At 64.2% G+C, this 110,433-nt stretch carries 109 protein-coding genes and 2 tRNA genes (1 of these 111 only partly in view); 42 read left to right on the top strand and 69 right to left on the bottom strand.

The genetic code is table 11. The features are described from left to right. The first annotated feature begins 173 nt into the window (after positions 1-173). The 4 genes from abaF (at position 174) to AC3WK8_RS17910 (ending at position 5,489) form a co-directional block, all read left to right on the top strand. Positions 174-1,547 carry a fosfomycin efflux MFS transporter AbaF gene (abaF, locus tag AC3WK8_RS17895; RefSeq protein WP_103325472.1) on the top strand — a complete coding sequence of 458 codons (1,374 nt, stop codon included), beginning with the start codon at positions 174-176 and terminating at the stop codon, positions 1,545-1,547. 188 nt (positions 1,548-1,735) lie between these two features. Beyond that, complete coding sequence (locus tag AC3WK8_RS17900; RefSeq protein WP_103325471.1) at positions 1,736-2,680, top strand: dihydrodipicolinate synthase family protein; 945 nt, start codon at positions 1,736-1,738, stop codon at positions 2,678-2,680. Between the two features lie 117 nt (positions 2,681-2,797). Continuing rightward, on the top strand, positions 2,798-4,375 hold the full coding sequence (locus AC3WK8_RS17905) for an aldehyde dehydrogenase (NADP(+)) (protein ID WP_103325470.1): 1,578 nt from the start codon (positions 2,798-2,800) through the stop codon (positions 4,373-4,375). A gap of 97 nt (positions 4,376-4,472) precedes the next feature. Continuing rightward, positions 4,473-5,489: an Ldh family oxidoreductase gene (locus tag AC3WK8_RS17910; RefSeq protein WP_085596036.1), complete on the top strand. Its 1,017-nt coding sequence runs from the start codon at positions 4,473-4,475 to the stop codon at positions 5,487-5,489. 51 nt (positions 5,490-5,540) lie between these two features. Here AC3WK8_RS17910 and AC3WK8_RS17915 read toward each other — a convergent pair whose 3' ends face one another. The 11 genes from AC3WK8_RS17915 to dapA form a co-directional block, all read right to left on the bottom strand. After that, positions 5,541-6,878, bottom strand: coding sequence for an MFS transporter (locus AC3WK8_RS17915; RefSeq protein ID WP_085596037.1), 1,338 nt, complete (start codon positions 6,876-6,878; stop codon positions 5,541-5,543). A gap of 69 nt (positions 6,879-6,947) precedes the next feature. Beyond that, positions 6,948-8,270 (bottom strand): MFS transporter, encoded by a 1,323-nt coding sequence (locus tag AC3WK8_RS17920; RefSeq protein ID WP_103325469.1) that lies wholly within the window; start codon positions 8,268-8,270, stop codon positions 6,948-6,950. A 65-nt stretch (positions 8,271-8,335) separates the two neighbouring features. Beyond that, complete coding sequence (locus AC3WK8_RS17925; RefSeq protein WP_103325468.1) at positions 8,336-9,214, bottom strand: SMP-30/gluconolactonase/LRE family protein; 879 nt, start codon at positions 9,212-9,214, stop codon at positions 8,336-8,338. 67 nt (positions 9,215-9,281) lie between these two features. Further along, positions 9,282-10,214: a 3,5-dioxohexanoate:acetyl-CoA acetone transferase gene (gene kce / locus AC3WK8_RS17930; RefSeq protein ID WP_022642881.1), complete on the bottom strand. Its 933-nt coding sequence runs from the start codon at positions 10,212-10,214 to the stop codon at positions 9,282-9,284. 102 nt (positions 10,215-10,316) lie between these two features. Then, positions 10,317-11,105, bottom strand: a complete 789-nt coding sequence (locus AC3WK8_RS17935) for an SDR family oxidoreductase (protein ID WP_022642880.1) — start codon at positions 11,103-11,105, stop codon at positions 10,317-10,319. Beyond that, positions 11,102-11,815, bottom strand: a complete 714-nt coding sequence (locus AC3WK8_RS17940) for a GntR family transcriptional regulator (RefSeq protein ID WP_022642879.1) — start codon at positions 11,813-11,815, stop codon at positions 11,102-11,104. The genes AC3WK8_RS17935 and AC3WK8_RS17940 overlap by 4 nt, the downstream gene beginning before the upstream one ends. 205 nt (positions 11,816-12,020) lie before the next feature. After that, positions 12,021-12,110, bottom strand: a tRNA-Ser gene (locus AC3WK8_RS17945). Positions 12,111-12,193: 83 nt separating this feature from the next. Further along, on the bottom strand, positions 12,194-12,907 hold the full coding sequence (gene purC, locus AC3WK8_RS17950; RefSeq protein ID WP_022642876.1) for a phosphoribosylaminoimidazolesuccinocarboxamide synthase: 714 nt from the start codon (positions 12,905-12,907) through the stop codon (positions 12,194-12,196). Positions 12,908-12,935: 28 nt separating this feature from the next. After that, entirely contained in the window at positions 12,936-13,694 is a 759-nt protein-coding gene (locus tag AC3WK8_RS17955) for an MBL fold metallo-hydrolase (RefSeq protein ID WP_103325467.1), read from the bottom strand. A gap of 4 nt (positions 13,695-13,698) precedes the next feature. Beyond that, positions 13,699-14,814, bottom strand: coding sequence for an NlpB/DapX family lipoprotein (gene bamC / locus AC3WK8_RS17960; RefSeq protein WP_085596043.1), 1,116 nt, complete (start codon positions 14,812-14,814; stop codon positions 13,699-13,701). Between the two features lie 17 nt (positions 14,815-14,831). Then, positions 14,832-15,710, bottom strand: coding sequence for a 4-hydroxy-tetrahydrodipicolinate synthase (gene dapA, locus AC3WK8_RS17965; protein WP_085596044.1), 879 nt, complete (start codon positions 15,708-15,710; stop codon positions 14,832-14,834). A gap of 326 nt (positions 15,711-16,036) precedes the next feature. On the opposite strand from dapA, the gene AC3WK8_RS17970 reads away from it, so the two are divergent. After that, a complete protein-coding gene (locus AC3WK8_RS17970) occupies positions 16,037-16,597 on the top strand; it encodes a glycine cleavage system transcriptional repressor (protein WP_022642872.1) in 561 nt (186 codons plus the stop codon). 10 nt (positions 16,598-16,607) lie between these two features. After that, positions 16,608-17,081, top strand: coding sequence for a peroxiredoxin (locus AC3WK8_RS17975; RefSeq protein WP_053135301.1), 474 nt, complete (start codon positions 16,608-16,610; stop codon positions 17,079-17,081). A gap of 48 nt (positions 17,082-17,129) precedes the next feature. On the opposite strand, the gene AC3WK8_RS17980 is transcribed toward AC3WK8_RS17975, so the two are convergent. Next, positions 17,130-18,200, bottom strand: a complete 1,071-nt coding sequence (locus AC3WK8_RS17980) for an AI-2E family transporter (protein ID WP_022642870.1) — start codon at positions 18,198-18,200, stop codon at positions 17,130-17,132. Positions 18,201-18,233: 33 nt separating this feature from the next. After that, positions 18,234-18,473 (bottom strand): sulfurtransferase TusA family protein, encoded by a 240-nt coding sequence (locus tag AC3WK8_RS17985; RefSeq protein ID WP_007930235.1) that lies wholly within the window; start codon positions 18,471-18,473, stop codon positions 18,234-18,236. Between the two features lie 221 nt (positions 18,474-18,694). Between AC3WK8_RS17985 and AC3WK8_RS17990 the strand changes: the two genes are divergently transcribed. Further along, on the top strand, positions 18,695-20,128 hold the full coding sequence (locus AC3WK8_RS17990) for a M48 family metalloprotease (protein WP_103325466.1): 1,434 nt from the start codon (positions 18,695-18,697) through the stop codon (positions 20,126-20,128). Between the two features lie 76 nt (positions 20,129-20,204). Here AC3WK8_RS17990 and AC3WK8_RS17995 read toward each other — a convergent pair whose 3' ends face one another. The 4 genes from AC3WK8_RS17995 to rpoE form a co-directional block, all read right to left on the bottom strand. Next, a complete protein-coding gene (locus AC3WK8_RS17995; protein WP_103325465.1) occupies positions 20,205-21,635 on the bottom strand; it encodes a DegQ family serine endoprotease in 1,431 nt (476 codons plus the stop codon). Positions 21,636-21,858: 223 nt separating this feature from the next. Then, entirely contained in the window at positions 21,859-22,815 is a 957-nt protein-coding gene (locus AC3WK8_RS18000) for a MucB/RseB C-terminal domain-containing protein (RefSeq protein WP_103325464.1), read from the bottom strand. Positions 22,816-22,823: 8 nt separating this feature from the next. Then, a complete protein-coding gene (locus AC3WK8_RS18005) occupies positions 22,824-23,411 on the bottom strand; it encodes a sigma-E factor negative regulatory protein (RefSeq protein ID WP_022642865.1) in 588 nt (195 codons plus the stop codon). Between the two features lie 31 nt (positions 23,412-23,442). Beyond that, entirely contained in the window at positions 23,443-24,024 is a 582-nt protein-coding gene (gene rpoE / locus AC3WK8_RS18010) for an RNA polymerase sigma factor RpoE/AlgU (RefSeq protein ID WP_022642864.1), read from the bottom strand. 558 nt (positions 24,025-24,582) lie between these two features. On the opposite strand from rpoE, the gene nadB reads away from it, so the two are divergent. Further along, the gene (nadB, locus tag AC3WK8_RS18015) at positions 24,583-26,205 is read left to right on the top strand and encodes an L-aspartate oxidase (RefSeq protein ID WP_085596046.1); all 1,623 of its coding nucleotides are present in this window, start codon (positions 24,583-24,585) and stop codon (positions 26,203-26,205) included. Here the strand turns inward: nadB and AC3WK8_RS18020 are convergent. Together AC3WK8_RS18020 and AC3WK8_RS18025 are read right to left on the bottom strand one after the other, a co-directional pair. Next, entirely contained in the window at positions 26,168-26,620 is a 453-nt protein-coding gene (locus AC3WK8_RS18020; protein ID WP_085596047.1) for a protein YgfX, read from the bottom strand. The two genes, nadB and AC3WK8_RS18020, sit on opposite strands and share 38 nt — an antisense overlap. Next, entirely contained in the window at positions 26,604-26,858 is a 255-nt protein-coding gene (locus AC3WK8_RS18025; RefSeq protein ID WP_022642859.1) for an FAD assembly factor SdhE, read from the bottom strand. Before AC3WK8_RS18025 ends, AC3WK8_RS18020 begins: the two co-directional genes overlap by 17 nt. 149 nt (positions 26,859-27,007) lie before the next feature. Between AC3WK8_RS18025 and ygfZ the strand changes: the two genes are divergently transcribed. Both ygfZ and AC3WK8_RS18035 read left to right on the top strand, forming a co-directional pair. Next, the gene (gene ygfZ / locus AC3WK8_RS18030; protein ID WP_103325463.1) at positions 27,008-27,949 is read left to right on the top strand and encodes a CAF17-like 4Fe-4S cluster assembly/insertion protein YgfZ; all 942 of its coding nucleotides are present in this window, start codon (positions 27,008-27,010) and stop codon (positions 27,947-27,949) included. Between the two features lie 37 nt (positions 27,950-27,986). Next, a complete protein-coding gene (locus AC3WK8_RS18035) occupies positions 27,987-28,808 on the top strand; it encodes an HDOD domain-containing protein (protein WP_053135312.1) in 822 nt (273 codons plus the stop codon). 10 nt (positions 28,809-28,818) lie between these two features. Here the strand turns inward: AC3WK8_RS18035 and AC3WK8_RS18040 are convergent, their stop codons facing one another. Both AC3WK8_RS18040 and AC3WK8_RS18045 read right to left on the bottom strand, forming a co-directional pair. Further along, entirely contained in the window at positions 28,819-30,216 is a 1,398-nt protein-coding gene (locus tag AC3WK8_RS18040) for a sensor histidine kinase (protein ID WP_053135315.1), read from the bottom strand. Next, on the bottom strand, positions 30,209-30,880 hold the full coding sequence (locus AC3WK8_RS18045) for a response regulator (protein WP_022642855.1): 672 nt from the start codon (positions 30,878-30,880) through the stop codon (positions 30,209-30,211). The genes AC3WK8_RS18040 and AC3WK8_RS18045 overlap by 8 nt, the downstream gene beginning before the upstream one ends. A 233-nt stretch (positions 30,881-31,113) precedes the next feature. On the opposite strand from AC3WK8_RS18045, the gene AC3WK8_RS18050 reads away from it, so the two are divergent. The 5 genes from AC3WK8_RS18050 (at position 31,114) to AC3WK8_RS18070 (ending at position 36,543) form a co-directional block, all read left to right on the top strand. Beyond that, positions 31,114-32,400 (top strand): OprD family porin, encoded by a 1,287-nt coding sequence (locus AC3WK8_RS18050; protein ID WP_103325462.1) that lies wholly within the window; start codon positions 31,114-31,116, stop codon positions 32,398-32,400. Positions 32,401-32,502: 102 nt separating this feature from the next. After that, complete coding sequence (locus AC3WK8_RS18055) at positions 32,503-33,489, top strand: Bug family tripartite tricarboxylate transporter substrate binding protein (RefSeq protein ID WP_085596049.1); 987 nt, start codon at positions 32,503-32,505, stop codon at positions 33,487-33,489. Between the two features lie 58 nt (positions 33,490-33,547). Continuing rightward, entirely contained in the window at positions 33,548-34,006 is a 459-nt protein-coding gene (locus AC3WK8_RS18060; RefSeq protein ID WP_103325461.1) for a tripartite tricarboxylate transporter TctB family protein, read from the top strand. Position 34,007: 1 nt separating this feature from the next. After that, complete coding sequence (locus AC3WK8_RS18065) at positions 34,008-35,522, top strand: tripartite tricarboxylate transporter permease (protein ID WP_103325460.1); 1,515 nt, start codon at positions 34,008-34,010, stop codon at positions 35,520-35,522. Then, on the top strand, positions 35,515-36,543 hold the full coding sequence (locus tag AC3WK8_RS18070; protein ID WP_103325459.1) for an AbrB family transcriptional regulator: 1,029 nt from the start codon (positions 35,515-35,517) through the stop codon (positions 36,541-36,543). Before AC3WK8_RS18065 ends, AC3WK8_RS18070 begins: the two co-directional genes overlap by 8 nt. A 42-nt stretch (positions 36,544-36,585) precedes the next feature. Here AC3WK8_RS18070 and ung read toward each other — a convergent pair whose 3' ends face one another. Next, on the bottom strand, positions 36,586-37,278 hold the full coding sequence (gene ung / locus AC3WK8_RS18075; RefSeq protein ID WP_103325476.1) for a uracil-DNA glycosylase: 693 nt from the start codon (positions 37,276-37,278) through the stop codon (positions 36,586-36,588). Positions 37,279-37,409: 131 nt separating this feature from the next. Here ung and dspII point away from each other — a divergent pair, with 131 nt between their 5' ends. After that, on the top strand, positions 37,410-38,522 hold the full coding sequence (dspII, locus tag AC3WK8_RS18080; protein ID WP_085596053.1) for an enoyl-CoA hydratase/isomerase DspII: 1,113 nt from the start codon (positions 37,410-37,412) through the stop codon (positions 38,520-38,522). Between the two features lie 31 nt (positions 38,523-38,553). Here the strand turns inward: dspII and AC3WK8_RS18085 are convergent, their stop codons facing one another. Beyond that, positions 38,554-38,934 carry a hypothetical protein gene (locus AC3WK8_RS18085; RefSeq protein ID WP_103325458.1) on the bottom strand — a complete coding sequence of 127 codons (381 nt, stop codon included), beginning with the start codon at positions 38,932-38,934 and terminating at the stop codon, positions 38,554-38,556. Between the two features lie 266 nt (positions 38,935-39,200). Between AC3WK8_RS18085 and AC3WK8_RS18090 the strand changes: the two genes are divergently transcribed. The 5 genes from AC3WK8_RS18090 (at position 39,201) to AC3WK8_RS18110 (ending at position 42,432) form a co-directional block, all read left to right on the top strand. Beyond that, positions 39,201-39,425, top strand: a complete 225-nt coding sequence (locus AC3WK8_RS18090) for a cysteine-rich CWC family protein (protein ID WP_085596055.1) — start codon at positions 39,201-39,203, stop codon at positions 39,423-39,425. Positions 39,426-39,458: 33 nt separating this feature from the next. Further along, positions 39,459-40,151 (top strand): pseudouridine synthase, encoded by a 693-nt coding sequence (locus AC3WK8_RS18095; RefSeq protein ID WP_103325457.1) that lies wholly within the window; start codon positions 39,459-39,461, stop codon positions 40,149-40,151. 325 nt (positions 40,152-40,476) lie between these two features. Continuing rightward, entirely contained in the window at positions 40,477-41,361 is an 885-nt protein-coding gene (locus AC3WK8_RS18100) for an alpha/beta fold hydrolase (RefSeq protein WP_103325456.1), read from the top strand. A 152-nt stretch (positions 41,362-41,513) separates the two neighbouring features. After that, positions 41,514-41,587 (top strand) — tRNA-Gly (locus tag AC3WK8_RS18105). Positions 41,588-41,979: 392 nt separating this feature from the next. Continuing rightward, entirely contained in the window at positions 41,980-42,432 is a 453-nt protein-coding gene (locus AC3WK8_RS18110; RefSeq protein WP_103325455.1) for a hypothetical protein, read from the top strand. Positions 42,433-42,551: 119 nt separating this feature from the next. Here AC3WK8_RS18110 and AC3WK8_RS18115 read toward each other — a convergent pair whose 3' ends face one another. From AC3WK8_RS18115 to AC3WK8_RS18125, 3 genes are all read right to left on the bottom strand, one after another. Further along, a complete protein-coding gene (locus tag AC3WK8_RS18115) occupies positions 42,552-42,980 on the bottom strand; it encodes an SMI1/KNR4 family protein (protein ID WP_085596059.1) in 429 nt (142 codons plus the stop codon). Between the two features lie 153 nt (positions 42,981-43,133). Continuing rightward, a complete protein-coding gene (locus tag AC3WK8_RS18120) occupies positions 43,134-44,222 on the bottom strand; it encodes an alpha/beta hydrolase family protein (protein ID WP_158250056.1) in 1,089 nt (362 codons plus the stop codon). A gap of 181 nt (positions 44,223-44,403) precedes the next feature. Further along, positions 44,404-46,179: a sensor domain-containing diguanylate cyclase gene (locus AC3WK8_RS18125; RefSeq protein WP_085596061.1), complete on the bottom strand. Its 1,776-nt coding sequence runs from the start codon at positions 46,177-46,179 to the stop codon at positions 44,404-44,406. Positions 46,180-46,757: 578 nt separating this feature from the next. On the opposite strand from AC3WK8_RS18125, the gene AC3WK8_RS18130 reads away from it, so the two are divergent. Beyond that, complete coding sequence (locus AC3WK8_RS18130; protein ID WP_085596062.1) at positions 46,758-47,045, top strand: hypothetical protein; 288 nt, start codon at positions 46,758-46,760, stop codon at positions 47,043-47,045. A 161-nt stretch (positions 47,046-47,206) separates the two neighbouring features. After that, positions 47,207-47,581 (top strand): hypothetical protein, encoded by a 375-nt coding sequence (locus tag AC3WK8_RS18135; RefSeq protein ID WP_085596063.1) that lies wholly within the window; start codon positions 47,207-47,209, stop codon positions 47,579-47,581. Positions 47,582-47,623: 42 nt separating this feature from the next. On the opposite strand, the gene AC3WK8_RS18140 is transcribed toward AC3WK8_RS18135, so the two are convergent. Continuing rightward, complete coding sequence (locus AC3WK8_RS18140; protein ID WP_085596064.1) at positions 47,624-48,178, bottom strand: GNAT family N-acetyltransferase; 555 nt, start codon at positions 48,176-48,178, stop codon at positions 47,624-47,626. A gap of 199 nt (positions 48,179-48,377) precedes the next feature. Here AC3WK8_RS18140 and AC3WK8_RS18145 point away from each other — a divergent pair, with 199 nt between their 5' ends. Further along, a complete protein-coding gene (locus AC3WK8_RS18145) occupies positions 48,378-50,555 on the top strand; it encodes a TonB-dependent receptor (RefSeq protein ID WP_103325453.1) in 2,178 nt (725 codons plus the stop codon). Between the two features lie 118 nt (positions 50,556-50,673). On the opposite strand, the gene AC3WK8_RS18150 is transcribed toward AC3WK8_RS18145, so the two are convergent. Both AC3WK8_RS18150 and AC3WK8_RS18155 read right to left on the bottom strand, forming a co-directional pair. After that, positions 50,674-52,245, bottom strand: a complete 1,572-nt coding sequence (locus AC3WK8_RS18150; RefSeq protein WP_022642836.1) for an APC family permease — start codon at positions 52,243-52,245, stop codon at positions 50,674-50,676. 109 nt (positions 52,246-52,354) lie between these two features. After that, positions 52,355-52,507 (bottom strand): hypothetical protein, encoded by a 153-nt coding sequence (locus AC3WK8_RS18155; RefSeq protein ID WP_157064368.1) that lies wholly within the window; start codon positions 52,505-52,507, stop codon positions 52,355-52,357. A 319-nt stretch (positions 52,508-52,826) separates the two neighbouring features. Between AC3WK8_RS18155 and AC3WK8_RS18160 the strand changes: the two genes are divergently transcribed. The 5 genes from AC3WK8_RS18160 to AC3WK8_RS18180 all read left to right on the top strand — a co-directional run bounded on the left by AC3WK8_RS18160 (position 52,827) and on the right by AC3WK8_RS18180 (position 57,248). Next, on the top strand, positions 52,827-53,759 hold the full coding sequence (locus AC3WK8_RS18160) for a 4-hydroxyproline epimerase (RefSeq protein WP_103325452.1): 933 nt from the start codon (positions 52,827-52,829) through the stop codon (positions 53,757-53,759). Then, positions 53,756-54,877 carry an NAD(P)/FAD-dependent oxidoreductase gene (locus AC3WK8_RS18165; protein WP_103325451.1) on the top strand — a complete coding sequence of 374 codons (1,122 nt, stop codon included), beginning with the start codon at positions 53,756-53,758 and terminating at the stop codon, positions 54,875-54,877. Before AC3WK8_RS18160 ends, AC3WK8_RS18165 begins: the two co-directional genes overlap by 4 nt. After that, entirely contained in the window at positions 54,874-55,107 is a 234-nt protein-coding gene (locus AC3WK8_RS18170; protein WP_022642833.1) for a (2Fe-2S)-binding protein, read from the top strand. Before AC3WK8_RS18165 ends, AC3WK8_RS18170 begins: the two co-directional genes overlap by 4 nt. Further along, positions 55,104-56,372: an NAD(P)/FAD-dependent oxidoreductase gene (locus tag AC3WK8_RS18175; protein WP_103325450.1), complete on the top strand. Its 1,269-nt coding sequence runs from the start codon at positions 55,104-55,106 to the stop codon at positions 56,370-56,372. The genes AC3WK8_RS18170 and AC3WK8_RS18175 overlap by 4 nt, the downstream gene beginning before the upstream one ends. Before the next feature lie 99 nt (positions 56,373-56,471). Continuing rightward, positions 56,472-57,248, top strand: a complete 777-nt coding sequence (locus tag AC3WK8_RS18180; protein WP_085596067.1) for an AraC family transcriptional regulator — start codon at positions 56,472-56,474, stop codon at positions 57,246-57,248. 42 nt (positions 57,249-57,290) lie between these two features. Here AC3WK8_RS18180 and AC3WK8_RS18185 read toward each other — a convergent pair whose 3' ends face one another. The 7 genes from AC3WK8_RS18185 to AC3WK8_RS18215 all read right to left on the bottom strand — a co-directional run bounded on the left by AC3WK8_RS18185 (position 57,291) and on the right by AC3WK8_RS18215 (position 63,003). After that, on the bottom strand, positions 57,291-58,061 hold the full coding sequence (locus tag AC3WK8_RS18185) for a GNAT family N-acetyltransferase (RefSeq protein WP_103325449.1): 771 nt from the start codon (positions 58,059-58,061) through the stop codon (positions 57,291-57,293). Between the two features lie 170 nt (positions 58,062-58,231). Continuing rightward, positions 58,232-58,756, bottom strand: a complete 525-nt coding sequence (locus AC3WK8_RS18190; RefSeq protein ID WP_103325448.1) for a DUF4142 domain-containing protein — start codon at positions 58,754-58,756, stop codon at positions 58,232-58,234. A gap of 124 nt (positions 58,757-58,880) precedes the next feature. Then, the gene (locus AC3WK8_RS18195; protein WP_103325447.1) at positions 58,881-60,230 is read right to left on the bottom strand and encodes a sensor domain-containing protein; all 1,350 of its coding nucleotides are present in this window, start codon (positions 60,228-60,230) and stop codon (positions 58,881-58,883) included. 110 nt (positions 60,231-60,340) lie between these two features. Next, positions 60,341-60,979 (bottom strand): LysE family translocator, encoded by a 639-nt coding sequence (locus AC3WK8_RS18200; RefSeq protein ID WP_085596071.1) that lies wholly within the window; start codon positions 60,977-60,979, stop codon positions 60,341-60,343. A gap of 127 nt (positions 60,980-61,106) precedes the next feature. After that, positions 61,107-61,523: a fosfomycin resistance glutathione transferase gene (fos, locus tag AC3WK8_RS18205; RefSeq protein WP_103325446.1), complete on the bottom strand. Its 417-nt coding sequence runs from the start codon at positions 61,521-61,523 to the stop codon at positions 61,107-61,109. A 3-nt stretch (positions 61,524-61,526) separates the two neighbouring features. Then, a complete protein-coding gene (locus AC3WK8_RS18210; RefSeq protein WP_103325445.1) occupies positions 61,527-62,252 on the bottom strand; it encodes a PA3715 family protein in 726 nt (241 codons plus the stop codon). A 10-nt stretch (positions 62,253-62,262) separates the two neighbouring features. Then, positions 62,263-63,003 (bottom strand): PA3715 family protein, encoded by a 741-nt coding sequence (locus AC3WK8_RS18215; protein ID WP_103325444.1) that lies wholly within the window; start codon positions 63,001-63,003, stop codon positions 62,263-62,265. Between the two features lie 196 nt (positions 63,004-63,199). Here AC3WK8_RS18215 and AC3WK8_RS18220 point away from each other — a divergent pair, with 196 nt between their 5' ends. Together AC3WK8_RS18220 and AC3WK8_RS18225 are read left to right on the top strand one after the other, a co-directional pair. Further along, the gene (locus tag AC3WK8_RS18220) at positions 63,200-63,439 is read left to right on the top strand and encodes a CopG family ribbon-helix-helix protein (RefSeq protein WP_085596075.1); all 240 of its coding nucleotides are present in this window, start codon (positions 63,200-63,202) and stop codon (positions 63,437-63,439) included. Further along, positions 63,429-63,713: a type II toxin-antitoxin system RelE/ParE family toxin gene (locus AC3WK8_RS18225; protein WP_103325443.1), complete on the top strand. Its 285-nt coding sequence runs from the start codon at positions 63,429-63,431 to the stop codon at positions 63,711-63,713. The genes AC3WK8_RS18220 and AC3WK8_RS18225 overlap by 11 nt, the downstream gene beginning before the upstream one ends. Before the next feature lie 43 nt (positions 63,714-63,756). On the opposite strand, the gene yiaY is transcribed toward AC3WK8_RS18225, so the two are convergent. After that, on the bottom strand, positions 63,757-64,905 hold the full coding sequence (gene yiaY / locus AC3WK8_RS18230; RefSeq protein ID WP_085596077.1) for an L-threonine dehydrogenase: 1,149 nt from the start codon (positions 64,903-64,905) through the stop codon (positions 63,757-63,759). A gap of 157 nt (positions 64,906-65,062) precedes the next feature. On the opposite strand from yiaY, the gene AC3WK8_RS18235 reads away from it, so the two are divergent. Then, on the top strand, positions 65,063-66,082 hold the full coding sequence (locus AC3WK8_RS18235; RefSeq protein ID WP_103325442.1) for a DUF4917 family protein: 1,020 nt from the start codon (positions 65,063-65,065) through the stop codon (positions 66,080-66,082). A 122-nt stretch (positions 66,083-66,204) separates the two neighbouring features. Here AC3WK8_RS18235 and AC3WK8_RS18240 read toward each other — a convergent pair whose 3' ends face one another. Beyond that, on the bottom strand, positions 66,205-66,747 hold the full coding sequence (locus AC3WK8_RS18240) for a helix-turn-helix domain-containing protein (RefSeq protein WP_022642821.1): 543 nt from the start codon (positions 66,745-66,747) through the stop codon (positions 66,205-66,207). Between the two features lie 161 nt (positions 66,748-66,908). On the opposite strand from AC3WK8_RS18240, the gene AC3WK8_RS18245 reads away from it, so the two are divergent. Both AC3WK8_RS18245 and AC3WK8_RS18250 read left to right on the top strand, forming a co-directional pair. Next, positions 66,909-67,691 carry an aldolase gene (locus AC3WK8_RS18245; RefSeq protein WP_053135387.1) on the top strand — a complete coding sequence of 261 codons (783 nt, stop codon included), beginning with the start codon at positions 66,909-66,911 and terminating at the stop codon, positions 67,689-67,691. Between the two features lie 33 nt (positions 67,692-67,724). Further along, complete coding sequence (locus tag AC3WK8_RS18250; protein WP_022642819.1) at positions 67,725-68,612, top strand: dihydrodipicolinate synthase family protein; 888 nt, start codon at positions 67,725-67,727, stop codon at positions 68,610-68,612. A 67-nt stretch (positions 68,613-68,679) separates the two neighbouring features. Here the strand turns inward: AC3WK8_RS18250 and AC3WK8_RS18255 are convergent, their stop codons facing one another. From AC3WK8_RS18255 to AC3WK8_RS18340, 18 genes are all read right to left on the bottom strand, one after another. Beyond that, a complete protein-coding gene (locus tag AC3WK8_RS18255; RefSeq protein WP_085596079.1) occupies positions 68,680-69,183 on the bottom strand; it encodes a hypothetical protein in 504 nt (167 codons plus the stop codon). 166 nt (positions 69,184-69,349) lie between these two features. Further along, positions 69,350-69,688: a YegP family protein gene (locus AC3WK8_RS18260; RefSeq protein ID WP_031321093.1), complete on the bottom strand. Its 339-nt coding sequence runs from the start codon at positions 69,686-69,688 to the stop codon at positions 69,350-69,352. 62 nt (positions 69,689-69,750) lie between these two features. After that, complete coding sequence (locus AC3WK8_RS18265; protein WP_103325475.1) at positions 69,751-71,082, bottom strand: LLM class flavin-dependent oxidoreductase; 1,332 nt, start codon at positions 71,080-71,082, stop codon at positions 69,751-69,753. 13 nt (positions 71,083-71,095) lie between these two features. Then, a complete protein-coding gene (locus AC3WK8_RS18270; RefSeq protein WP_022642815.1) occupies positions 71,096-72,523 on the bottom strand; it encodes an MFS transporter in 1,428 nt (475 codons plus the stop codon). Between the two features lie 74 nt (positions 72,524-72,597). Then, the gene (locus tag AC3WK8_RS18275; RefSeq protein ID WP_085596080.1) at positions 72,598-73,347 is read right to left on the bottom strand and encodes a tRNA-dependent cyclodipeptide synthase; all 750 of its coding nucleotides are present in this window, start codon (positions 73,345-73,347) and stop codon (positions 72,598-72,600) included. 4 nt (positions 73,348-73,351) lie between these two features. Then, positions 73,352-74,128, bottom strand: coding sequence for a 2OG-Fe(II) oxygenase (locus tag AC3WK8_RS18280; protein WP_022642813.1), 777 nt, complete (start codon positions 74,126-74,128; stop codon positions 73,352-73,354). 289 nt (positions 74,129-74,417) lie between these two features. Continuing rightward, on the bottom strand, positions 74,418-75,383 hold the full coding sequence (locus AC3WK8_RS18285) for an aliphatic sulfonate ABC transporter substrate-binding protein (protein ID WP_103325441.1): 966 nt from the start codon (positions 75,381-75,383) through the stop codon (positions 74,418-74,420). Positions 75,384-75,386: 3 nt separating this feature from the next. Next, positions 75,387-77,855: a TonB-dependent receptor plug domain-containing protein gene (locus AC3WK8_RS18290; RefSeq protein ID WP_085596082.1), complete on the bottom strand. Its 2,469-nt coding sequence runs from the start codon at positions 77,853-77,855 to the stop codon at positions 75,387-75,389. Between the two features lie 25 nt (positions 77,856-77,880). Beyond that, on the bottom strand, positions 77,881-78,378 hold the full coding sequence (locus AC3WK8_RS18295) for a RidA family protein (protein WP_103325440.1): 498 nt from the start codon (positions 78,376-78,378) through the stop codon (positions 77,881-77,883). Positions 78,379-78,467: 89 nt separating this feature from the next. Continuing rightward, the gene (locus AC3WK8_RS18300; RefSeq protein ID WP_103325439.1) at positions 78,468-80,045 is read right to left on the bottom strand and encodes a flavin monoamine oxidase family protein; all 1,578 of its coding nucleotides are present in this window, start codon (positions 80,043-80,045) and stop codon (positions 78,468-78,470) included. A 206-nt stretch (positions 80,046-80,251) separates the two neighbouring features. Next, the gene (locus AC3WK8_RS18305) at positions 80,252-81,475 is read right to left on the bottom strand and encodes a dipeptidase (RefSeq protein ID WP_103325438.1); all 1,224 of its coding nucleotides are present in this window, start codon (positions 81,473-81,475) and stop codon (positions 80,252-80,254) included. Positions 81,476-81,512: 37 nt separating this feature from the next. Then, a complete protein-coding gene (locus AC3WK8_RS18310) occupies positions 81,513-82,475 on the bottom strand; it encodes an ABC transporter substrate-binding protein (RefSeq protein ID WP_103325437.1) in 963 nt (320 codons plus the stop codon). 11 nt (positions 82,476-82,486) lie between these two features. Then, positions 82,487-83,296 (bottom strand): class II aldolase/adducin family protein, encoded by an 810-nt coding sequence (locus tag AC3WK8_RS18315; RefSeq protein WP_053135410.1) that lies wholly within the window; start codon positions 83,294-83,296, stop codon positions 82,487-82,489. A 202-nt stretch (positions 83,297-83,498) separates the two neighbouring features. Further along, positions 83,499-84,437: a D-isomer specific 2-hydroxyacid dehydrogenase family protein gene (locus AC3WK8_RS18320; RefSeq protein ID WP_103325436.1), complete on the bottom strand. Its 939-nt coding sequence runs from the start codon at positions 84,435-84,437 to the stop codon at positions 83,499-83,501. Continuing rightward, a complete protein-coding gene (locus tag AC3WK8_RS18325; protein ID WP_103325435.1) occupies positions 84,434-85,633 on the bottom strand; it encodes an acyl-CoA dehydrogenase family protein in 1,200 nt (399 codons plus the stop codon). Before AC3WK8_RS18325 ends, AC3WK8_RS18320 begins: the two co-directional genes overlap by 4 nt. Then, positions 85,630-86,424, bottom strand: coding sequence for an ABC transporter ATP-binding protein (locus AC3WK8_RS18330; protein WP_103325434.1), 795 nt, complete (start codon positions 86,422-86,424; stop codon positions 85,630-85,632). Before AC3WK8_RS18330 ends, AC3WK8_RS18325 begins: the two co-directional genes overlap by 4 nt. Positions 86,425-86,427: 3 nt before the next feature. Beyond that, entirely contained in the window at positions 86,428-87,249 is an 822-nt protein-coding gene (locus AC3WK8_RS18335) for an ABC transporter permease (protein WP_053135424.1), read from the bottom strand. Positions 87,250-87,405: 156 nt separating this feature from the next. Next, on the bottom strand, positions 87,406-88,305 hold the full coding sequence (locus AC3WK8_RS18340) for a LysR family transcriptional regulator (protein ID WP_022642800.1): 900 nt from the start codon (positions 88,303-88,305) through the stop codon (positions 87,406-87,408). Positions 88,306-88,411: 106 nt separating this feature from the next. On the opposite strand from AC3WK8_RS18340, the gene AC3WK8_RS18345 reads away from it, so the two are divergent. From AC3WK8_RS18345 to AC3WK8_RS18375, 7 genes are all read left to right on the top strand, one after another. Beyond that, complete coding sequence (locus AC3WK8_RS18345) at positions 88,412-89,041, top strand: cysteine dioxygenase family protein (protein ID WP_103325433.1); 630 nt, start codon at positions 88,412-88,414, stop codon at positions 89,039-89,041. Further along, on the top strand, positions 89,038-90,621 hold the full coding sequence (locus AC3WK8_RS18350; protein ID WP_103325432.1) for a rhodanese-related sulfurtransferase: 1,584 nt from the start codon (positions 89,038-89,040) through the stop codon (positions 90,619-90,621). Before AC3WK8_RS18345 ends, AC3WK8_RS18350 begins: the two co-directional genes overlap by 4 nt. A gap of 154 nt (positions 90,622-90,775) precedes the next feature. After that, positions 90,776-91,324, top strand: coding sequence for an RNA polymerase sigma factor (locus tag AC3WK8_RS18355; protein WP_103325431.1), 549 nt, complete (start codon positions 90,776-90,778; stop codon positions 91,322-91,324). Next, positions 91,321-92,283, top strand: a complete 963-nt coding sequence (locus AC3WK8_RS18360; RefSeq protein WP_103325430.1) for a FecR family protein — start codon at positions 91,321-91,323, stop codon at positions 92,281-92,283. Before AC3WK8_RS18355 ends, AC3WK8_RS18360 begins: the two co-directional genes overlap by 4 nt. A 121-nt stretch (positions 92,284-92,404) precedes the next feature. Continuing rightward, positions 92,405-94,966 (top strand): TonB-dependent receptor, encoded by a 2,562-nt coding sequence (locus AC3WK8_RS18365; RefSeq protein WP_103325429.1) that lies wholly within the window; start codon positions 92,405-92,407, stop codon positions 94,964-94,966. Positions 94,967-95,163: 197 nt separating this feature from the next. Further along, positions 95,164-95,454 (top strand): hypothetical protein, encoded by a 291-nt coding sequence (locus AC3WK8_RS18370; protein WP_178088028.1) that lies wholly within the window; start codon positions 95,164-95,166, stop codon positions 95,452-95,454. Between the two features lie 9 nt (positions 95,455-95,463). Then, a complete protein-coding gene (locus tag AC3WK8_RS18375; protein ID WP_053135436.1) occupies positions 95,464-96,084 on the top strand; it encodes a hypothetical protein in 621 nt (206 codons plus the stop codon). Between the two features lie 196 nt (positions 96,085-96,280). Here AC3WK8_RS18375 and AC3WK8_RS18380 read toward each other — a convergent pair whose 3' ends face one another. From AC3WK8_RS18380 to AC3WK8_RS18410, 7 genes are all read right to left on the bottom strand, one after another. After that, entirely contained in the window at positions 96,281-96,577 is a 297-nt protein-coding gene (locus tag AC3WK8_RS18380; protein ID WP_103325428.1) for a ribbon-helix-helix domain-containing protein, read from the bottom strand. A gap of 14 nt (positions 96,578-96,591) precedes the next feature. After that, a complete protein-coding gene (locus tag AC3WK8_RS18385) occupies positions 96,592-97,173 on the bottom strand; it encodes a DJ-1/PfpI family protein (RefSeq protein ID WP_085596100.1) in 582 nt (193 codons plus the stop codon). A gap of 120 nt (positions 97,174-97,293) precedes the next feature. Next, positions 97,294-98,514, bottom strand: coding sequence for a class I SAM-dependent methyltransferase (locus AC3WK8_RS18390; RefSeq protein ID WP_103325427.1), 1,221 nt, complete (start codon positions 98,512-98,514; stop codon positions 97,294-97,296). A 130-nt stretch (positions 98,515-98,644) separates the two neighbouring features. Beyond that, entirely contained in the window at positions 98,645-99,262 is a 618-nt protein-coding gene (locus AC3WK8_RS18395; protein ID WP_085596102.1) for a TPM domain-containing protein, read from the bottom strand. A 30-nt stretch (positions 99,263-99,292) separates the two neighbouring features. After that, positions 99,293-100,045, bottom strand: coding sequence for a TPM domain-containing protein (locus AC3WK8_RS18400; protein ID WP_085596131.1), 753 nt, complete (start codon positions 100,043-100,045; stop codon positions 99,293-99,295). Positions 100,046-100,078: 33 nt separating this feature from the next. Continuing rightward, positions 100,079-101,002: a TPM domain-containing protein gene (locus AC3WK8_RS18405; protein ID WP_103325426.1), complete on the bottom strand. Its 924-nt coding sequence runs from the start codon at positions 101,000-101,002 to the stop codon at positions 100,079-100,081. Continuing rightward, positions 101,002-101,610, bottom strand: coding sequence for a LemA family protein (locus tag AC3WK8_RS18410; protein ID WP_022642785.1), 609 nt, complete (start codon positions 101,608-101,610; stop codon positions 101,002-101,004). The genes AC3WK8_RS18405 and AC3WK8_RS18410 overlap by 1 nt, the downstream gene beginning before the upstream one ends. A 332-nt stretch (positions 101,611-101,942) precedes the next feature. Here AC3WK8_RS18410 and bglX point away from each other — a divergent pair, with 332 nt between their 5' ends. After that, entirely contained in the window at positions 101,943-104,234 is a 2,292-nt protein-coding gene (gene bglX, locus AC3WK8_RS18415; protein ID WP_103325425.1) for a beta-glucosidase BglX, read from the top strand. 96 nt (positions 104,235-104,330) lie between these two features. On the opposite strand, the gene AC3WK8_RS18420 is transcribed toward bglX, so the two are convergent. From AC3WK8_RS18420 to AC3WK8_RS18445, 6 genes are all read right to left on the bottom strand, one after another. Beyond that, on the bottom strand, positions 104,331-105,488 hold the full coding sequence (locus AC3WK8_RS18420; protein WP_103325424.1) for a phospholipase D-like domain-containing protein: 1,158 nt from the start codon (positions 105,486-105,488) through the stop codon (positions 104,331-104,333). 1 nt (position 105,489) lies between these two features. Continuing rightward, complete coding sequence (locus AC3WK8_RS18425; RefSeq protein ID WP_085596106.1) at positions 105,490-106,071, bottom strand: YceI family protein; 582 nt, start codon at positions 106,069-106,071, stop codon at positions 105,490-105,492. 204 nt (positions 106,072-106,275) lie between these two features. Beyond that, positions 106,276-107,049 (bottom strand): IclR family transcriptional regulator, encoded by a 774-nt coding sequence (locus tag AC3WK8_RS18430; protein WP_022642782.1) that lies wholly within the window; start codon positions 107,047-107,049, stop codon positions 106,276-106,278. 84 nt (positions 107,050-107,133) lie between these two features. Further along, positions 107,134-108,597, bottom strand: coding sequence for an amidase (locus AC3WK8_RS18435; protein WP_103325423.1), 1,464 nt, complete (start codon positions 108,595-108,597; stop codon positions 107,134-107,136). Next, positions 108,594-109,904, bottom strand: a complete 1,311-nt coding sequence (locus tag AC3WK8_RS18440; protein WP_103325422.1) for a citrate-proton symporter — start codon at positions 109,902-109,904, stop codon at positions 108,594-108,596. Before AC3WK8_RS18440 ends, AC3WK8_RS18435 begins: the two co-directional genes overlap by 4 nt. Before the next feature lie 102 nt (positions 109,905-110,006). Continuing rightward, positions 110,007-110,433, bottom strand: partial view of a M20 aminoacylase family protein gene (locus AC3WK8_RS18445; RefSeq protein ID WP_103325421.1) — the final stretch only. It continues 749 nt past the right edge of the window; the window shows 427 of its 1,176 coding nt (coding positions 750-1,176); its start codon lies off the right edge, out of view; its stop codon occupies positions 110,007-110,009.

Raw genomic sequence — 110,433 nt, forward strand, 5'->3', positions numbered from 1 at the left:
GGCCAAGGCAATGCAAAGGCTTGGCCTCTTTCTTGCTTTTAAATATATCGTATACGAAATACCGTATAAAAATAGGACTTCGGCCCCCCTACCCAAGGCCTCCATCGGGCCGGCACAAGGCTCGAAGCCCTAGCGAAACTCCCCCTGACAATACCTATCGGAGTGCGACATCGATGACCTCGACGACTTCTGCGACACCTCGCGAACTGGAACGAACGACGACCAAGGCACCTGCGGGGATCAAGCGGGTGGTGGCCGCGGCGATGGCTGGCGCCGTGGCCGAGTGGTATGAGTTCTTTCTATATGGAACGGCCTCGGCCCTGGTCTTCGGCCAGTTGTTCTTCCGCCAGACCGGTAGCGCGATGGACGGCATCATCGCCGCCTTCGCCCTGTATGCCGTGGGCTTCCTGGCCAGGCCCATCGGCGGGCTGGTGTTCGGTCACTACGGTGACAAGGTCGGCCGCAAGCACCTGTTGCAGATCAGCCTGGTGGTGGTGGGCATCACCACCTTTCTCATGGGCTGCCTGCCGACCTTCGAACGGATCGGTTATGCCGCGCCCATCCTCCTGGTGCTGCTGCGCCTGATCCAGGGTTTCGCCTTCGGTGGCGAATGGGGTGGCGCGGTGCTGCTGGTGTCCGAGCACAGCCCGGATAACCGTCGCGGCTTCTGGGCTAGCTGGCCGCAGGCCGGAGTGCCGGCCGGCAACCTGATCGCCACGGTGATCCTGCTGCTCTTGTCCTCCAATCTTTCCGAAGAGCAGTTCCTCGACTGGGGCTGGCGGGTGGCCTTCTGGTTCTCCGCGGTGGTGGTGCTGATCGGCTACTGGATCCGTACCCGGGTCGATGACGCACCGATTTTCAAGGAGGCCCAGGCCCGCCAGCAGAAGGTCGAGAAAGAACAACTGGGCGTCGTCGAGGTCGTGACCAAGCACTGGCGTGAAGTGCTGATCGGCATTGGCGCGCGGTTCGCCGAGAACATCCTGTACTACATAGTCGTCACGTTCTCCATCACCTACCTGAAGCTGGTGGTGCACAAGGACACCTCGCAGATCCTGCTGCTGATGTTCGGCGCCCACCTGCTGCACTTCTTCATGATTCCGCTCATGGGCTACCTGTCCGACATCATCGGGCGCAAGCCGGTGTACCTGGTGGGCGCGGTGCTCACCGGGGTCTGGGGCTTCGTCGGTTTCCCGATGATGGACACCGGCAACAACTGGCTGATCATGGCGGCGATCACCCTGGGCCTGGCCATCGAGTCCATGACCTACGCGCCCTACTCGGCCCTGATGTCGGAGCTGTTCCCGACCCATGTGCGCTACACCGCGCTGTCGCTGTGCTACCAGGTGGCGCCGATCCTCGCTGGCTCCCTGGCGCCGCTGATCGCCATCACCCTGCTCAAGGAATACAACAACTCGACTCCCATCGCCTGGTACCTGGTGGCCTCGGCCGTGATCTCGATCATCGCCGTGGGCGCAGCCCGGGAAACCCGTGGCATGTCGTTGCGGGAAGTTGACCAGGACTCCGCCAGCCGGACCGCGGGACGCTGATCCCCCAGGCTCATGGATGAGCCCGTATGGCCCCGCCCCATGCAAATGACACCCAAGGCTTTACTTCGCCAAGCATCGATTATATAACGTATACGATATTCGATTATGCGCAATGAACCAGAAACCGAGCGACCCGGTTCGAGCCATAGATGTAGCTACAACAAACCCAACAACCATGAGGTAGCGTCATGAGCAACATTTTCACCGGCACCATCCCCGCACTGATGACCCCGTGCACGCCAGATCGCAAACCGGACTTCGACGCCCTGGTACGCAAGGGCCGCGAGCTGATCGAGGCGGGCATGAGCGCCGTGGTGTATTGCGGCTCCATGGGCGACTGGCCGCTGCTCACCGAAGCCCAGCGCCAGGAAGGCGTTGCCCGCCTGGTGGCCGCCGGCATCCCGACCATCGTCGGCACCGGTGCCGTCAACTCCAAGGAAGCGGTATCCCACGCGGCCCACGCGGCCAAGGTCGGCGCCCATGGCCTGATGGTCATTCCCCGCGTACTGTCCCGCGGTGCCTCGCTGGTCGCGCAGAAGGCCCACTTCAAGGCCATCCTGGCCGCGGCGCCGAACCTGCCATCGGTCATCTACAACAGCCCCCACTACGGTTTCGCCACCCGCGCGGACCTGTTCTTCGAACTGCGCAGCGAGCATCCGAACCTGATCGGCTTCAAGGAGTTCGGGGGTGCCGCAGCCAGCCGTTATGCGGCGGAATTCATCACCTCCAAGGATGACGCCGTGACCTTGATGGTGGGCGTGGACACCGACGTGGTGAACGGCTTCGTCAACTGCAACGCCACCGGCTCGATCACCGGTATCGGCAACGCCCTGCCTCGTGAAGTCCTGCAACTGGTGGCCCTGAGCAAACAGGCCGCCAAGGGCGATGCCAAGGCCCGCCGCCTGGCGCTGGAACTGGAGTCGGCGCTGCACGTGCTGTCGTCGTTCGATGAAGGCGGCGACCTGGTCCTCTACTACAAGCACCTGATGGTGCTCAACGGCGACCTGGAATACACCCTGCACTTCAACGAGACCGACGCCTTGAGCGCTGCCCAGCGCAACTACGCCGAGGCCCAGTACCAGCTGTTCCGTACCTGGTACGCCAACTGGCTGAAGGAAAACAACCTGGCCTGACGGCGCAGGTCGCCCCCCTCGAGCGGCGCGCCCATGCGCGCCGCTCGCATTTCTCCCCTGCCCCGGGTCCTCGAACAGGCGGCAGGCAAACACCTTAGTCATCTCAGGAGGCCTGATATGGACCTGACAGGAAAGATGCTCATCGGCGGGCAAGCCGTGCCGGGCAACCGCGACGCGATCAAGGCCATCAACCCGGCGACCGACCAGGCACTGGAGCCTGGGTACCCCGGCGGCTCCCGCGAACATGTCGACCAGGCCTGCGCCCTGGCCTGGTCCGCCTTCGACAGCTATCGCGAAACCTCGCTGGAACAACGCGCGGCCTTCCTGGAAGGCATCGCCGGACAGATCGAAGCACTGGGCGACGCCCTGGTGGACCGCGCCGTGGCGGAGTCGGGTTTGCCCCGCCCCCGCATCCAGGGCGAAGTCGGACGCACCTGCTTCCAATTGCGCACCTTCGCGCGAACCGTAAGGGCCGGCGAATGGCTCGACGTACGTGTCGATGAAGCCCTGCCGGAGCGCCAGCCGCTGCCACGCCCCGACCTGCGCCAGCGGCACATCGCCCTCGGCCCGGTGGCCGTCTTCGGCGCCAGCAACTTTCCCCTCGCCTTCTCCGTGGCCGGCGGCGACACCGCTTCAGCCCTCGCGGCAGGCTGCCCGGTGATCGTCAAGGCACACAGCGCCCATCCTGGCACCAGCGAACTGGTAGGCCAGGCCATCAGCAGAGCGGTGGCCGCACATGACCTGGCCCCCGGGGTGTTTTCGCTGCTGTACGGCTCGGGAGCGGAGATCGGGATCGGCCTGGTGAGCGATCCACGAATCAAGGCCGTGGGCTTCACCGGCTCGCGCAGTGGCGGTGTCGCCCTGACCCAGGCGGCCCAGGCTCGCCCGGAACCCATCCCGGTCTATGCCGAGATGAGTTCGATCAACCCGGTCTTCCTCTTCGAACATGCCCTGCGCAACCGCGGCCCCGCACTGGCAGAGGGGTTCGTCGCCTCGCTGAACCAGGGAGCCGGCCAGTTCTGCACCAACCCTGGGCTGGTCATCGCCATCAAGGGCGATGCCCTGGACGCCTTCCTCGCCACGGCTACCCAGGCAGTCCAGCGCAGCCCCGCCCAGACCATGCTGACCCCGGGCATCTTCAGGGCCTATGCAAACGGCCTGCAAGCCTTGGCCGGCAATGCCGGGGCACGAGTGCTCGGGGCCGGGCTGGAAGGCGCAGGACCGAACCAGTGCCAGACCCACCTGTTCGTGGCCAGTGCCCAGGACTTCCTGCGGGAGCCAGCGCTGCAGGCGGAAATCTTCGGGTCCGCCTCGCTGGTGGTGACGTGTGAAGACGCCGCCCAAGTACTGCAGGTCGCCGAGCACCTGGAGGGGCAACTGACCGCGACGCTGCACCTGGACGAGGCCGACGCCCAGGCCGTTCGCAACCTGCTGCCGACCCTGGAGCGCAAGGTTGGACGGATCCTGGTGAACGGCTGGCCGACCGGTGTCGAGGTATGCGACGCGATGGTCCACGGCGGGCCTTTCCCGGCCACCTCCGACTCGCGTTCCACCTCCGTGGGAACCGCAGCCATCGCGCGCTTCCTGCGGCCGCTCTGTTACCAGAACTTCCCGGACGCATTGCTGCCAGCGGCCATCCAGAGCGCCAACCCCATGGCGTTGTCACGCCTGGTCAATGGCCAGCGCCAGAGCTGAAGACATCACGCAGCAGCTTGTAGAGGACCGACCCGGCACTGCGCCGGGCCGGCCCTCGACCTATCCATCGTTCACCCAGGACCCAAGGATAAGTTCCATGTCTGACTTGATTAATCTGTCGCTCGACCAAGCCTATCGACTGTCCAGCGATGTACTGACAAGCAACGGCTTTTCCGAGGCGCATGCTCAAGCCATCGCGCGCACCGTCACCAGCGGACAAGCCGACGAGTGCCACTCCCATGGCCTGTATCGGTTGCTGGTCTGCGTGAAATCCATGCGCGAAGGCCAGGTCGACCCACAGGCCCTGCCCACCCTGAGCGACCGCTGCGCCGGGATCGTCGCGGTCGACGCCCACCGGGGCTACTCGCTGTTGTCATTCGAAACGGCACTGCCGGTACTGGTGCGCAAGACTCGCCAGATCGGCGTGGCGGCCATGGTGATCAACAACTGCTATCACTTCTCGGCCCTCTGGCCGGAAATCGAGGCGCTGACGGCCCAGGGACTCGCCGCCCTGGCGCTCACGCCAAGCCATAGCTGGGTCGCTCCGGCTGGCGGCAGCAAACCGGTGTTCGGCACCAACCCCATCGCCTTCGGCTGGCCACGCCCGGGTCGCGATCCCTTCGTCTTCGACTTCGCCACCAGCGCCATCGCCCGGGGAGATATCGAGCTGCACCGACGGGCCAACAGCCCGCTGCCCGAAGGCTGTGCCATCGACAGCGACGGCCAGCCCACCACCGATGCGCTGGCCGCGCTGTCGGGTGCCATGCTCACCTTCGGCGGGCACAAGGGCTCGGCCCTGGCGGCCATGGTCGAGCTCCTGGCAGGCGCCCTGATCAACGACATGACGAGCATGGAATCCATGGCCTTCGACGCCGGCGTGGGCGCCACTCCACTGCACGGCGAACTGATCCTGGCCTTCGATCCGCAACTGTTCTCCAACGGCAAGCCCGAAGAAGGCGCCCAGCGTGCGCAAGCCTTGTTCGATGGGATCGTGCAACAGGGCGCGCGCCTGCCATCCCAGCGTCGCTATGAGGCCCGCAAGCGCAGCAAGGACGCCGGGGTGTTCCTGCCCAAGGCCTTGTACGAAGACATCCTCAAGCTGCTGGACAGATAATCCGCAGCGGCCGGCCGACTTGCTCGTTCCGGGGCCGGCCGGCCACGGCCATCACATCGAGTGCTGCTTGACCGGCCGGCCGGCCACAGCGTCCGTATAGCTGCGTTCCTCCTGTCCCTGGCGCAAACGCAACGCCACCAGCGCCGCTACCAGCAAGACCAGGGCGATGACCTTGAGACCGTTCATGGCGTCGCCCGTGGTCATTTCGATCGCGCCCATCACCGAGGGCCCGACAAACCCGCCCAGCAAGCCGCAGCAGTTCACGAAACCCAGGCCACCTGCCAGGGCCGCGCCCTTGAGCCGGGAAGCGGGATACAGAAAGATGATCGACTGCACCACGAAGAACATCAGCGCAGCGACGCAGAAGCCCACCAGGCTGAATACCGGCCCGGAAACCGCGGCGATCAGCAATCCCGAGGCCATCACCAGCAGTCCCAGGACCAGCAATTGTCGCGAGCGCCGGGCACTGTTGGCCAGCCGGGGCAAAGCGACGGCTCCCACGGCGGCGGCAATCCAGGGCAGGGAGTTCAACAAGCCGACGCTCATGATGCTCAAGCTGCCGTATTTGCCGATGATGCTGGGCAGGAAGAAGATCACGGTATAGATGGTGATCTGGTGGCAGAAGTACACGAAGATCGCCAGCAGGATCTGCGGGGTGAAGCACTGCCTGAACGAATGCCCGCCCTGTCCCGCTCCTTCGTCGGCCTCCCTGGCCAGTCGCTGTTCGATGGACTGGGCTTCTTCGGCACTCAACCAGCGAGCCTTGCCCGGGCGATCCGGCAGGTGGCGCCAGACCACCCAGGCGAAGAACACCGCCGGCAAGCCTTCGAGCAGGAACATCCACTGCCAGCCATGCCAGCCCAGCAAGCCATCCATCTTCATCAACGCCGCGCCCAACGGGCCGCCGATAATATTGGCCAGGCATACCCCCAGGAGGAAGTAACCGGTGGCCCGGGCCCGCTGCTGGCGGTCGAACCAGTAGGTCAGGTACAGCATCACGCCGGGAAACAACCCCGCCTCGGCGATGCCCAGCAACAGGCGCAGCACGTAGAAGGACGTCTCGCCCTGGACGAAGGCCATGGCGGCCGAGATCAGGCCCCAGGTCGCCATGATCCGGGCGATCCAGAAGCGCGCGCCGACCCGGTGCATGATCAGGTTGCTCGGTACTTCGGACAGCGCGTAGGTCAGGAAGAACAATCCGGCGCCCAGGCCATAGGCCGCGGCGGATATTCCCAAGTCGACATCCAGCTGGTGCTTGGCCAGGGCGATATTGGTGCGGTCCAGAAAGCTCAGAACATAGGCTGCGATCAGCAATGGCATGAGCTTGCGAAACATCAGGCGGGTCAACTGCTGCTGGTCCCGGGGAGCGGTGGGTGCGGCGGTATGCATGGTACGGGCCTCATATCGAGCGGCTTTGGCGCCCCGCCAGCAATGGCCGGGGAGCGCATCGGTGTTGTTCTAGAACTCGGGTTGCGCCAGCGGCGGTTGCGCATGCCGGGCGAATAGCTGCAGCAGCACGCCGCCCAGGGCACAACCGGCCATGACGAAGAAACACAGGATGTAGCCCGGCAGGCTGGTCCAGCCTCCGCCGGAGGCGATCAGGCTGCCCATCAGCAGCGGTGCCATGCCTCCACCGATGAACATCGCGGTGGTGATGATGCCGTTGGCGGTGGAAGTAGCCGAGGGCTCGGCCGAATCGCAGGCCACGGCGTAGTAGATCGGCCACACTGCATTGGCCACCAGGCCGAACAGCAACTGCATGACGATGACCAGCGCCAGAGTGCTGGCGAAGTAGAAGGCCGCGACACTGGCGGCCATCCATAGCCCGCAAATGATCAGGGTCAAGCGCCGGCCGATGATGTCGGACAGCGCCGGCCAGATCAGTTGCCCGAGAATCCCGGTCAGGGTGAAGACCACGCTCATGCCCGCGGACTCGGCCAGGGACAGGCCGGTGATGTTGTACAGGTAGGCCGGCAGGACGATGTTCACGCCCATGTACACCACCTGGGTAAGCAGGGTACTGCCGGCCGTGAGGGCGATATTGCGATTGCCCAGGGTCGCGACGAAGGTACGCCACGCCTGGCCCTTGGCCTGGGTCACGGGAGTGCTGTCCGGTGGGGTCATGCCCTTGGCGGCAATGTCGAGGTACAGCTGGGTGATGCGCTGGGGCGTGGAGTAGCGTGCCCAGAACAGCATCAGTGGTACGGCCACGACGAAGGCGAAGAAGAACACATAGCGCCAGTTGTCCTCGCCAAAGGTACCGATGACGAAACTGGCCACCAGGCCGCTGAGCATGGCGCCAATCGGGTAACCGGTGTGGTGCGCCCCAAGGGCGAACCCGCGGCGCTCCACCGGCCACCATTCGGCGGTATTGCTCACCCCTACGGGTTCCCCCCAGCCGGCGCCCAGGTTGACGCCTACGCGCAAGGCGACGAACGCGGCCAGGTTGCCGCTCAGGGCCTTGAATCCGGACAGGAACGAAATGGCGGTGTAGCCCAGCACCAGCGGGACCTGGAAACGCGCACGCTTCCAGCCGCCACCATGCCGGTCGCTCCAGATCGAACCGGGAATATCCAGCAAAGCCAGGGCCAGCATGATCAAGGTCGCGAGCGTCCCCCATTGCTCGGCGGACAATTCGAAGTGCTTGGAAATAGTCGGCCCCAGCCGCAAGACGATCTCACGGTCGTAGGCATTGAGGATCCAGATCATCCAGCAGACCAGCAAAGACACCCAGGAGTGACGATGAATCTGGCGCAGCGAAGCTTTCTTGACGATAGCCATGGGCCTCTCCAGGCGCGTGATGACGCGCACTGACACGGGATTGCAGAAGGGATTGGGGGACTGCTTCAGCCAGCGAACCGACGCTCGGCGATACCCCGCACACCCAGGCCATGGATGGCGAACAAGGCCCCACGCTGCTGGCCGTCCGCTGGGAAGCGTGGCAATGGCGGCCGGGCCATCGAGGTGACGAACAGGATGTCCAGGTCCGGTCCGCCGAAGGTCAGGCTGGTGACCTTCTTCACTGGCATCTCGATGACCCGGTCGACCCGTCCGTCCGGGCTGTAGCGCACCAACTGGCCGGCATAGACCAGGGCCTGCCACAGGTAACCCTCGGCATCCACGGTGCAACCATCGGCGGCACCGCCGGCGGCGGTATCGACCTTGGCGAAGGTCCGCCGGTTACGCACCGCACCCGTGGTGGTGTCGTAGTCGTAGGCACGGATTTCCCCCGACCAGGTGTCGGCGAAATACAGGATGTCGCCTCCCGGGCTCCAGCACGGGCCATTGGAAACGATGATCTCGCTATCGAGGGTATGCAGGCTGAGGTTCGGGTCCAACCGATAGAGCTTGGCGCTGGGGCTTTCTTCGCGGGTATCCATGGAGCCGAAGACAAAACGCCCCTGGCGGTCGACCTTGCCATCGTTGAGCCGGTTGTGCGGCAGGCCGGGCTCCGGATCCACGATCAACTGCAATTCGCCGCTACGCAGGTCCAGGTTATGCAGCCCCTCCTGCAGGGCGACCAGCGCTTGCTCACCACAGCGGCGCAGAGCCATGGAGCCGATTTTCTGCGCCACGTCCCAGGCCCTGAGCTCGGAGCCACCGACGGTACAGCGCAGGATTCGCCCATCGGCGCTGTCGACCCAGTACAGCCGTTGTTGTTCCTGGTCCCAGACCGGACCTTCGCCGAGATTGGTTTTGACATCCACCAGGACTTCGATACGCATGGTGTTATCCCTTTATTGTTGTTGTGCGGGATGGGCGGACAGGCTCCGCCCAGGCTGGATGTGCCGCCTAGAAAGCGACCTGGTCGCGCCCCTTGAGCCCGAGCATGGCCCGGGCTTCATCCGGCGTCGCCACACGGCCGCCCAAGGCCTCGATCACCGTGCGGATGCGCCGCACCTGATCGGCATTGCTGGCGGCCAGCTTGCCCGGACCATCCCAGAGCGAGTCCTCCAGGCCCACCCGGACATGGCTGCCCATGGCCAGGCCCATGGTCCCCAGGGGGATCTGGTTGCGTCCGGCGCCAAGAATCGACCAGTGATAGTCCTCGCCGAACAGGCGATCGGCGGTGCGCCGCATATGGGCCAGGTCCTCGGGATGACCGCCGATCCCGCCCCGCAGGCCGAACACCGACTGGATGAACAGCGGCGCCTTGAGCAAGCCGCGCTCAAGGAAATGGGCCGCGGTATAGAGATGGCCGATGTCGTAGCACTCGATCTCGAAGCGCGTACGGTTTTGCGCACAAGCGCTGAGGATGTGCGCAATATCGCGGAAGGTATTGCGGAAGATCCGATCGTCGCTCTCTTCCAGGTACGGACGCTCCCAGTCGTGCTTGAACTCGGTGAAGCGGTTGAGCATTTCGTACAGGCCGAAGTTCATCGACCCCATGTTCAGCGAAGCCAGTTCCGGCTTGAACTCCAGCACCGGTTGCAGGCGCTCTTCGACCCCCATGGTCGGCGCTCCGCCGGTGGTCAAGTTGATCACTACGTCGCTGGCCGACTTGATCTGTGGCAGGAAGCGTCGGAACAGCTCAGGGTCCTGGCTCGGCCGCCCATCCTCAGGGTCCCGGGCGTGCAGGTGGACGATGGCGGCGCCGGCCTCGGCAGCGGCGATGGCTTCTGCGGCGATTTGCCCGGCGGTAACCGGCAGGTGCGGTGACATGGACGGGGTATGGATCGCCCCGGTGACGGCACAGGTGATGATGACAGGGGTTTTTCCAGGCATGACGGTACTCCGACTTTTATTCTTGAAGAAAAAAATCCCAGGGTGTCGCTGATGAAATCCGCCGCCGAGTCCTTCGGCAGGGTTGGCCGCATATACGGCCTGCTAGAGGTACTCGACGTTACCGTCGACGCTGATGGCCTGGCCGGTGACGTTGCGGGCCGCCGGCGAACAGAGGAATAGCGCCATGGCGGCCACGTCCTCGGCGCTGACCATGCGCTTGAGGGAAATTTTGTCCAGATACTGCTGGCGCATCTGCGCGACGGGGGTCCCGGTCTGTTCGGCCCGGGCCTGGATCACCGCGTCCATGCGCGGTCCCTCGACGATCCCCGGCAACAGGGCATTGACCCGGATATCGCTGGCGCCGAGCTCGGCGGCCAGGGACTTCATCAAGCCGACGATCGCCCATTTGGTCGCCGCATATGGAGTGCGCCAGGCATAACCCAGGCGTCCGGCCACCGAGGCGATATGCAAAAGATGGGCATTGCTCGAGGCCTTGAGCAAAGGCACGGCATGATGGGCAAAACGGTACTGGGCAGTGAGATTGATATCGATGGTGCGTTGCCAGTCGGCATCGCTGACCGCATCGATACCCGCGGTGGGTCCGGCGATACCGGCGTTGTTGACCAGCACATCCAGGCCGCCGAAGCGCTGGACCTGCAGTTGGAACAACGCCTCGATCTGCTGCGGATCACCGACATCGGCCCGGCTGGCCAAAGCCTGGGGATGGCGGTCGCGAAACGCCGCCAAGGCCGCCTCGCTGACATCGCATACATGGACCTCGGCCCCAGCTTCGAGATAAGCACGGGCGAGCACTTCGCCGATACCCGCCGCACCACCGGAAATCATTACCCGCAGGCCCGGATAAGGCTGCAAACGTTGCAGGACGCTCATGCCCGACCTCCTTTGGCCACAGCCTTGGAGGTCTTGGCCAGCAAACGGGCCAGGGAGTCGGCGGCCTGCATGATGTCGTCGGTGACCGCTGCTCGGGCAGCAGGCGCATCAGCGGCCGCCAGGGCCGCGACGATCCGGTCGTGGGCCTCCATGGAACGCTGCAGGTGAGCCTTGTCGGGGGCCACCAGGGCGAAACAAGGCCCCATGTGCAGCCAGAAGTTCTCCACCGCAGCCATGGTCAGCTCGGCGCGAGCCACGGCGTAGATACGCCGGTGGAAGGCGAAGTTGGTCCATAGGTAGCGGGAAACATCCACTTCATCGGCGGCCTTGCGCATCTGCCGGCAGAGTTCGGCGATCTCCTGCATGTCGCCTTGCTGCATGTGCTGCACCGCCTTCTCCGCCAGCAGCCCCTCCAGGGCCACCCGGGCATCACGAATCTCCCGCAGACGTTCCACGGTCATCATTCGTACCCGTAGGCGAGAAGTCTCGGTGACTTCAAAGGCATTTTCCGCACTCAGGCGCTGCAGAGCCTCTCGCACCGGCATAGGGCTGGAGCCCAAGGCTTCGGCCAGGCCACGGATGGTCAACTTCTGACCGGGCTGGAAACGGCCACTCATCAAGGCCTCGCGGATTTGCCGGTACACCTGCTCTTGCAAGGTATCGCGCGAAACCTGACGCAGCGTAGGAAGAGGGATTGGACCTTCGGACATGGGGCGTACCTGTATTGTGATTCTTGTGCCTGACAATATGTGATCACAAATCAAATATGTCAAACAATCACTGCAGGTCCGCTTGAAATTCAGCGTATGGGGCTTGCGTGCGCCTTGGAGTAAGCCGAGGGACAGGGTAAAAGGCATAAAAACGAAAAAGCCCCTGAAACCTTAGCGATTTCAGGGGCTTATTCTTGTTCAATAATGGCGGAGAGATAGGGATTCGAACCCTAGGTACCCGCGAAGGTACAACGGATTTCGAATCCGTCCCATTCGGCCACTCTGGCATCTCTCCAACGGCGCGCATCATAACAGCACCTTCACCGGAAGCGAAGCCCCCTAGGCAAATTTTTCCGTGCTATCAGATGCTTGCGTCGATTACAGCGGTACGCCGAGGCGCTGGGCCACTTCTTCGTAGGCCTCGATCACATCACCGAGGCCCTGGCGGAAGCGGTCCTTGTCCATCTTCTTCTTGGTGTCCTTGTCCCACAGGCGGCAGCCATCCGGGCTGAACTCGTCACCCAGGACGATGGAACCATCGCTGAACACGCCGAACTCCAGCTTGAAGTCCACCAGCAGCAGGCCGGCGTCGTCGAACAGCTTGCCCAGGACCTCGTTGACCTTGAGCGACAGTTCCTTCATGCGGGCCAGCTGTTCGGCGGTGCCCCAACCGAATGCCACCACGTGGGATTCGTTGATGAAGGGATCGCCCTTGGCGTCGTCCTTGAGGAACAGTTCGAAGGTGTAGGGATTGAGCTTCATGCCCTCTTCCACACCCAAGCGCTTGACCAGGCTACCGGCGGCGTAGTTGCGCACTACGCATTCGACCGGAATCATGTCCAGCTTCTTCACCAGGCACTCGTTGTCGCTCAGCAGCTTGTCGAACTGGGTCGGCACGCCGGCAGCTTCGAGTTTTTGCATGATGAAGGCGTTGAACTTGTTGTTCACCATCCCCTTGCGATCCAACTGCTCGATGCGCTTGCCGTCGAACGCCGAGGTGTCGTTGCGAAACAGCAGGACCAGGCGGTCGGCGTCATCGGTCTTGTAAACCGATTTGGCTTTGCCGCGGTAGAGTTCTTCACGTTTTTCCATGATGGGCTCCGCTTGCTAAGTAGGTGGGCTAGGCGATGTGACGCCAGTCGAGCCCTGAATCTTGATCGGCCAGTTGCAGCCAGTCCGGGTCGCACCCGAGGGTGTCGACAAAACATTGCCGGGCCAGCTGCGGCAGGTTGTTCTTGCTGCTCAGATGAGCCAGGACCAGATGTTGCAAGCCCTGCCATCCCAATTCGGCCACCAGGCTTGCGGCCTGTTGGTTGTTCAAATGTCCCAGGTCACCACCGACACGCTGCTTGAGGAAATACGGGTAATAACCTCGCGCCAGCATTTCCTGGCAATGATTGGCCTCGATCATCAGGGCATCCAGCCCGCGGTAGCCGTCCAACACCTCGGAACCGTAGGAACCGAGATCGGTCAGCAGGCCGAAGCGCCGCCGGCCATCGCTGAAGACGAACTGCGTAGGCTCCAGGGCATCATGGGCGACACCGATCACGTCGATATGCAGCTCACCGACCTGCAATCGCTCGCCACCCTGCACGAAGCCCGTGGCCGCCACTGGCTTGCGCATTCCACGCAAGGTGCCCTGACTGAGGTAGACCGGAAGATTGTAGCGCCGAGACAGCAAACCCACGCCATGCACATGGTCGGCATGTTCGTGGGTCACCAGGATGGCGCTCAGTTGCTCCGGGGCAACGCCCAGGCGCAACAGGCGCCGCTCGGTTTCTCGCAGGGAGAAACCACAATCCACCAGTACATGCGTGTCGCCGCTGGAGATCAGGGTGCCATTGCCCTGGCTACCGCTGCCGAGAACGGCGAAACGCATCCAATCAGCCCAGGTTGTCCTGAATCACGCCCAGCACCTTGCGCGCCACATCGGCGGGCGCCACGGTGTTGATGTTCTTCTCGACGGTGACCTGGACGTTCTCGCCCACCTTGCTCAGGCGTACCTGATAACGCTCGGCACGGGCCTCGATTTCTTCCTTGGCTGGCTTGCTGCCGAACAACTTGCCGAAGAAGCCGGGCTCGTCGTTCTTTTTCTCGGCCTTTTCCGCCAGGTTGATGTAGTACAGGCCCAGGCTGCGGTTGATGTCTTCGACCCGCCATTCACCCTGCTCCAGGGCACGCCCCACGCTGGACCAGGCACGATCCAGGTCGGCACCCAGGTTCAGCACCGGGTTGCCGCTGCCGTCTTCGCTGAGGCTGACTCGGCTCGGAGCGTCGAAATCACGGGCCGCCAGCAGGGATACCGAGCCACCCTTCTCGGAGGTACGGCTCATGCTGGCCAGCAGGTCATCCACCAGCGCAGCGTCCAGGCCGGTGTTGACCGAACGATTGGTGAACTCCACATCGGCGGTGCTACCGGCAGGACGCTCGGCACTGACCACATAGACTTCACTGGTGTTGCGCTGTACGCCTGGCTCAATGCGTACCCGTACCCGGGTCTCGCTATCGGCGGCGACACCGGCGCTGCCCAGGCGCTTGGCCACGGCGGCGGAGAGTTCGTCGGAACGCTGCCAGGCGGTGGTGAACTCGCCGGTCTGCGGGCGCTGTTGATCCAGGCGGAAACCGTTGTCCTGGAAGAACTGTACCGCCACTGGCCAGACCTCGGCCGGTGGATGCTGGGCCATGACCCAACGGGAATCGCCGCTCTTCTGCAGGCTGTAGTCGCTGGAATCGGCAATGGCCGACAGCGGTTGTGGACGAGGCACTTCGTACTCGCCCTTGACGTTATCGTCGGCAACGTTACGCGGGATCGGCAGCAGCGGATCCAGACGCTTGGAGGTCTGGATATCCGGCGGCAGTTGCATCGGTGCAGTTTGTTGCGCTTGCAGGTAATCGCTACCCCGGTCACGGAAGTAGCCTTCCGGGCCCCAGATCCAACCGCAGCCACTGGTGCTGGAGATAATCAAGGCAAGTGCGGAAAGTCCGGCCATTCGCTTCATGCGTTGTACTTCCTCAATTAAACCAATACGCCGGACTGGCGCATGGCCTGCCGCAGCGGTTCGTGACAGGCGGCACTGAGCCAGGTGAGCGGCAGACGAATACCGTCCGGCATCAAGCCCATCTCGTGCAGGGCCCATTTCACGGGAATAGGGTTGGATTCGATGAAAAGAGTCTTGTTCAGCGGCATCAGGGTCTCGTGGATCGCCCGGGCCTTGGCAGCATCGCCAGCCATGGCCGCGGCGCACATTTGGCTCATGGCCTTCGGCGCGACGTTGGCGGTCACCGAGATATTGCCCTTGCCACCCAGCAGGATCAGCTCCACGGCTGTGGCGTCATCGCCGGAGTACACCAGGAAATCGCTACGTACACCGGCCAGGATGGCCTTGGCACGCTCCAGGTCGCCGGTGGCCTCCTTGATGCCGATGATGTTCTTCACGGTGGACAGGCGGATCACGGTCTCGGCCTGCATGTCGCAAGCGGTGCGGCCCGGCACGTTATAGAGGATCTGCGGGATCTCGACGGCTTCGGCGATGGTGCGGAAGTGCTGGTACAGGCCTTCCTGGGTCGGCTTGTTGTAGTACGGGGTCACCAGCAGGCAGGCATCGGCGCCGGCGATCTTCGCATTGGTGGTCAGTTCGATCGCTTCGCGTGTCGAGTTGGCGCCGGTGCCGGCGATTACCGGGATGCGCCCCGCCACCTGGTCGACTACCCGACGAATCACCTCGATGTGCTCATCGACGTCCAAGGTCGCCGACTCGCCAGTGGTGCCGACCGCCACGATGGCGTTGGTGCCCTCTTGCAGGTGGAAGTCCACCAGTTTGCTCAGGCTGTCCCAGTCGAGATTCCCCTGTGCATCCATGGGTGTGACCAGTGCCACCATACTGCCCGCAATCATGCAACCGCTCCTGCCGGAAAAAGAGAGCGGTAATGGTACTGGCGCCAAGTTCCTTGCACAAGCGAAGTCCCGCACCCTGAGCATTCCCCTGAGCGATGGTTTTCGCTACCCTTCAGCCTTTGATTGCTACTTGATAAGCACATGGGCCGGGTTATCGCCTGCCTGCCGCTTCCCCAAAGCCCCATTCCCGCGTTGCCTGCCTCGATTCCATGGATCCCGGGGCCCGCCACCGGCTTGTGGTCCAGGACTTCGGAAGGCCGCCGGCGACGCTTGCCCGGCCCGGGCTTGTTGAAAGTATCGACCGCTCATCGCTTTAGGAACGCTGCATGTCCACCCCCACAGTTCGCGAACAATTCCTTGTCATCAGTGCCCTCGGCGCCAACCCCATGGAGCTGACCAACGTCCTGTGCCGCGCCAGCCATGAAAACCGCTGCGCCGTGGTGACCTCGCGCCTGACCCGGCACGGCGAGTGCAGCGCGCTGGTGCTGGAGGTCTCCGGCAGCTGGGATGCCCTGGCACGCCTGGAGAGCAACCTGCCCTTCCTGGCCAAGAAGCACGCCTTCACCGCCAACGTGGTGCGCAGCGCGGCCCTGGAGAACCGCCCACAGGCCCTGCCTTATGTGGCCTATGTCAGTGCAGCCTACCGCCCGGACATCATCAACGAGCTGTGCCAGTTCTTCATCGACCACCATGTGGAGCTGGAAAACCTGACCTGCGATACCTACCAGGCACCACAGACCGGCGGCACCATGCTCAATGCCACCTTTACCGTGACCCTGCCCGCCGGGACCCAGATCAGTTGGCTGCGCGACCAGTTCCTGGATTTCGCCGACGCCATGAACCTCGACGCCCTGATCGAACCCTGGCGCCCACAGAACCCCATGTAAGGAATCCCCCATGGCCGTAGCTATCGACCAACCCGTCGCCGATTTCCAGGCCCCCGCCACCAGCGGCCAGACCGTCAGCCTGTCCAGCCTCAAGGGCAAGCAGGTGGTGCTGTATTTCTACCCCAAGGACAGCACCCCGGGCTGCACCACCGAAGGCCAGGGCTTTCGCGACCAGTACAAGGCCTTCCAGGCGGCCAATACCGAGATCTTCGGTATCTCCCGCGACGGCTTGAAGTCCCACGAGAACTTCAAGTGCAAGCAGGAGTTCCCGTTCGAACTGATCAGCGACAAGGACGAGTCCGTCTGCCAGCTGTTCGACGTGATCAAGCTGAAAAAGCTCTATGGCAAGGAATACATGGGTGTGGACCGCAGCACCTTCCTCATCGACAAGGACGGTGTGCTGCGCCAGGAATGGCGCGCAGTGAAGGTCCCGGGCCATGTCGATGCGGTATTGGCCGCAGCCCAGGCCCTGAGCAAGGCCTGAAACCAACGGGGCGGCCGATCAGCCGCCCCGCTTGCATCTGCTCCACCGCTATAGCAGTGGCGCCACCATCGGATCCTTCCTCGGCCAGGCATCCAACACGGCCTTGAACAGGGTGGCCAGGGGAATCGCGAAGAAGATCCCCCAGAAGCCCCAGAGCCCGCCGAACAACAGTACCGCGCAGATGATCGCCACCGGATGCAGGTTCACCGCTCCGGAGAACAACAGCGGCACCAGCACGTTGCCATCCAGGGTCTGGATGATCCCGTAGACCGCCATCAGGTAGATGAACTGGTCGCTCCACCCCCACTGGAACAGGGCGATCAACGCCACCGGCACCGTCACCACCACCGCGCCGACATAGGGCACCACCACCGAGATTCCCACCAGCAACGCCAACAGCGCCGCGTAGTTCAGGCCCAGGGTGACGAAGGCGATATAAGTGACACCGCCACAGATGACGATCTCGATGACCTTGCCGCGGATGTAGTTGGCGATCTGCCGGTTCATCTCATGGGCCACGCGGGTGATCAGCGTCCGCTCCCGTGGCAGGTAGCCGATGACCCAACGACTGATCATGGCCCGGTCCTTGAGGAAGAAGAACACCAGGATCGGCACCAGCACCAGGTAGATCATGATGTTCACCAGCAACGGCAGGCTCGATAGCGAGAACGTCAGAGCCCATTGCCCGAACTTGCCGATCTCGCCCCGCGCCACCTCGATGGCCTGCAGCACTTGCTCGTCGGACACCAAGTGCGGATAGCGCTCGGGCAACAGCAACAATAACGATTGCCACTTGGCAAGCATGCCCGGGAGCTCGTTGAACAAGGTGATCAACTGATGCCAGAGCAGCGGCACCACCACCAGGATGAACAGCAGCAACACTCCCATGAACAGGGCGAACACCAGCCCCACAGCGGCGCCACCCGGCAACCGCAGGCGCTCCAGGCTCACCACCAGCCCCTGCATCAGGTAAGCCAGGACCATGCCCGCCAGCACTGGCGCGAGCATGCCGCCCAGGGTCAGTACGGCAGTGAAGGCCAGGAACAGCAAGACAGCCAGCACCACCGCCTCTTCGTCCGAGAAATAGCGCTGTATCCAGTCGCGTAGCACTTTGAACATCAGTGATCCTTAAGATGAAAGCGGTGAACGGCGTCAGGCCTTTTTCAACCAGTAGCGATAGACTCCCGCCTCGTCCTCTTCGCGCAGCAGCGTATGACCGGCCAGGCGGGCGAAGGTGCGGAAGTCGCGCTGGGAGCCGGCATCGGTGGCAATGACCTTGAGTACCGCACCACTGGCCAGGCGATTGAGCTCCATCTTGGCCTTGAGCAGCGGCAACGGGCAGTTCAGCCCGCTGGCGTCCAGCTCGGCATCATGGGCGACGGCATCGGTCATGGTGTTACTCCAGAGGTAAATGCAAGGGCGCTAGGATACCCCGAGGGACCAAGCAGCCGATAACCAGCAGGCGCAAAAACCAGCGCGCCAAAGGCCTACAGACGTAGACGCAGTAATTTGCCGAAAAGCACCTTTGTCCCTTCAGAGTTTTCACCACCCTCGTCTGGCTCCCGGACAGGTGTCCAGCTACAGTAGAGCCTTTGTCGATTAAGGCTCTGTGCATGAATTTGTTGCGCCCTACTCTGCTGACGCTCGCTTGCCTGCTCGCCTCACCGGGCTTCGCCGACGACCTGCCGTCACTTGGCGACGCCAGTTCAGCCATTGTCTCTCCACAACAGGAATACCAGCTGGGCCGGGCCTGGCTGTCCTTGCTTCGCAGCCAGGTCTCGCAACTGAGTGATCCACAACTCAAGGACTACGTCGAAACCAGCGTCTACAAACTGGTGGAGACCAGCCAGGTCAACGACCGACGCCTGGAATTCATCCTGATCAACAGCCCCCAGCTCAACGCATTCGCCGCACCGGGCGGAATAGTCGGCGTCAACGGCGGGCTGTTCCTCAACGCCCAGACCGAGGGTGAATATGTCTCGGTGTTGGCCCACGAGCTGGCGCACCTTTCCCAGCGCCACTTCGCCCGTGGAGTCGAGGCGCAACGCCGGATGCAGGTGCCGATGATGGCCGCCCTGCTGGCCGGCATCGTGATTGCCGCCACCGGTGCCGGTGACGCCGGGATCGCCGCCATCGCCGGCACCCAGGCCGCGGCTATCCAGGAGCAGCGACGCTTCTCTCGGCAAAACGAGCAGGAAGCCGACCGGATCGGCATCCTCAACCTGGAGAAGGCTGGCTACGATCCGCGCTCGATGCCCACCATGTTCGAACGCCTGATGCGCCAATACCGCTTCGACGCCAAGCCACCGGAGTTCCTCCTGACTCACCCGGTCACCGAGTCGCGGATCGCCGACACTCGCAACCGTGCCGAACAAGCCAAGCCCGGCGGCATCGAGGATAGCCTGCGCTACCAACTGATCCGCGCACGGGTGCAACTGAACTATGAGGAGTCGCCCGGCCTGGCTGCCAAGCGCTTCCGTGCCCAGCTCGACGAAAACCCAAAGAACGACATTGCCCGCTACGGCCTGGCCATCGCCCAGATCAAGGGCAGCCAGTGGAACGAAGCCCGGGAGAACCTCAAGCCGCTACTGACCAAATCGGCCAATGACATCACCTACAACCTGGCCCAGATCGAGCTGGACATGAACAGCAATCGCCTGCCGGACGCACAGGCGCGAGTGGAGCGGTTGCTCGGCCAGTATCCGAACAATTATCCGCTGCACCAGATCCGGGTCGACCTGCTGCTCAAGCAGAATCGTCCGGCCGATGCGGAAAAGGCTCTGGAAAGCCTGCTCAAGAGCCGCCCCGACGATCCGGACGTCTGGTACCTGGTGGCGGAAACCCGCGGCCTGTCCGGCAACATCATCGGCCTGCACCAGGCACGCGCCGAGTATTTCGCCTTGGTGGGTGACTATGGCCAGGCCATCCAGCAGTTGGATTTCGCCAAGCGCCGCGCCGGCAGCAATTTCCCACTGTCGTCACGGATCGATGCTCGCCAGCGCGAGATGATGGATCAGGAACAGATGATCAAGGACATGATGCGCTGACCCTGGACGACACAATAAAAAAGCCCGCCTCACAAGAGGCGGGCTTTTTTATTGGGCGAGGCCTGGAGCTGGCGAGTTACTCAGCCAGCTTGAAGGTAATGAAGCTGGCTCGTCCCTGGCGCAGTACCCGCATGGAAACCGAGCGGTTCTTCGGCAGCGCCTTGGCGATTTCGGTGAATTCCTTCGTCGAGCTGATCGCCTGGTTGTTCAAGTGAGTGATCACATCGCCGGGCTGCAGGCCGATAAGCGCTGCAGGGCCGTCCTGTACTTCCTTGATCACCACGCCGCCCTTGAGATCAAAGGCTTTCTTCTGTTCCACGCTGAGTTCGACCACGGCCACGCCCAAGCGGTTGCTGCTGCGCTCGACGCCGGACTTGGACAATTGGCTCAGATCCTTGTCTTCTTCAGGGATAGCGCCGACGGTCAGCTCGACAGTCTTGCGCTTGCCGTCACGGATCACTTCCAGGTTGGCCTTGGCGCCGGCTTTCAGCGCGCCGACCAGATGCGGCAGATCAGCGGACATGATGATCGGCTGGCCATTGAGGCTGAGGATCACATCTCCCACCTGCAGGCCACCCTTGGCAGCCGGGCCATCATCCTGGATCTGTGCGACCAGCGCACCGGCAGGCTTCTCCAGACCGAAAGACTCGGCCAGGTCCTTGTTGACCTCCTGGATCACCACGCCGAGCCAGCCACGGCTGACCTTGCCACCCGCCTTGAGCTGGGAGGAAACGTCCATGGCCACATCGATCGGGATAGCGAAGGACACGCCCATGAAGCCGCCGGAACGGGTGTAGATCTGCGAGTTGATCCCCACGACCTCGCCCGCCAGGTTGAACAGCGGGCCGCCGGAGTTACCCGGGTTGATTGGCACGTCGGTCTGGATGAACGGCACATAGTTTTCGTTCGGCAGGCTGCGACCGATGGCGCTGACGATGCCTTGGGTCACGGTATGGTCGAAGCCGAACGGCGAGCCGATGGCCACGACCCATTGGCCGGCCTTCAGATCCTGGGATTTGCCCAGCTTCAGTACGGGCAAGTCCTTGCCGTCGATTTTCAGCAACGCCACGTCGGAGCGCGGATCGGTACCGACCAGCTTGGCTTTCAATTCGCTGCGATCGGCCAGGCGCACGAGGATCTCGTCGGCGTCGGCGATCACGTGGTTGTTGGTCAGGATGTAGCCATCCGGGGAGATGATGAAACCCGACCCCAGGGACTGGGCTTCACGCTGGCGATCTCCACGTGGAGAACGCTGCTGTGGTGGCATGCCGCGCTCGAAGAACTCCCGCAGCATCGGCGGCAGTCCTTCGAGGTCAGGCATGGGGCCCGCAGAGACCCGGCGATCAGGCAGTTTCTGCGTGGTACTGATGTTCACCACCGCAGGCGATGCCTGCTCGACCAGCTGGGTGAAATCAGGCAGTTCGGCCGCCTGGGCAGAAACGGCCTGCCCAAGCACCAGCACAGTGGCGAGGATGGTGAAGTAGGACTTCAAGCGTGGTATCGACATACGGCTCCCGTTACGACGAGCGTGGTTAAGCGATAGGGAACGAACAGCGCCGACACCAAGCGGGCGGCAGTTTTGTTCCAGGAACGACAAATAAGGTCAGAACCGAAAGGCTCTGACCTATAAAAAAACTCTGGGGATTTTGCAAATGAATTTGCTGGCCAAACATTTCATCTTCTCAATTGTGGAGTAGCCATCACTGACCTCTTGCACAACCAATAAAGCTTCATTGCTTAGCGATAGAGCCTGAACGCATCGACAAGGCAATACGCTCGGCGGTACCGATCGGGATCTCCCCGACTACCGTGACCATCATCTCGCCATCGGGCGTGGTCAGGCGACGCGATACCGCCACAGTGGGCCCAAGCTGGGTCCGGGTGTCGGTGACGGTTGCACCGTTGAGTGGCTCGAGGAATACCGAGAACCGTGCCAAACCATCGTCATACAGCAGGCTGTTGACCATCACCTTGGTTTCCGGATCCTTGCGGGCACTGCTGCTGGTCAACTCGAAGCCCGGCGGCAGCCAGTCGGAGCGCCAGGTTTGTGCAGCCTTGACTGCCGAAGCCTTGTCGCTATCAAGAGTGACAGGCTTGCAGTCGGCGGTGGCCCGCAGCTCGGCATCTCCTGGAACATCGCTGGTATCCAGGCGAGTGAACTGGAAGCGCTCGAGCAGTTGCCCCTTGTCGTTGAGCAACAACGACTTGAGCGGTAGCCCGGTTTCACGATCCAAGTGCAACTCGAAGCCGTAGCGATGCTGGTCCTTCGGCGAAACCGAGACGATCACCGCCGGACGCCCTGCCACCCGCGACTTGCCGATGACGGCAAGGTCGTACCAATTCTTGAGTTTCTGGGGATCCAGCGCACGCGCTACGGAGTCGGGAGAATCTCCCAACCCCGCCACCAGCGTGCCACTGACACATTGGGTGCGACCATCGACACGCACTACCTCTTGAGCAGACCCATCGAGCTGGACCAGACGCTCGAGAACCTTTCCATTCTGGACACGATGCCAGATGTTATGGGTAGAGAAACTACCGTTACGCTCGTAAACGAAGGTGCCCTGGAAGCTTTGCTGCTGTTCCGCTTGCCCAAGACGCTGCAACCAGTCCTGGGCTTCGTCGGCGTGGGCTGGAACCACGAACCAGCCACTGAGCAGAAGCGAGAGTAGAGGGATGGCGCGCATGATCCTCCTTAGCGGTTTTCCAAGCTTGCCGCACGGGCATAAGGCAATGCGCTTTCAGTGCCTTTGAGTGCAGCTTGCTGGGCATGCTGACGCAGATAGCTGGGCAGACGCTGGTCATGCCAGCCTGGCTGTCCTTGCAATACGCCATTGGCCATGGGACCAGTGGCTTCCGAATTCTCATTGTAGCCGGCCAATACCGCTGGGCCTTTGACCTGTGGCGCGGCCAGGGTGGGCTGGCCAGCCTGCTGAGCCAGCTCGACACCCGCGATTTCATCGTGGTTGTACAAGCGCACCCCCGCCAGGACCGCAACGGTCACCGAGGCAGCTACCGCCAAGCGACCCAGGCTACGCCATGGCCCACGGGACCCCTTGGCAGGCACGGCTTCATCAGCCAGGGCTGCAGAAACGGCAGCGGCGATATCCAGGCGTGGAAGCAGCAACTCCTTGTGCATGGCCGCCCGGGCGATTTGATAACGAGCCCAGGTCTCACGGGTTTCCACTTCGTCGACGGCATTCAATACCCGACGTAATTCCAGTTCGTCCGCTTCGTTATCCATCACCGCGGACAGCGATTCCTGCAGGGCTTCACGACTCATGGCGGTTCCTCTCTTGGCTGTCGCCGCTGTCTCAGGTTTCCTGCAACAACGGCTGCAGGGCTTTATCAATGGCTTCCCGAGCGCGGAAAATCCGGGAGCGCACGGTACCCACCGGACATTGCATGACACTGGCAATGTCCTCGTAACTCAGACCATCGAATTCACGTAAAGTTAAAGCCGTACGCAAATCTTCAGGCAGTTGCTGGATGGTTCGATGGACGGTGCCCTCGATCTCATCCCGCAGCAATGAACGTTCCGGTGATTCGAGATCCTTCAGGCCGTGATCGCCGTCATAGAACTCCGCATCTTCAGAACTGACATCGCTATCCGGCGGCCGGCGGCCGCGTGAAACCAGATAGTTTTTCGCCGTATTGATGGCGATACGGTAAAGCCACGTATAGAACGCGCTGTCACCACGAAAATTACCTAGTGCACGGTACGCCTTGATAAAGGCTTCCTGTGCGACATCCTGGGCTTCATGGGTGTCGTGCACAAAACGCACGATCAACCCGAGAATTTTGTGCTGGTACTTCAGCACGAGCAGATCGAACGCTCGCTTGTCGCCACGCTGAACGCGCTCGACCAGCTGCTGATCCTCTTCCTGGGTTAGCATGAACACTCCTCGATAAGCTCGAAGGAGGCTTGCGCTACTAATCGATCAGGCTTGCAAACATAGACTCGGGCTTTTCGCAAAAGTTCTCCCCCTCCAAGCAAGTTTCCTGCGGGCTCTGATCCGGCACGCACGAAAAACGCAGCGCGGGCAAGGCCGGCTGCGCGAATAATCCTGTCGTCGATTTTCACCCCTGGAAAACAGGCTGAAAACCCTGGATAAAATCGACGCTGTCCCTTCCTTCAGGCAACCTTCTATTGAGTTTGGGGCCTTGGCAAAAGTTCCCAATCTTTATAGCCGTGCCGGACGAAGTTTGTGTAACGCTAAAGAGAAAAACAGCCCTGTGCCCTCGATCGTCCCTGCCAGGCCTGGTAGCGGCCTGAGCCCTGGCTGACCGGGAGCAACGCTTTTGCTCAGCGAAGTCGCACAATGCCATGCAGGCGCGGCTATTGTGCCGCTCCCCCCCTCTATATACTAGTGGGCTGTGTGGCTGCTTTGACTTGCCGATTCAGGCGTCTTGCGCCAACCCCGTCCCGGGTCGCTTTGAGCGGAATCCTTCAAATGAGCCAACAGTTTCAACACGATGTTCTGGTGATTGGCAGCGGTGCCGCCGGCTTGAGCCTGGCCCTGACCCTGCCCAGCCACCTGCGGATTGCGGTCCTGAGCAAGGGCAACCTCGCCAACGGCTCGACCTATCGCGCCCAGGGCGGCGTGGCTGCGGTGCTGGACGACACCGACACGGTCGAGTCCCATGTCGACGACACCCTCAATGCCGGTGCCGGCCTGTGCCACGAAGACGCCGTGCGCTTCACCGTGGAGCATAGCCGCGAAGCGATCCAGTGGCTGATCGACCAGGGAGTCCCCTTCACCCGTGACGAAGAAGCCGGCAACGATGACAACGGCTTCGAATTCCACCTGACCCGTGAAGGTGGCCACAGCCATCGGCGGATCATCCATGCCGCGGATGCCACCGGTGCTGCCATCTTCACCACCCTGCTGGCCAAGGCCCGGCAGCATCCCAATATCGAGCTGCTGGAACAGCGGGTCGCGGTCGACCTGATCACCGAGAAGCGCCTGGGCCTGGAGGGCGAGCGCTGCCTGGGTGCCTACGTACTCAACCGCGCCACCGGTGAAGTCGACACCTTCGGTGCACGCTTCGTGATCCTCGCCTCTGGCGGCGCGGCCAAGGTCTACCTCTATACCAGCAACCCCGACAGTGCCTGCGGCGACGGCATCGCCATGGCATGGCGCGCGGGCTGCCGAGTGGCCAACCTGGAGTTCAACCAGTTCCACCCTACCTGCCTGTACCACCCGCAGGCCAAGAACTTCCTGGTGACCGAAGCCCTGCGCGGCGAAGGCGCCCACCTGAAGCTGCCCAACGGCGAGCGCTTCATGCAGCGCTTCGATCCGCGGGCCGAGCTGGCGCCCCGGGACATCGTCGCCCGGGCCATCGACCATGAAATGAAGCGCCTGGGTATCGACTGCGTCTACCTGGACATCAGCCACAAACCGCAAGCTTTCATCAAGAGCCACTTCCCCACGGTCTACGAGCGTTGCCTGGAGTTCTCCATCGACATCACCCGGCAGCCAATCCCGGTGGTGCCGGCGGCCCACTACACCTGCGGCGGAGTCATGGTCGACCAGCATGGCCAGACCGACGTGCCAGGCCTCTATGCCATCGGCGAGACCAGCTTCACCGGCCTGCACGGGGCCAACCGCATGGCCAGCAATTCGCTGCTCGAGTGCTTCGTCTATGCCCGCTCGGCGGCGTCCGACATCCTGCGGCAACTGCCGCAGATCGCCTTGCCTATCGCCCTGCCCGCCTGGGATGCCAGCCAGGTCACCGATTCCGACGAAGACGTGATCATCGCGCACAACTGGGATGAACTGCGGCGGTTCATGTGGGACTACGTGGGCATCGTGCGCACCAACAAGCGCCTGCAACGGGCACAGCACCGGGTGCGTTTGCTCCTGGACGAAATCGACGAGTTCTACAGCAACTACAAGGTCAGCCGCGACCTGATCGAACTGCGCAACCTGGCCCAGGTCGCCGAGCTGATGATTCTCTCGGCCATGGCCCGCAAGGAAAGCCGGGGCCTGCACTACACCCTCGACTACCCGCAGATGCTCCCCGAGGCCCAGGACACTATTCTGCAGCCGCCCACCTATCGCGAGCGAACTTGAGCCGCACCCGCAGGCGCCGATGCTCGTCGGCCGCCTGCGCATCCTGCGGGACGCAGACGGAATGGATCCGGCGCCGGCCCTTCAGGCGAAAACGCAATACCACGATCAACGGCAGCGCCAGGCTATCGGGACACAACTGCACCGCCTGCCAGCCACAGGCGCGGTTCCACAACTGCCAGCCGGCGACACCGTGACGCAGGCGGGTGAAGGCCCGGGGGTGGCTCAACAATATTTGCCGAGGCAGCGCCCAGGCGGCGTGCAACAGGCACAGCGACAGCCCCAGGAGCTTGGCGAAAAGCGGGATATCGAGAAGAAAAACGGCACCCAGGGCGAAAGCCTGGGCCAACAGATAAGCCGCCAGCAGTTGCATGGACGCCCGCCAGCGGCTCTCGAACAGCTTACTTGGGTTGGACACGATCCAGGATCATGCGCACCATGCGCTGCAACTCGGGATCAGGGGATTCGCTGCGCTCCATGAACCAGCCGAACATGTCCTGGTCCTCGCACTCGAGCAGGTTGCGGTAGCACTGGCGATCCGTTTCGTTGAGATGCGGATACACCTCCTTGACGAACGGCACCAGCAACACGTCCAGTTCGAGCATGCCGCGACGGCTGTGCCAGTAGAGGCGATTCAGTTCAACATCTTCAACCATGGAACGCTCCTCAAATAGGGCGCCAGTATACAGCCCGGGACAGGTGATGACAGTCGGCTTTGGTCGGCCACCGCCTATCCTTTGTGAACTATCCATTTCAAAGGCGCCCCCTTATGATGTGCCCCATACTTTTTACCCTGCGATGAACCATGGCTGACTCCGCTTTTTTCTGCCCCCTGTCCCACGAAGGCGTACTCGCCGTCCGCGGCCCCGATGCCAGCAAATTCCTGCAGGGCCAATTGACCTGCAACCTCAACTACCTCAGCGACAGCCAATCCAGCCTTGGCGCCCGTTGCACCCAGAAAGGCCGCATGCAATCCAGTTTCCGTATCCTCCTGGAGGGTGACGGCTGCCTGCTGGCCATGGCCGGTGAGCTGGTGGAGGCGCAACTGGCTGACCTGAAGAAATACGCGGTGTTCTCCAAGGCCAAGCTCAGCGATGAAAGCACCAGCTGGGCACGTTTCGGCCTGTCCTCGGCCCAAGCCGTCCTCGACCAGTTGGGCCTGGAACTGCCCCAGGAAGACGGCGCCGTGGCCCGGTCAGACGGCCTGATCGCCGTGCGCGTCTCGACCGACCGCGCCGAGCTCTGGGTCCCTGCCGAACGCGCCGCCAGCCTGGGCCAGCAACTGGCCGCGCAACTACCCGAAGGCCAGTTGAACCAGTGGCTGCTGGGACAGATCCGCGCCGGCCTGGGCCAGGTCATGGCACAGACCCGCGAACTGTTCATCCCGCAGATGCTCAACCTGCAGGCCGTAGGCGGCGTCAGCTTCAAGAAGGGCTGCTATACCGGCCAGGAAATCGTCGCCCGCATGCAGTACCTGGGCAAGCTCAAGCGCCGCCTGTACCGCCTGGCCCTGGCAGCGGGCGAACAGCCGGAGCCCGGTACCCCGCTGTTTTCCCCGACCCACGGCAGCGCCATCGGTGAAGTGGTCCTGGCGGCCCGCGCCCCGGAACGGATCGAATTGCTGGCGGTGGTGCAGGCCGAGGCCGCGGAAGATGACAACCTGCACCTGGGAACGCCCGAAGGACCGGGCCTGCAATTGCTCGACCTGCCGTACCAGCTGGACCGTGATCGCGAAATCCAGCGCTGATCGCCTGACCTTTCCTGCAACACCCTAGAGAACCGAGATGACTGAGCTGGCGGAAAAGGTCCAACAGGATTTGGTGGAGGCCATCGACAACGATGACCTGGTCCTGCCAACCCTACCGGAGGTGGCCATGCAGATTCGCCAGGCCGCCGAAGACCCGGAAATCAGTGTCAGCACCCTGAGCAAGGTCATAGGTCGCGATACCGCCCTGTCGGCGCGGCTGATCAAGGTAGTCAACAGCCCGCTGCTGCGGGCGGCCCAGGAAGTCACCGACCTGCACACCGCCATCACCCGCCTTGGAGTCAACTACAGCAGCAACCTGGCCATCGGCCTGGTGATGGAGCAGATCTTCAACGCCCGCTCCGAGGTGGTGGAACGCAAGATGCGCGACGTCTGGCGGCGCAGCCTGGAGGTGGCCGGGGTCAGCTATGCCCTGTGCCGCAGCTACAGCCAGCTCAAGCCGGACCAGGCGGCACTCGGCGGCCTGGTGCATCAGATTGGCGTGCTACCGATCCTGACCTACGCCGAGGATCACTACGAGCTGCTGGCCGATTCGGTCAGCCTCAACCACGTGATCGAACAGATCCATCCATTGCTGGGGAACAAGTTGCTGCAGGTCTGGGAATTCCCCGAGCAGTTGGTGCAGATCCCCGAGCAGTACCTTGACTTCAAGCGTCAATCCGCCGGGATCGACTACGTCGACCTGGTCCAGGTAGCAACCCTGTACTGCCACAAGGACACCGACCACCCCCTCTCGCGAATCGATGCCTTCAGCGTGCCCGCCTTCAAGAAGCTGAAGATCGACCCGGAAGACCAGGCCATGTGCCGCGACCTCGAAGAGTCGCGTTCGATGCTCTACTGAGTGGCGCCCCCTACAGGGGCTCCTGGCCAGCGCTGAAACTCACCCGCACCTTCAAGCCCGACGGCTGGCCGTCATGCAGGCTGATCTGCGCCAGATGCGCGCGGCAGATCTCGCCGACGATGGCCAAGCCCAGGCCTGATCCGGCCACCTGCTGGTTGCGCCGGTAGAAGCGCTCGAAGACCCGGTCGCGATCCTCCAGGGGAATCCCCGGACCGTCGTCTTCCACTTCCAGCACTCCCGGCGCCGTGACCCGCAGCACCACGTTGCCGCCCGGCGGCGTATGGGCCAGGGCGTTATCCACCAGGTTGCTCAAAAGCTCATTGAGCAAGGTCGGCTCCCCCTTGAGCCATACCGGTTCATCAGCCTCCAGGGCCAGTGCCACGCCCCGGGCATGGGCCAGGGGCGCCATGGCCATGCCCAGCTCCCGAGCCAGTTGGCTGAGGTCGAGCAACTGCGCCCCGCCTTCGGCAATGGCCCGGGCACCGTTTTCCACCCGGGCCAGGGACAACAGCTGGTTGGCCAGGTGAGTCAGGCGATCGGTGCCCTGGGCCACGTTCTCCAGGGTCGAACGCCAGGTCTGCGGCTCATGGGAGCGCAGCCCCAGTTCGAGACGCGCCTTGAGCGCCGCCAGGGGGGTACGCAGTTCATGGGCCGCATCGGCGATGAACTGCGCCTGGCGCTCGAACTGACCACGCAGGCGCTCGGTGAAATGGTTCAAGGCCCGTACCAACGGTCCCAGTTCATGCTGCACCGACACCAGTGGCAAGGGTCGCAAATCATCCGGCTGGCGCTCCTCCACCGCACTGCGCAAGCGCTCCAGCGGCCGCAACGCGGCACTCACAGCAAACCACACCAGGAGCAAGGCACCGATGGCCAACATCCCCAGGCGCAACAGGGTATCGGCCATCAGGCTGCGGGCCATGGCCACCCGGGCTTCATCGGTTTCGGCCACGCGGATTTCCGCCATGCCGTTCATGTTCGGCTCGCTGACCGCCTTGAGCAGGCTCACCACCCGTACGTTCTGCCCTTGGTAGGTGGCATCGTAGAATCGCGCCAGGGCCGGATAGTCATCGGTGCGCGGCGTGCCCGGCGGTGGTCCCGGCAGGTTCTCGTAGCCGGAAATCAACTGCTGGTGGATATCGTTGACCTGGTAGTAGATCCGCCCTGCGCTGTCATAGGCGAAGGTGTCCAGGGCCACATAGGGCACGTTGGCGCTGAGGCTGCCATCACGCTGGGACAAACCGGCGGCGATGGTCCGCGCCGAGGCCAGCAGGGTTCGGTCGTAGGCGGTGTCGGCGGCCTCGCGACCGTTCCAGTAGGCGCTCAGGCCGCTGGCCAGCATCAATACCACCAGCAACAGCGCCAGGTTCCACAACAAGCGCCAGCGCAGGCTGCTGGGCCTATGCATCGCGACTTTCCAGCAGATAGCCCAGGCCACGGAAGGTGACGATAGCCACCGCGTGGCCATCGAGCTTCTTGCGCAAACGGTGGATGTAGATCTCGATGGCGTCCGGGCTGGCCTCCTCATCCAGGCCGAACACCTGGGACGCCAGCTGCTCCTTGCTCATGACCCGCCCGGGCCTGGCGATCAGGGCCTCGAGCACCGCCTGCTCGCGCGAGGTCAGGGTCAACAGCTCCTGGCCCAGGGTGAAGCGCCGGGTATCCAGGTCGTAGGCCAGCACTCCGCACCGCTGCTGGCGCTCGCCGCCCAGCACGCTACGGCGCAACAGGGCCTTGACCCGGGCCTCCAGCTCGGTCAGCTCGAAAGGCTTGGCCAGGTAATCGTCGGCCCCCAGGTTCAACCCGTGCACCCGGTCCTTGACGTCGCTGCGAGCGGTGAGCATCAGCACCGGCAGGTTCTTGCCACGAGTACGCAAGCGCGCCAGCACCTCGAAGCCATCCATGCGCGGCAGGCCGACATCCAGCACCGCCATGGCGTACTCCTCGCTGCTCAGCGCCAGGTCGGCAGCCACCCCGTCGTGCAGCACGTCCACGGTCAGGCCCGTGCTCTTGAGCGCCTGGGCGACACTTTCAGCCAGTTGCAGATGGTCTTCGACCAGCAGGACCCGCATGGTTTTGCACCTCGTTCAGGGGGGAATCGACAGTACTTTTGCGCGCGGAGTGTACCGCCGCAACCGCTGCTGTGAAGCCCGAAAACCTTGAAAGCTGGCTGAAAGGTTAGCGAAAGGTTGGCCCTTTAGAGTCCTGTTACGGAAAGTTCCGGCAGCCTTGCCGAGTTCCGCCGACATGCAAAGCGCCTCGAAGCGTTTTCATCAGAATAAGAACAATATCGGAGTACCACCGGATGCCATCCACGCACTCCCAGGCCAGCGCGCCTGTGCGTTTCTCCCGCCTGACCCCGACCGCCCTCGCCAGCGCCGCCGCCCTTGCCGCTCCGCTGACCCAGGCCGCGTTCTTCGAAGACAGCAGCGCCACCTTCGAAACCCGCAACATGTACTTCAATCGCGACTTTCGCGACGGCACCAGCGCCCAGCAATCCAAGCGCGACGAGTGGGCCCAGGGCTTCATGCTCAACCTGCAGTCGGGCTACACCGAAGGCACCCTGGGATTTGGCGTCGATGCCCTGGGCATGCTCGGGGTCAAGCTCGACTCCAGCCCCGACCGCACCGGCACCGGCCTCTTGCCGACCCACGACGATGGGCGTGCGGCCAACCAGTACTCCAAGCTCGGCCTGACCGGCAAGGTCAGGCTCTCTGCTACCGAGCTGAAGATCGGCAGCCTGATCCCCGAACTGCCGATCCTCAAGCCCAACGATGGGCGGATCTTGCCGCAGACCTTCCAGGGGGGCCTGCTGACGTCCAGGGAAATCAAGAACCTGACCTTCACCGGCGGCCGCCTGGACAAGGCCAAGGACCGCGACGACAGCAACTACGAGGACATCCGCCTCAACAACAAGAACGGTCGCTTCGCCGGCAACGTGGCCGGCAAGCACTTCAACTTCGGCGGCCTGGACTACAAGTTCAGCGACAAGATCATCGCCAGCTACCATTTCGCCCAACTGGACGACGTCTACAACCAGCACTTCCTCGGCTTGCTGGCATCGCGCCCCCTGGGCCCCGGCACCTTCGCCAGCGACCTGCGCCTGGCTATCAGCAACGACCAGGGCCAGGCCCGCGGCGGCAAGATCGACAACCGCGCCCTCAACGGCCTGGTGAGCTATGCCTTGGACGGGCATAAACTCAGCGCCGGCTATCAGCACCTGTCCGGCTCCAGCGCCTTTCCCTACGTGGATGGCAGCGACCCTTACCTGGTGAACTTCGTGCAGATCAACGATTTCGCCGGCGCCGAGGAACGTTCCTGGCAAGCCCGCTACGACTACGACTTCGCCAAGCTGGGGATTCCCGGCCTGAGCTTCATGACCCGCTACCTGAGCGGCGACAACATCGCCTTGAAGAACGGCGACACCGGCAAGGAATGGGAACGCAACACCGAGATCAAGTACGTGGTGCAAAGCGGCACCTTCAAGGACGTCGCGGTGCGCCTGCGCAATGCCACCTACCGCTCCAACTATTCGGCTCGCGACGCGGACGAAGTACGCCTGCTGGTGAGCTACAGCGTGGCCCTGTGGTGATCCCACAGGCCGCGCCCACGGCCGGTGCTGGCAGGCCGGCCCCTGCGCCCAAGGATCGAGGACGACCCGGGCATACCGATAACAACTCCTGTGGAGACACTCATGGACTTTTCATTGCGTAAACTGGCCCTCGCCGCCGGCTGCCTGTTGTTCACCGGCCAGCTGCTGGCCGCATCCGCCGAACCCAAGCGCCCGGAATGCATCGCCCCGGCCTCCCCCGGCGGCGGCTTCGACCTGACCTGCAAGCTGGTGCAGAGCGCCCTGGTCAACGAGAAGATCCTCAGCAAACCGATGCGCGTCACCTACATGCCCGGCGGCGTCGGGGCCGTGGCCTATAACGCTGTGGTGGCCCAGCGCCCGGCCGATGCCGGGACCCTGGTGGCCTGGTCCAGCGGTTCGCTGCTGAACCTGGCCCAGGGCAAGTTCGGGCGCTTCGACGAAAACGCCGTGCACTGGCTGGCGGCCGTGGGCACCAGCTATGGCGCCATCGCGGTGAAGAACGATTCGCCCTACAAGACTCTCGATGACCTGGTCGCGGCCCTGAAGAAAGATCCGAGCAAGGTGGTGATCGGCTCCGGCGGCACCGTCGGCAGCCAGGACTGGATGCAAACCGCGCTGATCGCCAAGGCCGCCGGGATCAACCCGCGGGACCTGCGCTACGTGGCCCTGGAGGGCGGCGGGGAAATCGCCACGGCCCTGCTGGGCGGGCACATCCAAGTGGGCAGTACCGACATCTCCGACTCCATGCCGCACATCCTCGCCGGCGACATGCGCTTGCTGGCGGTGTTTTCCGAGCAGCGCCTGGACGAGCCGGAAATGAAGAACATCCCCACTGCCAAGGAACAGGGCTATGACATCGTCTGGCCGGTGGTGCGCGGCTTCTATCTGGGGCCGAAGGTCAGCGACGAGGAATACGCCTGGTGGAAAAACGCCTTCGACAAGCTCCTGGCCTCCGAGGAGTTCGCCAAGCTGCGTGACCAGCGCGAGCTGTTCCCCTTCGCCATGACCGGCACGGAGCTGGACACCTACGTGAAGAAACAGGTGGCCGACTACAAGGCCCTGGCCAAGGAATTCGGCCTGATCCAGTGACCGCCCCATTCTGACGGCCCGGCCCTCGCGCTGCGAGGGTCGGACCTGGGAGTTAGCCATGCTCGTTCAACGTCTATTCGCCTCGGTGCTGTTGCTGGCCTGTGCTGGCCTGGCACTGATGGCCTGGCCGTACCAGGCGGCCTTTTCCTACGAACCCGTGGGCCCAAGGGCCTTTCCGCTACTCATGCTCGGCCTGATGGGCCTGGCGCTGCTGTACCTGCTGGTGCGTCCGACACCGATCAAGCACAGCGAAGACGAACCGCCGCTGGACCATGAAACCCTGGTCAAGATCGCCCTCTGCGTGGCCCTGCTGCTGGTACTGGCCGGCACCTTCGAACCCCTGGGCTTCATCCTCGCCGGGATCCTCGTCGGCGTCCCCATGGCCCGCCTGTATGGCGGCCGCTGGTTGCCCAGCCTGGTGATCGTCAGCCTGCTCAGCATCGGCCTGTACTGGCTGTTCGATCGGGTCATGGACGTACCCCTGCCCCTGGGCCTGCTCGACGTTCTGGAGAATTGATATGGATACCTTGAGCTATCTCGGCCAGGGCTTCGGCGTCGCGCTGAGCCCGTACAACCTGGTCACCGCCCTCACCGGCACCCTGATCGGCACCGTGGTCGGCCTGCTGCCGGGCCTGGGCCCGATCAACGGCGTGGCGCTGCTGATTCCCATCGCCTTCGCCCTGGGACTGCCGCCGGAGTCGGCGCTGATCCTGCTGGCGGCGGTCTACCTGGGCTGCGAGTACGGCGGGCGAATCAGTTCGATCCTGCTGAACATCCCCGGCGAGGCCTCTACGGTGATGACCACCCTCGACGGTTATCCGATGGCTCGCCAGGGCCTGGCCGGCGTGGCCTTGTCGCTGTCGGCCTGGAGCTCGTTCATCGGTGCCCTCATCGCCACCTGCGGCATGGTGCTGTTCGCCCCGCTGCTGGCCCGGTGGGCCATCGCCTTCGGCCCGGCGGAGTATTTCGTGCTGATGGTGTTCGCCATCGTCGCCCTCGGCGGCATGGCCGGCGACAAGCCGCTGAAGACCTTCATCGCCGCGCTGATCGGGCTGTTCCTGTCGGCAGTGGGGATCGATGCCAACAGCGGTGTGTACCGCTTCACCGGCGACAACATCCACCTGGCCGACGGCATCCAGTTCGTGGTGCTGGTGCTGGGCCTGTTCTCCATCAGCGAGATACTCCTGCTGCTGGAGAAGACCCACCGCGGCCAGGAAGCGGTCAAGGCCACTGGGCGCATGCTGTTCAACCTCAAGGAAGCGGCCTCGGTATTGGCAGTGAACATCCGTTGCGGCCTGCTGGGCTTCATCATGGGCGTGCTGCCCGGGGCCGGGGCGACCCTGGCCAGTGCCGTGGCCTACATGACCGAGAAACGCATCGCTGGCGCCAGCGGCACTTTCGGCCAGGGGGACAAGCGCGGCCTGGCGGCTCCGGAAACCGCGATCGGCGCCTCGGCCTGCGGCGCCCTGGTGCCAATGCTGACCCTGGGCGTGCCGGGCTCGGGCACCACGGCGGTGATGATCGGCGCCCTGTCGCTGTACAACATCACGCCGGGGCCTCTGCTGTTCCAGCAACAGCCGGACATCGTCTGGGGCCTGATCGCCTCGTTGTTCATCGCCAACATCATGCTGGTGATCCTCAACATCCCGATGATCCGCATCTTCACCCGCATCCTCGCGGTGCCGAACTGGGCCCTGGTGCCGGCCATCGCGATCATCACCGCGATCGGCGTCTATGCCGTGCACGCCACCACCTTCGACCTGTTCCTGATGGTGGGCATCGGCATCTTCGGCTACATCCTGCGCAAGCTCGACTTCCCGCTCTCGCCGGTGCTGCTGGGCTTCATCCTCGGCGGCTTGATGGAGCAGAACCTGCGTCGTGCACTGTCGATCTCCAATGGCGCGCTGGAGATCCTCTGGTCGAGCCCGATCACGGTCGGGGTCTGGGTACTGACGGCGTGCATGCTGTGCCTGCCGCTGCTGCGTATCTGGCGCAAGCGTTCGGCCCGCCAGCGCATGGTGACCGATGTCTGAAGGCGCTTTGCGGCAATGGTGGGGCACGCCACTGGTGGGCCTGGCTGGCGGCTATCTCGCCAGCCTGGTGGGCTGGCCCCTGCCCTGGATGGTCGGCTCGTTGCTGGCGATCATCCTGGTGCGCTGCCTGACGCCCTGGCAGTTGGCGCAGATCCCCGGCGGACGCAAGTGCGGACAATGGATAGTGGGCATCGGCATCGGCCTGCACTTCACCCCGGCGGTGATGGACCAGGTGATGAGCCACTTCGGCCTGATTTTCTGCGGTGCCCTGGTCACTAGCCTGTCCAGCGTAATGGCGGTCTGGCTGCTGCGGCGTACCGGTGAAGACCGCGCCACCGCGTTCTTCTCCAGCATGCCCGGCGGCTCCGGGGAGATGGTCAATCTCGGCGCACGCAACGGCGCGGTGCTCAGCCGGGTAGCGGCCGGGCAGAGCCTGCGGGTGCTGGCGGTGGTGCTGTGCGTACCGGCGGCGTTCAAGTACCTCCTGGGCCAGGGGACGCCGGTGCTGCACAGCGCCAGCGTCGACTGGCGCTGGCTGGCCATGCTGTTCCCCGCCGGCGCGCTGCTGGCCTGGCTCTGGCAGCGGCTGCGCCAACCCAACCCGTGGCTGTTCGGCCCGTTGCTGCTCAGCGCGGTGGCCAGCATCGCCTGGAACCTGCACACCGGCCTGCCCGATGGCGCCAGCCAGATGGGCCAGTGGTTGATCGGCAGCGGCCTGGGATGCCACTTCAACCGTCAGTTCTTTCGCCGGGCGCCTTCGTTCATGGGGCGCACCCTGCTGGGTACGGCCATGAGCATGCTGATCGCCGGCCTCGCGGCCTGGTGCCTGAGCCTGCTGACCCAGCTGGACCTGCGCTCGCTGACCTTGGGCATGATGCCGGGGGGAATCGCGGAAATGAGCCTGACGGCAGAGGTGCTGCAACTCTCGGTGCCGCTGGTGACGGCGATGCAGGTGATGCGCTTGCTGTTCGTGCTGTTTCTCGCCGAGCCCCTGTTCCGCCACTGGAACAAGGGCCCGTAGCCGCTGCCGCAGACTGGGTCGGGCAGCGACCACAGGGCTGGCCTACAGCGCTGGCAGGCGCCAGTTGATCGGGGTCTCGCCGCTCTGCTCGAGGAACTTGTTGGTACGGCTGAAGTGCCCGCAGCCGAGGAAGCCGCGATAAGCCGACAGCGGCGATGGATGCACCGAGGTCAGCACCAGGTGCTTGGTGCTATCGATCAGCTTCTGCTTGCTTTGGGCGTGGGCGCCCCACAACAGGAACACCAGGTGCGGCTGGTGCTCGCTGACCACCTCGATGATCCGGTCGGTGAAGAACTGCCAGCCCTTGCCCGCGTGGGAGGCGGCGTTGGCCCGCTCCACGGTCATGGTGGTGTTGAGCAGCAGCACACCCTGTTCGGCCCAGCTCTGCAGGTAGCCATGGTTGGGCGCATCGATATTCAGGTCGCGCTTGAGTTCCTTGTAGATGTTCACCAGCGAAGGCGGCGCCGGGACCCCGGGTTGCACCGAGAAGCACAGGCCATGGGCCTGGCCCGGGCCGTGGTAGGGATCCTGGCCGAGGATCACCACCTTGACCTTGTCCAGCGGGGTCGAGTTCAAGGCGTTGAAGATCAGCGGACCGGGCGGATAGATCTCCTTGCCGGCAGCGTGTTCCTGGCGCAGGAACTCCCGCAGTTCGCTCATGTAGGGCTGTTCGAATTCGGCCCGCAGGGCCGCCTTCCAGCTCGGTTCGAGTTTGATACGATCGTCAGCAGTCATGGCCATGCCCGAGAAAAACAATGGCCGCACCCTAGGAAAGCCGACTTCGCTTGTCAATTGATCTGACACATAACCGGCACTTTCCCCCACAGCGATCATACTGACCGCTCTTGTTTAGCCACGAGGTCACGATGAACCTGCACGTCGAAGAACTCACCGCCACCGGTGGCGCGCGTATCGCCATCGCCACCCTGGACGCGGAAAAGTCCCTCAATGCCCTCTCGCTGCCCATGATCCAGCAACTGGCCGAGCGTCTCGAAGCCTGGGCCAAGGATCCGCAAGTGGCCTGTGTCCTGCTGCGCGGCAACGGCGCCAAGGCCTTCTGCGCCGGGGGCGAGGTTCGCAGCCTGGCCCAGGCCTGCCTGGCGCATCCGGGCGAGGTGCCGGCCCTGGCCGGGCATTTCTTCGCCGCCGAATATCGCCTGGACTATCGCCTGCACACCTACCCCAAGCCGCTGATCTGCTGGGGGCATGGTTATGTGCTCGGCGGCGGCATGGGCCTGTTGCAGGGGGCTGGAGTCCGAATCGTCACCCCCAGCAGCCGCCTGGCGATGCCGGAAATCAGCATCGGCCTGTATCCCGACGTGGGGGCCAGCTGGTTCCTTTCGCGCATGCCCGGCAAGCTCGGCTTGTTCCTCGGCCTCACCGGCGCCCACATCAACGCCCGCGATGCCCTGGACCTGGATCTCGCCGACCGTTTCCTGCTGGATGAACAGCAAGAAGAACTGATCGAGGGCCTGCTGCAACTGAACTGGCAGGAACAGACTCCGCGCCAGCTCAACAGCCTGTTCCGCGCCCTGCAGCAAGAATCCCTGGGGCAGTTGCCCGAAGCCCAGTGGCTGCCACGCCGACCACAGATCGACCAATGGCTGGATGTCAGCGACGTGGCCTGCGCCTGGCGCGCCATCAGCCAGCTGCGCGACCATCCGGACACCCTCTACAGCCGTGCGGCCAAGACCCTGGGCGAAGGCTGCCCGTTGACCGCCCACCTGGTCTGGGAACAGATCCGCCGGGCGCGCTACCTGTCCCTGGCCGAAGTGTTCCAGATGGAATACACCCTGAGCCTGAACTGTTGCCGCCACCCGGAATTCGCCGAAGGGGTACGCGCGCGCCTGATCGACAAGGACCAGCGGCCACACTGGCACTGGGCGGACATCAACGGAGTGCCGGAGGCCGTGGTGCAGGCGCACTTCCACAAGGTCTGGGAAGGCCGCCATCCACTGGCGGACCTCACCGACTACTAGTTAGTCCCAGGAAAGAATCGACAACCGTGGATCAGTGGCCGCGCCCTCCCCGGCCACGGTCGCCACGGTCATGGTGGCCATGGCCGCCCCAATCATGGCTGCCGCCATTGTTGTTCCAGTTGCCGCGGCGGTCATGCCCGCCCCAGCCCCGGTCCGGATATGGCCGGTACAACGCGCGCGGCGCCTGGTAGTAACGCGGGGACGGCTGGTAATACCGGGGCGCAGGCTGGTAGTAGCCCGGCGCGTGGTAACCACGCCCGGTGGAGTAGTAATAGGAAGAACCGCCACCGTAGTAATAGGCCGGCGCCGGAGAGCTGTAGATCTGCGAATCGTAGTAGTCCCCGGCGTAGTAAGGCGCGCACGCAGAGAGGCTGGAACCCAGCAAGGCAATCAGCAGAAGTCGACGATACATGGCGGCCTCCTGGACCGCGAAGAAGCCACACCAGCGACGCTGGCGGGCGACAATCGGCAAATGGCCAATTGACGAAATATCTGACCGTGAAAACGCCTTTCAGTGCGTTTTATGCAACACATTGATACATGTCTGCGACCACCGGTATCCTCTCACCAGCCCGATGAAAAAACCCGGCGAACCGTCAGCACCGACTTGACCCGCCGGCCATCGGCAGACACCCTGCACGCTCCTTCGTCCCGTACCAAGCCGCTCTCGCCCCGACCATGAACCGACCCGAGTCCTGCCCCGCCTGTGGCGCCCGCAACGACTGCACCCTGGCTGACCCACGCAGTGCCGGCCGGGCCTGCTGGTGCTACAGCGTGAGCATCGACCCGGCCATCATCCAAGCCCTGCCGCCGGAGTTGCGCAACCAGTCCTGCCTGTGTCCGCGCTGCGCCGGGGTCGAGGCGCAACTGAGCCACGGCGAAGGCGCGCCCCCCCGACCATGAACCCGCATCCACTGCCGCCCGCTGCCCTGTCCCATGCGCCTTGATCGTTTCCTCAGCAACCTGCCACGTTTCAACCGCCAGCAGGTTCGGCTGCTCCTGGCCCAGCGCCGGGTGCGCATCGATGGCCAGGCGGTCAGCGATCCCAGGGTCGAAATCCGCGAGTTCAGCCGAGTGGAACTGGATGATGAAGTGCTCCAGGCCGGCAAGCCCGCGCGCTACTTCATGCTGCACAAGCCCATGGGCTGCGTCAGCGCCACTCGCGACCCCGAGCACAAGACGGTGCTCGAACTGATCCACGAGCCCGATCCACAGGATCTGCACATCGCCGGACGCCTGGACTACAACACCACCGGGCTGATGCTGATCACCAACGACGGCAGCTGGTCACGGCGCCTGACCCAACCGCAGACCAAGCTGCCCAAGCTCTACTACGTGGAGACCGAGCAGGAGATCGGCCCCGAATATGTCGAGACCTTCGCCCGCGGCCTGTATTTCGCTTTCGAAGACCTCACCACCCTGCCTGCCCAGTTGCACATCCTTGGCCCCCGCAGCGCCCGGCTGAGCATCGTCGAAGGGCGCTACCACCAGGTCAAGCGCATGTTCGGCCACTTCGACAACAAGGTCCTGCGCCTGCATCGCGAGCGTATGGGCCCGCTGGTGCTCGACGCGGGCCTGGCCCCTGGTGCATACCGGGCGCTCAGCGCTGCCGAGATCGCCCTGATCTGAAGGCCTGGGTACAGGACGACCACTGGGCGGAAGCTGTCGAACAATTTACCCAACGGCACTTGCAGGTTCGGGATTGCCCTGCTTGAATCAGTCCGTCGGCCGAATAGTGACCGACCAGTTACGAAAGAAAACCAATAAGTCTTCCACCGGCCTGAGCCCTGCCAGCTCTGCATTCCCCCCGGTAACCGCCCGCCTATAACAACACCCGTCGACCTGCCTTACCGGATCGACATGGGCTTCGATTCCAGGCGTATGCCTACCTGTCACATTGACCGTGCACACTCAATCGTATGCGCGCATACCCGCTTGCCAGGAGTCTTATGACATGAGGCCAGAAATCGCTGTGCTGGATATACAGGGTCAGTATCGGGTTTACACGGAGTTCTATCGCGCAGAGGCCGCAGAAAAGACCATCGTCCTGGTCAATGGCTCGATGGCGACCACGGCGTCCTTTGCCCAGACCGTGAAGAACCTCCATCCGCAGTTCAACGTGGTGCTCTACGACCAGCCCTATGCAGGTCGCTCCAAGGTCCATAACCGGCATGAGCGCATGCTGACCAAGGAAATCGAGGGACAGATCCTGCTGGAGCTCATCGAGCACTTCGCCGCCGAGCATGTGCTGTCGTTTTCCTGGGGTGGGGCCGCGACCCTGCAGGCGTTGTCCCAGCGTCCACGGCGTATCGAAAAGGCGGTGATCAGTTCGTTCTCGCCGGTGATCAACGATCCGATGCGCGACTACCTGGAGCGTGGAGTCGACTATCTCGGCAGCCTTGACCGCCATCGCGTCGGCCATCTGGTCAACGACACCATAGGCAAGCACCTGCCATCGCTGTTCAAGCGCTTCAACTACCGCCATGTGAGCAGCCTGGCCGAGCATGAGTACGGGCAGATGCACTTCCACATCAGCCACATGCTGCACGGCGATCGCCAGTGCTACGTCAAGGCGGCGCGCAACATCCAGGTCCCGGTATTGTTCATCAATGGCGAATGGGATGAGTACACCTCGGCCAAGGATGCCCAGTTGTTCGCCAACCATGTGCGGCATTCGAGCTTCAGCACCATCCAGGCCACCGGGCACTTTCTCGACATGGAGCACAAGGCCGCCTGTCGCGACAGCCGCCGGGCCCTGCTGAGCTTCCTCAAGCCAGGCCAGCATGAGCACCAGGCGCGCCCGCACTACGCCCTGGGCCAGCATGCGCGTGCCAGTTGATGGGATTTCCCACAGGCCGCCACCGTCCTCGAACCGCATGAATAGCGGGCGCGTGGCGCGCCCTGGCAATATCGAAGGGGCACGCAAGTACAGATCGAATAAAGAAAAACTTCAAATCCACGGCCACATCTGGTACAAAGTCAGCCGTTCGAGCGGGTGTCGTATAATGGCATTACTCCAGCTTCCCAAGCTGATAACGAGGGTTCGATTCCCTTCACCCGCTCCACTTCCCTTTCCATGGCAATCCGCCAACTTCGCATAACCCACTGAAACAAGAACCCATCTTGTTTTTCCAGTCTGGCAACTCCAGCCGCAACCGCTTCCAACCAGCCTTCTTGGCCAATCATCCAGTCCAGGAATCCGGCGGGGTGAATTCGATCTGCACTTGACGGCGAACGGTGCGCAGAACAGCTGAAGCTGGCGCTCACCCACTGGATGATTCCCCTCGACGCCTTGGGGTATATGGATGAAACAACCTCAGGTTGGACGAGGCCATTGGTGAACATCACACAACGTTTTCTCGACTTCAGCAGCTACTGTGCACTCCCGAGCTGGGCTGGTTACTTTCACTCCAGGAAGGGCTATGACCGAAGAGCCTGTGCCGAGGAAGCCACTTCCATGGTCCTCGACTACCTCCGCCAGCACTCGCAAAAAGTGACGGTGTGCAGCTCACTCGTCACCTCCCATACGCAGCGACAATTGCGTGGCAAGGGGTATCGGGCACGCGAAGCGCGAGAGTTGTACGCCAGGGCCATCAATCGCTCGGGCTTTGTTGAGTTTGTCGATTACGACTACCACGACGCACCGGCAAGACTCCAGGTACGCAACATCGAACTGTCACCTGAAAATCTCGATGGTTTCCTGGCGGTGAGCCATGCAATCCTGGCGCAGAACATCTTGAGCGTTGGATTCCACGGACATATTTTTGTTGTTTTCGAGAACAGCGGATTGGTGATCTATCCCCACGACGATTGCGGTTATGGGATTTTTGCCAGTGAGCCAGCTGCCAGCCGTGCATTCTTCGCCAGGGTCGACCCTGAACGTTTCGCAATAACCCTCAAGGCTGACTAAAGCTTGAACCCAGGCTCGGGCGATGAAGCTGGGCAGTGACTTCAGCCATCTGCGCTCAGTAGATTTTGGCCACGACAACTCGCCAGGAAGGGCCCGGCAACGCACCCGGAGCCAGCCGGCTAGCCAGGCTGATCGATCATGACCAGGAAGGCCCCATAGCTGTCTGCAACGGCAGAGGTTCGGCCGGTCTCATGGGACCACAGCACCACCCGCGGCTCGCCGGCATCGCCGAGCAAGGCATAGTCGAAACAGTAGTAATCGCCGGTCCCGAATTGGGCGAACGGCAGCAGGCTGGAGCACTCCACGGCTCGCCCCTCGAAGTTGTCCAGCCAAGCCTGCCAGCCGCCCTGGAAGTGGCGCACGATCGACTCCCAGGTCTTGCGTGGATCACGGGCATCGAACACCGGAAACACCTCCAGCGCACCTAGCGCCTTGCCGTTGTGCTCCAGCAGCCAATCCCTGAACGATCGGGGCAAGGCCCGCCCCAGTGCCGCCTCGGCAGCGCGGATCGCCTCGATGGTGGTGCCTATCACTCTCGCCTTGACCATGATTCCTCGCCTGGGTCGCATCGCCCCTCTGGCTAGGGGCGCGGCGCACGATAATGCATACCGGCACCTACTGAAAACCCGACACGGAGCAAGCAAAGCAAAAACCTGAGGCGAACCTTGCGACCGGCTTTCCATGCCTGTGCTCACCTCGCTTCAAGGACGGCTCAGGTAGCGGGCGAAGAAGTCGCCCAGAACCTGGCGCAAGGTCCGTACCGCCAGGCCGCGATCGATACTGCCGAAGTCGTCGCCCATGGCCTTGATGACCGACGCCGGGAGCACCCAGCGCCCATCGGTGAAGTCATGGTGCCCGGCATTCTCCAGCACCTTGTATGCCCCAGGCCCCCGACGCGCTGCCCACACCGTGTCCATGCTGGCGTCCCGTGGGTCCTGGCCAGCGGCATATAACAGCATGGGTTTGCTCCAGGGACCGGCCAGCTCGCCCTGGATGCTGCCGTCGAGGTTGGCCGCCGCCCGCAGACGCGGGTCCAGGCGCGTCGCCTGCAAGGCAGCCGAACCGCCGAAGGAATGGCCCAGGGCTGCGACGTGCTCGAGGTCCAGGTGTCCGCCTAGCAGGTGCTCCGGCTCCTGGTTACGCAGCTGCAGCCAATCGAGGGTACTGCGCAGGTCCGCCACCACCGAAGGCGCGGCGGCCGCGAGTTGTTCCTCGTCCTGCTCGAGCACGTCCAGGACCGGGACCACCCGGCCTCCCGGCAGCACCGTGACCCCGGAAATGTAGGGGTGATTGATGGCTACCACCACGTAGCCACGGCTGGCCAAGTCTTCCAGCAGGCCGCTGTAGAGCTCGGCCACTGCTCCCAAGCCGGGAGAAAACAGCAGCACCGGATACTGGCGGTGCTTTTCCATCCTGGCTCCGGCCGCCGAATGACTGGCGACCTCCACCGCACTTCCGGCTTGCATCGCGGCCAGGGCCTCGGGTTCGGCGTACTCGGCACGGGGCAGCCTGCCGGCAGGTGCAACGATCGGATACCAGACTTTCAATGCCAGCTCGCGGCGGGCGCCGGCGACCTTGGAAAAGGTCTCCGCACGCGCTGGATCGCGCAAGGCGAAAGCAGCCTTGCCCACGCACCAGGCGCCACTGGGCGCCGGCACCTGCCTGGCCTGCAGGCCCGCCGCCGGCAACTCGCAGCGCCGCGCATATGGCTGCTCCAGCGCGGCATTGCTGCAACTGGCCAGGCTGAGAATCACTACACCGCAACTCGCCATGACTCTGACGAACTTCATCATCGAGCAATCCCTTGGTCATTCGGATCGGAAATGAGACGGCAGCGTCCTCCTGGTATCAGGAGACCTGCCGTCCCCAGCCTAACGAGCGCCCCAGGGCCGTTCATCTCCAAGTGTGGGGATTTTGTATAGAAAGGTTAAACGCCCGATGGCAACGGGGCTCAAACAACGGCTTGCGGCCCTAGAAGCCACCCTGCAGCGGAAAACGCTGCGCTTCGCTACGGGCCAGGAATTTATCCTGGGCCATGGGCCGGGCCAGGAAGTAGCCCTGGGCCTCGTCACAGCCGAAGGACCGCAACATCTGCAAGCACTTGAAGCTCTCGATGCCCTCGGCCACGGTGCGGTAGCCAAGTTCGCGAGCCAGGGCGATCACCGAGCGGGTGATCTTCTGGTGCTGGGCGCTGCTCTCAAGGTCGGTGACCATGGATTTGTCGAGCTTCACCACATTGGCCGGAATCTGGTGCAGATAAGCGAAATTGCTGTAGCCGGTACCAAAATCGTCGATGGCCACATCCATGCCCAGGGCGCGAATCTTGCTCAACTGCTCCAGCACTTTCGGGTTGGAGCGCAACCAGGCGCCTTCGGTGATCTCCACTTCCAGGCGTCGCGGATTGATGCGGTGGCGCAGGCAGGCATCGCGCAACACATCGGCGATATCCTGGTCCTCGAAATCCTGGGGTGACAGGTTGATCGACAAGCGTTGCACATCACTGGCGCTCCATAGGTGCAGCTTGTGCAACACCGCATCGATCAGCCAGTGGGTCACCTGGTGGATCTGGGCATTGCGCTCCATCACCGGAATGAACTCCGCAGGGGAAATCGGCCCCAGCCAGGGATGGTCCCAGCGGATCAGCGCCTCGGCACTGACCTGGGCGCCATCGGGCAGGGCGAAGCGCGGCTGGAACATCAGGTAGATCTGCCCGGTGTCCAGAGCTTCGCCGATGTCCGCGGCCAAGTTGAAGGCACGCCGGTAGGCCTGGTCGCGCACCAGGTCGTAGGGCGCCCAGGTACAGCGCTCCAGGGCAGCCAGCTCCAGGGCGAACATGGCCTTGCGCAACACGTCCGGCACGGCATCATGGTCCGTGGAAAACTCCACCATGCCCGCGCACACTCCGGGGACCATCGGCAACTCCAGGCCCGGCGGCTGGCGGCGCAGGCGGCGCACCAGGCCCTCCAGCAAGCGCTCGACCCCAGGTGCGGCCGGCAGCAGGAAGCCGAAGCGCTTGGCCGAGACGTGATAGACCCGCACATGCCGTCCAAGGTAGGCGAGCAACTGCTGGGCAAGAAAACGCACGATGATCTCGAACGGCGCCATGCCCAGGGCCAGGGTCAACTCATGGGCCACGGCCATGTCCACCGCATCCACCAGCACCAGCACCCGTCGCTCCCCGGGGTGTTCGTCCGCCAGGTCGTGCAGGTCGCACTGGAACTGCTCGCGGTTGGGCAGGCCACTGACCGGATCACGGCGGGTCTGGCGCTGGCGTTGCTCGATCTGCTCCATCACCAAAGATGCCAGGTCGCGCAATTGCTGGCGTTCGGCGGCATCGAGCCGCTGCGGATGCTTGTCGATGACGCACAGGCTGCCGATGGCGTGCCCCGTGGAGGTGATCAAGGGCGCCCCGGCATAAAAACCTATGCCCGGGCCCTCGGTCACCAGCGGATTGGCATGGAAACGCACATCCTGGCGAGCGTCCTGAACTTCGAACACCTCACCGGACTTGATCGTGTAGGCGCAGAACGACTGATCGATCGGCGTCTGCTCGACGGCAAAACCCACCCGCGACTTGAACCACTGCCGATCACGATCCACCAGGGTGATCAACGCCGTGGGGACCTTGAAGAACTGCGCGGCCAGGCGGCAGATGCGATCGAAGCTTTCGCAGCGGGCCGTATCCAGCAGCTCGAGGGCATACAAGGCGGCCAGGCGCTGCTCCTCGGCCAATGCCTTATCCGGCATGCCGCGACTCGGACAGGATCAACACCATCATCAAAAAACCTATCTCAGTAGCGAAGGGGGGAGTACAACATCCGGAGAATTGCCCTACGACCAAGTAGTGGCACTACGATATCCGTCGACAGCATGCCGTAGTGACTAGTGCTTGCCAATTCCATCCGTCGGACGAACGGTCACCCAACGCCCCGGCAGCATCGGCCGCAAAGAACCGTGCCAGAGCTTGCGCTCCCGAGGGCGCGGATGCCCGCGCAATTTCCCGGTCCTGGCGCACTGCCGATCCTGACGCTGACCGCGGGCAAAAAAAAACGATCCGAGGATCGCTTGCTTCGCTACTGCTTGTGTCGCTATTGCAGGGAAAGGCCGGGACCTGGTCCCGGCCTGTTTGCCCCCTGTCACTGCCCAGCTCCTGCCGGGCGTGGAGTTTTTTAGCAGCCTGCACCTGTCTGCCAGCTGAACCTGTCCGGAGCATTCGTGACAATTAATGACAGGAACCGTGCTCCAGTAGGGCTTGCCAAGCGAGGCCTGCCCCGGGAGCATTGCCGCCCCGGCACCAAGGTGCCCATCCATGGAAGGCGTCGCCTGTGAAAAAATTTCTCGTGCTGTTGTTCCTCGCCCTGCTGGTCCTGCTCAACGTCGGCTACTACACCGAACTGGAGGAAGCCGAGACCCATACCCGCTGGTTCATCAAGCACTCGCCAAGCCTGCGCCTGGAGTTCTTCAACATCCACGCCAATGATGGTGACTACCGCAAGGTGGAGAAGCTCACCGGCGAACAACGACAGATGATCATCGACTACTGCAAGTACCGCCTGGGCATCCAGACCCAGGTCACCACCCAGGCCGACGTGGAGCGTTGCGCCAAGCTCTAGCCCTTGTCTCCCCTCGCCCAACGGCCGGCACAGAGTCGTCGGGCATGACCAACGCCGCTCCGGGGATGGTATGGTGCTCGGCTGCCCTGCGTGCAGGGCCCACTGGAGGAGCGCTACGCCGAACGCCAAGGCGCGAGGCTTGAGGAGGTCACTGAACAGCTATGTGCAATGCCGAAGATATCTATACCGCCGGTTGGGTACTGGTGGTCGTGTCCGCGCTGGTTTCCCTGGCGATCCAGATCTACCTGGGCTATTTCAGGCTCGATGACATGGTCAGGCACCTGTCGCGGTGCCGGGTCATCGCCATCCGCATGCCGCTGCTGGGCAAGGATCCCCTGAGCCGCTTCTTCATGTTGCTGTGCATTGGCGGCATGTTCGCCATGCCCCACCTGTTCTTGCGCAACGGTGGAATGAGCGTGCGCGACTATCGCCACTTCCCCCTCGGCCTGAAGTGGCTGATCAATCTATTCCAGCTCTCGGCCCTGGCCGCCGGCATCGCCTTCCTGGTGCTGTGGTGGGTCGGTGGCCATCTGTGAGTGCCAGGCGAGGCGCCGGGATCCGGCACCTCGCCCGCGCTGTCAGCGAATAGCCGGGGAGCGGCTTTCGGCCTGGTGCCGCTGAAAGTCTTCGCGGGTCATTTCCAGGAAGCGGCTGGGCACTCCTTCGAACTCGCCATCGTGGCTGACCCGAAAACCGATCTTGCGAGCCACCGCCAGCGACGCGGCGTTGTCCACATGGGCGTCGGCCACCAGCCGGTCGATGGACGGGTCGGCGAAGGCATGCTCGACGATGCGCCTAGCGGCCTCGGAGGCCACTCCACGTCCCCAGGCCCGACGCATCAGGCGCCAGCCCATCTCCAGCTCCGGCCCCACGGCCTCGAACGGAATGAACGAGACCCAGCCAAGGAACTCTTCCGGTTCTTGCCTGGCAAAAATCGCCCAGTAACCGCAACGCTCGCCGAAATCCCGGGACATCCGCCCTCGCAGGAAATCCCGGTGCCATTGCCCACCGTCCCAGGCTCCAGGGATGAATTGCGTGACCTGCGGATCCTGGTCCATTCGCAGGCAGGCTTCGAAGTGCTCGAGGGTCCGGGGTCGCAACAGCAGGTTGGGGGTTTCGAAATGCAGTTCCATGGCTCGTTTTCGTGGTTGAAGGTTGCCCATGAAACCGCAGCGCCAGGCAAAAGAGAATCACTGCGACAGCAAACCCACCTGCCAAGGCCGCTACCTGGCGCGCCGACACCTTTGGACCTGATCGTTCAGAGCCTTCTGATTGAATGACACATGATCGCAATTGAGAATCACTTCCAAATAAACAGGAGGTGCAATCTCAATGTCCAACCCCAACCGCCCACATCCATGGAAGCTGCTGCCCACATCCCTTGGCCTGCTGGCATTCGGTGAGGCCGGCCTGGCAGTCGCCACGCAAAACCCCGGCCACTCATCCGATGCCGCAGCCGTCACTCTCGATACCACCCATGTCAGGGGCGAGCGCGAACCCGGATACAAGCGTGAAACTTCCGAATCGGTGAAGTTCACCGCACCGCTGCGTGAAACCCCGAAGTCGGTGACCATCATCACCGAAACCCTGATGCAGGAACGCGCGGTATCGACCCTGGCCGACGCACTGCGAACGACACCCGGCATCACCTTCGGCGCCGGCGAAGGTGGTACGCCACTGGGCGATCGCCCTTTCATCAGAGGCTTCGAGGCCAGCACCGACATCATGATCGATGGCATTCGCGATGTTGGACGCATGACCCACGAGGCCTTCAACATCGAGCAGATCGAAATCCTCAAGGGACCAGGCTCGGTCTACTCCGGGCGCGGCTCCACCGGCGGCAGCATCAACCTCATCAGCAAGACTCCAAAGCGCGAGTCCTTCACGTCCGCCAGCCTGACCCTGGGCTCCGACCGCCTGCGGCGCAGCACCCTCGACCTCAACCAGTACCTGCCCGAACAAAACATGGCCCTGCGGCTGAACGCCATGAAACACGAAGCAGATACTCCCGGGCGCGATGATGTGGAAGTCACCCGTTGGGGCCTGGCGCCGAGTTTTTCCTTCGGCCTGGACACCGATACCCGTGGCACGCTGAGCTACTACCACATGCAGAGCGACGATATCCCCGACCAGGGACATCCGGTGTCGGCCATCACGGGCAAGCCGGTCAAGGTCGATCGGGACAACTTCTACGGCTTTGCCAAGCGCGACTTCCGCAAGACCTCCGCCGATATCGCCACCCTGCAACTGGAACACGACCTCAACGACCAGCTGACCCTGCGCAACACCACACGGCAAGGGCGCAGCATGCAGGACTACATCATGAGCCGGCCGACGTTCGGCACCGATACGGACTCCATCGGCAATGAACTGGCCGGTGTGGTGATGCGCGGTCCGGCTCGTGGCAGGAACGTGGTCAACACTTCGTTGATCAACCAGACCGACATCTTCGGTAAATTCGACACCGGTCCCATCGGCCACAGCTACAGCGCGGGCCTGGAATTCTCCCGCGAGCGGATCGATGTGAAGAACCGCTACTCGCCCTCCCGGCGAGGCTCCGACCCAGGCGACCTGCACACTCCCAACCCCCGCGATCCCCATGCCCCGGTAGCACGAGGCAATGGCAACCACGACGTCACCCGGCACAACAACCGCGCCCTGTACGTGATAGACACCCTGGCCCTGCACGAGCAGTGGGACCTGAACCTTGGCGCACGCTTCGATAGCTACCACGTCCGGGACGCCGTGCAGAGCAATCGCAGCAACATCTGGACCTACCAGGGCGGTATCGTCTTCAAGCCCCTGCCCTACGCCAGCATCTACTTGTCCTACGGCACCTCGTTCAACCCATCAGGGGAAACCGCAGGCCAATCGGGAGGAGCCGATGGCGCCGCCGGCGGGCGCTTGAGCAACCTGGATCCGGAAAAGAGCCGCAGCATCGAACTGGGTACCAAGTGGGACCTGCTCGATCAGCGCCTGGCCCTGACGGCCGCCGTTTTCAAGACCGAAAAGTCCAACGCCCGGACCTACGACCCGATCAGCAACGAAGTGACCCTGGATGGCAATGTCGAGGTCAAGGGTTTTGAGGTGGGCGCCACCGGCCATCTCACGGACCAGTGGGAAGTGATGGCAGGCTATACCTATCTGGACGCCAGGACGGTCAAGTACGCCTCAGGCAGGAACACCAACTTCGACGGCAATCGCGCCAAGTTCATCGCCCCCAACAGCGGTTCGGCCTGGACCACCTACAGCCTCACCGATCGCTGGAAGGTCGGGGCCGGGGCCAACTACGTGGACAAGCGCTACACCGACGACGCCAACACCCGCAGCCTCGATTCCTATTGGCGCTACGACGCCATGCTGGCCTATCGGGTGAACCGTAACCTGGACCTGCAACTCAACCTGCTCAACCTCACCGACGAGACCTACTACGACGCGTCCCACGTCGGCATGTTCGCCATCGTCGCCCCTGGGCGTTGCGCAGAGCTGGCGGCCAACGTCCGCTTCTGATCCCCTGAATACACGAAGGCCGGCTGCACATGCTCGTGACGCCGGCCTTTTTCGTGCCTCACCTGAATCCAGGCTCCCGGGCGATCAGTTCACCTCGCCCAGGATCAGGTCGAGCCTGTCACTCCGACTCATCGCCATCCAATGCCAGCTTGGCGCTGGGCACTCCGGTGTTGGCTCCCCAGTAGTAGATGCACAGGGCCATGAGCGTGACCGTCAGAGTGTCGAACGGATGGGCCAGGACGCCGATCCCGCCAAAGCTGCCCAGGTAGGAAATGCCGATGGTCAACGCGTAGAAAGCGATCAGCCACAGGGAAGAACGTACCTGTTCGCCCAGGCTCAGGTGGTCGGTGGGCACCAGGCGCTTGCACAGCAGGTAGATCACGAACATCAGGATCTGCAGCCCCAGCAGCCAGGACACCGTCCCCCAGCCTGACCAGTAGACGATCAGCGCGGCGATCACGAAGGACACCGGCCCCAGCAACGCAAAACCCTTGACCCGGAAGGGCCGTGCCAGCTCCGGAGCGCTCTTGCGCAAGGCGGCGACGGTGATGGGCGCCACCGCGTAGCTCAGTACCAGCGCCGCGGACACCACGTTGATCAAGGCCTCCCAGGACGGGAACGGCAGGGTCCAGAACACCGACAGGCCGAAGGTCAGCCACAGCGCCGGGCGCGGGATGCCGGATTGTTCGTCGATGCGGGTGAAGATCTTGAAGAAGGTGCCGGTGCGAGCCCAGCCATAGACCACTCGCGGCGTGGCGTTCATGTAGATGTTGCCGCAGCCACTGGGGGAGATCACCGCATCGGCCACCACCAGGTAGGCCAGCCAGCCCACTCCGAGGGTCAGGGCGATATCGCGGTATGGCAGGGAAAACTCCTTGCTGATGCCGCTCCAGCCGTTGGCCAGCATTTCGGTGGGAATGCTGCCCAGGAAGGCCAGTTGCAACAGGCCGTAGATCAAGGTCGAGAGCAGCACAGAAAGGATCAGGGCAATGGGAATGGTGCGCTGCGGATTGCGCACTTCACTGGCCACCGAGATGATCGGCGTCAGGCCCAGGTAGGCGAAGATGATGCCACCGGCCGAAACCGCCATCTCGATCCCCGACATGCCGAACGGGGCAAAGCCCTGGACGTGGAAGTTGTCGGGCTTGAAGAAGGTGAACAACACCCCGATCACCAGCAACGGCACGATGAACTTGAACAGGCTGATGAAGTTGTTGGATTTGGCGAAGGTCTTGACGCTGTTGTAGTTGAGCCAGAAGAACAGGCACAGCAGCGCGAACTGCACCAACCAGCCGATGAGCGTCGGATTGCTGCTGCCTTCATGGGTCAGGCTGGGGAACCAGGCCGCAGCATATTGCCGGGCCGCCACCACTTCGATCGCCACCAGGCTGGAGAAGGCGATCAGGGTGATGAAGCCCATCAGGTAGCCCAGCAACGGGCCATGGGAGAACACCGGGTAGCGCACCACGCCGCCGGCACGGGGCAGGGCCGCCCCCAGCTCGCAATAGACGATACCCAGCAGCAGTACGGCGAAACCGCCCAGCAGCCAGGAGAAGATCCCCGCCGGCCCGGCGATCGCCGAGACGTGGCTGGCAGCGAACAACCAGCCGGAACCGAAGATCGCACCCAGACCGATGAAGGTCAGGTCCACCAGAGAGAGTTGTTTCTTGAATTTACCTTTGCCTGACATGGAGGCGCGCCTTTATGGGTTATTGGAATAGGCAGATCGGATGTCACGCCGAGGGAGCCATCGGCGTTCATCGCGTGTCGTGGTCCTTGAGTCGCGGGGCCGGCAGCCTTCAGCAGCCGGTGCCTGGGAGGGTTGCAACCGAGGGATCCGGCAGGCCTGGCGACAGCTCGCCAGGGGCCTGCGGATCAAGGAATGAACGGGCTTCGAACACAGTAGGTGCGGTGGGCAAGGCACCGCTGTGACTGAAGGCTGTACGGCTCATGGTCTTTTCCTTATATGAAATCGTCCCAGCCGATCAGGGCTGGAAACAAAAACCAGAGTCGCTTTTTATCCTCGTGGCAGCTTGAGGGTTTTCCTCCGCGAAATAGACGAAATCGGCACACTTTTCCATTCCTCTCCAGCACCATCAGATGCAGCGCTGCGCCATTTTTCCTGCTGCCAGCCGCCAGGGCCGAGTACCTCCAGGGCTCTCTCCCGGCACTCGTAACTATGCTGATTTCGTCATCGCAAGCAGCGAAAACCCACAAGCGGCGCAGCCCTCCCCTGGCCCACTCTGTAGCTCTTTTTCATCAGGTGCTGCCATGAACAGAATTTCCGTGATCGACTCCCACACCGGCGGCGAGCCCACTCGCCTGGTCATCGATGGTTTCCCAGGGCTTGGCCAAGGTTCCATGGCCGAACGCCTGCAGATCCTGCGCGATCAGCACGACCCATGGCGCCGCGCCTGCGTCCTCGAGCCCCGGGGTAGCGATGTGCTGGTCGGGGCCCTGCTCTGCGAGCCGCAGGCGCCCGACGCCTGTGCCGGTGTGATCTTCTTCAACAACAGCGGCTACCTGGGCATGTGCGGCCACGGCACCATCGGCCTGGTGCGCTCGCTCTACCACCTGGGACGGATCGACTGCGGCGTGCACCGTATCGAGACTCCGGTGGGCACGGTGGAGGCCACCTTGCACGACGACCTCTCGGTGAGCGTGCGCAACGTGCCCGCCTACCGCTACCGCCACCAGGTGGCCGTGCAAGTCCCCGGCGTGGGCCTGGTGCACGGCGATATCGCCTGGGGCGGCAACTGGTTCTTCCTGATCAGCGAGCATGGCCAGCGCATCGCCCTGGACAACGTCGAGGCCCTGACCCAATACACCTGGAACGTGCGCCAGGCTCTTGAGGCCAACGGCATCACCGGGGCCCAGGGCGGAGTCATCGACCATATCGAACTGTTCGCCGACGATTCCCAGGCCGACAGTCGCAACTTCGTGCTGTGCCCCGGCAAGGCCTACGATCGTTCGCCCTGCGGCACCGGCACCAGCGCCAAGCTAGCGTGCCTGGCGGCGGACGGCAAGCTCGCCCCGGGCCAGATCTGGCGCCAGGCCAGCGTCATCGGCAGCCAGTTCAGCGCCTACTACGAAACCGCCGGCGAACAGATCATCCCGATCCTGCGGGGCAGCGCCCACATCAGCGCCGAAGCCACCCTGCTGCTGGACGACAGCGATCCGTTCGCCTGGGGCATCGGTTCGTGAGCCAGGCGCCCACCGCCGATGTGATAGTGGTTGGCGCCGGGATCATCGGCGCCGCCTGCGCCCACGAACTGGCCCGGCGTGACCTGCAGGTCCTGGTGCTGGACGATGCCGCAGGCGGCGCCACCGGTGCGGGCATGGGCCACCTGGTGGTCATGGATGATAACCCGGCGGAACTGGCCCTGAGTCACTACTCCCTGGAGCTCTGGCGACGCTTGCGCGAACGCCTGCCCGAGGCCTGTGCCTATCGTGGCTGCGGCACCCTGTGGCTGGCCGCCGATGCCGGCGAGATGGACCTGGCACGGGCCAAGCAAGGCATCCTGGCCGAGCATGGGGTGGCCACGCAGATGCTCGACGGCCAGCAACTGGCGGCGCTGGAACCCATGCTGCGCAAGGGGCTGGGCGGTGCGCTGAAAGTCCCCGGCGACGGCATCCTCTACGCTCCCGCCACCGCCCAGTGGTTGCTGGACAGCCATCCGCGAATCAAGCACCTGCGTACCCATGTACGGAGTCTTGCCGGGGACCAACTGGAGCTCGACGACGGCCGCCTGCTGCGTGCTCCCAGGGTGTTGCTGGCCAACGGCCTGGGCGCCCGCAGCCTGCTACCGCCACTGCCCTTGCGGGCGAAGAAGGGCCACCTGCTGATCACCGACCGCTATCCACGCCAGGTCGGCCATCAGCTGGTGGAACTGGGATATGCCGCCAGCGCCCATGCCAGCGACGGCGCCTCGGTGGCGTTCAACGTCCAGCCGCGTCCCACCGGCCAGTTGCTGATCGGCTCGTCCCGCCAGTTCGACATCCTCGATCCAGAGGCCGACCCGCAGGTATTGGCGACGATGCTGCGTCGTGCCGTGGACTACCTGCCGGACCTGGCGCAGCTCAACGGCATCCGCGCCTGGACCGGCTTTCGTGCCGCCACTCCCGATGGCCTGCCGATCCTCGGCGAGCACCCACGCCAACCCGGCTTGTGGCTGGCGGTCGGACATGAAGGCCTGGGAGTGACCATCGCCCCTGGCAGTGCCCGACTGTTGGCGGACCTGCTGCTTGGCGAACGCCCGGCGATCGATCCACGCCCCTATCTGCCCGGGCGTTTCGCCGCCCTGACTGGAGAGACCCCATGATCATCTACCTGGACCAGCAGCCATTGCAGGTGCGCCCAGGCATCAGCGTCGCCGCCGCGCTGGCCGCCAGCGGCGACCTGCGCACCCGTACGTCCTGCACTGGCCGGCCTCGGGCCCCCTTCTGCGGCATGGGTATCTGCCACGAATGCCGGATGACCATCGATGGCCACCGCCAACTGGCCTGCCAAACCTTGTGCCGCGACGGCATGCAGGTGGAGCGCAGCCAATGACCGCCCCACGCCTGCAATGCCAAGTACTGATCGTCGGCAGCGGCCCGGCAGGCCTCGCGGCGGCCAGGGCCGCAAGCCGCAACGCCCGTTCGATCCTGGTGGTGGACGACAACCCGCGCCCTGGCGGCCAGATCTGGCGCAACGGCCCGGACCATCCACCGAGCGCCGCCCAGGCCGAGCGCTTCGAGGCCTTGCAACATCCGACAGTGCGCTACCTGGGCGCCACCCGCATCGTCGGTGCCCTGGGCCCGCGCCGCCTACTGCTGGAAGATGCCCGGCAAGCCTGGCAGGTGGAGTACGAACAGTTGATCCTGTGCTGCGGGGCCCAGGAACTGCTGCTGCCGTTTCCCGGCTGGACCCTGCCCGGCGTCACCGGTGCCGGAGGCCTGCAGGCGCTCCTGAAGAATGGCCTGCAACTGGCCGGGCGCTCAGTAGTGATCGCCGGCAGCGGACCGTTGCTGCTGGCCAGTGCCGCCACCGCTCGCCAGGCCGGGGCCCGAGTGACCCGGGTACTGGAACAGGCTTCGACAGGCGCCCTCCTGGGCTTCAGCAGCCAGCTGTGGCGCTGGCCCAACAAGCTGGCCCAGGCCTTGCGCCTGGCGACCCCGGCCTATCGAGGCAACGCCCACGTGGTGGAAGCGCTCGGAGACCAACACCTGGAAGCCGTGCGCATCCGCGTGGGCCGACGCGTCGAGGAGATCGCCTGCGACTACCTGGCCTGCGGTTTCGGCCTGGTACCCAACACTCGCCTGGCCAGCCACCTGGGCTGTCGCCTGGAACAAGGCGCGATCGCCGTCGATGCCGAACAGCGCAGCAGCCTGCCCCACGTCTACGCTGCCGGCGAATGCACCGGCATCGGTGGCAGCGAACTGGCCCTGGTCGAAGGCGAGATCGCCGGCTGCATGGCCACCGGACAGACCGATCGGGTCGCCAGCCTGGCACGCCAGAGGCAGCGCTGGCAGCGCTTTGCCGGTCAACTGCGGAAACACTTCGCCTTGCGCACGCAGGTCCTGGAGCTGGCCCGGCCTGATACCCTGCTGTGCTGCTGCGAGGATGTCCCCTACGCCGCGGTGGCCGCGGCCCCTGACTGGACCACCGCCAAGCTGCAAAGCCGCTGCGGCATGGGAGCCTGCCAAGGCCGGGTCTGCGCCAACGCCGCCCAGCAGCTGTTTGGCTGGAGCGCCACACCACCACGGGCACCCTTGGTGCCGGCACGGATCGCCACCCTGATGCAGGACGCTGAACAACAGCATTCCGGTACCTGAGGACCGCCGGCCGGGCCACCTTCCCGGCTGGGCCAGGCCCGCACTGGCATGCTCCCTGGCTCGATCAAGGCTCCACCGAGCCCCGGAGAGAGAACGACGATGATCGATAGCGCACAGCTCAACCAACTGCCCCAGGCCATTGCCGCCCAGCGCCCCCGGGATATCGACGGCCTGCTGGCCAGCATGGAACTGATCACGCCCCTGCTCGACTGCGTGCCCAACGTGGTGTTCTTCATCAAGGACCTGCACGCGCGCTACCTGAGCGCCAACCTGACCCTGGCCCAGCGTTGTGGCTTCAAGAACATCCGGCCACTGTTGGGCAAGACCTCCGCCGAGGTCTTCCCCGAGATGCTCGGGCCGGTCTACACCGAACAGGACCAACGGGTTCTGCGCCAGGGCATCACCATCAAGGGCCAGCTGGAACTGCACCTGTACGGCAGCCGCGAACCCGGCTGGTGCCTGACCCATAAGCTGCCGCTGCACGGGCGTGATGGGCAGATCATCGGCATGGCCGGCATCTCCCTGGACCTGCAGGCCGCCCGCGACACCCACCCGGCCTATGAACGCCTGGCGGCGGTGGACCGGCATATCCGCGAACACTACAGCGAAGCCATCCGCCTCGAAGACCTGACCCGCATCGCCAACTTGTCCATCGCCCAGCTGGAGCGCTACTGCAAGCGCATCTTCCACCTCACGCCACGCCAGATGATCCACAAGGCCCGCCTGGAGCACGCCTCGCGCCTGCTGGTCACCGAAGAACCCATCACCGAAGTGGCGCTGCAATGCGGCTATACCGACCACAGCGCCTTCAGCCGGCAGTTCAAGGCGCTGACCGGCCTGAGCCCGCGCCAGTTCCGACTCAATGCCGGACGCTGACGGCCACTCTCCAGGCCCTGCCCGCCGGCGGCTGGCAGGATTTCATTCCTCGCAGAAGGTGCGGTAGTCGAACAGGCGCCGGAACCCCACCTTGCGATAGATCGACAGGCCGTCGAGGGACGCTTCCAATACGCAGATCCCGGCCCCTTCCCGCTTGGCGATAGGCAGTACCGAGTGGATCAGCGCGGTGGCATAGCCCCGCCCTTGGCACTCTTGCAGGGTGCCGATATCGTCCAGCCGAGCCACGCCCGGTCCCATCGACAAGGTCAGGGCACTCACCGGGCGCTGGTCGACGTACAGCACGAAGTGGCGCAGGTTCCGGCCAGCCTCTGCCGCCGCCCGATGCCGGGCCAGGTACTGCTCGATCCCGCCACCACTGGAGGCGAATGCGCTTTGCACCGGCACGCCCCAATCCTCCAGGCAGTCATCGGTGCCGCGCACATCCGCCAGCCCTTGCATGGCCGGTGGCGCTGCATAGGCAGCCAGGTCCAGGACCATGCAGGTGGTGCGGTCCGCCGGCTGCAGGCGCTGCTCGCGCAATTGCTCGCTGACGCGGGACACATGCTCTTCGGGCACCACCACGCAGAACGGCATGTCGGTACGCTGCAAGAAGGCCACGCCTTCGGCCAACTGCGCGGCACTATCGACGCCCAGGCCGCGCATGATCAGCAGGTTCAGGCTGCTGGCCTCGACGCCGGTGCAATAGGCACCCAGGTCCGGACCGAAACGCCGATAGAACTGGGAAATGGATACGAAGAAATAGTCTTCCGCCTGGTGGTACAGGTCGATGACCGAAGCCCCTGCATGCGTCATGCGCTGTCTCCTTGAACCTCGTGACGCCGGGCGGCGCCACATCCCGGCCACGTTAAGCCCGCAGCCCACGAGGCTCCAGCACAATCCTGTTTTATTCTGCGAAGGAATGTTCCGACGTGTAACCACAACAGGACGCAGCGCCCACCCTATGCCGGACGGGCGCGCTGCCCTCATCCTTCCTGATAGTCGGGAAGGCGACCGGCCTGCAGGGCCTTGGCCAACTGTAAGTGGTTCTCCAGCTTGGGCAGGGTTTCCTCGGCAAAGGCCTTGAGTTCCGGCAGTTGGCTGTCCTGGGCCTGCTGGCGGATCTGGCGGATCGCTTCCTCGGTACTGCGGATCTGGTTCGCGGCATAGGCACGGTCGAAGTCCTCGCCCTCGGCGACGACCGGGACCAGGGCCTTGGCCTTGCTCATCACCTGCTCACGCGGAGTCACCGGCAAGTCCAGTCGCTTGGCAATCTTGGCCAGGTGCTGGTTGGCCGTGGTGCGGTCATTGATGACCTGGATGGTGTATTCCTTGACGGCCCTGGAAGAGGTTTGCTGGTGCGCCTGGCGGCTGGCCTCGATATCGGCCATGCCCTTGGCCGAGGCGTCGTCGATGAAGGCGGCGGGAGACTGGGCCAGGGCTGAGCTGGCCCACAGGCCCAGAAACAGCGCCAGGCCGGCGCTGCGCATGCCAGTGGCGATGGTGTTCATGGTACGGCTCTCCTGTTGCAGTGAATCATCGGGAGTGGCGACTCCCGTCTGCATCGGAAAACCCAAGCCGGCGAAGGTTTAGCCGGAACGACGAACGGTGCGCGCAGCCCCCCCGGTCCCGCGCTCAGACGTTGGAACGGCTCTTGTGGGCTCGCTTGGCCGCGTACATGGCCTCGTCGGCATGCTTGAACAATTGCTGCTCTTCCAGGCCGTGTTCGGGATACAGGCCAATGCCGATGCTCGGCAGAATGCTCAATGAATGGCCATCCAGGCGCAGCGGTTCGCCCAGCTCCCGGCGCATCTTGTCTGCCACCCGCTGGGCATCGTCGTCATGTTGCACGTTCTCCAGGAGGATCACGAACTCGTCGCCACCGATCCGCGCCACGGTGTCGACCTCCCGCACACAGCCCTTGAGCCGGTTGGCCACCGCCTGCAAGAGCATGTCGCCCACCGCATGGCCGCAGGTATCGTTGACCTCCTTGAACCTGTCCAGGTCGACATACAAGAGCGCCATGCGCCCCGACTCCCGCCGAGCGCGAGCCAGGGCCTGGCGCAGGCGCTCACGCAGCAACTCGCGGTTGGGCAAGTGGGTCAGCTGGTCGTACTCCGCCATGTAGTGCAGGCGAGCATGCAGTTGCTTGCGTTCGATGACCGCGGCCAACTGGGCGCTGACGTACTGCAGCAATTCCTGGTCCTGCTCGCCGTAGCCCGGGGAGCCCGGCGCGCTCTTGACCACCAGCACGCCGATGGTGCCCTTCTGCGCATTGAGCGGTACCCCAAGCCAGCAACGGGGCCCCTGCAGAGCGGCGAACTGCTCCCATAGCTCCCGCGTAGATGGGTTTTCGGGCGTCAACAGCAACGGCTGGCCGCGTTGCAGGACCTCGCCGCAAAAGCGCCCGATCAGGGTCCCCGGCAGCTCCGCACAACCTTCGCAGTCATCCACGTGATAGGGAAAACCCAGGTTTTCGGAACGCTCGTCATACAGGGCCAGGGAACAGTTCACGGCCGGCAGCCACTCGCCGATGATCCGGTGCACGTGCTTGAACAGCGCCAGCAGGTCCTCGCAAGCATGGGCGGCTTCGGAGATCGCGTAGAGCGCCGCTTGCCGGGACTCGGCTTGCTTGCGCTCGGTGATGTCCCGGGCCACGGCGATGCGCAACTGGTCGACTTCCGACCACCGCGCGGACCAGAGGATGTGCGCCACCCTGCCATCCTTGCGCAGGTAGCGATTCTCGAAATTGGGCTTGGGCGCGCCACCCATGATTTCCCGGGCGGCTTGCAAGGTGCGCTCACGGTCATCCGGATGCACCAGTTCGATCATCGGCCGGCCGACCAGCTCATCGGCGGTATAGCCGAAGACCCGTTCGCAAGCGGCGCTGACAAACACGAAGCGACCGTCCGCATCCACCGCACACACGGCGTCCAGGAGCAGGTCGATGAAACTGGCCAGAGGCGCGGAGTTCTTGGTTGCCATCAGAGAAAGCTACTACCCATGAAGAATGCACTTGAGTACCCATCCCTTGAACCCGGCCAGCCGGTGCCTGGCACCGGCTGCACACCGCCGCAACCTGCGAACGGCCCCGCTTACGACTTGTTGCCGACCAGCCCCGGCACCGCATGTACCAGGGCGTTGACCGCGAACCCGATGAACATCACGCCACACACCCGGGTGATCGCCAGCTCATGGCGCTGGTACCAGCCCCGCACCTGACGGGCGCCGACGATGCCGATGAGAATAGCGTATGCCGCAAGTCCGCCAAGGAAACTCAGGGCGATCAGGCCGGGCAACATCGACCAGCTAAGCATCTCGGCCCGGCTGGAAAGCAATGCCGTGAATGTGGCGACCGCCACCGGATAGGCCTTGGGGTTGGTCAGGCCGAAAAGGATGCCGTGCCAGAAGGGATTGCGCGCCGCACCCTGGGGGTTGTCGGCGCTGCCGCCCTTGCTGCGAATGGCCCGCAGACCGAGCCAGAACAGATACAGGCCACTGAGAAAGCCCAGGATATTGAAGGCTTCGCTGCCAATTTCCCGGGCGCCGACAATGGCCACCAAGGCCGTGCTGCACCAGACCACATCACCGACCATATGCCCGCAGAGAAACCCCGCCCCGGCTTGCCGTCCACGAGCCGCGCCAATGCCGAATACCGCCAGCACCCCGGGTCCGGGGGTAATCGCATAAATGAAACCCGAGGTGATAACGGCCAGCAACAGCGATGAGGTCATCGACAAGACTCCAAGTCAGTACACCTCGCGAAGGGCGCCAGGCAGAGGATGAATGTGCAGGATTCTGCACGATCCCGAGGGCCGACCACCAGCGGCTTGTTCAACTGTCGAACAGGATGCTGCGCTTCTAGCCGGCCGGATAGAAACGCATGCCGGCATAGGGCTTCTGGCGACAGGCCTGCAAGCGTGACGCCAGGTCGCCGACATGGGCCTCGAGCCGATGCCCGTCCGGATCGAGAAAATAGAACGAAGCTCCCTCGCTGCGATTGTCGCGCCACTCCTGCACCCCAGCTTCACGCAGGCGCCAGACGAATGAATCGAAATCACCCGCCTCCAGGCTGAACGCATAGTGGGTGTAGTCGGCCACCGCAGGCGCCTGGCGTTGCCCATCCAGCGACAGGCACAACCACAGGCCCGGCAGGGACAGGTAGGCGCCGCCATCCCAACTGGCCTCCAGGCGCAGTTGCAGCAGCGAATGATAGAAAGCCAGGCTGCGGGGCACATCGGTAACCGCCAGGGTCAGGTGGTTGAGGCCGGTCAACATGGATCAGGATCCTTTCAAGGCGTCAGGAATCGGATAACGCACACCGTCGTAGTGCAAGGTCAAGGTACTGTTGCGAGCAGGCAGGTCACGGCTGTCGCAGCCATCGCCGACCTTGAAATGCTCGGTCTTGATTTCACGGGTACGCACGATCAGGTCGGCGTAGCCATGACGCTGGCCAGGGCCCATCTGCAAGGTCCGGCGCATCGTCCGGGAATGCCCCGAGCACTGGCCTTCCCAGCCGAATTCTCCGGAGCTCTCAGCCACCACCAGCCCTTCCAGCAAGGGCAGGAGCTCCTTATCCTCGCGCCGGTAGAGGGTCAGCACGGACTTCTCATAAGGAGCGGCGCTGGAGTCATGGCTGTAAAGAACCCGCAGGCCAAAGGCCTGCTCCGCCCGGTTCAAGCGATAACGCGCGGTATCGATCTGCATGTCCTGCACGGCCACGGCATCGCAGAACAATGCCGAATCCTTGTAGTTGCTGGCCGCGGCCCAACCGGAGTCACCATCCACCAGGGCCACATCCAGGCTGTAGCTGCGGGTGTCGGCATCCTCAGGCCCGGGCATCGGGGTCGCCCGGGCACTGATACTCATCCCAGGCTGCGCAGGCCAGGCCTTGCAAACATGCAACTGCCCAGGAACATCGACGCGGTCATCACAGTCGGCCCGGGCCGCCGTGACCACCAACAAACCCAATAACGCCAGCCCCAGGCCAACTCCACAGCGCTTCATCGACACGCCTTCAAATCCCGTTCAGTTCATTGGGCAACACATAGCGCTGGCCATCGTAATGCAGGGTGGTCAACACAGGCTTGCTGGTGACGGATCGGGACTGACACTGCTCGCCCTGGCCTTCGCCGAGGGTGGTGACGCTCACCGAGCGCACGATCAGGTCGGCATAACCGTGGCTGCCGGTCTTGGCGATATCCAGGGTACGGGTAGTCTCGACCCGCTGTCCGGTGCATTGCCCATCCCACTCGCCGCTGTAGGAATAGGCCACGAACTTCTCCATCACCGGACGCAGCCGGGCCCCTTCGCGCACGTAGAGGCTGAGCAGCACCTGATCGAAGGGATTGACCCGCGAAGAGCCGGAGAATGCAGCCCTGACGCCGAAGGCACGCACCTGCGGAGCCAGCTGGAAGCGCCCGGTGTCGAGCTTCAGGCTATCCAGGTGGATGGCGTCGGAGACGAAGGCCGCCGGCTGCCGGTAGCTGGCCAGCGCCTGTCCGCCCTGGCGATCCAGCACCGCCAGGTGCAGATCGTAGGAGCCGTCGCCGGAGGTATCGGCCACCGCCGGATCCGGCGTCAGTTCGGCCAGCAGGCTGATGCTCTGGCCAGCGAAGGCCGGCCACTCCTTGCACAGGGAAAACCCCGGCACCTGGGCATTGCGTGGCGGCGGCAGGCACTGGGCAGCGACCGCCGCGCTGCCCAACAGCAACCCGATGCCACCCAGGATCTGGATCAGGGACGATGGACGGGTCATTCACGGCTCCTTGTGATGAGGGCAGACAAGGGCCGCACTATCCTCCGTGGAACCGCAGCTTTCAATGCAATCGACCAAGCAAATCACCCAGCCTGGCATGGACCGATCACCACTCCAGGCCTGACGAACGGCGGCCTCGCAACCACGACATGACGGAGTAGTATGTTGTATTACACATCACTACCACGAGAACGCTATGTCCATCATGTCCCTGCGTCTGCCCGACGAAATGGCTGAAACCCTTGCTCTGCTGGCGAAAGCGACAGGGCGTAGCAAGTCGTTCCTGGCGGTGGATGCGTTGCGTGAATACCTCGCCCGGGAAGCCTGGCAGATCGAGGAGATCCAAAAGGCGCTCGGGGAAGCCGATGCGGGGGATTTCGCCAGCACGGAGGAAGTAGCGGCCATCACGGGTAAATGGACCGGCAATGCACATTGAGTGGCTGCGAACAGCCCTGAAAAACCTGGATGACGAGGCGCGTTACATTGCCCGGGACAATCCTGAAGCCGCCAGGGAGTTCGTGGAGACCCTGCTCACTGGCATCGGGCATTTGGCGCGTTTTCCGGCCAGCGGGCGCGAAGGTCGGCTACCCGGCACACGAGAATGGGTCGTGCCTGGGTGGCCTTATCTGATCCCCTATCGAGTGCGCGGAAGTCGGTTGCAGATACTGCGCATCCTCCACACTCGCCGCCAGCCTCCGCTGCGCTGGTAGACCCCTGCAACGGCAGGGGCCCAATTCGCTCGGCGCTGCCCTTTTAGAACGCGTTGCGGAAAATCTCCTCGATCTGGCGCTGCTCCGCCGGACGCGGGTTGGTCAGGCCACAGGCATCCTTAAGTGCGTTGGCGGCCAAGGTCGGAATGTCCTGCAGCTTGGCGCCCAGCTCCCGCAGGCCAGCGGGGATCTCCACGTCACGGGCCAGGGTACGAATGGCGGTGATCGCCGCCTGGGCCCCCTCTTCCGGACTGAAACCACGGATATCCGCGCCCAGGGCATGGGCCACGTCGGTCAGGCGCTCGGCGCAGACCGTCGCGTTAAAGCTTTGGACGTGGGGCAGCAGCACGGCATTGCACACGCCATGGGGCAAGTCGTAGAAGCCACCCAACTGGTGGGCCATGGCGTGCACGAACCCCAGGGATGCGTTGTTGAAGGCCATGCCCGCCAGGAACTGGGCATAGGCCATGTTTTCCCGCGCTACCAGGTCGCCGCCGTCATGCACCGCCTGGCGCAGGTTGTGGCTGATCATGCTGATGGCCTTCAACGCGCAGGCATCGGTGATCGGGTTGGCCGCCGTGGACACATAGGCCTCCACGGCGTGGGTCAGGGCATCCATGCCGGTGGCCGCGGTCAGGCCCTTGGGCATCGCCACCATCAGTGCCGGGTCGTTGACCGACAACAACGGCGTGACGTTGCGATCGACGATGGCCATTTTCACGTGGCGCGACTCGTCGGTGATGATGCAGAAGCGGGTCATTTCGCTGGCGGTGCCGGCGGTGGTATTGATGGCGACCAGCGGCAGTTGGGGCTTGCTCGAACGGTCGACGCCCTCGTAGTCGCTGATATGCCCACCGTTGGTGGCGCACAGGGCGATACCCTTGGCGCAGTCATGGGGCGAACCGCCTCCCAGGGAGATCACGAAGTCGCACTTGGCTTGCTGCAACTGGGCCAGGCCCTGCTCGACGTTGGCGATGCTCGGGTTGGGCTTGGCGCCATCGAAGATCGCCGAGTCGATGTCCTGCATGGCCAGCTTCTCGGCGATCATCCCGGCCACGCCAGCCTTGGCCAGCCCGGCATCGGTCACGATCAGCGCCTTGCGAAAACCATAGTTGCGAATGGCGCTCATGGCCTCGTCGAGGCAATCGATGCCCATGATGTTGACGGCTGGGATGAAGAAGGTGCTACTCATCAGGAAATCTCCAGGCGGGGGCCCCGTTCAGGGTCTTGATTCAATGTCTATGGGACAGAATCGACCGATCGGTCACTGGCGTTCTTGATCTGGCGCAAGGGTCGGTCGTGATAAAGTCGCGCCCCGACCACCTACAGCCCCGAGACCGATGACCGCAATGAAGGATTTCCAGGAATTTGATGCCCAACTTGAAGACTGGAATGCCCTGCGCGCAAGCACCCGGTTCACCGGCCTGCTGATCGGCAACGGCGCCAGCCGGGCGGTGTGGAAAGACTTCGCCTACGACTCGCTGTTCGAAAATGTCCGCAGCGTCGTGGAAAAACCCCTCGGCCAATCCGAGCTCAGCGTGTTCGAGGCCTTGCAGACCCGCAGCTTCGAGCAGGTCCTGGGTGCGCTGAAGACCACCAGCCGAGTCAACAAGGCCCTGGCCATCAGCTCGGCGGCACCGCGCAACCGCTACTACGCGATCAAGGAAGCGCTGATCAACAGCGTGCACGCCATGCACCTTCCCTGGAGGCTGGTACAACCCGAGAGCCTGGCGGCGATCAACGGCGAATTTCGGCGATACCCCACGGTATTCACCAGTAACTACGACTTGCTCAACTACTGGGCCGTGCAGCATGCCCCCCAGGGCCTGAACGACCTGTTCCAGGGCAGCGAACCGGCCTTCGACCTGGCTGGCACCCAGCCCCCTGGAACCCGCATTCTCTACCTGCACGGCGGCCTGCACCTGGTGCGCAACCTCGATGGCAGCGCACGCAAGCTGACCTCCACCGAAGGCACCCTGCTGGGCAACTTCGCCATCAACAACACCCTCAAGACGCTGGACGACGTGCCGTTGTTCGTCAACGAAGGCCCCCTGGCGGACAAGCTCAAGACCATCCGCAGCAGCGACTACTTGTCGTTCTGCTACCAGCAGCTACTGGACCACCAGGGTGCCCTGTGCATCTTCGGCCATAACCTGGGCCCCCAGGATGCCCACCTGGTCCAGGCGATCCGCCAGTGTGGCGCCGGCAGCCTGGCCATCTCCGTCTACCCGCGCAGCCCGGCGTTCGTCCAGCACCAGAAGCGCCACTACGCCAAGCTGTTCGAAGGCGTGGAGTTGAACCTGCGCTTCTTCGACTCCAGGACCCACGCCATGGGCGACCCGGCGCTGGCAGTCCCGGTAGAGCGCTGAGCCAATCGACCACAAACGCCCCGTGTGACCGCTGCCGCACGATCACCCGGGCAACCAGATTGGCGCACGGCCCGGCGAGCCTTGTCGCCGCTTCGCCAGCCCAGCAGCGACGGTGTAGCGCATCACTCCTCGGCGCTGTGCACCACCACCAGCAACTGCGCCTGCTCATCCCCCAGGGAGCGGATGCGGTGGGGTTTCTGCGCGTTGAAATGCAGCGCATCGCCACGCTCCAGCACCACCCGTTCGTTCATGAAATCCACTTCCACCCGGCCTTCATGGACGAACAGGAACTCCTCCCCCAGGTGCTCCTTGAAGGTCTTGTCGCTGAACTCCCGGGCCGGGTAGATGATGAACGGCAGCAGGTTGCGCTCGCTGACCTGATGGGCCAGCACCGCATAACCCGGGGCCTGTTCATTGGCCGCCAGCGACTGGCGCTCGTGGCTGCGCACCAGGCTGTAGCTGTCGAGGCTGATGCTGTCCTCGGCGAACAGTTCCTCGACCTTGACGTTCAAGGCCTTGGCCAGCTTCAACGCGGCGGAAATCGACGGCGTGTTCAGCCCCCGCTCGACCTTGGACAGGTAGCTCTTGGTCATGCCGGATTTCTCGGCCAGGGCCTCCAGGGTCACGCCAAGTTTTTTTCTCAATAATTTCAAACGGATAGACATGTAGAGCGATTAATCCATCTAGGAAGCAACGATTGGCGCTTGCCAATGACACAAAGTGTCATATAGCCTCTTTAGTGTCATTCACGCTCACCCAACGACCTCGCAAGCAGCGGGAGAGCTGTAGACCCGACGTCCATCGCACCGATCAAAGGACCCCGAAAATGGCCAAGACATTAGCATTGCCCAAGGAGCAACTGGTCAAGCAAGCCCTGACCCAGATGCACAATACCCTGGCGGATAATACGTGGACCGACCGGCAAAAGCTGGCCCTGACCTGCCGCATTCTATTCGAGCACGGTCACGACTCCGGCCTGGCCGGGCAGATCACCGCTCGCGGACCGCAGCCGGGCACCTACTACACCCAGCAACTGGGCCTGGGCTTCGACGAAATCAGCGCCAGCAACCTGCTGCTGGTCAACGAGGACCTGGAAGTCCTGGAAGGCCACGGCATGCCCAACCCGGCCAACCGCTTCCACAGCTGGGTGTATCGCGCCCGGCCGGACGTGAACTGCATCATCCACACCCACCCGACCCACGTCGCCGCGCTGTCGATGCTCGAAGTGCCGCTGCAGGTCTCGCACATGGACCTGTGCCCGCTGTACGAGGATTGCGCGTTTCTCGAAGCCTGGCCGGGCGTGCCGGTGGGCAACGAGGAAGGCGAGATCATCTCCGCGGCCCTGGGCGACAAGCGCGCGATCCTGCTGTCGCACCACGGCCAGTTATCCACCGGCGCCAGCATCGAGGAAGCCTGCGTGATCGCCCAACTGATCGAGCGTGCGGCGCGCCTGCAACTGCTGGCCATGGCTGCCGGCAGCATCAAGCCGATCCTCCCGGAGCTGGGCCGCGAAGCCCACGACTGGATCTCCAAGCCCAAGCGCCACGGCGCGGCCTTCAACTACTACGCCCGGCAAAACCTAAAACGACACGCCGACTGCCTGAACTGATCCGCCCCTTTCATGCCTTGCAGGAGTTGCACCATGTCCACCCCGAACATTCACGGCATCATCGGCTACACCGTCACCCCCTTCAGTGCCCACGGCGAAGGCCTGGACCTGGAAGCCCTCGGCCGCTCCATCGATCGCATGATCGACGCCGGCGTACACGCTATCGCCCCCTTGGGCAGCACTGGCGAAGGCGCCTACCTGAGCGACGCCGAATGGGAACAGGTCAGTGAATTCAGCATCCGCCACGTGGCCCGGCGGGTGCCGACCATCGTCAGCGTTTCCGACCTGACCACCGCCAAGGCGATCCGCCGCGCGCGCTTCGCCGAAGCCCGGGGCGCCGATGTGGTGATGGTGCTGCCCGCCTCCTACTGGAAGCTCGGCGAGGCCGAGATCCTCGCTCACTACCAGGCCATCGGCGACAGCATCGGCGTGCCGATCATGCTCTACAACAACCCGGCCACCAGCGGCATCGACATGTCGGTGGAGCTGATCCTGAAGATCTTCCACAGCGTGGAGAACGTCACCCTGGTCAAGGAAAGCACCGGCGATATCCAGCGCATGCACAAGCTGCAACTGCTCGGCGAAGGCCAGGTGCCGTTCTACAACGGCTGCAACCCCCTGGCGCTGGAAGCCTTCGCCGCCGGTGCCCGGGGCTGGTGCACCGCGGCGGCGAACCTGATCCCGCAGCTCAACCTCGACCTCTACCAGGCGATGCGCGACAACGACCTGGAGCGCGCCCGCACCCTGTTCTACCGGCAATTGCCATTGCTGGAGTTCATCCTCAAGGGCGGCCTGCCTGCCACGGTCAAGGCTGGCCTGGAGCTCACGGGCCTGGCCGCCGGCGAACCGCGCCGGCCGGTATTCCCCCTGGCCCAGGCCGCCCGTCAGCAATTGCAGGGGCTGTTGCACCAGCTGGCTTGAACTGCCGCTGAAAGTACAAGGCCCGAACGGTGCGAACCGCTCGGGCCTTGTGCCTGGTGCCACGGCGCTATTCGCGCCAACTGGGATCCTTGCGCATCTGCGCGATGAAGTCGTCGGCGATGCGCTGCAGATGCTCGTTGCGCCCGCCATCGGGGTTGAACAGCCCACGCCAGGCCCGGGTGCGGTTGTCGATCATGTACTTGGCCAATGGGCGATCGCCACGGCTTAAGTGGAACATCATCTGGCTGTTCCAGCTCACCGGTGCCGGCACGATGAACAGCGTGCAGGCACTGAGCAGGGTCAGGGGCAGGTTGTGCTGGTCCTCCAGATCGCTCTGGGCCAGGACGATGACGTTGTAGCCTTCGGGGTCATGCCCCCTTTGCACGTCGGCGAAGGCCCCGCCCCGGGCCAGGGCCTCGCGCAGTGGCGCGGACGTCAGGTCACCCATGCCGCTGACGTGGATCACCGGCAATTCGCGCGCCGGCTCCAGCTGCACGGGAGGCAGGCTGTGCCAGGTCTGGCAGCCGCCCAGCGCCAACAACGCGAGCAGCGCAATCAACGAACGAAGCATGATGTCGCAGTTCCCTTGGACAGTGTTCGAGGGCCTCACCCTGGTTCGCTCCAGGATGATCCGGCACGCAGGATAAACCAGCGTGGCCCTTGTCGACAAAGTTCCGCCTCCAGGAAACCGCACCACGGACGCCGACTACCACCCGGCGGCCGGGCCCGGTCATGGGCTAGACCGCCGTCAGGTCCTTGATGTTGTGGGTCGGGCCATTGCTCTTGACGCTGGCGATACCCTTGTCCCGCGCGGCATCGGTGGAATACAGCTCGCTGCTGCCGATGATCTGGTGATTGGCTGCCTTGAGGTTGAAATAGGGTTTGCCGTCCTTGGCGCTCTTGCGCTCATAGCGCTCGTCCAGCGGGCTGTTGGCCTGGACCGAGGCGATGCCGTTTTCCGCTGCCGCGCGCGTGGTGTACAGCTCACTGGTGAGGATCACCTCGGCATTGGCAGCCTTGAGCACAAAACGAAACTGACCGTTGCTGCTTTTCTTCAACTCATACCATCCAGACATGCTGTCGCTCCTTGGCTGATCAATGGGCGTTACGCTGGTTCAGTAAAGCCGCTGCTGACGATTCAGCCATGCCGCCCCGGACTGAAAAAACGGTTCGCCACCCGTGCCAGCCCCAGGTGCTCGCGCAAAGTGCGCCCCGTGTAACGCTGGCGAAACAGGCCTCGCCGCTGCAACTGCGGGGTGATCAGCCGGACGAAGTCGTCGATGGCCCCCGGCAGGTGGGTGAACAGCACATTGAAGCCATCGGCGGCGTACTCCTGGTACCAGGTAACCAGTTCATCGACGATCTGCTCCGGGGTGCCCACCAGCACCTTGTGCCCGCTGGCGGACAGGCTGCGCAGCAACTGAGCCACAGTTGGCCGCTCCCGGCGAATCAGCTCCACCACCAGTTGCCGCCGGCTCTGGTGGCGTTCGGTGGAGCTGCCGTCGTCCGGTAACGGCACGGGTGCATGCAGCGCCAGGCGCGACAGGTCGATGCCCAGGTCCAGCAGGTAGGACAGGGCCTTGAGCTGCGCCTGGGGATCCTGCAACTCCTGCAACTGCTGGTACTTCTCCTCGGCCTCATTGAGGCTGCGGCCCACGGTGGGGGCGATCCCCGGGAAGATCTTCAACTGGCCGGCATGCCGCCCGTAATGGGGTAGCCGTTCCTTGAGCCCGGCATAAAAAACCTTGGCCTGGGCCAGGTCGGTCTGGGCGGTGAACACCAGTTCGGCGCAACGTGCCGCCAGCTCGCGCCCCGGTCCCGAGGAACCGGCCTGGGCGATCACCGGCCAGCCCTGCACCGGCCTTGGCGCATTCAAAGGGCCCTGGACCTGAAAGTGCCGGCCGCAATGCTGCAACAGATGCATCCGCTGCGGGTGCAGCCACACGCCGCTGGCCTTGTCCCGGGGAAAGGCATCATCGGCCCAGCTGTCCCACAGGCCGCTGGCCACATCGAAGAACTCCTCGGCCCGCTCGTAGCGCAGGTCATGTTCGGGGGGCTGGGGATGGTTGAAGTTCTCGCCGCCGATCAGCCCGGTCACCAGGTTCCAGCCAGCCCGACCGCCGCTCAGGTGATCCAGGGAGGCGAACTTGCGCGCCAGGTTGTACGGCTCGTTGTAGGAGGTGCTGGCGGTAGCGATCAGGCCGATACGCCGGGTCACCACCGCCAGGGCCGGCAGCAGGGTCAAGGGGTCCCAGCGCAGGCTGTAGGAGCTGTGGGCCAACACCCGCGGATCGAGCTCGCCCACCGCCACATTGTCGTTGAGGAACAGGGCATCGAAACAGCCCCGTTCCAGGGTCTGCGCATAGTGGCGGTAACGCTCGAAATTCAACGACGCATCGGCATCCGCCAGGGGGTGACGCCAGCTACCGCCATGGGCACCGGAGCCGGAAAGAAACGCTCCCAGCCCCATCTGCCCGCCGCGCTCAGCCACGGCTGGTTTCCTCCTGCGCCACCGGCGCCGGGGCGGTTGCGGCGCGTAGCAACAGGCTCACCGCACTCCAGGCCAGCAGGCTGACCAATGCCAGGAAGCCCATTACCGTCTGATAACCATTGAGAAAGGCCGCCTGGACATCGCCCGCCGGCGCAGCGGCGAACTGATGGAACAAGCCGACGCCCACGGCCAGCCCGATACCGCCGCCGACATTGTGCAAGGTCATCAGCGAGCCCATGGCCACCGACCCCACCTCCTGGGGCACCGAGGAAATCCCCAGCACCGTCGATGGCCCGAGGATGCTCGCCCAGCCCAGGCCCATGACCACGAAGGCGCCCAGCAGGTAGGGCAACGATGTCTGGCGCTCGAACCCGGCCTGCAACAGCGCGGACAGGATGAACAGCGCCAGCCCGGCCTTGATCAACAACCCCGGCCCCTTGCGGTCCACCAGGCGCCCCACCAGCGGCGACAGCAACGCCACGCCCAGGGTGGTAGGCAGCAGCAACAGGCCGCTGGCCTGCACCGAGGCGCCACGGATCTGCGCCAGGTACAGCGGCATGACGAAGAACGCCACGCAATAGAACACCGCCAGGCTGAAGCTCGCCACCACCGCCGCGACGAAACGCCGGTTGGCGAACAGCTTGAGATCGATGATCGGCGCCGCGACCCGCCGCTCCACTGCCACGAACCCGCCCAGGGCCAGCAGCGCCAATAGCGCCAGGCCCAGGACCGGCGGCGATCCCCAGCCCCAGGCCGCGCCCTGGACGATCACCAGCACCAGGCTCGGCAGGCCGATCAGCAACAGCAAGGCGCCCCAGCCGTCGAGCCGGGTCCCGGCCTGCGCCGCTCGCGACTCCCTGACGCTGAAGCTGCAGATCCCCAGGCTCAGCAGCACGAACGGTACGTTGATCAAAAAGATCCACTGCCAGCCGAAACTGCTGGTGATCAGCCCGCCCAATACCGGCCCGGCCGCCAGGCCCACGCCGTTGACCCCGAACAGCACACCGAAGGCCCGGCCCTGCTCGGCACTGTCGAAGGTGCTGGAGACGATGGCGCCCGAGGCGGTGTAGAGCACCGCGCAAGCCAGCCCCTGGAGTACCCGGGCCGCGATCAGGGTGTCGATCTGCCCGGCCAGGCCCGCCGCCAGCGAAGCCAGGCCGAACACGCTCAGGCCAATGAACAGCACTCGCTTGCGACCGTGCAGGTCGGCCAGCCGCCCCACCAGCACCATGAAGCTGGACAACGCCAGGATGAAGCCGTTGATCACCCATTGCAGGCTGTCCACCGCCGCCCCGAGGTCGGCCTGCAAGGCCGGCAGCGCGGTATTGACGATGGTGAAATCCACACAACCGAGAAAACTGGCGATGCTCACTCCGAGCAAGGCCCACCATTTGCGTTGCTGTTGCGCAAAAACGCCCATGGAAACTCCTTGAATTCAAAAATCCCGTTGGCCGTGCCCCAAGGCGACGGCCATTGGCAGAAAAAAACATGGACTCAGATGGCGATGGCGCCGCTGGTCCAGTTCGGGTGGATGGCACCAGGCAAGGTGAACGGGATCGGGATCCCGCGCTTCTTGAACTTCAGCGGCAACCAGCGCACCCGGTCCGGGCTGTGGGGCTCGATCAGCAAGTCGCGGCTGGTGGCCATGGCCGTGGTCATCTGCTGTGGATAGAGGACGTAGTGGTAACCCTCGTCGGCCCATAGCGGCAGGATGATCGGGATCTCCTCGAGGATGTATTCCCGGCACTGGGCCGCCGCCCGCTCCAGGTCAGCGTGTTCGTCACGCAGGCGCAGGCGCTCGATGAACACGCCGATGGTGCTGTCGATGGCCTCGCGCAGTTCCGCCTGCTGCTGGTAGACCTGGTTGAGTTGCTGGCGCAGTTCGGCATAACGATCGCTGGCCAGCTCCTGGTTCCAGCGGGTGATGTGGTAGGGCACCCGCAGGCCATCGAGGATCACCTGGTTGCGCGCCAGCCAGGCATCGCCATCGCGGATCGCCGCCGACAGCGCCTCCCCCGGCGACTGGCCATGCTTGTTGTGCCGTTGCAGGGTGTCGGCCACCACCACCTTGACGTGGCTGAAGCCGGACTGGTTGATCAGGTGGATGGTCGAGCGCAGCTTCTGGTCCTCGTGGTACTCCTGGCCGACGCTGACCGCCAGTACCACCCGCTTGCCCTCGAACTGATGCTCTTCGCCGCCCTTGTTGAAGTAGGCCTTGAGGTTGATTTCCTGCACCTTGCTCATGAATTCAGCTCCAGTAGGCCAAAGGTTGTTGTTCGCCGTAGTAACCGATGAAGACCCCGAGGGTGACCCGGGTGCTGGTGGCCGAGGGGCGCACCGCGTGGATCAGCCGCGGGTTGAGCAGGATCAGGTCGCCGGGCTCGGGCTTGACCACGAAGTCCGGCGGCGGCAGCAGGTGGCGTTCGATGCCGTAGGCCCGTTCGCCGCGCAGGCGCTCGTATTCCTCTTCGTCCGGCTCGATGCCCCAGATCTCCAGCTCGCCACCGTCCTCGGGAATCTCCAGGTAGATGTTGGTCGACAGCTGGGTCAGCAACGGTGGGCTGTGGCCCTCTGGCGCATTGCGCTCGAGCTTGTCGGTATGGGGCGTGAGATCGACCCCCGAGCCCTGGAAACGGGCGATACCGACAAAGCACTTCTGCCCGTCCACTTGCAAAAGGTGCGCCCCCTGGGGCCAGACCTCGTCCAGCAGCAGGCGCAGCTCATCGATGGGCGAGGCCAGTGGGCGGAACAGGTTGCGGATCTTGCGGATGTTGGGCAGCGCCAGGGCGTGGTACTCGGCCCGGCTCTGCTCATCCTGGATCTCGATATAGGCCTTGCCGATGCGCACGAACTCCTGCTGCTGGCTGAAGGCGCTGCGCAGGTCCTGCTGGTACAGGTGGTCGCGTGCCACCTGCAAGGTATCCGGCGGACAGAAACCCTTGAGCTGAACGCCGTAAGAGCGTTTTTCCACCACATCGATAATGTGCCGCGCTTCAAGTTTGTCGGCAGTAGTGACTGTGAACATGCAAGCTCCCTTATTCCCTGGAAGTAGCGATGAAGTGCATCTGGATGGAACGTAAGAATTTGTTGCAAGGCCACCTTAGGCAGTCGCCGAAGGCTTGTGAAATACCCTTTACCTCTAATATCCAAACTTAAAAACGTATCGAAAATCAGGCAAATACCGGCTATCACAGGTCCTTTTAACAGGCTGCGGAACAAGTATTAAATTCACTGATAGTTAACTTTAAAGATTCACATCTTCAATTGGGTAGTTGCTCTTTCCTCCTGAGCTTTATTAATCAAATTGCCATCGTTCATTCAACTTCATTGAACTGCCGATCGATATGGGCCGAGGCGTCGAAAGACTTCTGGATGATGCCCTCTTCCCGATACAGGTCGGCGGTGCGTTGCAGGTCTTCCACCACCGGCGGCCCCACGGCGATACGCCGAGGTTCGGCATAACGGTTGGAACGCAGGTGCACCTCCACCGGCAGCCCGCTGTAAACGGCCTGGATCCGCGAGAACTCCTCCTGGTGCTGGTTGGCCCAGGCATAGGCACGCCCCAGGCGACGCAGGAAATCGGCGATCTGCGCAGGTTTTTCGGCAATCGCCTGGTCGTTGGCCACCAGCAGCATATGCCCGGCGAACAACCCCGCGCCGCTGACCAGCACCCGGGTGCCGCCTTCCAGCTGCACCATGCTGGTGTAGGGGTCCCAGGTCGCCCAGGCGTCGGCCTGGCCGTTGCTCAAGAGGCTGCGTGACTCGGCAGGCTGGAGAAAGATGAACTGCGCATCGCTGCCATGCAGGCCCACCGAGCGCAGCGCCGCCAGCGCCAGGAAATGGCCGATGGACCCCCGGGTGGTGGTGATGCGCCGCCCCTTGAGGCTGGTGGCGTCCTGCAAGGGCGAGGCGTCCCTGACCACGATCGCCACCGCCGTGGGGGTGACCTTGAGCTTGATCACCCCCACCGTCTTGAGCGGCGCCCCAGCCGCGGCGGCGAACACGAACGGCGCATCTCCCAGGCTGCCGATGTCCACCGCTCCGGCGGCCAGGGCCTCGGCGGTGGGCGCGGCGGCAGCGAACGAGGCGAACTCGATGGGATACGGCACCTGCTCCAGCTCCCCAGCCGCTTGCAGCAGGATCTTCAGCGACTGCTTCTGGCTGGAGACCCGCAGCGTCGGTTCGGCCAGGGCCTGGGCGCCGAGCAACAGCAAGCCGCCGCACAGCGCGATCACTTGGCCCAAGCGCTGGCGCCAGGACTTGCCGGTAGGTTCGGCCATCACTCAGAACGCCAGGCTGACGCGGCTGTAGTAGTAGCCGCCACCCAGGCCGTAGGGCGAGAACATCCCGTACTCGTAGGTGCCAGCCCAGGCCTTGAGACCGATCTTGTCCGGGTAGACATCGAACAGGTTGTTGGCCCCCACCGCCACCGTGAGGTTCTGGGTCACGTCGTAGGCCACGTCCAGGTCGGTGATCCACTTGGCGCTGTAGGTCCGGTCGTTGGCCGGGATGTTCGAGCCTTCGGTGTATTCGCCAAAACGGGTCAGCTGCAGGTTGGTGGTCCAGTCGCCGACCTTGTAGTTGGTGGACAGGATCCACTTGTCCTTGGGCGTGGACTGGGTCAGGTCGATCTGTTGCTGGCGGTCGAACAGCACATAACCGGCCCCCAGCCGCGACAGCGCCGCCGGGGTGTCGGCCAGGTCGCGAATGGTGGTCTTGTTGTGGTTGTAGGCGATGCTCCACTTGGCCGTGCCGTACTCGCCGAACGACTGGCTGTAGTCGGCCACCACATCCACGCCCTTGGTCCGGGTGTCCGCGGCGTTGGTGTAGTACTGCCCGGCAAGGTTGGGCGACAGGCCGTTCTCCACCAGGATCTGCGACACCGCCGGGCCCTTGAGGATGCCGGTCTGGAGGATGCGCTTGTCGATGTCGATCAGGTAGAAGTCGGCGGTCAGGCGCAGGCGCTCGGTGGGCTCGGCGGTAAAGCCCAGGCTGTAGTTGCGCGAGGTTTCCGGTTCCAGGTCCTTGGCGCCCAGGGCGATGGCCTCGGGCGAATCGGGACGCATCTGCTTGGTGCGCACCGAAGTGGTGGTGCCGGCCGCGCCGAACTGGGTCACGGTACTGGTGGTGGAGAACACGCTCTGGGCCAGGGACGGTGCGCGAAAGCCGTTGCTCACCGCCGCCCGCACCGCGTAGCCGGGCAGGAACTCGTAGCGGGTGGTGAGCTTGCCGCTGGTGGTGTCGCCCACCCCGAGGTTGTACTTCTCGTAGCGCGCCGCCGCCCCCACGTACCAGTTGGGGGTGATGTTCAGGCCCAGGTCGATATAGGCCGCCTCGCTATGCCGCTTGAGGCTGTAGGCGTCCTCGGGGGTGGTACCGTTGACCGAGAACAGCCCCGGGTCGGGCACCACGCCGGCGAAGGGGCCAGTGGCCGGGACATAACTGCCCTGGTTATAGGAGTTGGCCTCGCCCTCCTCCAGCGCGTACTTCTCCCAGCGGTATTCCACGCCGAAGGATGTCTCCAGCGGGCTGCTCCAGCCGATGTCCAGGGCCCGGGAGAAATCCAGGTTGTTGGTCCACTGGTCGAACACCAGGTTGCCCAGGTGGAAGTCGTGCTGGCTGTAGGGGCCGTTGGAAATGTTCAGGTTGTTGGCTGTGTCCAGCACCCCACGATCCTTGCCATAGGTGCTGGACAGGTCCCAGTCCCAGCCGCCCAACAGGCCCTTGGCGCCGCCGGCGACCTGGAAATCGGTCTCGCGGATTTCCCGGCGGGCCTGACCACCGTTGGGGTACGGGGCGTTGGGCACCCCGGCCAGGCTGGTGATGTCGGTGGGCTTGCGGTGCCCCAGGTCCTTGTTGCTGTTGCGGTAGCTCAAGGTGGAGAACGAATACAGCTTGAGGTCGTCCTCCAGGGGCAATTCGGCGTTGTAGGCCAGGCTGGTGGTGCGATCGCGCCCCAGGCCGTACTCGGTGCCCCAGCCCTGGCGATGGCTTTCCCTGGGGTCGGGCGAGCCATCGGGCTGGTTGAAATACAGCTGGCCGCTGGCGGCGCTGGAACGCTCGTAGGGTTCCTGGAGCTTGGCGTCCCAGGACAGGTTGATGAACCCGCCGCTGTCCCCCAGCTTGCTGCCCCAGTTGAAGGCCTCGTGGCCGGTGGTGCCATCGCCGTCGTAGTACTGGCCCAGGCTGGTGTCGGACGTCAGGCCCTCGGCATTGCGCTTGAGGATGATGTTGATCACCCCGGCGATGGCGTCGGAACCGTACTGGGCCGCCGCGCCATCGCGCAGCACCTCGATACGCTCGATGGCGGCGGTGGGGATCAGGTCCAGGTCCACCGGCACCGAGGCGTTACCGACCCGCGCTCCGTTGTTGATCAGCGCCGAGTTGTGCCGGCGCTTGCCGTTGATCAGCACCAGCACCTGGTCGCCGCCCAGGCCGCGCATGCTCACCCCACGCACCAGGAACGCGGTACCGCCACCGTTGATGGTGGGCACGTTGAACGACGGCAGCAGCCGTCCGAGCATCTCTTTCAGGCCGTTCTGGCCAATGCTGCGCAGTTGCTCGCTGTCGATCACATCGATCGGCGCCGGGCTGTCGGTGACCGTGCGCTGCTGGCTGCCACGCACCCCGGTGACCACCACGGTGCCCAGGGTCTCGTCGGCGGCCAGCACCTGTTGCGCCGGGGCCAGGCCCAGCAGGCCGAGGCCCAGGGGGGCAGCGCCCAAGGCGATTTTATGCAAGGAAATACCCATGACTTCAGATCCTTTCGAAGAATGCTCAGCGCGCTCGGGCGGCAACGGTTTCGACTTCGATCAAGGCGCCGGGCAGGACCAGTCCCGCCACTTGCACCGTGGTCCGGGCTGGCTTGAACGGTTGCTCCTGGGTCCCGAAGAACTCGCGAAAGGCGGTTTGCAGGCCATCGAAGTCCAGCTTGCCGCCCAGGGCCGGATCGCCCACCAGGTAGATGCGCAGCTGCACCACATCGCCCAGGCCCAAGCCCTGGCTGGCGAGGATCGCCCGCACCTTGCCCAGCACCACCCGCGCCTGGGCCTCGGTATTGCCCACCGCGTGGATCTGCTCCTTGGCGGCCTTGGGGTCCACCGGGTCCGGCAACAGGCCGGACAGGTAGGTCACCTCGCTATTGGCCGGCAGGGTCACGGCCTGCAGGATCGGCGAATTGGGATAGGTGGACGGTATGCGCTGGATTCCTGCGGCCCAGCTATTGGCGGCAGCGAACAACAGCCCCAGCCCTACGACGGTATTTTTCAAAGACATGCAAAGACGCTCCCAAGGTTGTGGTTGCCAGCCTCGGAGGTCCGCTACCCGGCATGGGTTACCGCTGTTTTTATGAATGTTCGGCCGGTTCAGGCCGTTTGTTGTAGCGATGCGCCTTGCGCCCGCTGGAACAGTTGCCGCACCACCCGGCGGGCGGCGCCGGCGGCGGCCTCCTGCCAGATACCCACGCCGCTGTGGGCCAGGCCGTCGCTGGTCAGGTAGACCCGGCCCTGGGGCTGGTTGAGCAGGCTGTAGTCCGGCTCGACCACTTCATGGCTGATCCAGGGCCCGAAGTTGTAGGGAATCCGGCTCCAGGCGATCACCAGCGGATTGCGCAGTTCATGGCTGTGCCCCGGGTGCAGCAGCTCCACTGCTTGGCGGGAGATCTCGATCTGCTGGGCCAGGCTCTTCTCGCCGAATTTGCGCGCGGTCTCGCCATTGTTGTAGGCCGCCACCAGCACCCCTTCGGGCTGGTTGAAGCCGCCACTGGGATACCACAGCCCCGAGGCCTCCTGGTTGATGAAGGACAGCCCGCCGTAGATCTGGTACTGGCTCTCCCAGAAGCGCCGTGACTGCCAGGCCACCTTGTTGGCGTAGCCGAACTGCACGGCGGCGATGGCCTGGCGCACCGGTGCGCTGAAGTTGTTCTCGACCCGGGCCAGCAGCGGCAAGGGCAAGGAGCTGATCACATAGTCGGCCACCAGGCGCTGGCTGCGGCCGGTGCGCCGGTCCAGGTAGGTCACCTCGACGCTGTCCTGGTGGTTGCTGATCGAGCGCACCTCGCTGTGCAGCCGCAGTTGCCCCTTCAAGTGCCGGGCAAAGGCCTGGGGGATGCGGTCCATGCCGCCCACCGGCTGGAACATGGTGGGCGAGAACTCCGGGTATTCGTCGATCATCAGCGCCGTGGTCAGCGCCGGATTGAGCAGGGTCTGCAAGGGCAGTGGATCGTTCTTCTGCGCCAGCTGGTCGCCGGCCCCGGGCCAGACCTTGTAGCCGGAGCGGGCCGAACCCAGGTACTCGAGCTTGTCCGACAGGTCGCCCCAGGTCTTGAGGAAGCTCAGCAGGTTGTCGCGATCCGCCGCGCTCAGTTCCTGGTCCAGGGCGTGGCGGTTGACCGCCTTGGCCAGCAGTGCGGAAAAATGCCCGCGGCTGTCATTGACCGCCTGGCGGATCTGCAGCGCCGGCTGGTTCAAGTCAGGGCGGACCAGGGCATTGCGGCTGGTGTTGACCAGCACCTCCAGCTCCACCCCCAGCTCGCGGCAGTAGCCGAGCATCAATTGGTGGTGGCTGGGCAGGCGCCCGGCGCCGGCATTTAGATAGAACCCCGGATCGAAGCGTGCTACTTGCGCGCTGCCATCGCTGTACTCCACCCGATCGCCGCCGCGCACCGTCCAGTTGCGCCCGCCGACCCGGTCGCGGGCCTCGAGCAAGGTCACCTTGAACCCGGCCTTGTGCAGCTCATAGGCACTGACCAGGCCGCCGATCCCGGCACCGATCACCACCACCCTGGCGCCCTTGCCCACCGGTATGGCCGGCAACGAGGCGTAGTTTTCCTCGACCGCCTCGGCATTGCCCGCCATGCCGAACAAGCCCAGGACCGCGCTTGCCGCCTGGACGCCGCCGACCGCGGCGATACGGGCGATCAATTGTCTTCTGGTCAGTGGCATGCCAGCGCTCCCTGCTGCGGATGGATAGTACGTTCGGTTATAGCTCGGCGACTTGTGCAGTCACTTGGGTCTATGGAAAGCCATCCTAGGGGCGCTTATTTAATAAGAGAAATACATTTTAAGCATATGCAAATATTACTTTGTTTCATATTCACGACAAGAGATTCTGCGTGCCGCGCATAGCCGCAGACGGAGCATTTCTGCCGCTAGTCGCGAGTCGCGGGACTTGCCGCTGGAGATTCAGCCGCAGCGGCCTGGGCCGCTGCCAGCACCCGCAGCAAATTACCGCCCCAGATCTTCGCCAGGTCGTCTTCGTTGTAGCCCGCCGCCAGCAGGCGTTCGCTGATGCGTGGCAGTTGCGCCACATCCTCCAACCCCTCGACCCCGCCACCGCCATCCCAGTCGGCGCCGATGCCCACATGCTCAGGCCCCACCACGTCGAGGATATGCAGCAGGTGCTTCATGTAGTCGTCGAGGGTCGCCCTGGGTTGCGGGTAACGGGCCTCCACCTGGCGGATGCGTTCGGCCAGGTCCGCCACTTGTCCGGGGCTGAGGCTGGCGGCCAGGCGAAACTCGCGGTAAAGCGGCCCCAGGGCCTTGGCACGCTCGGGGTTGGGGACGGCGTCGATCAGGTCGCTGGGGAAACTGTTGACCTGCACCACCCCACCCTTGGCCGCCAGCTGGCGCAAGCGCTGGTCATCCAGGTTGCGTGGATGGTGGGTAATGGCCCTGCTGCTGGAATGGGAGGCGATGATCGGCGCCGTGGACAGGGCCAGCACCTGGTCGAACACCTGGTCCGAGGCATGGGACACATCCAGCAGGATGCCCAGGCGATTGGCCGCGCTCACCAGCTCGCGTCCGGCGGGGCTCAGGCCCCGCCATTGCGGCAACGCGGTGGCCGAATCGGCGAAGTCGTTGTTGGCCGAATGCACCAGCCCCAGCATACGCAGGCCCAGGCGATGGTAGGTGAGCAGCCGCTGGGGATCGGCCGCCAGGGGCTCGGCGTTCTCCATGCTGATGAACACCACGCGCTGGCCACGGCCGACGATGGCCGGCACATCCTCGGCGCGCAGGGCCAGGGCGAAGTCCTGGGGATGGGCGGCCACCAGGTCGCGGATTCGGGTCAACACCGCCAGGCCGTGCTCGCTGGCCTGGGTCCGGCCTTCGGCATCGAGCGGCCCCTGGGGCGTGAAGATCGCCCAGAAGCCGCCATCCAGGCCGCCCTCGCGCATCCGTGGCAGATCGACCTGGGACAGGTCGTCCTGGTAGCGATGGCGTTGGCGGATGTCCCAGCCCGGCCGGGCCAGCTGCATCGGGGTGTCGAGGTGACTGTCGAGTACGGTCAGGCGTTGGTGCAGGGCCGCGGCGGGCTCCTGGGCCAGTGCCCACGAGCTGGCCAGGGCCAGGGTCAGCAAGGATCGGCGCAGCATGGGGCCTCCAGGGCCGGTTGGAAGGACACTCAGGCCCTCAGCCCCAATGGAAGCTGCGGTCCCAGAGGCCGGAAACATCCAGCGGCTGGGGCAACACCCCGGCCTCGTAGAACAGATCGGCCACGTCCTGCTGGGACTTCACCGCCGCATCGTCCACCGGTTGCAGCAAGCGCGGGCCGCTCTGGGCGCGGTATTGGGCCAGGAACACTTCCCGGGGCATGCCGAGGATCTGCGCGCTGCGGGTCGCCCACTCCTCGGGGTGGCTGGCGATCCACTGCCAGGAGCGGTACTCGCGCAGGATGTAGTCGGTGATTGCCGCATGCTTGCGCGGGTCGGCGATGCTCTGCTGGTTGGCGGCGATCACGTAGTTGCCCGACAGGTAGCCTTGCCCGGTCTTGAGCACCCGGGCGCCGGCACGCAGCTCGGCCAGCTGGATGAAGTAGCCGAAGCTGACCCAGGCATCCAGGGCGCCGTTCTGGAACGCGGCGAAACCATCCTGCGGGGTCAGGGCCATGGGCACGATGTCGGCGAAACCCAGGCCCTGCTCCTTCAGCGCCTTGAGCAAAAAATAATGGGAACTGGTGGAACGGATGTAGCCGATGCGCTTGCCCTTGAGCTCGGCCACCGACTGCACCGTGGAGCCCTTGGGCACGATGAAGGCCTGGTTGTTGACGTCGCCGGTGAGCACCGCGATCAACTTCACCGGGGCCTGGTTCTTGATGCCGAAGATCGGCGGGATCTCGCTCATCGGCGAGATGTCCAGGGTGCCGCTGACCAGGGCCTCGAAGCTCAGGTTGCCGCCGGTGAACTCGGCGTACTTGACCTGGTAAGGGGGTGGGTCGATACCCGCCTGGGTAAAGAAGCTCGGGGCCGCGCCCTTGTAGGTGGCGACGTTCAAAGTGACCCCGGACCAGTCGGTGGCGGCTGCCAGGCCCAGGCGCGGCAAGGCGCCGGCCAGGCCGGCAAGGGCCGAGAGTTGCAGGAAACGACGACGCTGCATGCTGGCTGTCCTCAATCGAGAAAATCCGCTTCTTCGCGCAGGATGCGCTCGCGGTAGGGCTGGAAACTGAACCAGCCGCCGAACTCGGTGCCCACCTGGCGCGCCGTGTGGCGGGCCACTTCATGGGGAATGGGCCGGGGCGTACCGGCAGCCTCCGCCAGCAGTTGGGCCTGGGCGGCGTTGTCCATGGCGATGAAGCGCCAGGCCGCCGCCTCGACGGTCTCGCCCACCGTGAGCAGGCCATGGTTCTGCAGGATCAGCGCCTTGTGCCCGTGCAAGGCGGCGGCGATCCGCGCCCCTTCGCTGGCCTCCAGCACCACCCCGGAGAAGTTGTCGAACAGCGCATGCCGCTCATAGAAGGCGCAGGCATCCTGGGTCAGCGGGTCCAGCAGGCGACCCAGGCTCGACCAGGCCTTGCCGTGCAACGAGTGGGCATGGGCGGCGGCCACCACCTCGGGATGGGCCTGGTGCAGCGCCGCATGAATGGCGAAGGCTGCAAGATTCAACGCGCCCTCGCCTTCGACGACGGCGCCGTCAGGGTCCACCAGCAGCAGGTCGGAGACCCGTACATGGCCGAAATACACCCCCACCGGGTTGACCCAGAAATGCTCCGGGTGCTCCGGGTCGCGCACCGTGATATGCCCGGCCCCGCCCATGTCGAAACCCAACCGGGCGAAGACCCGGAACGCCGCCGCCAGGCTCTGCTTGCGTTGCAATCGCTCGAGCTCGACGCTGGCTTGGCGCGGCGGGTGCTCCCAGCGAAAAACCGTATGCCCATCGCGGGGCAAGTCATACACCGCGGGACGAAAATGTGCGGTCATATCCACTCTCCTTGAAATGGTCATCAATACCCTGCTCCCGCCTGCCCTTCTGCGGTCTCAAGATCCCCGCGCCTGCTACGCAGCCTTCGGCAGCGGCTACACAAACCGCCATGGGCCCTGTAGCCGCTGCCGAGCCCGCGAGGCTGCGAAAAGGCCCGCAGGGCCTTGCCTGGCGATCACCGGAAGACCTAGGCACCGCAGGCTAGTAGCCACGCTGGATCTCCACCGGATTCTCCAGGGGCAAACCATCGCCCCAACGCCGGAGGTTGCGCTCCAGTAGCCGGGCGATATTCAGGTAGACCCCGGGCGAGTTGGCCGAGGTGTGCGGCGACAGGTGAATCCGTGGATGGCGGTAGAACGGATGCCCCTCGGGCAACGGCTCGGGATCAGCCACATCCAGGCTGGCCAGGCCGATGCGCCCGCTGTCCAGGGCCTTGAGCAGCGCCGGCTGATCGATCAGCGCGCCCCGGGCGATATTGATCAGGTGCAGCCCCGGCTTGGCCATGGCCAGCACATCGGCGTCGATCGCCTGGCGGGTCTGCTCGGTCAGCGGCACCGCCAGCAACAGGTGGTCGGCGCGGGAAAACAGTTGCCCCAGGTCGCTCACCGCTTCCACTCCGGGCACCTGCAAAGGCTGCGGCGAACGCCGCAAGGCCAGCACCCTCATGCCCAGGGCCAGGGCCTTGGGCGCCAGCTCCCGGGCAATGCTGCCAAAACCGAACAAGCCCAGGGTGCTGCCGGCCACCGCCGCCAGCGGTCGTTGCTGCCAATGTTCGGCGCGCTCGACCCACACCTGGGGCAATCCCTTGGCGGCGGCGAAGATCGCCGCCAGGACGAACTCGGCGATACTGGACGCAGTGCAGCCCCGGGCACTGGCCACCGGCAGGTGCTCGAACAGCCAGCGCGGGAAATAATCCAGGCCGGAACTGGCCAGTTGCACGAAACCCAGGCCGAAGGGCCAGCCGGTCGGTGGCTGCGCCGCGTCGCGCAAGTCGGCATGGGGGGCGGCCAGCAGCACCTGGATATCTGCGGGCAAGCCGGCGGGAATACCCCGGGGCAGGTCCAGCACCTCGATCCCGGGCAGCCACTGGCGCAACTGCCGGTTGAAGGCTGCGTCGAGCTGGCTGGCGATGCGCGTCACACCTGGGCTCCACGGCTGGGCAAGGCGAACGCGGCACGCCCCACCGCGCCGAGGATGGCGTCGTTCTGCGGCGTATGGATGCGGCTGCACAGCACATCGCGATAGTGGCGCTCGATGGGATTGCCCCGAGCCAGCCCCGGGTTGCCAATGGCCTCGATCCCCAACTCCACCGCGCTAATAGCGTTGCCGGTGACCAGGTACTTGACCTGGGTGGCCTCGCTGGCGGCGATCCGCCCTTCGGCGGCGGCGTCGAGCAGTACCCGGTTGTTCAGCAACAAGGCATCGATACGCCCGATCAGTTCCTGGAAACGCGGCAGGCTCGACAGCGGCGCGCCGAGGTTGGCCGGGGCCCGTTGAGCGAGCCAGCCCAGCAACCAGTCGCGGGCGGCGCGGGCTACCCCGTCGTAGATCGCCGACAGCAAGACCGCCAGCCAGAGCACGCCCTTGCTGTCCAGCTCCGAAGGTCGCGGGACGTTGGCCAGCTGGATGTCCACCGCCTGCTCCAGGGGCACGAACACCTCGTCGAAGATCACATCGTGGCTGCCGGTGGCACGCATGCCCAGATGGTCCCAGGTTTCCTCGATGCGGATGCCCGGGCTGTCACGGTGCACCAACCAGGTGCCCACGCGGGGCTCGGGCTCGTCGCTGCGAGCCCACACCGCCAGCCAGGTCAGCCCGGGAATGCCGGTGGAGTAGATCTTGCGACCGCTGAGCGACCAGCCGCCCTCGACCCGCCGCGCCAGGGTCGCCGGCAGGCCGCCACGAGCGGGAGTGCCAAGGTCCGGCTCAACCCGCAATGCATTGATCAACGCCCCGTCCTGCACCGCTTCGCGGGCCACTTGCTGGCGCAGGTGCAGGGGCCAGGCGCTGTTCTGCTGCAGGCGCGTGTGCTGCAGATACTGCATCACCAGTACCAGGGCGGTGGAAGGTTCGCCCTGGGCCACGGCGCCGACCACCCGCCGCGCCTGGGCCAGGGTCGCCTCGCTGCCGCCCAGGGCCCGGGGTACGGTCAAGGCCAGCAGACCATGCTGGTGCAGGCGTTGCAGGTTGGCATGGGGAAACTCGCTGTGGCGATCATAGTGGGCCGCCGTGGCGGCAAACTCCTCGCTCAACTGCTGCAGCAGGTCGGCGAACGCTACGGAGTCCAGCTCAAGGGGCGCCGCAGTGGCGATGGATGGTTCGGTGCAAAGGCTCATCGGCTGGCAATCCTGCTCAGTGGTGGGGCAACAAGGGAGGCCGGCTCGGCCTCGGTTTCGACGCCCAGTAATTGCAGCAACTGCCCACGCAGTTGCTGGAACCCGGGAAGGCCGGCCTGGCGCGGGCGCGGCAGGCGGATCGGCAGTTGTTCGGCAATGCGCCCGTTGGCCAGCACCAGCACGCGGTCGGCCAACAGCAGGGCTTCATCGACATCGTGGGTCACCAGCAGCACCGCCGGGGCATGGGCCTGCCACAGGCGGATGATCAACCGATGCATGCGGATCCGCGTCAGCGCGTCGAGGGCGGCAAAGGGTTCGTCCAGCAACAACAGCTGCGGCTCACGCACCAGGGCCCGGGCCAGGGCCACACGCTGGGCCTCGCCACCGGACAGGGTGCCGGGCCAGGCAGCCAGGCGATGGGCCAGGCCCACTTCCTCCAGCGCCGCCTGGGCCCGCTGGCGCACCTGCTCGCCACGCACGCCGAGGGCGACGTTGCGCCAAACGCGCTTCCAGGGCATCAAGCGTGGCTCCTGGAACACCGCAGCCATGGCCGTCGGTACCTGCAAGCGCCCGGCGTCGATGGGTTCCAGACCGGCCAGGGCGCGCAGCAAAGTGGTCTTGCCCGAGCCGCTGCGGCCCAGCAAGGCGACGAACTCTCCCGGGGCGATGTCCAGGTCCAGTTCGTCGAGCACCGCTTGCCCGGCGAAGCGCCGGGTGATGCCACGGCCTTCGACAGCGGCCGGCGAATGGCCAGCAGCAGTCGGGCCCGGTGGCGAAGATGACAGGTGCATGGCTCAACTCCTGATGAAAGTCGGCCGCCAGGCCAGGGCGAAACGTTCAAGGCCCCGTACCAGGGCATCGATGCCCAGGCCGAGCACGCTGTAGACCAGCAGGCAGATCACGATCACGTCGGTGCGCATGAAGTCCCGGGCGTCGTTGACCAGGTAGCCGATGCCGGCGCTGGCGTTGATCTGCTCCACCACCACCAGGCCCAGCCAGCTGATGCCGAAGGCGTAGCGCAGGCCGACGAAGAACGCCGGCAGGGCTCCGGGCAGGATCACGTGGACGATCAGTTCCCAGCGCTTGAGGCCCAGCAGGGTCGCGGCTTCCACCAGCTTGGGATCGAGGCTGCGGATGCCGGAGAACAGCGTGAGGTAGATGGGAAAGGTGGTGCCCAGGGCGATCAGGGCGATCTTGGGCGTCTCGCCGACCCCGAACCAGAGGATGAACAGCGGCACGATGGCCAGGAACGGCAAGGTACGCAGCATCTGCATCGGCGAGTCGATGGCCAGCTCGCCACCGCGTGACAGGCCAGCCAACAGGGCGAGCAGCGTACCGAGGCTGACGCCGATGGCCAGGCCAGCGAAAGCGCGCTTGAGGGACACCCACAGATGCCCGCCCAGTTCACCGCTGCCCAGCATCTGCCACAGGGTGGCACCGATGGTGCTGGGGGCGGCGATGACTCGCGCCGGCAACAACCCGGTGCGCGCGGCCAGCTCCCACAGCAAGAGCAGCAGCAAGGGGCTGGCCAGGCGTAGCAGCAGCTGCACCAGGGCCCGATATCCAGGGCTTGCGGTCCAATGGCCGAAGACTTTGAGCGGGGCTTGCTCAGGCATTTCAACATCCCTATTTCAGCGCGTTCGAATCCCATGCTAACTACATAAAAAACGTCCGTGAAATTCGTTTTGGTTCTAAATTAATATACAAAAATTGCATTAACTGACAATCGATATATGCAATTAACTTTAATATCGACGAGCTGTCCACGCCGTTCAGGACGGTGACTGGCCGACACGGGCGGCCACCATTTCGCCGAACATGCTCACCGGCTCCTGGAGGTTGCCGAGGAAGCGCGGATGGATCAGCCAGAGGTCGATCACCGGCTTGAAATCACTGACCGGCACGATCTCCAGCTTGTCCCGGTGGCTGCTGTTCTCCAGCAGTGGCAGCGGCACCAGGCCATACCCCAGGCCATTGGCGATCAACCCCAATTGCAGCTCAGTGCCGAAGGTCTCCAGGTTGATCTGCAGCGACAGGCCCTGGGCACTCAGGGCCCGTTGCAGGCCGGCGCGGAAACCACAGCCATCGGGATTGAGCACCCAGCCGCGCTGGTAACAATCGGCAAGCTTGCACGAGCGCTTACGTGCTTCGCCCCGGGCCGCCACGACCACCAGGCTCATGCTGGCCAGGGAACGCCCCACTACCGCCTCGGGAAACACCTTGCCGGCAGGGAACAGCGCGGCCACCACATCCAGCTCGCCGTTCTCGACCTTGCCCAGCAGGTGGCTGCCCCAACCGGTGGCCACCGAGGTCTGCAACTGCGGGTAGAGGGCCTTCAACTGGCTCAGGGCATCGAGCAGCACCACATCGCCGATGGTCTGTGGCACGCCGATGCGCAGGGCGCCGCTGGGGGCGCCGTCACTGGCCACCAGCTCGTTCAGCGCATCGATGCTGCGCAGCACTTCCAGGCATTGGCCATACACCCGGAGGCCCATGCTGGTGGGCTTGAGCGGCTTGGTATTGCGATCGAGCAGCTCGACCCCGAGCGCCTCCTCGAAGTTCTGCACCCGGCGGGTGATGGCCGGCTGGGTCAGTTGCAGGGCATCGGCGGCCTGGCTGATGGTCTGGCAGCGGATCACCGCCACGAATGCGTTCAGATCATCTATCTTCATTCTTTTTTCGCATAATAAATGACTGGAAAAATGTTCGATAAGAATAATACCTTTTAGCTCGACCGTGTAGTTCGTGTCGCTCGTCCTGTGTCCACGGAGGGAATCCATGCCCCACAACGCCTCGACCGTCTCCATCGCCTCACCCAACCTGGCCCGCCTGCGCAGCTTCATCGGCGAGTTGGCCGAACTGCTCGACAGTCACCCCGACGAAGCCCGGGTCCTGGACCAGGGCGCGACTTTGCTGCAACGCCTGGTAAGCCAGGACGACTGGCTGCCCGACGCCTTCGCCCAGGCCGATCCGCAGCGCTACCAGCAATTCCTGCTGCACGTCGACTCGCGCCAACGCTTCTCCGTCGTCAGCTTCGTCTGGGGCCCGGGCCAACGCACGCCGATTCATGACCACCGCACCTGGGGCCTGATCGGCATGCTGCGCGGCGCCGAGGACTCCCAGGGCTTCGAGCGCCTGGCCGACGGCCGCCTGCAACCTGCCGGGGCACCGGTGCGCCTGGTGCCGGGCCAGGTGGAAGCGGTGTCGCCGAATATTGGCGATATCCACCAGGTGACCAACGCCCATGCCGACCGGGTGTCCATCAGCATCCATGTCTACGGTGCCAACATCGGCGCGGTGCGGCGTGGGGTGCACGACCTGGACGGTCAAGAGAAGCTCTTCATCTCCGGCTATTCCAATACCTTGCTGCCCAACCTCTGGGACCTGTCGAAGGAGCCCCTGCAATGACCGATTTCCCGACCCGCAGCCCGGCACAGATTCGCCAGGCCCTGCTCGAACGCCAGGAACTGGCCCTGGTGGACGTGCGTGAAGAAGCGCCCTTCGCCGAAGCCCATCCGCTGTTCGCCGCCAATATCCCGCTGTCGAAACTGGAGTTGGAGGTGTATGCGCGCATCCCCAGGCGCGATACCGCCATCACCCTCTACGACCAGGGCGAAGGCCTGGCCGAACGCGCTGCGACCCGCCTGCGGCAACTGGGCTACAGCGATGTCGCCCTGCTTGCGGGCGGCCTGGACGGTTGGCGCAACGCCGGTGGCGAGTTGTTCAAGGACGTCAACGTACCGAGCAAGGCCTTTGGCGAACTGGTGGAGGCCGAGCGCCACACGCCATCGCTGGCCGCCGAGGAGTTGCAGGCCTTGCTCGATCAACAAGCCGACCTGGTGGTACTCGACGCCCGGCGCTTCGACGAGTACCAGACCATGAGCATCCCTGGCAGTACCAGCGTGCCCGGGGCCGAACTGGTGCTGCGGGTCCGCGAACTGGCGCCCGATCCGCAAACCCGGGTGGTGGTCAACTGCGCCGGACGTACCCGCAGCATCATCGGCACCCAATCGCTGGTGAACGCCGGTATTCCCAACCCGGTGGCGGCCCTGCGCAACGGCACCATCGGCTGGACACTCGCCGGCCAGGCCCTGGAACACGGCCAGCAGCGGTGCTTCAGCGCACACGTCGGCGCCCATCGCGCGCAAGCCCAGGCCGCGGCTCGGGCGGTGGCCGATCGGGCCGACGTGGCGCGTATCGACCTGGCCCAGTGGCGCCGCTGGCAGGCCGAACCCCAGCGCACCAGCTACCTGTTCGATGTGCGCAGCCCGGAAGAATTCGCCGCCGGCCACCTGCCCGCTGCCCGCTCCACCCCAGGTGGCCAGCTGGTGCAGGAGACCGACCATTTCGCCAGCGTGCGCGGCGCGCGCCTGGTGCTGGTGGACGACGATGGCGTGCGGGCCAACATGAGCGCTTCCTGGCTGGCGCAGATGGGCTGGCAAGTGGCCGTGCTCGACGGCTTGCGGGGCAGCGATTTCAGCGTGCGCGGGGCGTGGCAGGCGCCGTTGCCGGACAGCCCGGCGGTCGAGGAAATCAGTCCGCGGACCCTGGCCGACTGGCTGCGCGAGCCCGGCACCCTGGTGCTGGACGTCACTGCCAGCGCCAACCATGTACAACGCCATATCCCCGGTGCCTGGTGGGTCTTGCCCAGCCAACTGGCCCAGGCCCTGGAGCAACTGCCGCCTCCCGAGCGCTTCGTCCTCACCTGCGGCAGCAGCCTGCTGGCGCGCTTCGTCGCCCCGCATTTGCAGGCCCTGGCCCAACGCCCGGTGTTCGTTCTCAGCGGCGGCACCAGTGCCTGGATCGAAGCCGGGCTGCCCGTGGAGCAAGGCCTGCAGCGCCTGGCCTCGCCTCGCATCGATCGCTACCGGCGCCCTTATGAAGGCACCGACAATCCCCGGGACGCCATGCAGGCCTACCTGGACTGGGAGTTCGGCCTGGTGGCGCAGCTGGGACGTGATGGCACCCATGGGTTCTTCGTGATCTGAAGGCAGCCAACGGCTTGTCGGCGCGGGTCGACAAGCCGTTGCGGGGGGCTGATGGGCGCCTGGAAAGTGCCATCAAATGGCCAAGTGACAAATAGCAATAATTCTCGATATCATTCGCGACCTCCTGCCCAACGCGTCGTCAAGAAGGATATCCATGTCTCGCTCCAAGCCCGACTCTGCTTCGGTGGACTCAGTTCGCGGGTTCTATGCGGATATCCTGCATTTCCTGCGCAAGCGCACGGACAACGCCAGCGACGCGGCGGACATGACCCAGGACGTATTCACCCAGTGGCTCGACTACCGTGATCGGGCCCAGGTGGAACAGCCCCGGGCCTTCCTGTTCCAGATGGCGCGCAACCTGTTGCGCGATCACTGGCGACGCCAGCAGGTGCGCAGCAAGGTGCACCAGGACGCCCATCCCGAAGAAAGCTTCGACAACGAGCCCTTGGCCGACGAACAGCACGAGCCGCTACCCGCCGCCCAGCGCCTGCAACGCCTGGAACAATTGAAGGAAGTCCTTGCCCAGCTCTCGCCGCGCCGCCGCGAAGCCCTTATGCTGCACCGCTTCGAAGGGCTGAGCCAGGCACAGATTGCCAAGCGCATGGGAATTTCCGTCAGCATGGTGGAAAAACACATCGCCTTTGCCCTGCTGCACTGCAAGCAGCATCTACAACGAGAAAACGGCAAGGAGCTGCCTGAATGACCCGCTTTCCCGGCCGCCACGACGACAACGACAGCGAGCAGATCGATGTCGAGGCCGCCAGTTGGTTCGCTCGTAACCGCAACGACCCGGATCGCGCCAGCCGCAAGGCCTTCGATGCCTGGATGGCGCATCCGGCCCATGCCCGGGCCTATGCCGAATTCGAAGAACTCTGGGTCGACCTGGCGCAGTTGCAGCAACTGAGCCGCCCGATCCCCCTGCCCCGGCGCAAGGCACCGACCTGGCGCCCGGTCCTGGCAGCGGCCGCCGCCGTGCTGTGCGCGGTGCTGGCGCTCAACCTGGGAACCTCCCCAGCTCCCCATGTCCAGCAGATCGCGGCCCAGGAACACGGGGCACGGGCTTTCAAGTTGCCCGACGGCAGCACTTTGTATGTGAATGCCAACACCCGGGTGAAGGTCGACTTCAGTGCGCAGCAGCGCGATGTCTACTTGCAACAGGGCCAGCTGTACCTGGAGGTGGCCGCCGACAAGGAGCGTCCGTTGTGGGTCCACAGCGGCGCGGCAAAGGTGCGCGTGGTGGGTACCGCCTTCGACGTGCGGCGCGGCCAGCACCAGTTGGTGGTCAGCGTCGCCCATGGCCAGGTGGCATTCAGCCCGGACGGCCGGACCGACGACCTGGCACTGCTGGGTGCTCGGCAACGAGCCATCTACGACTTGCAGAAGGGCACCCTGCGCCAGCAGACCCTGGACAACGATGACGTGGCCGACTGGCGTACCGGGCACCTGGCCTTTCGCAACCGCGACCTGGCCAGCCTGGTGGACGAGCTGAACCTCTACCGCCGCCAGCCGGTACAACTGGCCGAAGGTCCACTGGGTGCATACAAGGTTTCCGGCAACCTGGACGTCAACGACCCGGATGCGCTGATCAAGGCCCTGCCCGCGCTGATCCCGGTTAAAACCGTGGCCCTGGCCAATGGCCAGGTGAAGATCGAAGCCCGTTGAATTCGACACATGAGAATATTTTTCATTTGCATATGAGGTTTTTTTTCACTGCCCCGTCTTCCTCCCGTCTGCAATCTGTCCGCAGCGCTTTTCCGGCCTTTAAGCCGATTTGGGGGAAGTCATGTTTCGCGCGCTCTTGCCTGTACCTTTAGTCCATTCCCGCCCGACCCTACTCGCCGCCTGCCTGGCCTTCAGCCTGCAGGCCCATGCCGGGCCGATCCATTTCCAGTTGCCGGCGCAGCCCCTGGCCGCGTCCCTGAGCCAGATCGCCCAGCAAGCGAAAATCCAGCTGCTGTTCGACGAGCAACTGCTGCGTAACGCCAAGGCGCCAGCCCTGCAAGGCGACTACAGCCCGGAAGAGGCGATCCGCCAGCTGCTGCGCAACGGTCAGTTCAGCCTGGTCAAGGTCGACAACACTTATATCGTGCGCCCTGCCGAAACCAGCCAGAGCAGCGGCTCGGCCTTGCAACTGGGGGCCATGAGCGTGATCGGCAACGGCTCGGTGGTGGACTCCTCCAGCGTCGGCCGCTCGACTCTGAACCAGGCGGAGATCGATCGCCATCAGGCCAACAACGTGGTCAGCCTGATCGATACCCTGCCCGGCGTGAGCCTGGGCGGCTCGCTGAAACCGGGTGGCCAGACCATTAATATCTGGGGCCTGGGAGACGCCGAGGATGTGCCGATCACCGTCGACGGCGCCACCAAGAGCGGCTTCGAGCGCTACCAGCAAGGGGTGATCTTCATCGAGCCGGAACTGATCCGCCGGGTCGAGGTGGAAAAGGGCCCGCACTCGCCCAAGACCGGCAATGGTGGCTTCGGCGGCACCGTGCACACCGAGACCAAGGACGCCCCGGACCTGTTGCAGGACGGGCGCAATGTCGGTGCCATGGTCAAGTACGGCTACAGCAGCAACGACCATCAGCAGGCCTACACCTCTGCGGTCTATGGCCGCACCGACGATCATCGCTTCGATGCCCTGGCCTACTGGACCAAACGCGATGGCGACGACATGAAGCTGGCCAGTTCGATCCCCGATCCGCGCAACCAGTACCTGGTCAACCCCAAGCGCCAGCCCAATACCGCCCAGGACCTGGACGGCCAGCTATTCAAGCTCAACATGCAACTGACCGACGAGCAGCGCCTGGGCTTCACCTACAGCAGCTCCGACAGTGATATCTGGGCCCCCTTCTCGGCCAAGAACTACCCGGAGCCGCCAAGCAAGGCCAACATCGACAAGTACGGCTATGACGGCGCCACCAAGCGCTACCTGGCCCAGCGCAACACCATCGACACCACCTGGCTGGCCAAGTACGAGTACCAGCCGGTGGACAACCCCTGGGTCGACCTCAAGGTCCAGTATTCCAACTCCAAGACCGATCAGACCGACGAACGCGGCCCGACCGCCTTCTATCAACCGGTCACCGGCGGGCGCAAGATCACCGTGGGCTACGAGGACAAGATTCTCGAAGTGACCAACATCAGCCGCTTCAGCACCGGTCCTCTGGACCACGCCTTGACTCTCGGCACGCAGATCCGCAAGCACACCCGCGAGGTGGACATGTGGATGCCGGGCAAGACCTATGAAGTGCCCAAGTACAACTACGGCCACTACCAGCCGGGGTTCATGCCCCATGGCAAGGTCGACAACAACGCCTTCTACATTCAGGACGCGGTGACCCTAGGGGACTTCACCCTGACCCCGTCGCTACGCTATGACCATGTGCGCAACCGTGGCCAGGAAAACGACGCGCCGCTGTACAACAGCACCAACCCCAAGGACGGCCATGACTATGGCGACAAGACCTACACCGGCTGGTCTCCACGGCTCTCGGCGTACTGGAACGTCAACCCGAACCTGGCGCTGTTCGCCGACTACAGCAAGACCTGGCGCGCGCCGGTGATCGATGAACAGTACGAAGTGCAGGCCCCCGGCAGCACCCGCTCGGCCACCAGCCGCAACCTGGACCCGGAACGCATCACCGCGCTGCGGGCGGGAACCATCCACAACTTCTCCAAGCTGCTGACCGACAACGACAGCGCGCAGATCCGCACCACGGTGTTCCAGAACAAGATCAGCGACGAGATTCTCAAGGCCACCGGCATCGGCTGCGCCGAGCAGCTGAGCACCGGCAAGAGCATCGCCCAGGTGTGCAAGGAGTCGCCGATGTCGGTGTATCGCAATATCGGCGACCTGACCATCAAGGGCTTCGAAGTCGAAAGCTACTACGACTCCACCTACCTATTCGGCGCGCTGTCCTATTCGTGGATCACCGGCAAACACCAGGGCGCCTACACCAATCCCTGGGGGCCGAACGTCTGGGCCCGGGACATTCCGCCGCGCAAATGGGTGGCGACCCTGGGCCTGAAGATTCCCCAGTGGGATGCCCAGGTGGGCTGGCAGGGCCAATGGGTGCGCCAGACCGACCGCCTGCCCAGCGACAAGTACCCCAGCGGTCCGGCCAGCGACTTGGGCGACTCCTACTGGAACCAGTACGGCAACGACCGCTACAACGTGCACGGGCTGTTCGCCAACTGGAAACCCCAGCAGGCCTACCTCAAGGGCACCGAAGTCAACTTCACCCTGGACAACATGTTCAACCGCGACTACCGCCCGCCGCTCAGTGGCGACAACGCCTACAGCCTGGGGCGCAACGCCAAGATCAGCGTGACGCGGTTCTTCTGAAGGCCTTCGCCTGGCACAGCACGCTGCGCCAGGCGAAGCATCACCGATATATTGCAAGCCTTTAACCCTGCCCTCCTGCCCGCGCCTGCCGGGCTAAGATCGACTCCCCCCTGAAAACCGCTGAAATGCCTTTGGGCGCTTTCAGTCAACTCCATATTGATTCTGTACGATAGATATCGTACAAGCAGGCAAGCATCATGGACAGAGGCTTCAGGAAGGTCAGGCGGGACCTGATCAGTGCACTACAGAGCGGTCACTATCTGCATGCCGCACGCGGCTCGATCGAGGTCAAGAACCTGCTGGCCACCGGCGAGGTTTCGGCCGGCCAACTGATCGAGGTCATCGGTGCCTGCAAGGGCAGCGACCACCAGTGCAGTGCCCACCACAGCGCCCCGGACCTTGCCGTCCATGTGCTGAAGAAGGCGGGCTGGTACATCAAGTTCTACTTTATCGAGCCAGATGCGTGGTTCATCAGCGTTCACCGATGAGGACAACCCATGAAACTCTATCTGCAGGGCGACCGGGGCAAGGCACTTTGTGAGCATTGCCAGCAGGTCGTGGGCATTACCTACACCCGACGCGACGTGCCCTTCAGCGACGGCAACGGCCAGGCCCGGGAGATCCTGGTGGGGGTCTGCGATCAGTGCGCTACCACGGTAGCCATCCCCCCCCAGTCGACCCCGGCGATCAAGGAAGCGCGCCGCCAGCAACTGACCTCCATCGAGGCGCGGCTGCCTGCGGTCTACCTCGACGTGCTGGACGCCGCGATGCACTCGGTGGCCGAGGACGCCGGGGTGCAGATGCGCAAGCTGTTCTTCAGCTACTACTTCAGCGCCCCCCTTGTACCTGCCCTGGAACAAGTGCACGACGGCTTCGCCCAGTACCTGGCCCAACAGGCCGAGGTCCGCCAGATACCTGCCGTGAATGCAATGAAACGCCTGTCGCTTAAGGTGAACCACTATGTGGCCGAGGATCTCGCGCGCCTGCTGCAGGCGACGCGGATGACCCAGACCGAACTGCTGAAATCACTGATCGCGCAGATTCGCCTGGATGTGCTCGAAGGCGGCAACCCGGCGGTGATCGCCGACCTGCGCCAGCTGGTGCGCCTGGGGTTGTGACCTTCGGCCTTGAGCAGAGCCCCTATAGCCCCTGTAGCCCCTTTCGAGCTTTTGCGGCTGCGCAAAGGTCCGCAGGACCTTGCTTGGCATCTACAGCGCAGACCTTGCGCCCCTTCGGGGCGTGCGCAGCTTCGCAGGCTCGGCAGCGGCTTGTATCTCGACTATCGCGTTTACAGACGCGATAGTTCTCGACTGATCATCGGTTGAGGCGAACCAGGTTAAGGTCGGGGGCAGTGGTGCGTCGCTGGCTCAGGTAGCGGGTGCAACTGACCCGCAGGAAGGAGGCGAAGTTCACCACCTCGCCACGGTAGTCCATGACCTCTTCATACAGCTTGGCAATCAGCTGGTTGGTGGTCATGCCGTCCACTTCGGCGATCTCGCCGAGGATGTCCCAGAACTGGTTTTCCAGGCGCAGGGTGGTGACCACGCCACAGATGCGCAGCGAACGCGATTCGTAGAGGATCGGGTCGGCCTTGACGTACAGCTCGCACATGGCGTGGTACTCGCTTACAGGGTGATCCGGGTGCCCAGCAGGCCGAGGAAACCGGCCAGCCAGTTGGGATGGGCCGGCCAGGCCGGGGCTGTGGCCAGGTTGCCCTGGACATGGCCTTGCGTCACGGGGATATCGATATAGGTGCCTCCCGCCAACCGCACTTCCGGAGCGCAGGCCGGGTAGGCGCTGCATTCGCGGCCTTCGAGGATGCCCGCCGCCGCCAGCAGTTGCGCACCGTGGCATACCGCGGCAATCGGCTTGCCAGCCCGGTCGAACTCCTTGACCAGTTGCAGCACCTGTTCGTTCAGGCGCAGGTATTCCGGGGCACGGCCGCCGGGGATCAGCAGCGCGTCGTAGTCGCTGGACTGCACCTTGGCGAAGTCGAAGTTCAGGGCGAACAGGTGCCCAGGCTTCTCGCTGTAGGTCTGGTCGCCCTCGAAATCGTGGATGGCCGTGCGCACGGTCTGCCCGGCGCTCTTGTCCGGGCACACGGCGTGCACCGTGTGCCCGACCATCAGCAGTGCCTGGAACGGCACCATCGCTTCGTAGTCTTCGACGTAGTCGCCAACCAGCATGAGGATCTTTTTCGCGGCCATGGAGTGGACTCCTTTCAAACAAGCACGTGGGCGGAAGGAGTATTCAAGGTAGTCCTTATCCTTGCGGCCGGGTAATAACCGACTACTACAGCTGCAAGCCACAAGCGGCAAGTTCGAAGCTTATCCCGCGAGGTAGCCGTCGGCCTTGAGCAGGGTTTCCAGGCAGTGTTCGCTGATGCGGTAGAAGGCCTTGAGTTCGTCGATCCGCGCCAGCAACTGGGTCGGATCCTGGGGCTCGGCACGCTTGACCGCGAGGATCATCTTGTTCTTGTTGGTGTGCTCCAGGGAGATGAACTCGAAGACCTTGGTTTCGTAACCACAGGCTTCGAGGAACAGCGCCCGCAGGCTGTCGGTGACCATCTCGGCCTGCTGCCCCAGGTGCAGGCCGTATTGCAGCATCGGCTTGAGCAACGCCGGACTCTGGATCTGCTGGCGGATCTGCTTGTGACAGCACGGCGAGCACATGATGATCGCCGCCCCGGAGCGGATGCCGGTGTGGATCGCGTAGTCGGTGGCGACGTCGCAGGCATGCAGGGCGATCATCACTTCCAGTTCGCTGGGGGCCACGCTGCGCACATCACCGCACTTGAACACCAGGCCGGGATGCTCCAGGCGCGCGGCGGCGGCGTTGCACAGGGTCACCATGTCTTCGCGCAGCTCGACCCCGGTGACCTCGCCCTGGGCCTTGAGGGTATTGCGCAGGTAGTCGTGGATGGCGAAGGTCAGGTAACCCTTGCCTGAGCCGAAGTCCGCCACTCGCACCGGCTGCGCAAGGTCGATCGGCGAGCTGCCCAGGGCATGGCTGAAGACTTCGATGAACTTGTTGATCTGCTTCCACTTGCGCGACATCGCCGGAATCAGCTCGTGCTGCTTGTTGGTCACGCCCAGGTCGGCGAGGAACGGCCGGTCCAGGTCGAGGAAGCGGTTCTTCTCGCGGTTGTGCTCGGCGGACGGCACATCGCGCTGGGTTTGCGGCTTGCCCTTGAACAACGAGCTCTTGCCCTTCTTGCTGTACTCCAGCTGGATCTCATCGGTCAGGGTCAGCAAATGGGCGTTCTTGAACGAAGCCGGCAGCAGCTCGGCGATGGCGGCAATGCCTTCGTCCAGGGAGAAGTTCTTGGTGATATCGCGGGTCTTGTAGCGATAGACGAAGGACAGGCACGGCTGCTCCTTGACCGTCAGCTGCTTGATGATCAGCCGTTGCAGGTCCGCCTCGGCGCCCACGTGCTTGGCCAGCACCAGCTTGATGAAGGCATTTTGCGCCAGGCTGGTCTCCAGCAATTGCAGGAACTGGGCATGGTGGTCCGGCGCGGGCCGGACGGAAGGTGCGGTGACGGACATGGGGGCAGGAGCCTCGGGCGGTGCGGGGTGCGAATCGGGAAATGGCGGGTATTTTAGGGGGGATGGGCCGTCGGGGCACGGAGTTATTGACCCGACGGCGCAGATTCTTCAGCAACCGAGCCCTCAGGGCTCAGTTGAGCACCACCAGGCGGTTGGGCAGCTCGTTGCGCGATTGGGTCAGGGGCACGTGCTCCTTGAGCAGCTCGCCACTGGAGTCGATGCAGTCGAGAAAACCCTGCAAGGTCTGGCCTTGCCTCACCTGCTGGGTGAAGGCGCGGACGATGGTGTCCCAGCGCTTGTCGTCCAGGCGCTTGGAAATACCCTCGTCCACCAGGATCTCCACGTAGCGCTCGGCCTCGCTGACGAAGATCAGCACCCCGGTACCACCAACGGTGTGGTGCAGGTTCTGCTCGAGGAACTGGCGCCGGGCCAGGTTCGAGGCCCGCCAATGCCTTACCGAACGCGGGATCAGCCGGGTGGTGATCCGCGGCAGGCGGAACACCAGGCACAGCACGATGAAGGTCGCCCATTGCGCCAGCAACAACAGGTGCATGTTCAGCCAGCCGGTGACGTAATGCACCAGGCCTGGCACCACCAGCGCCACGAGGCTGGCCCAGAGCAGCGGGATATAGGCGTAGTCGTCGGCTCGGGCGGCCAGCACCGTCACCAGTTCGGCGTCGGTTTGCTGCTCCACCCGGGCAATGGCTTCGGCCACCTGCCGTTGTTCGAATTCACTGAGTAATGCCATGTCGTTGGATATCCGATTTTTTATTTTGAGTTACCAGCCACCGGACGAACCACCGCCGCCGAAGCTGCCGCCGCCACCGCTGAAACCGCCACCGCCGGACCCGCCGCCAAATCCGCCGCCTCCGAAACCACCACCGCCACCGCGGCCGCTGGTGGTGGAGATCAAACCGAGCGCCTGCGCGACCATGATCACCAGGATGAACAGCAGCACCAGGAAGATGAACAGCAATGGATGGCGCTGCACAAAGTCATCCTGGCCACTGCTCTGCCCCGTATCGTATGCGGTGGCTGGCTCATCCAGCGGCGTGCCGCCCAGCACCAGGAGCATCGCCGAAACCCCGTCGCTGATGCCCTTGCTGAACTGCCCGTTCTTGAACGCCGGGGTGATGACCTGGTTGATGATCACCGAGGCCTGGGCATCGGTCAGGCGATCCTCCAGGCCATAGCCCACTTCGATGCGCAGCTTGCGCTCATCCCGGGCAACGATCAGCAGCGCGCCGTTGTTCTTGTCCTTCTGGCCGATGCCCCAGTGGCGCCCCAGCTGGTAGCCATAATCCTCGATGGTGGCGCCCTGCAGGTTCGCCAGGGTCACCACCACCAATTGTTCACTGGTGGCCTGCTCATGGGCTGCAAGTTCCTGGGTCAACTGGGCGCGCGTGGCCGGCTCGAGCATCTGCGCATCGTCCACCACTCGCCCGCTCAGGGCCGGGAACTTCAGCTCGGCCTGGGCCGAAATCGCCAAGACCCAGAGCAACAGCACCAGGCCGATTTTATAGAGTCGCATCAGCACCTCGTCCTCAATGACTTTTCGCTTGCACTACCAACTGCCGGATGCCCCGCCATCACCAAAACCGCCACCGCCGCCCCTGAAACCATCCGAATCGGAACTTGCGCCGGAACTCGAACTGCCGGAGTCGAACCAGTCGAATGAACTGCTCGATCCCGAATCACGCTCGGCCCTGGGTTCACGTGTGGGCGGATCATCGCTGGCACGGCCTGGTTCAGCCTCGCTGTTGCGCCACGAAGCCAGGATCGCGCCCAGGGGCAAGACGGCGAACACCAGGAAGAACAACACCTTGAACCACCACATCCATTCGATCTGCTGGTACCAGCTCTGCACCACCCAGCGGTGCGCCAGCATCCGCGTGCTGTTGGGTTCCAGCAGACGCACGATGGAGGTGGTGCCGGTAATGATCCCGGAGGAGTACAGCTCATCCTTGAAATACGGAATGATCGAGTCGTTGATAATGAGGTGCGCCCAGATATCGTCGATCCGCCCTTCCAGGCCGTAGCCCACTTCGATCCGCACCTTGCGATCGTCCTTGGCCACCAACAGCAGGACTCCGTTGTTCTTGTCCTTCTGGCCGATCCCCCAGTGCCGGCCCAGTCGCAGGCCGAACTCCTCGATGCTGTAGCCGCCCAGGCTCGGCACAGTGACCACCACCACCTGGTCGGTGGTGCTCTGCTCGAGCCGTTCGAGCATCTGCGTCAGGTAGACCTGCGCCGAAGGCGTGAGCATCTGCGCCGTGTCCACCACCCTGCCCGTCAGCTTGGGGAACAGGCTTTCAAGCGGCACCGCTGTCGCAGTGGCCGGTACGGGCCCGACCTGGACAGTGGGTTGCGCCGAACGCAACTGCACCCCATCCGTGGGCGTTGGCCCTGGTTGCTGCGCCAGTACGGCGCCACTCACCAGCCATAGCCACAGCAGCGCGCCTCGCAGCACGCGCTGCCCGTGGTTCATCAGAATTTCACTTGCGGGGCCTTGTCGGCGTCGGGGCTGGTGGCCTCGAACGACTCGCGCACCGGCAGATCGCTGTACATCAGGCTATGCCACAGGCGACCGGGGAAGGTACGGATCTCGGTGTTGTACTTCTGCACCGCCAGGATGAAGTCACGGCGGGCCACGGCGATACGATTCTCGGTGCCCTCGAGCTGGGATTGCAGGGCCAGGAAGTTCTGGTTGGCCTTGAGATCCGGGTAGCGCTCGGAAACCACCATCAGGCGGCTCAGGGCACCGCTCAACTGGTCCTGGGCCTGCTGGAACTGCTTGAGTTTTTCCGGGTTGTCCAGGGTGCTGGCGTCCACCTGGATCGAGGTCGCCTTGGCCCGGGCCTCGATCACCGCAGTCAGGGTTTCCTGCTCGTGCTTGGCGTAGCCCTTGACGGTCTCCACCAGGTTGGGAATCAGGTCGGCACGGCGCTGGTACTGGTTCTGCACCTGGCCCCAATCGGCCTTGACCTGCTCGTCGAGGGTAGGAATGTTGTTGATGCCGCAGCCGCTGAGCAGGCTGGTGAGCAGCAACAGGGCGGCGACAGGCCAGCTCGAGCGCAGGCTTTGGGTGAGGTTCATGGGTGAGGCTCCTTGCACAACCTGGTTGAAGAGAATCTTTTGCCCGTGTTTTCAGGCCCTGGCAGGGCAAAATCTGCCAACGCTACTGGAATGCATCGGGCTGATGGGCTAAAAGATGCCCAGCGCGAAAAAGAGTTCAGAAATAAGACTGTGTGAAAACGTCGCGAGTCAAGGCAAGACAAGCCTGTTTTTAACGCCGTATTGCCGAATGCAGCAGTTTTCACACGGCCTGAAGTGTGCGGGAATTATCTGAACAACAATAGCTGCCCCCTAAATTTTGGCTGTTCGGCGCGTCACTCATGCGTCGGTCTTGAGCCCTTGAGAACAAATTCATGAAGAAGCTGTGTTTGCTGGGGCTGCTGGTCAGCCTGGCCAGTCACCCTGTATTGGCCGAGTCTGCCCCGGTCCCCTTGGAGAACAAGGAAGCCTTTATCACCGATCTGCTCAAGCGGATGACCCTGCAGGAAAAGATCGGCCAGTTGCGCCTGATCAGCATCGGCCCGGAAATGCCCCGGGAACTGATCCGCAAGGAGATCGCCGCCGGTAATATCGGAGCCACCTTCAACTCCATCTCGCGCCCGGAAAACCGGCCGATGCAGGACGCGGCCATGCGCAGCCGCCTGAAGATCCCGATGTTCTTCGCCTACGACGTGATCCACGGCCACCGGACCATCTTCCCCATCAGCCTGGCCCTGGCCTCCAGCTGGGACATGGACGCCATCGGCCGCTCCGGGCGTATCGCCGCCCAGGAAGCCAGCGCCGACAGCCTGGACATCACCTTCGCACCGATGGTCGACATCTCCCGCGATGCACGCTGGGGCCGGACGTCCGAAGGCTTCGGCGAAGACACCTACCTGGTCTCGCGAATCGCCAAGGTGATGGTCAACGCCTACCAGGGCAAGAGCCCGGCGGCCCCCGACAGCATCATGGCCAGCGTCAAGCACTTCGCCCTGTACGGTGCGGTGGAAGGCGGTCGCGACTACAACATCGTCGACATGAGCCCGGTGAAGATGTACCAGGACTACCTGCCGCCCTACCGCGCGGCGATCGACGCCGGTGCCGGTGGGGTGATGGTGGCCCTGAACTCGATCAATGGCGTGCCCGCCACCTCCAACACCTGGTTGATGAACGACCTGCTGCGCAAGGAGTGGGGCTTCAAGGGCCTGGCGGTGAGCGACCACGGCGCGATCATCGAACTGATCCGCCATGGCGTCGCCAAGGACGGTCGCGAGGCCGCCAAGCTGGCGATCAAGGCCGGCATCGACATGAGCATGAACGACTCGTTGTATGGCAAGGAATTGCCAGGGCTGCTCAAGTCCGGCGAGATCGAACAGAAGGACATCGACAACGCCGTGCGTGAGGTGTTGGGGGCCAAGTACGACATGGGCCTGTTCAAGGATCCGTACCTGCGCATCGGCAAGGCCGAGGACGATCCGGCCGACACCAACGCCGAAAGCCGCCTGCACCGCAGCGACGCCCGGGATATCGCCCGGCGCAGCCTGGTGCTGCTGAAGAACCAGAACGACACCCTGCCGCTGAAAAAGACCGCCAGGATCGCCGTGGTCGGCCCATTGGCCAAGGCACCGATCGACATGATGGGCAGCTGGGCCGCCGCCGGCGTGCCGGCACAGTCGGTGACCCTCTACGACGGCATGCGCAATGTGCTGGGCGACCAGGCCCGGCTGGTCTACGCCCGGGGCTCGAACATTACCGACGACAAGAAGGTGGTGGACTACCTGAACTTCCTCAACTTCGACGCCCCGGAAGTGGTGGACGACCCACGTCCGGCGCAACAGATGATCGACGAGGCCGTGAAGGCAGCCCAGGCTTCTGACGTGATCGTCGCCGCCGTGGGCGAGTCGCGGGGCATGTCCCATGAATCCTCGAGCCGCACCGAGCTGAACATCCCGGCCAGCCAGCGGGCGCTGATCAAGGCCCTCAAGGCCACCGGCAAGCCCCTGGTGCTGGTGCTGATGAATGGCCGGCCACTGACCCTGCTGGAGGAAAACCAGCAGGCCGACGCGATCCTGGAAACCTGGTTCAGCGGCACCGAGGGCGGCAACGCCATTGCCGACGTCCTGTTCGGCGACTACAACCCGTCGGGCAAGCTGCCGATCACCTTCCCGCGCTCCGTGGGCCAGATCCCGACCTACTACAACCACCTGACCATCGGCCGGCCGTTCACCCCAGGCAAGCCGGGCAACTACACCTCGCAGTACTTCGATGACATCACCGGCCCGCTGTTCCCGTTCGGCTATGGCTTGAGCTACACCCGCTTCAGCCTGTCGGACATGGCCCTGTCCGCCACCACCCTGCACAAGGGCGGCAAGCTGGAGGCCAGCGTGACCTTGAAGAATACTGGCAAGCGCGACGGCGAGACCGTGGTGCAGTTGTATATCCAGGATGTGGCCGGGTCGATCATTCGTCCGATCAAGGAGCTGAAGAACTTCCAGAAGGTCATGCTCAAGGCCGGCGAAGAGAAGGTCATCCGCTTCAACATCAGCGAAGACGACCTGAAGTTCTACAACGCCCAGCTCAAGTACGCCGCCGAACCTGGCGACTTCAACGTACAGATCGGCCTGGATTCCCAGGACGTCCAGCAACAGAGCTTCGAACTGCTCTGATCCCCCTCACCGGCTGGCGCATGACCTGCGCCGGCCGCCTCCTTCTGCAATCCCCTGTAATCCCCGCAATATCTGTAGCCGTATCAGCCGTGACGGTCAGCCGCGCCGATCCAGCAGGTTGACCACCAGGCGATCGACCCAGCCCCAGACCCGCTGCTTGATCCGACGCCACAAAGGCCGGTTGCGCCACACCGCCAGGCTGACCTCCTCGCTCTGGACAAAATCCTTCTCGAAGCTCGCCACCACTGCGGCGGTCAGCGCCGGGTCCAGGGCTTCCAGGTTGGCTTCCAGGTTGAAGCGCAGGTTCCAGTGGTCGAAGTTGCATGAGCCGACGCTCACCCAATCGTCCACCAGCACCATCTTCAGGTGCAGGAAACAGGGCTGGTACTCGAAGATCCGCACCCCGGCCTTGAGCAGGCGCGGATAGTAGCGGTGCCCGGCATAGCGCACCGCCGGGTGGTCGGTACGGGGGCCGGTCAGCAGCAGGCGCACATCCAGGCCCCGGGCCGCCGCCTTGCGCAGCGAGCGACGCACCGACCAGGTGGGCAGGAAGTACGGCGTGGCCAGCCAGACCCGCCGCTGGCCGCTATGCAGGGCCCGGATCAACGAATGCAGGATATCGCGATGCTGGCGGGCATCGGCATAGGCCACCCGGCCCATGCCCTCGCCGCTATCGGGCAGGCGCGGCAAGCGTTGCAGGCCGAAATCGGCGTTGGGTTTCCAGGCTCCGCGATGCGGGTTGGCATCCCACTGGCGGTCGAACAGCACCTGCCAGTCAGCCACCATCGGGCCGCTGATCTGCACCATCACCTCGTGCCAGTCGCAGCTGTTGCGTTGCGGCAGCCAGAATTCGTCGGTGACCCCGGTTCCCCCTACCACTGCCAGGGAACGGTCCACCAACAGCAGCTTGCGATGATCGCGATAGAGGTTGAGCCAGCCCTGGCGCCACTGCAGGCGGTTGTACAAGCGCAGCTCGACGCCGGCGTCGGTCAAGCTGCGGCGCAGGGCCTGGGTGAAGGCCAGGCTGCCATAGTCGTCGAACAGGCAGCGTACCCGCACGCCGCGCTCGGCGGCCTGGACCAGCGCCTGGACCATGGCCTGCGCGCAGGAGCCGGCTTCCACCAGGTACAGCTCCAGCTCCACCTGCTGCTGGGCGCGGGCAATGGCCACCAGCATGCGTGGGAAGAACTCGGGCCCGTCGACCAGTAACTCGAAGCGGTTGCCTTCGCGCCAGGGGAAAACCGCTCCGCGCATTTCAGCGCGCCGTGAAGATCAGTACCGCACCCACCGGTACCGAGAAACTGATGGCCGACAAACCGGCGACCTTGCGCAGGCTGTCCAGGCCCGGCGCCAGGTTGAAATCCTCGGCGTTGAGGACCAGGGGCTCCAGGGTCACCACCTGGAAACGCCGCTCGTCCAGGCGCGTGGCCAGCAACTCGGCGTTGTAGGTGTGCTCCTGGCCGTGCAGGCTCACCGTTATCGGCAGCAGCAGTTCGATCTGCGCGCCATTGGCCAGGTCGTTGATCGGCCGCAGGTTGATCTGCGCAGTAACCCGGGCCTCGGGAAACTGCTGGACCTGGAACAGGTCCTGGCGCATGCGTTCGTCACGCAGGGGGATGCCGCTGCTGACCGAGTCCAGCTCCAGCTGCAGCTGGGCCAGTCCCTTGCCATCGACCTTGCCATGCAGCACCAGGAAGCGCTGGACCTCGCAAATGCTGGCGTTCTTGGTGGTCACGAAGGAAATACGCGAGGACTCGTTGTCCAGGTACCAGTTGGCCTGGGCCGGAAGGGCCAGCACTGCCAGCAGGCTGAGAAGAAGGCGGATCGAGGTACGCATGCAAGCTCCCGAGAACAGAAGGCGCCACCTTAACCGGGCGTCCGGAGGCTGGCAAACCCTCGGGACACCGTTAGCCGGGGCCAAAGGCGATTGATACGGTGCCAAAAGAGGTGTCGGCAACCATGGCCAGGCCGCCTGCACGATGGCCGATCAGGACAAGGCGCCCATGCATCGACGCGGGAAAGCCACGGCGGCGGGCGGGATTCAGGCGAAGGTCTTCTGCAATTGCCCGACCGTTTCGGCCAACAGCCCCAGGTACTGATGGCGTACCTGCTCGACACAGGACAGATCCTGCGGCCAGTGCAGGGCAATGCTACCCACCACCCGGCCATCGACCTGCAGCGGCAGGGCCACGGCACGGATCAGGAACGGCAGGCGCACCGGGTATTCCCAATAGCCCTCGGTACGCTGGCCGAACCCCTGGTGTTGGAACTGCACGCTTGGTTGCAGCCAGGCCTCGATCGGCTCGGCTTCGCGTGCTGCCAGGCGCTCGACTTCCGCCCTGGGCAAGGCACCGAGGCAGGCCTTGCCCATGGCTGAATGAAACAGGCTGGCGTGCTGGCCGACCACGCGGCTACTACTGCTCGGATAGCGCTTGCGCAAGACCTCGGGCACCACGCTCTCCAGGACCTCCAGGTGCTCGCCGTCGAAACTCGACAGGTCGCTGACCAGCCCGGTGCGGGCGCTCAGCTCCAGCAGCCAGGGCCCGGCGCGCTCGGCCAATTGGCGCTTGAAGCGCTGCCGGCTGTCACCGAACAGGCTGCGGGCACTCAGGCAATAGCGCCGGTCGCTCAGGCCACGGTAGATCCAACCCTGCTCTTGCAGGGTCAGCAGCAGGCGCGACACCGTGGCCTTGGGCAGGCCGGTCAGGTAGTGCAACTCTTCCAGGCCCAGGGCCTGGTGCTGGCCCAACAGCTCGACGATGGCCAAGGCCCGCTCCACTGAACGCACGCCTGCGCTTTCTAACTTGCTGGCCATGGTCCGGACTCTCTGCTTGAGGATGAGTAAGGAATTTCTCAGCAAGATGCGGGCCCCCGCGACCTCGCCATTGCCCCTGCCTGATTACCGGATATTGCCAGGAGGTCGCCGGCGCACCCACTGCGTGAGTTGCTCATGGGCCTGGGCCAGTTGCAGCACGGCCAGGTCGGCCTGGGGCGGGCCGATGATCTGCATGCCCATGGGCAGGCCGGCCAGGTTGAAGCCCACCGGGATGCTGATGCAGGGCAAGCCGGCCAGGGTCGGGCCGATCACCACTTCCATCCAGCGGTGATAGGTGTCCATTTCCTGCCCGGCGACCTGGCGTGGCCAGGCTTGGCGTGCATCGAAAGGAAACACCTGGGCGGTGGGCAGCAGCAGGAAATCGTAACGCTCGAACAACCGCAGCAGCGCCCGGTACCAATCGCTGCGGCTCTGGCAGGCGCGATACACATCGGCCGCGCCGAGGCTGGCCGCGCCCTCCACCTCCCAGCGGGCCTCGGGCTTGAGCCAGCGACGCTTGTCAGGATCGTTGTACAGCAGGCCCAGGGAACCCTGGACCAGCCAGTGCCGGTGCACCAGCCAGCAATCCCACAGCTGGGCCAGGGAGAACTCCGGCTGGCAGCTGTCCACCTCGCAACCCAGGTCGAGAAAATCCCCCAGGGCCTTCTCGCACAGCGCCAGCACCCCCTGCTCCATGGCCAGGTAACCGTTGTAGTTCCCCAGCCAGCCCAGGCGTAGCCCGCGTACATCCCGCTGCAGGGAGGCACCCAGCGCGGCCGGGTCATCCTTCAGCGACAGGGGCGCGCGGGGATCGTAGCCGGCCTGGGTCGCCAGCAGCCGGGCGACGTCGGCCACGGTGCGGCCCATGGGGCCTTCGGTGGCCAGTTGCTGGACGAACAGCTCCGGCGCCGGGCCATGGGGCACCCGGCCCAGGGAGGGGCGCATGCCGAACACGTTGTTGAACGCCGCCGGGTTGCGCAGCGAGCCCATCATGTCGCTGCCATCGGCCACCGGCAGCATGCGCAGCGCCAGGGCCACTGCCGCCCCGCCGCTACTGCCGCCGGCGCTCAGGTTGCTGTCGTAGGCATTGCCGGTGGTGCCGAACAGCTGGTTGTAGGTATGCGAGCCCAGGCCGAACTCCGGGACATTGCTCTTGCCGACGATCAACGCCCCGCTGGCGCGTACCCGGGCCACGCTGATGGCATCCTCGCCGGGCACCTGGGTGGCAAACAGCGGCGAACCAAGGCTGGTGGTCAGCCCGGCGGTGGCTGCCAGGTCCTTGATCGCCTGCGGCATGCCATGCATCCAGCCCAGGGATTGGCCCCGGGCCAGTTGTCGGTCGCGCTGGTCGGCCTCGTCCAGGAGGATCTCGGGCGCACGCAGCGAAACCAAGGCATTGGCCTGCGGGTTCACGCGCTCGATCTGCGCCAGGTAGGCCTGCATCACCTCCCGGCAGGACAGTTCGCGGCCATGGATCGCCGCGGACAATGCCAGGGCATCGAGTTCGACGATCGAGTCGCCAGCCACGGGTTCGTGAAGCTTGCTCAAGACGCACCTCCCAGGGGCAAGGTCGCAGGTTTGTTCTGCCGGAGCGGATCGTGCAGGCAGTAGATGGCCAGCAAGCTCAGCATCGACGTCAGCAATACATAGAACGCAGGCGCCACCGGCGTGGCCATGGTCTTGCTCAGCCAGGTCACCACCAGCGGTGCGAATCCACCGAACAGCATCACTGCGACGTTATACGCCACCGATACGCCGGTGGAACGCACCTCGATGGGAAACTGCTCGGCCAGGGCAGTGGGCGCAGGGCCGAAGCAACCGCCAATGGCGCTGCACAGCAGCAGTTGCATCACCAGCAGGCGCTCGATGGACGGTGCGGCCGCGACCCAGGCATACAAGGGGTAGACCATGACGAAGAACACCAGGGTGAAGACCATCAGCACCGGCCGCCGGCCATGACGGTCCGACAATGCCCCGGCCAGCGGGATGACCAGGGTCATCAGCGCCACCGCAAGCATCTGCACCAGCAGCACCTGGTCCAGGGGCAGGCCGAGATTGTTGTGGGCGAAGGTCGGCATGTTCACCAGCAGCACATAGAACGACACCGTGGCACCGCAGGCCAGGCCCATGGCCACCAGGATGCCCCGGCGATGGGTACGGATGATCTCCAGCAGCCCCGGGCCTTTGCCACGCACCTGCTTGCGGGCCTCGACGAAGGCTTGTGGTTCGTCCATATACTTGCGAATCCACAGGCCCAGCGGACCGATCAGCAGGCCGAACACGAAGGGCAGGCGCCACCCCCACTGCTCCAGGGCCTGGGGCGAGAAGAAATGCGTCACCGCCGCCGCCATCGCCGCACCGCTGAACACCGCCAGGCACTGTCCCACCAATTGCCATGAGCCGTACAGGCCCTTGCGGTGGGGCGGCGCGCTCTCCACCAGGTAGGCCGTGGCACTGGCATATTCGCCGCCGGTGGCGAACCCCTGGAGCATGCGCGCCACCACCACCAGCAACGGCGCGCCGAGCCCGATGGCGGCGTAGGTGGGGGTGAAGACAATGATCGCGATGGCCAGGGTCATCAACTGGATGATCAACAGCATGGCCGCCTTGCGCCCCTTGCGATCGGAGTAGATGCCCAGCAACACACCACCCACCGGACGCATGAAGAAGCCCACGCCGAAGGTGGCCAGGGCCATCAGCAGGGAAGTGTATTCGTCGCTGCCGGGAAAGAACTGGCGGGCGATGAAGCTGGCGAGAAAGCCGTAGATGATGAAGTCGTACCACTCCAGGGCATTGCCGATGACGGCGGCAACCACCTGCCGGGTCTTGGAAACAGCGGGGGTCGAAAGGCTCATGGAAAGCTCCACACGGACTTTTGAGCCTTCTTGCGGGCTCGTTGAAGTGCCGGGCGCACGCAAGGGCACCCGGGGAACTGGCAAATACCTGGAGAACGACGCTCAGAGCGGCTTGAGCCAACTCTCCGCCAGGGCGCCCCAGTAGGCGGCGCCGGTGAGCAGGATGTCGTCGTTGAAGTCGTAGGCCGGGTTATGCACCATCGGCTGCCCCACGCCATTGCCGATGAACAGGTAGCTGCCCGGGCAACGCTGGAGCATCCAGCCGAAGTCCTCGCTGCCCATCAGCCTTGGCGTATTGCCATCCACTGCGCTGTCCCCCAGCAGTTCCACGGCCACCTGCCGGGCGAACTCGGTCTCGGCCGGGCTGTTGACCAGCACCGGATAGGCCGGGCGATGGAGGATGCTGGCGGTGCAGCCATAGCTTACGGCCTGGGTCTGGATGATCGCCCTGACCCGCTCCAGCACCTGTTCACGCACCGGTGCGTCGAGGGCGCGCAGGCTCAAGCGCAGCAGTGCCTGCTGGGGAATC

This window comes from Pseudomonas sp. FW507-12TSA, from assembly GCF_058781435.1.

Bases quoted from the DNA above. Each gene is read 5' to 3' on its own strand.
- abaF (WP_103325472.1), top strand. From the start codon at position 174: ATGACCTCGACGACTTCTGCGACACCTCGCGAACTGGAACGAACGACG.
- AC3WK8_RS17900 (WP_103325471.1), top strand. From the start codon at position 1,736: ATGAGCAACATTTTCACCGGCACCATCCCCGCACTGATGACCCCGTGC.
- AC3WK8_RS17905 (WP_103325470.1), top strand. From the start codon at position 2,798: ATGGACCTGACAGGAAAGATGCTCATCGGCGGGCAAGCCGTGCCGGGC.
- AC3WK8_RS17910 (WP_085596036.1), top strand. From the start codon at position 4,473: ATGTCTGACTTGATTAATCTGTCGCTCGACCAAGCCTATCGACTGTCC.
- AC3WK8_RS17915 (WP_085596037.1), bottom strand. From the start codon at position 6,878: ATGCATACCGCCGCACCCACCGCTCCCCGGGACCAGCAGCAGTTGACC.
- AC3WK8_RS17920 (WP_103325469.1), bottom strand. From the start codon at position 8,270: ATGGCTATCGTCAAGAAAGCTTCGCTGCGCCAGATTCATCGTCACTCC.
- AC3WK8_RS17925 (WP_103325468.1), bottom strand. From the start codon at position 9,214: ATGCGTATCGAAGTCCTGGTGGATGTCAAAACCAATCTCGGCGAAGGT.
- kce (WP_022642881.1), bottom strand. From the start codon at position 10,214: ATGCCTGGAAAAACCCCTGTCATCATCACCTGTGCCGTCACCGGGGCG.
- AC3WK8_RS17935 (WP_022642880.1), bottom strand. From the start codon at position 11,105: ATGAGCGTCCTGCAACGTTTGCAGCCTTATCCGGGCCTGCGGGTAATG.
- AC3WK8_RS17940 (WP_022642879.1), bottom strand. From the start codon at position 11,815: ATGTCCGAAGGTCCAATCCCTCTTCCTACGCTGCGTCAGGTTTCGCGC.
- purC (WP_022642876.1), bottom strand. From the start codon at position 12,907: ATGGAAAAACGTGAAGAACTCTACCGCGGCAAAGCCAAATCGGTTTAC.
- AC3WK8_RS17955 (WP_103325467.1), bottom strand. From the start codon at position 13,694: ATGCGTTTCGCCGTTCTCGGCAGCGGTAGCCAGGGCAATGGCACCCTG.
- bamC (WP_085596043.1), bottom strand. From the start codon at position 14,814: ATGAAGCGAATGGCCGGACTTTCCGCACTTGCCTTGATTATCTCCAGC.
- dapA (WP_085596044.1), bottom strand. From the start codon at position 15,710: ATGATTGCGGGCAGTATGGTGGCACTGGTCACACCCATGGATGCACAG.
- AC3WK8_RS17970 (WP_022642872.1), top strand. From the start codon at position 16,037: ATGTCCACCCCCACAGTTCGCGAACAATTCCTTGTCATCAGTGCCCTC.
- AC3WK8_RS17975 (WP_053135301.1), top strand. From the start codon at position 16,608: ATGGCCGTAGCTATCGACCAACCCGTCGCCGATTTCCAGGCCCCCGCC.
- AC3WK8_RS17980 (WP_022642870.1), bottom strand. From the start codon at position 18,200: ATGTTCAAAGTGCTACGCGACTGGATACAGCGCTATTTCTCGGACGAA.
- AC3WK8_RS17985 (WP_007930235.1), bottom strand. From the start codon at position 18,473: ATGACCGATGCCGTCGCCCATGATGCCGAGCTGGACGCCAGCGGGCTG.
- AC3WK8_RS17990 (WP_103325466.1), top strand. From the start codon at position 18,695: ATGAATTTGTTGCGCCCTACTCTGCTGACGCTCGCTTGCCTGCTCGCC.
- AC3WK8_RS17995 (WP_103325465.1), bottom strand. From the start codon at position 21,635: ATGTCGATACCACGCTTGAAGTCCTACTTCACCATCCTCGCCACTGTG.
- AC3WK8_RS18000 (WP_103325464.1), bottom strand. From the start codon at position 22,815: ATGCGCGCCATCCCTCTACTCTCGCTTCTGCTCAGTGGCTGGTTCGTG.
- AC3WK8_RS18005 (WP_022642865.1), bottom strand. From the start codon at position 23,411: ATGAGTCGTGAAGCCCTGCAGGAATCGCTGTCCGCGGTGATGGATAAC.
- rpoE (WP_022642864.1), bottom strand. From the start codon at position 24,024: ATGCTAACCCAGGAAGAGGATCAGCAGCTGGTCGAGCGCGTTCAGCGT.
- nadB (WP_085596046.1), top strand. From the start codon at position 24,583: ATGAGCCAACAGTTTCAACACGATGTTCTGGTGATTGGCAGCGGTGCC.
- AC3WK8_RS18025 (WP_022642859.1), bottom strand. From the start codon at position 26,858: ATGGTTGAAGATGTTGAACTGAATCGCCTCTACTGGCACAGCCGTCGC.
- ygfZ (WP_103325463.1), top strand. From the start codon at position 27,008: ATGGCTGACTCCGCTTTTTTCTGCCCCCTGTCCCACGAAGGCGTACTC.
- AC3WK8_RS18035 (WP_053135312.1), top strand. From the start codon at position 27,987: ATGACTGAGCTGGCGGAAAAGGTCCAACAGGATTTGGTGGAGGCCATC.
- AC3WK8_RS18040 (WP_053135315.1), bottom strand. From the start codon at position 30,216: ATGCATAGGCCCAGCAGCCTGCGCTGGCGCTTGTTGTGGAACCTGGCG.
- AC3WK8_RS18045 (WP_022642855.1), bottom strand. From the start codon at position 30,880: ATGCGGGTCCTGCTGGTCGAAGACCATCTGCAACTGGCTGAAAGTGTC.
- AC3WK8_RS18050 (WP_103325462.1), top strand. From the start codon at position 31,114: ATGCCATCCACGCACTCCCAGGCCAGCGCGCCTGTGCGTTTCTCCCGC.
- AC3WK8_RS18055 (WP_085596049.1), top strand. From the start codon at position 32,503: ATGGACTTTTCATTGCGTAAACTGGCCCTCGCCGCCGGCTGCCTGTTG.
- AC3WK8_RS18060 (WP_103325461.1), top strand. From the start codon at position 33,548: ATGCTCGTTCAACGTCTATTCGCCTCGGTGCTGTTGCTGGCCTGTGCT.
- AC3WK8_RS18065 (WP_103325460.1), top strand. From the start codon at position 34,008: ATGGATACCTTGAGCTATCTCGGCCAGGGCTTCGGCGTCGCGCTGAGC.
- AC3WK8_RS18070 (WP_103325459.1), top strand. From the start codon at position 35,515: ATGTCTGAAGGCGCTTTGCGGCAATGGTGGGGCACGCCACTGGTGGGC.
- ung (WP_103325476.1), bottom strand. From the start codon at position 37,278: ATGACTGCTGACGATCGTATCAAACTCGAACCGAGCTGGAAGGCGGCC.
- dspII (WP_085596053.1), top strand. From the start codon at position 37,410: ATGAACCTGCACGTCGAAGAACTCACCGCCACCGGTGGCGCGCGTATC.
- AC3WK8_RS18085 (WP_103325458.1), bottom strand. From the start codon at position 38,934: ATGTATCGTCGACTTCTGCTGATTGCCTTGCTGGGTTCCAGCCTCTCT.
- AC3WK8_RS18090 (WP_085596055.1), top strand. From the start codon at position 39,201: ATGAACCGACCCGAGTCCTGCCCCGCCTGTGGCGCCCGCAACGACTGC.
- AC3WK8_RS18095 (WP_103325457.1), top strand. From the start codon at position 39,459: ATGCGCCTTGATCGTTTCCTCAGCAACCTGCCACGTTTCAACCGCCAG.
- AC3WK8_RS18100 (WP_103325456.1), top strand. From the start codon at position 40,477: ATGAGGCCAGAAATCGCTGTGCTGGATATACAGGGTCAGTATCGGGTT.
- AC3WK8_RS18110 (WP_103325455.1), top strand. From the start codon at position 41,980: ATGGTCCTCGACTACCTCCGCCAGCACTCGCAAAAAGTGACGGTGTGC.
- AC3WK8_RS18115 (WP_085596059.1), bottom strand. From the start codon at position 42,980: ATGGTCAAGGCGAGAGTGATAGGCACCACCATCGAGGCGATCCGCGCT.
- AC3WK8_RS18120 (WP_158250056.1), bottom strand. From the start codon at position 44,222: ATGAAGTTCGTCAGAGTCATGGCGAGTTGCGGTGTAGTGATTCTCAGC.
- AC3WK8_RS18125 (WP_085596061.1), bottom strand. From the start codon at position 46,179: ATGCCGGATAAGGCATTGGCCGAGGAGCAGCGCCTGGCCGCCTTGTAT.
- AC3WK8_RS18135 (WP_085596063.1), top strand. From the start codon at position 47,207: ATGTGCAATGCCGAAGATATCTATACCGCCGGTTGGGTACTGGTGGTC.
- AC3WK8_RS18140 (WP_085596064.1), bottom strand. From the start codon at position 48,178: ATGGAACTGCATTTCGAAACCCCCAACCTGCTGTTGCGACCCCGGACC.
- AC3WK8_RS18145 (WP_103325453.1), top strand. From the start codon at position 48,378: ATGTCCAACCCCAACCGCCCACATCCATGGAAGCTGCTGCCCACATCC.
- AC3WK8_RS18150 (WP_022642836.1), bottom strand. From the start codon at position 52,245: ATGTCAGGCAAAGGTAAATTCAAGAAACAACTCTCTCTGGTGGACCTG.
- AC3WK8_RS18155 (WP_157064368.1), bottom strand. From the start codon at position 52,507: ATGAGCCGTACAGCCTTCAGTCACAGCGGTGCCTTGCCCACCGCACCT.
- AC3WK8_RS18160 (WP_103325452.1), top strand. From the start codon at position 52,827: ATGAACAGAATTTCCGTGATCGACTCCCACACCGGCGGCGAGCCCACT.
- AC3WK8_RS18170 (WP_022642833.1), top strand. From the start codon at position 54,874: ATGATCATCTACCTGGACCAGCAGCCATTGCAGGTGCGCCCAGGCATC.
- AC3WK8_RS18175 (WP_103325450.1), top strand. From the start codon at position 55,104: ATGACCGCCCCACGCCTGCAATGCCAAGTACTGATCGTCGGCAGCGGC.
- AC3WK8_RS18180 (WP_085596067.1), top strand. From the start codon at position 56,472: ATGATCGATAGCGCACAGCTCAACCAACTGCCCCAGGCCATTGCCGCC.
- AC3WK8_RS18185 (WP_103325449.1), bottom strand. From the start codon at position 58,061: ATGACGCATGCAGGGGCTTCGGTCATCGACCTGTACCACCAGGCGGAA.
- AC3WK8_RS18190 (WP_103325448.1), bottom strand. From the start codon at position 58,756: ATGAACACCATCGCCACTGGCATGCGCAGCGCCGGCCTGGCGCTGTTT.
- AC3WK8_RS18195 (WP_103325447.1), bottom strand. From the start codon at position 60,230: ATGGCAACCAAGAACTCCGCGCCTCTGGCCAGTTTCATCGACCTGCTC.
- AC3WK8_RS18200 (WP_085596071.1), bottom strand. From the start codon at position 60,979: ATGACCTCATCGCTGTTGCTGGCCGTTATCACCTCGGGTTTCATTTAT.
- fos (WP_103325446.1), bottom strand. From the start codon at position 61,523: ATGTTGACCGGCCTCAACCACCTGACCCTGGCGGTTACCGATGTGCCC.
- AC3WK8_RS18210 (WP_103325445.1), bottom strand. From the start codon at position 62,252: ATGAAGCGCTGTGGAGTTGGCCTGGGGCTGGCGTTATTGGGTTTGTTG.
- AC3WK8_RS18215 (WP_103325444.1), bottom strand. From the start codon at position 63,003: ATGACCCGTCCATCGTCCCTGATCCAGATCCTGGGTGGCATCGGGTTG.
- AC3WK8_RS18220 (WP_085596075.1), top strand. From the start codon at position 63,200: ATGTCCATCATGTCCCTGCGTCTGCCCGACGAAATGGCTGAAACCCTT.
- AC3WK8_RS18225 (WP_103325443.1), top strand. From the start codon at position 63,429: ATGCACATTGAGTGGCTGCGAACAGCCCTGAAAAACCTGGATGACGAG.
- yiaY (WP_085596077.1), bottom strand. From the start codon at position 64,905: ATGAGTAGCACCTTCTTCATCCCAGCCGTCAACATCATGGGCATCGAT.
- AC3WK8_RS18235 (WP_103325442.1), top strand. From the start codon at position 65,063: ATGAAGGATTTCCAGGAATTTGATGCCCAACTTGAAGACTGGAATGCC.
- AC3WK8_RS18240 (WP_022642821.1), bottom strand. From the start codon at position 66,747: ATGTCTATCCGTTTGAAATTATTGAGAAAAAAACTTGGCGTGACCCTG.
- AC3WK8_RS18245 (WP_053135387.1), top strand. From the start codon at position 66,909: ATGGCCAAGACATTAGCATTGCCCAAGGAGCAACTGGTCAAGCAAGCC.
- AC3WK8_RS18250 (WP_022642819.1), top strand. From the start codon at position 67,725: ATGTCCACCCCGAACATTCACGGCATCATCGGCTACACCGTCACCCCC.
- AC3WK8_RS18255 (WP_085596079.1), bottom strand. From the start codon at position 69,183: ATGCTTCGTTCGTTGATTGCGCTGCTCGCGTTGTTGGCGCTGGGCGGC.
- AC3WK8_RS18260 (WP_031321093.1), bottom strand. From the start codon at position 69,688: ATGTCTGGATGGTATGAGTTGAAGAAAAGCAGCAACGGTCAGTTTCGT.
- AC3WK8_RS18265 (WP_103325475.1), bottom strand. From the start codon at position 71,082: ATGGGGCTGGGAGCGTTTCTTTCCGGCTCCGGTGCCCATGGCGGTAGC.
- AC3WK8_RS18270 (WP_022642815.1), bottom strand. From the start codon at position 72,523: ATGGGCGTTTTTGCGCAACAGCAACGCAAATGGTGGGCCTTGCTCGGA.
- AC3WK8_RS18275 (WP_085596080.1), bottom strand. From the start codon at position 73,347: ATGAGCAAGGTGCAGGAAATCAACCTCAAGGCCTACTTCAACAAGGGC.
- AC3WK8_RS18280 (WP_022642813.1), bottom strand. From the start codon at position 74,128: ATGTTCACAGTCACTACTGCCGACAAACTTGAAGCGCGGCACATTATC.
- AC3WK8_RS18285 (WP_103325441.1), bottom strand. From the start codon at position 75,383: ATGGCCGAACCTACCGGCAAGTCCTGGCGCCAGCGCTTGGGCCAAGTG.
- AC3WK8_RS18290 (WP_085596082.1), bottom strand. From the start codon at position 77,855: ATGGGTATTTCCTTGCATAAAATCGCCTTGGGCGCTGCCCCCCTGGGC.
- AC3WK8_RS18295 (WP_103325440.1), bottom strand. From the start codon at position 78,378: ATGTCTTTGAAAAATACCGTCGTAGGGCTGGGGCTGTTGTTCGCTGCC.
- AC3WK8_RS18300 (WP_103325439.1), bottom strand. From the start codon at position 80,045: ATGCCACTGACCAGAAGACAATTGATCGCCCGTATCGCCGCGGTCGGC.
- AC3WK8_RS18305 (WP_103325438.1), bottom strand. From the start codon at position 81,475: ATGCTGCGCCGATCCTTGCTGACCCTGGCCCTGGCCAGCTCGTGGGCA.
- AC3WK8_RS18310 (WP_103325437.1), bottom strand. From the start codon at position 82,475: ATGCAGCGTCGTCGTTTCCTGCAACTCTCGGCCCTTGCCGGCCTGGCC.
- AC3WK8_RS18315 (WP_053135410.1), bottom strand. From the start codon at position 83,296: ATGACCGCACATTTTCGTCCCGCGGTGTATGACTTGCCCCGCGATGGG.
- AC3WK8_RS18325 (WP_103325435.1), bottom strand. From the start codon at position 85,633: ATGAGCCTTTGCACCGAACCATCCATCGCCACTGCGGCGCCCCTTGAG.
- AC3WK8_RS18330 (WP_103325434.1), bottom strand. From the start codon at position 86,424: ATGCACCTGTCATCTTCGCCACCGGGCCCGACTGCTGCTGGCCATTCG.
- AC3WK8_RS18335 (WP_053135424.1), bottom strand. From the start codon at position 87,249: ATGCCTGAGCAAGCCCCGCTCAAAGTCTTCGGCCATTGGACCGCAAGC.
- AC3WK8_RS18340 (WP_022642800.1), bottom strand. From the start codon at position 88,305: ATGAAGATAGATGATCTGAACGCATTCGTGGCGGTGATCCGCTGCCAG.
- AC3WK8_RS18345 (WP_103325433.1), top strand. From the start codon at position 88,412: ATGCCCCACAACGCCTCGACCGTCTCCATCGCCTCACCCAACCTGGCC.
- AC3WK8_RS18350 (WP_103325432.1), top strand. From the start codon at position 89,038: ATGACCGATTTCCCGACCCGCAGCCCGGCACAGATTCGCCAGGCCCTG.
- AC3WK8_RS18355 (WP_103325431.1), top strand. From the start codon at position 90,776: ATGTCTCGCTCCAAGCCCGACTCTGCTTCGGTGGACTCAGTTCGCGGG.
- AC3WK8_RS18360 (WP_103325430.1), top strand. From the start codon at position 91,321: ATGACCCGCTTTCCCGGCCGCCACGACGACAACGACAGCGAGCAGATC.
- AC3WK8_RS18365 (WP_103325429.1), top strand. From the start codon at position 92,405: ATGTTTCGCGCGCTCTTGCCTGTACCTTTAGTCCATTCCCGCCCGACC.
- AC3WK8_RS18370 (WP_178088028.1), top strand. From the start codon at position 95,164: ATGGACAGAGGCTTCAGGAAGGTCAGGCGGGACCTGATCAGTGCACTA.
- AC3WK8_RS18375 (WP_053135436.1), top strand. From the start codon at position 95,464: ATGAAACTCTATCTGCAGGGCGACCGGGGCAAGGCACTTTGTGAGCAT.
- AC3WK8_RS18380 (WP_103325428.1), bottom strand. From the start codon at position 96,577: ATGTGCGAGCTGTACGTCAAGGCCGACCCGATCCTCTACGAATCGCGT.
- AC3WK8_RS18385 (WP_085596100.1), bottom strand. From the start codon at position 97,173: ATGGCCGCGAAAAAGATCCTCATGCTGGTTGGCGACTACGTCGAAGAC.
- AC3WK8_RS18390 (WP_103325427.1), bottom strand. From the start codon at position 98,514: ATGTCCGTCACCGCACCTTCCGTCCGGCCCGCGCCGGACCACCATGCC.
- AC3WK8_RS18395 (WP_085596102.1), bottom strand. From the start codon at position 99,262: ATGGCATTACTCAGTGAATTCGAACAACGGCAGGTGGCCGAAGCCATT.
- AC3WK8_RS18400 (WP_085596131.1), bottom strand. From the start codon at position 100,045: ATGCGACTCTATAAAATCGGCCTGGTGCTGTTGCTCTGGGTCTTGGCG.
- AC3WK8_RS18405 (WP_103325426.1), bottom strand. From the start codon at position 101,002: ATGAACCACGGGCAGCGCGTGCTGCGAGGCGCGCTGCTGTGGCTATGG.
- AC3WK8_RS18410 (WP_022642785.1), bottom strand. From the start codon at position 101,610: ATGAACCTCACCCAAAGCCTGCGCTCGAGCTGGCCTGTCGCCGCCCTG.
- bglX (WP_103325425.1), top strand. From the start codon at position 101,943: ATGAAGAAGCTGTGTTTGCTGGGGCTGCTGGTCAGCCTGGCCAGTCAC.
- AC3WK8_RS18420 (WP_103325424.1), bottom strand. From the start codon at position 105,488: ATGCGCGGAGCGGTTTTCCCCTGGCGCGAAGGCAACCGCTTCGAGTTA.
- AC3WK8_RS18425 (WP_085596106.1), bottom strand. From the start codon at position 106,071: ATGCGTACCTCGATCCGCCTTCTTCTCAGCCTGCTGGCAGTGCTGGCC.
- AC3WK8_RS18430 (WP_022642782.1), bottom strand. From the start codon at position 107,049: ATGGCCAGCAAGTTAGAAAGCGCAGGCGTGCGTTCAGTGGAGCGGGCC.
- AC3WK8_RS18440 (WP_103325422.1), bottom strand. From the start codon at position 109,904: ATGAGCCTTTCGACCCCCGCTGTTTCCAAGACCCGGCAGGTGGTTGCC.